A 114,167-nucleotide genomic window follows, 5' to 3' on the forward strand; every position below is an offset into this window, starting at 1 on the left:
TGTCGCGGAGGGATGACAGCAGAAAAACGACCAGCGCGCCCGTTCTCCCGGCTCGCCCCCGCTATCGAGGAGAACACTCCACGGCATGTCGCCATAATGGGCGAGAAAGGCATCCGGATCGCGCCAGGGGAATTCCCTGAGCGTCATGACGTGACGGGGAATGCGGGGAGACGGGCCGCCGCGCCGCTTCGCGACGTCGTCTCCGCTCCGCAGTTCGTCCCGCCATCTGACCCGGAGGGTGTTGGCAGGAAGGGACAGGAAGCGTGACGCGACAGGGACATGAAACGCCCTTACCGCGCAGCGTGCCGCACGTCCATGACCGAGTCGTGATCGGGTCGTGATCCGGTCGCGCCGGGCGGCCCCGGTCGCGGTCTCAGGTATTATAGGGCGCGATGGTCCTGAAGCCGTAGGTCACGTAATCCGTGGTCATTCTGCCTTTTTCCACGCGGACGTTCAGAAAGCCTTCCGGCGTCCCCAGACGGGTGCCGTGCCACCAGTTTCCGCTCACCGCACCGCCGGTCACATAGGGGACGCCGTGCCATGTGACAGTCTCGAGCACATGGGTATGACCCTGCAGGACGCCGATCACGTTAAAATGGTCGAACAGATCGATGAGCGTATGGGCATTCTTGACCCGTGTTCCCTGACGCAGGGGCGCCTTGCTCGGCGGAGGGCCGTATTCCTCGACGGCGGTCACGAGCGGTATGTGGGTCGAGACGATCACAGGTGTGCCGACGGGCATCGCGAGCAGGTCATGGAGCAGCCATTCCTGCTGTTTCGGATCGATATAGCCTTCGTAATGCCGATCTTCCGTGATCCCGATCGAATCCAGCACCACGAAATGAACGCCCTTGTGATCGAAGGAATAATAAGGCGCACCGAAATTGTCGGAATAATATTTCTTGCCGTAAAGCGGATCGGTCGGGGCGATGCCGCTCTCGGTATAGATGCCCATGCAGTCGTGATTGCCGATCGTGTTATGGACCTGATGGCCCAGCGTATCGGCTGTCTGCTTGTACAGATCCATCAGGCTCAGCGCCCGCGTTTTAGGAACCCCCAGCGCATCGAAGACGTGATCTCCGCCCTGGATCGTGAAATCGGCATTCATCCGGCGTACCTGCCGGAAGCAGTCGAGACATCCCTTGGACGCGTTGAGTTCGGGCTGGATATGGGTGTCGGTGAGGAACACGAAGCTGAAAGCCTCGTGGGCACGCATGGCGGGGCGCTCGGGTGCCAGGGCCCAGGCACGCTTGCCGGAGCCGAGGGTTCCTGCAGCGAGACCGGACAGGGCGGCTGAACGGAGAAAATGGCGTCTGGGAAGGAGCATGATCGGGCCTTTGCGGGTCTTGGAAACCTGAACGAATGGCCTTTTCCTAGAGGATCGGATCCCGATGATGGGTGAAGTTTCCATTACAGGGGCAGAACGGGCGAGTCGCTTCGGTCAGTTTTCCGTGAGGCACCGGAAATGCCGACAGGGCGATACCGGTCCGCTGCCGGCCCGGTCATTCCGTGCCCTGCCTTTCGGTGCCCGGCCATTCGATGAAGGAAGCGGGGCACAGGACAGACGAGACGAGGGATAGGGCATTGACGCGGCCCGTCCCGCCGGTTCGTTATGGACTCATTGCGACGCGATCCGGGATGAGGAGCCAGACATGGCGATGGGGCGAAAGACGGGGCTTTGTCTCCTCGGGGCGATGATGGTTGCAGCCGGCAGCGCGAGGGCTGCCGTGCCGGGCCAGGACCCCGCGCAACAGACGGACGACGTCCGGCAACTGGTTTCCGATTACGATCGCTTCAGCGCTGCGCTCGATCCCGTTTCGGCGGCAACGCGCGGCGATCCCGTGGCAGCCGAACACTGGCCTGACGATTCCCCCCATGCGGAGGAGGCCCGGCATCGCGAGCGTCTGGCGTTTCGTGCCCGGCTGGCCCGTCTCGATCCGTCCCGACTGGCAGGGGAAGACCGGCTCAATATCCGCCTCATGAGCTGGGAAAACGATCTGGCTCTGGAAGGCGCACGTTTCGATACCGCCCGGATCCCTTTCACCAGTGACGAGGGGTTCTGGCTCGAAACAGGATATGCCGCCGATAATACGCCGCTTCGCACCGAAGCGGATGCGAATCACTGGCTGGTGCGCATGTCGCGCGTCCCGGATTATTACGATCAGCAGATCGAGAACATGCGTCGCGGAATCAGGACGGGTTTCGTCCAGCCGCGTCTGATTGCCGAGATCGCCGTGCGGGCGACGAAGGCGCTCGCCGCCCTTCCCGAACAGGACAATGCAGCGCTCCGACCCTTTCGCACCCTGCCCGGATCCTTGCCCGGGCCGACCCGTTCGGCCCTGATCCGCAAGGCGCAGCAGATCGTTCACGAACGGATCAAGCCGGCAGAGCGCAAACTCGCGCGGTTTTTCGCCGATACGTATCTTCCGGCCAGCCGGACCGCTCTGGGGGCATCCTCCCTGCCGGATGGCCGCGCCTATTATGCCTGGCTGGTCAAGGAGCAGACCACGACCGACATGACGCCGGATCAGATTTTCGATCTGGGTCAGTCCGAGATCGCGCGGCTTCACCGGGAGATGCAGCAGCAGATGGATGCTGTCGGATTCAAGGGCAATTTTCATGCCTTCGTCGCTCATCTGAAGGCCGATCCGCGCTTTTACGTCCATACGCGTGAGGCGCTTCTCGAAAAGGCGAGTTTCCTCGCGAAGAAGATCGACGGTCAACTGCCTCATATCATCGGAAAACTGCCGCGCCTGACCTATGGCGTGCGCGAGGTTCCCAGAGCGATCGAAGACGGATACACGACCGGGCGCTACGATCCGGGCAGTCCGGCGCTCGGGATTTCCGGGGGGCTGATGATCAATACCTCCCATCTCGACCAGCGCCCCCTGTACGAGCTTCCCTCTCTCGTCGCGCATGAGGGGGTGCCGGGGCATCACATCCAGATCGCGCTCGCGCAGGAAATGTCGGATCTGCCGGGATTTCGCCGCGATTACGCCACGACGGCCTTTGTCGAAGGCTGGGCGCTCTATTCCGAGCGTCTGGTCGGCGAGATCGGCCTTTATCCCTCGCCCTATGAACGCTTCGGCATGTTGTCGATGGAAATGTGGCGCGCCTGTCGTCTGGTGATGGATGTGGGATTGCACTGGAAGAACTGGTCGCGCGACCGGGCAGTGGCCTGCCTGCGGGACAATACGGCGCTTGCCGGGAAAAACATACAGAACGAGACCAATCGCTATATTTCCTGGCCGGGTCAGGCGCTCGGCTACAAGATCGGAGAGCTTACCCTGCTCTCCCTGCGGCAGGAGGCCGAACGCGCGCTCGGCCCGCATTTCGACGAGCGTCGCTTCCATGATGTCATTCTCGATGAGGGGGCGATGCCGATGTCGCTCCTGCGGCAACGGGTCAGAGACTGGATTGCGGCAGAACGGAGCGAAAGCGGATCGCGAATGTCCGAAGGCCCGAAAGACAGCGTGAAAAGGGAAATGGAGAAATGAGAGAAGTTCTCATTTCCCGGAATGCCGAACCAGGCAAGCACGCTGCAATTTCGGTAGTAAACAGCATTTACAGGAAAGAGAAACGATATGATTTGACAGGATTGCAAGAGCTTATTGCGTTGAAGATCGTATTCCGACGATCTAGATACATGATGTCCTTTGCGGCATTTCGTCCCGTCTCCCCCTTCGGGAATATTCCTGCTCCCTGTGCTTCATCCAGATCAAAAAGGCGATAAGGCAGTCCATGTCATCCGACTCTTCTGCATCCTCTTCCGTTTCTGACGTGGCCGCCCCCATCGGGGCCCCGGCACCCGCCGCCGCTCCCCCCGCGCCGCCTCAGGCGAAACCGGCGCCGACGCCCAACCCGTATATCCTGCCGCCCGACGTACCGACCAACGATGCCGGACAGGGGATCCATTTCGACTTCAACTGGGGCGCACGCGTGCTCATGCCGAAATGCCCCGAGGGGAAATGGCGTGCGACCCTGACCGATCTGGACAGCTCCACGATCATCTTCCAGGGCGAGCTGGAAGAGGGACATCTTTCCTCCACCAAGAAATTCTATATCCGCTTTGCTGTGGATGTCCGGCGCGTCTCGCCCGATGGAACCGAGACGCTCGTGCTGCATCACGAGTTCGACGCGCGCGGCAAGGTCGTTCTTGTCCAGCTGCCCGTCGGCACGCTCGGCGATACGCTCGGCTGGTTTCCCTATGTCGCGCGTTTCGCAAGGCAGAGCGGCGCACGTGTGGTCTGTTGTCTCGCCGGGGTATTCATCCCCCTGTTCGCCAAGGAATATCCCGATATCGAACTCATGACCAAGGCGCAGTTCGAGGAGAGTCCCCTGCGACGCCTCGTTTACGCGACCTACAATATCGGTCTTTTCTTCGACGATCAGGACAATATCCATCAGCCCTGCGATTTCCGGTATGTCGGTCTGCATCGCACGGCGGGCTATATTCTGGGTGTCGATCCCACCGAGGAGCCTCCCCGGGTGGTCATCGAGGATGAATCCCGTCCGATCGAGGAGCCCTATGTCTGTATCGCGACCCAGGCATCGGCGCAGTGCAAATACTGGAACAATCCCGGCGGCTGGCTCGGCGTCATCGATTTTCTCAAGAAGCGCGGCTATCGCGTCATCTGCATCGATCAGAAACCATTCAACGGCGCGGGGATCGTGTGGAACCAGATCCCGCACGGGGCGGAGGATCAGACCGGCAATCGTCCGCTGAGCGAGCGTGCGCGCTGGCTCAAACATGCCGATCTGTTCATCGGGCTGAGCTCGGGTCTTTCCTGGCTCTCATGGGCCGTGGGGACCAAAACGGTGATGATCTCAGGCTTCACTCATCCCAATAACGAATTCCACACGCCGTGGCGGGTCATCAGCTGGCATTCCTGCCACTCCTGCTGGAACGACCCGCGTTTGATGTTCGATCACAACGATTTCCTGTGGTGCCCGCGCCATGCGAAAACGGATCGGCAATTCGAGTGTTCGCGCCTTATATCCACCGACGTCGTGACCAAGAACGTCGCCGACGCGCTCGGAATAGCCCCCCCGGAGAAGGCTCCCGTCCAGGCATGACGAGACCGCATTGCCGGAAGCCGCGTCCCGTTCGGGACGAGGCGCCGACCGGCTCCGCGGGACGCGGAAGGAGTTCTGTATCCCGAGGGGCTGACCGGTCATCCACTCGATGATCCGGGGGAGCTTCTCCCCCTGAGAAAAATCCCCTCTGGGAAAAATCCCCCTAGGGAAATTCTCCCCTAGGGAAATCCTCCCCGGCGGGTTTATCGCCTGAGGGCAATGGCTGCGTCGCTATCGCCCTCGGGGGCATCCTCTCCGGGCGAACGGTTCTCCAGACGGATCTTCGCCTGGCGCCAGAGCGCTTCCTGAGCCGCCAGATCGAGCGCGTCGAGCGAATGACCCCGCTCGGCGACCATGGCCTCCATGGCTTCGACGCGCCGGGTGAATTTGGCATTGCCGTGACGCAGGCAGGCTTCCGGATCCAGGCCGAGTTTGCGGGCCAGACTCGCGACGGTGAACAGGACATCTCCGACCTCGTCTTCGAGACGCTTCCTGTCTCCGCCCGCCAGCTCGGCGCGCACCTCGTCCAGTTCTTCCTGGATCTTTCCGAGCACCTGCTCGGGCGTATCCCAGTCGAACCCGACCCGCGCCGCCCGTTTGCCGAGTTTTTCCGCGCGCAGCAGGGCCGGAAGTGCGGGGGCGATACCCGCCAGAATGCCGTATTCCGCGCGAACGGCGCGTTCCGTCTGCTTGTCCTGTTCCCATCGGTCGGGATCTGCCGAAGCCCCGGCAAAGACATGCGGATGACGGCGGATCATCTTGTCGCCGATCCTGCGCGCGATCTCGGCAAGGTCGAAACGTCCAGCCTCCTCGGCGATGCGCGCCTGATAGACGACCTGAAGAAGCAGGTCGCCGAGTTCGTCCGGAAGTCCGTCCCAGTCCTCGCGCGTAACGCAGTCGAGAATTTCATAGGCTTCCTCGATCGCGAACGGGGCGATCGTTTCGTGGGTCTGGACGCGATCCCATGGACAGCCTTTTTCGGGGTCGCGCAGACGGGCCATGATGGAAACCAGTCGGTCTATTTCCTGTGCTGCTTTCAACGCGGATACTCCGGAGGGATGGGGATCGTGAACGAAGTATCGTTATGTCCGGCGCGCTTGTCGCCGTCTATTGCCCGTGCGCTTCGGGTCGCTGGAACAGCAGGACGACCTGATCCGTCTTTCCCCTGATGCGCGGATCGAAAACGGGCAGCGTATGGGTGTCCGCCGGATTCAGAAGCAGGGGACTGCGTGTCAGAAGCCTGAATCCCACGCTTTCCGCCTGATGCACGATCAGGGCCGGGTCGATACGATGCAGGCTGTTCGGCGCCGTGGACCCGGAGCCGGGAAGGGCGCTGTGATCGATGATCATCAGCAATCCCCCGGGTCTGAGTGCCTGGAAGATCGCCCGGTTCATGCGTCGGGCGGTCTCGGGACCCATGGCTCCATAGACGTCGTGATAATTCTGGGCCGTCCAGACGAGATCGAGCGGCTCGGCCACGTGAAAATCGGTGATCGGCGTCACCACCACCGAGACGTTGCCGAAGGCGGGATCGGCGGCGATCTGCCGGGCTGTCCGCGGCGTTTCGGGGTGGCGCGCCGCCATCTCGGCGGGAATGACCGCATAGACATGCCCGGCCGCGCCCGTCGCGAGACTGAGCAGGCGCGTGAAATAACCGCTCCCGGGCATGAGATCCGCGATCTTCTGGCCCGGATGCACGTGCGCGAGCGCCAGAAGGGCGAGAGGGCGACGCCGCGCATCCCTTGCCCGGTCGGAGGCGGGACGTGCGGGCGCATTCAGGAGCGCGGCCGGGACGGCCGGTGCGGAAGGTATCGTTCGTGCTGCCTGTGCCGGGCCGGACAGAGCCAGTCCGGTCATGAGGCAAAGCCCCATCGCATGAGTGACGGCAAGACGGGCCAGAGAGAGACCGGATGCGACCCGGCGATGCGCGGTCGGACTTGTCGCAGCCGGTTCGGCAGCCGGTTCGAATGCAGCAGCCGGGCGGGCGGCGCGGCCAGGGCGGATCGTCATGATGTGACCCTCGCTTATCTTCGGTTGCGGCACAAGAGATATACCGTGACGATCACAGCCACGCTGAACAGGCTGGCAAGGATCGTCTGACGCTGCGCGGGCTGGACGAGCATGGCCAGAACGACGAGTACGACGCCGCAAAGGGTCGCTATGTTCAGCCCGGTGCCGAATGGCAGCGTGAAGGCGGCATTGCCGGGATCGCGCAGGCGGAAGATCCGGTGGGAGGACACGATGAGCGCGTAGATGAGCAGGATCACCGCACCGGTCGCCCCGAGGAGAAAGGCGAAGATAAGACCCGGCGAGAGGATCGAGCAGAAGGCGACGACGAGCCCGACAAGGCTCGAGAACGTTACCGCCCGCTGGGGAACGTGCCGTTTCGATACGACGGCGAATCTCCGCGGGGCCTCACCGAGTTCGGCAAGACCCCTGAGGGTGCGCGACGTGATGTAGATGCTCGAGTTGAGGCAGGACAATATGGCCGTGAACACGACCACCTGCATGAGCGGCGCCGCTCCGGGAACACCGAGGCGGTGCATGACAGTCACGAAAGGCGAGTGTCCCGGCTGGATGTCGGTCCAGGGAACCAGAACGAGGATGAGCGCCGCCGAGAGCACATAGAAGAGCGTGACCCGCACGCCGATCGTTCGCGTCACGCGGGCGAGATTCTCCTCGGCATTCTCCGATTCGGCGGCGGCCACCGTCGCCGATTCCGAGCCGATCATCGAAAAAAGAACGGTCGGCACGGCGGCAAGGATCGCTCCCCAGCCATGGGGGAAGAACCCCCCATGCGAAAAGAGATTGGCGCCGATGGCCGGATGCGGACCGAGAAGATGACCGAGACTGAGCAGGCCGAGCGCACAGAAGGCCACGAGCGTGGCCACCTTGATGAGGGAGAGCCAGAACTCGCATTCGCCGAAGAGACGGACCGAAACGAGATTGATGAGATTGACCGCGACGATGAGGGCCGGCGCGAGAAGCCAGACCGGCAGTCCGATCCAGTCTCGCAGGGCGATCGCGCCGCCGATAGCCTCCGCGCCGATGGTGACCACCCAGAAAAGCCAGTACAGCCAGCCTGAAACGAATCCGGCCCCCGGACCGTGCGCGGCCCGGATGCAGTCGATGAAGGTTCCGATGCCCGGTCGCGCGAGGAGCATCTCCCCGAGCATGCGGATGACGATCACGACGAGAAGGCCGGTCGCCACATAGGTCACGAGAATGGCCGGGCCGGCGGCTGCGATCGCCGCGGAACTGCCGATGAAGAGACCGGCTCCAATGACGCCACCGAGGGCGATCATGGCGATATGGCGGTCCTTGAGTTTGCCCCCGGGCAGGAGAGGGGGCTGATCCTCATGGGAAAGAGGCGGCTTTGCGTGTATATCTCTGTCCATCATGAATCGGACAAAGCCATGCAATGGCCTGTCCCGTCCAGATCGAACATTATAGTGAGGTAACGAATCGATGACACGCGTCTTCATCGACGGAGAAGCCGGGACCACGGGACTCGGCATCAGGGACCGCCTGCGAGGGCTGCCCGTCGAGATCCTCTCCATCGATCCGGCGCGACGCAAGGACCCCTCGGCACGTCTGGACATGATGACGAAAGCGGATCTCGTCGTTCTCTGCCTGCCGGACGATGCCGCGCGCGAGGCGGTCGCTCTCGCCGGCTCCCTGGAGCATGTCCGGTTTCTCGATGCCAGCACCGCCCATCGCGTTACGCAAGGATGGGAGTACGGCTTTCCCGAAATGACGCCGGAGCAGGCATCCCGGATCGGCAAGGCGCGTTATGTGGCCAATCCGGGCTGCTATCCCACCGGTGTGATCGCCCTGCTGCGCCCTCTCGTCGATGCGGGACTCATTCCTTCCGATCATCCTCTCACGATCAATGCCGTGAGCGGCTATAGTGGCGGGGGGCGTTCGGAGATCGAGGCGCATGAACGTGAGGGCGGTCCCGCTTTCGCTCTGTACGGCCTGGGCCTCGAGCACAAGCATGTTCCGGAGATCATGCATTATGGCGGTCTGACCCGGCGTCCGCTCTTCGTGCCCTCGATCGGCCATTTCGCCCAGGGGATGATCGTCTCGATTCCGCTCCATCTTCCGGATCTGCCGGGTCAGCCCTGCACGGCCGACATAGCGGCCTGTCTCGCCGCGCGTTACGCTGGCAGCGAGCGCGTGCGGGTCGTTTCATCGGATCGGCCGCGTCTGGATGCCGCCGCACTGGCCGGGCAGGACGATATGGAGCTGCGTGTTCATGGCAATGACGCCCGTGGCCATGTCCTTCTGACGGCCTGTCTGGACAATCTCGGAAAAGGGGCATCGGGTGCGGCGTTGCAGAATATCCGCCTGATGAGCGGGCGAGACGTTTCCTGCGCCTAGGACCGCCCGGCCGCCCGGGCATGGAAAGAGGATAAAGGGTGGCCGAAAACACCGAACCCCCACCTGAACCGTGTTCCGTATCCCCGCGAGAGCCGGATCGGGAACCGGAGAAATCTCCTGGCCCGGATACGGGCCGACTGGCCGACGACGTGCCGCCCGGACTGTTCCGGCATATTCTGGACCGGATTCCTCTTCTTGTAGCGCATGTGGATATTGCAGGGCGCGTCACCTATCTCAACGCCGCCTGGCGCACCCTGCTGGGGCGTGAGGAACCGCATCCGGCCCTGCTCTGGACCGAACTGCTCGCCGAGGGGAACCGGCCTTCCGATCCGGGCGCGTCACCGGTTCTGCACGATCCCTGGTCCGACTGGGTCGATCTGAATCATCGTGCCGGGGGGCGGGTCGCGGGCAGTCTGAGCTGGCAGAGGCTCGACCTCTTCTCCGGGCTTTCTTTCTCCGGGCTTTCTGCCGCACGCGCTGCGGAGGGCGTATCGGAGCGCGGATGGATCCTGTCCTGCCAGATCATGACCCAGGCTGGCCTCCCTGTTTTCAAACCGCAGAGCAGCGTATCCCCCGGCGAGAAAGGCGAAGAAGGCGGGATGCAGGGCAGCGCCGCCGGACAGGAAGCCTCCCGGGCGGGCAGACGCGGCACCAGCCGCGACATTCTGACCGGACTGCCGGACCGCACGGCCTTCGAGCACAAGGCTGTCGAGCTGCTGCATGTTGCGGCATCCCGTGAGCGCAGGCTCGGCGTGCTGCGCGTGGATATCGATCATCTGGGAGATCTGAACCGTCTTCTCGGCGAGGAGGCAGGAGATCAGGTCCTGCGCGTGGTCGGGCAGCGTCTTCGGGCCATTTTCCCCAGAGCCGCGCTCGTCGCACGCACGGGCGGCGACGAATTCTCGGTCCTGCTCCCCCATGATGGTCCCGACGGAAATCCTGCGTCCGGAAAAACGGTTTGCCCGGAACCGGATGCGGCGGAATCGGCCGCTCTCGAGGCGGCGTCGATGGCTCAATCCGTGCTCGATCTGGCGGATCTGCCGATTCAGGTCGGTGCGACCCAGATCACGTCGGGTCTGAGCATCGGCGGAGCCCTGTTTCCCGATCACGGGCGCGGGCTCGTCGCGCTCGAGCAATGCGCGGCCCTTGCACTCGCCGAGGTCAAGACACACGGGCGCGGCGGGTTCCGCATGTGGAGTCCGGTCTTCGGCAGGGGGGAGTCCGGAGTGACACGCCAGGCGCATTCCGTCCGGCAGATGCTGCGGCGCGACCTGATCTACCCGGTCTATCAGGCCAAGATTCGCCTGAGCGATTCCGTGCCGGTCGGAATCGAGGCGCTGATGCGCTGGCGCGGTGCGGGGGGCACAGCGGATGGACCGGAATCCCTGCCTGAGCTGTTCAGGAACTACGATCTGGCCACGCGTGTCTCTGCCCGGATGCAGGAGCGTGTCTTCTCGGACCTCGCCAGATGGTACCGGGAGGGGCTCGTGCCGCCGAGGATGGCGATCAACGTCGCGCCCGTCGAGTTCATGCAGGACGATTTCGGCGAGAAACTGCTTGCAAGACTTGCGGGTCACGGTCTCCCGCCCTCCGCGGTCGAGCTCGAACTGACCGAGCATGTCCTCTACCAGAACAGCACCCATTTCATTCATCGGGCGCTCTGTCTCCTGCACAAGGCGGGCGTCGCAATCACGCTGGACGATTTCGGAACCGGCTATTCCTCGCTCGGCTTCCTCCGGGATTTTCCGGTTTCCTCGGTCAAGATCGATCGCAGCTTCATTGCGCCCCTCTGCGAAGAGCCGGCCATGAGTGTGATCGTCGAGGCCATCATCCGCTTCGGCCAGGCGATTTCGGTCGATGTGGTCGCAGAAGGGATAGAAACCGAGGCGCAGAGCGCATATCTCAAACGTATGGGATGTCCCACCGGGCAGGGATATCTGTATTGCCCGCCTGTTGCGGCCGAGGACATGGCCGAACGTCTGCGGGCCGCGCGCCCCGGCGTTCACCTCCCGGGTCGTTCGCCCCAGAACTAGCGCCGAGCGGATGAGACCCGCCCCCCGATATGCCTTCCTGCGTCCCTGTGCTGCGTCCCTGCGCTGAATCCGGGCGCCGTCAGGAAGCCCCTTTTCCGGTGCCGTTTCTCCATTGCCGTATAGGGCGCATCGCCGGTATCCGTTGCCTTTCCCTCCCGATTTCGCTAACAGTTCCGTCGTTCATGCGAGAGTGACGGAACGGTAGACGTAGTCGGCTCAAAATCGACCGCCGCAAGGCATGGGGGTTCGAATCCCCCCTCTCGTACCATCGAACGACCGTATCGTCGCTCTCGCCTCCATACCGGCCCCGGAGGCGGGATCATGAGGGCATCCGGGATCATCAAGGCAGCTCCGGGGCCGCATTCCGGAAAAAAACCTTGCCTCCGAACGCGGTATTGAACCGGCGGTGACTTGCCTTTGCGGGGCGGCCTCCGGCATATCTCCCGGGTTTTCCTCCGTTTGCCGGACCGATCATGCTGCACCGTCCTGACAAGAAACCTGCCCGCCCGTATTTTTCGTCCGGTCCCTGTGCGAAGCGCCCCGGCTGGTCGCTCGGTGCGCTCGATAACGCGCTTCTCGGACGATCGCATCGCGCGCCCGAGGGGCGGGCGCGGCTCCGGGAAGTCATCGATCGGTCCCATGCGCTTCTCGGCGCGCCATCGGACTGGAAAATCGCGATCGTCCCTGCTTCGGATACCGGCGCCGTCGAGATGATCCTCTGGGCGCTGGCAGGCGATGCGCCGATCGATGTGCTTTCTTTCGAGAGTTTCTCCGGGCTGTGGGCGCAGGATCTGCGCGACGAGCTCCGTCTGCCCCGCCTGACCGTGCATGAGGCGCCCTACGGCGCATTGCCCGATCTGTCGGCGATCGACTGGTCTCACGACGTGGTCCTGACATGGAACGGAACGACCTCCGGCGTTCGCATGCCCGGACCGGAGGCGATCCCGGCGACGCATGAAGGGCTTGTCATCTGCGATGCGACATCGGCAGCCTTTGCCATGGACCTCCCCTGGGACCGGCTCGATGTCGTGACCTGGTCCTGGCAGAAGGCTCTTGGCGGCGAGGCGGCTCACGGCATGGTCGCTCTCAGCCCGCGCGCCGTCGCGCGGCTGGAAAACGGCGCCTCGCGTCCCTTGCCCAAGATCTTCCGTCTGACGAACAGGAAGGGACTGATCGACGCGATCTTCCAGGGCGATACGATCAATACGCCCTCCATGCTCTGCGTCGAGGATGCGCTCGATTCCCTCAGATGGGCGGAGGCCATTGGCGGTCTTCCGGCCCTCAGGGCGCGGAGCGAGGCAAATCTCGCAGCGGTGACCCGCTGGGTGGAAAAGACCGACTGGATCGCGTTTCTTGCATCCGATCCCGCTCTGCGATCCTCGACCTCGATCTGCCTGAAGATCGTGGCGCCCTGGTTCGTCGCCCTGCCGCAGGACGGACAGGGGCGTGCGGTCAAGGCCCTGACCGGTCTGGTCGCGGCCGAAGGGGCGGGATACGATCTCGCTTCCTATCGCGATGCGCCTGCAGGCCTGCGGATCTGGGGAGGCGCGACGGTCGATACGGCCGATATCGAAGATCTGCTGCCGTGGCTCGACTGGGCCTATCAGGCGGTGAGCAAGGAATATGCCGCATGAGGCTCACAGAAGAACCCGGTACCGCGCTCCTTCCCTCCGGTTTCATCGATCTGCTCCAGCATGAGGCCGAGGCCGAGGCCCGGGGCATCGAGGCAGTCATGGATGTCTTCGCCGGACACGGTTACGAACGCGTGCGCCCGCCGCTTCTGGAGTTCGAGACGTCCCTGCTTCACGGTGCCGGTCAGGCGCTGGAAGAGCAGACATTCCGGCTGATGGATCCCGAGTCCCGCCGGATGATGGCGCTGCGACCCGACATGACGACCCAGATCGCGCGTATCGCTGCAACGCGGCTTGCGGGTAGTCCCCGCCCCTTGCGGCTCTCCTATGCCGGTTCCTGTATCCTGGTGGGAACCCAGGGACGCGAGACGGAGCGCCAGATCAGCCAGGCCGGTATCGAGCTGATCGGTATCGACTCCATCGAAGCCGACACGGAAATCGTCCTGATCGCAGCCGAGGCGCTCCGGACCCTTGGCATCGAGAGTTTTTCGTTCGACCTGTCCTGCCCCGCTCTCGTGCAGGGGCTGGTCGATCTTTCGGGCTATACGGGGGCCCGTCGCGCGCAGCTCGTTCACGCGCTGGACCGCAAGGACATGGCGGCGGTCGCCGAGCTGGGGGGGCCGGTCGCCGCGATTCTCACGGCTCTGGTCGAGGCCTGCGGTCCTGCCGATACAGCCCTGCCCATTCTGGAAGGGCTCTCGCTTCCGCCCCGTATCCGTGAGATTGCAGATCGCCTGATTGCGGTGGTCCGTGCGCTCGGCGACCGCGATCCGTCTCTGCGTCTCACCGTCGATCCGGTCGAGTTTCGCGGCTGGCAATATCACACAGGGGTGTGCATGACGGTCTTCGCCGTCGGTCAGAGGGAAGAGCTGGGGCGGGGAGGCCGGTATCTCGCCCAGGGTGACGAACCCGCCTGCGGCCTGACCTTCAGGCCCGAGATTCTCCTTCGCGCGGCGCGTCCCATCACCCTCAAGCCCCGCGTCTATATCGCGGCCGAAGTTGCCGATGCCGCAGGGCCGGCGCGTTTGCGCCGCGACGGTTATGCGACGGTGGCGGGGCTCGCGCCGGTGGACGATCTCGCCGCCGAGGCGCGCCGGCTGAAATGCCGTTTCGTTTTCGTCGCCGACGAACTTATCACGCTGTAAAGGGAAAAGAGCATGTCCAACGTCACCGTCATCGGCACCCAGTGGGGTGACGAAGGCAAGGGAAAGATCGTGGACTGGCTGGCCAGCCGTGCGGATATCGTTGTCCGCTTCCAGGGCGGTCACAATGCCGGACACACGCTGGTCGTGGGCGATCAGGTCTACAAGCTCTCCCTCCTGCCCTCCGGCCTCGTGCGCGGCAAGACCGGCGTGATCGGCAATGGCGTGGTGGTCGATCCCGAGGCGCTCCTTTCCGAAATCGATCGCGTCTCGGCGCAGGGGCTCGTGGTCAATCCCGAGACGCTCTGGGTCGCCGACAACGTACCGCTCATCCTGCCGCTTCATGTGGCGACCGACCGCGCACGCGAAGCCGCGCGCGGCGACCGCAAGATCGGCACGACCGGGCGCGGTATCGGTCCGGCCTATGAAGACAAGGTGGCCCGTCGCGCCATTCGCCTGTGCGATCTGGCCGAGCCGGATACGCTCGACTGGAAGCTCGACGAATTGCTGCTGCACCACAACACGCTGCTTGCAGGTCTCGGTGCCGCGACCTTCACCAAACAGGACATTCTCGATCATCTGGCGAAGCTCGCGCCGCGCGTCCTGCCTTTCGCCTGCTCGGTCTGGGAGCGTCTGGACGAAGCCCGTCGTGCCGGTCGCCGGATCCTTTTCGAAGGCGCTCAGGCGGTCATGCTCGATGTGGATCACGGCACCTATCCCTTCGTGACCAGCTCGAACACGGTTGCCGCCGTGGCGGCCAGCGGCAGCGGCGTCGGCCCGGGAACGGTGGGTTTCGTCCTCGGTATTGCCAAGGCCTATACGACGCGCGTCGGGGAGGGGCCGTTCCCGTCCGAGCTGTTCGACGATGTGGGGCAGAGGCTGGGGGAACGCGGGCGTGAATTCGGCACGGTGACGGGCCGCGCGCGTCGCTGCGGCTGGTTCGATGCCGTGCTCGTCCGGCGGGCTGCCCGTGTCGGTGGCGTGAGCGGCATCGCTCTGACGAAGCTCGACGTTCTGGACGGGTTCGACGAGGTGAAGATCTGTGTCGGCTACGAGCTGGACGGAGAGACGATCACGTCCTTCCCCTCCAGCCCCGCCGCGCAGGCGCGGCTCAAGCCCGTGTTCGAATCCATGCCCGGATGGCAGGAGACGACCTTCGGGGCACGGAGCTGGGCCGATCTGCCCGCCGCCGCCATCAAGTATATCCGTCGTATCGAGGAGCTGATCGAGGCGCCGGTGACGCTGCTCTCCACGAGCCCCGAGCGCGACGACACCATCCTGATGCGCGATCCGTTCGAGGATTGAGACAGGAAAAAGCGGGCTGTGAAGCCCGCTTTTTTTTATCGGGTCCCTGTCTGTGCCGCTGTTTATGCCGCGGCGGCGACGGAGGGCAGGCGGATCAGGTAGTCGAAGGCAGAGAGTCCGGCTTTCGCCCCTTCTCCGGTCGCGACGATGATCTGCTTGAACGGGGTCGTGGTTGCATCGCCGGCAGCGAAGATGCCCGGCACGGAGGTGGCGTTGTGGGTGTCCACCACGATTTCTCCGCGTTCGCTCAGAACCACGCTGTCCTGTAGCCATTCGGTGTTCGGCACCAGGCCGATCTGGACGAAAATCCCCTCCAGCGCGATACGGTGCGACGCGCCCGTCGGACGGTCGCGATAGGCGAGCGCGGTCACGCGCGTGCCGTCGCCTTCCACCTCGGTGGTCTGGGCGTTCATGATGACGCGGACGTTCGGCAGGCTGAAGAGCTTGTCCTGAAGCACCGAATCGGCGCGCAGCACATCGGCGAATTCCAGAAGCGTCACTTCCGAAGCCAGACCGGCGAGGTCGATGGCCGCCTCGACACCGCTATTGCCGCCGCCGATCACCGCAACGCGTTTGCCCTTGAAGAGAGGGCCGTCGCAATGCGGACAATACGCCACGCCCTTGTTGCGATAGGCGTCCTCGCCGGGAACGTTCATGGCGCGCCAGCGGGCGCCCGGTGCCAGAATGACCGAACGGCTGCGCAGGCTTGCGCCGCTCTCGAACCGGATCTCGTGAAGACCGCCGGGCTCTGCGGCCGGGATAAGCGCGGTCGCGCGCTGTCCTGTCGTGATATCGACATCGTAGCCACGCACATGGGCCTCGAGCGCGGCTGCAAGTTTCGGTCCTTCCGTCTCGGGCACCGAGATATAGTTCTCGATCGCCATCGTATCCAGAACCTGACCGCCGAATCGCTCGCCGACGATCCCGGTGCGGATCCCCTTGCGCGCGTCATAGACGGCGGCCGCTGCTCCGGCCGGACCTGCTCCGACGATCAGTACCTCGAACGGAGCTTTTTCGGACAGGCGCTCCGCCTTGCGAGACGCCCCTTCCGTATCGATCCTGGAGAGAATGGCGTCCACATCCATGCGACCCGAGGCGAAAGGCGCCCCGTTCAGATAGATCTGCGGCACCGTCATGATGTTGCGCTCGGCCACTTCCTCCTGGAACAGCGCTCCGTCGATCGCCGTATGCTCGATCCCGGGGTTGAGCGCTGCCATTGCGTTCAGGGCCTGAACGACGTCGGGGCAGTTCTGGCACGAGAGAGACATGTAGGTCTCGAAACGCAGGGGGCCGGTCAGCTTCCCGATCTGCGCCGCCGTTTCGGCGTCGATCTTGGGAGGATGGCCGCCGATCTGGAGCAAGGCGAGGACGAGTGAGGTGAATTCATGCCCCATGGGAATGGCGGCGAACGTCACGGCTTCCGTTCCCGCCTGGCGCCGGATACGGAAGGAGGGGCGGCGAGCTCCCTCGGCTGCCGTGCCGATGGCGATCCGGTCGGAAAGCCCTGCGATATCGTCGATCAGCGCGCGCATTTCCTGCGCTTTCGCGCTGTCATCCAGGCTGGGTTCGAGAACGATGTCGTGTCTGAGATGGGCCAGATAGCCGCGCAGCTGGTCCTTGAGTGTCGTGTCGAGCATGAATTCCGTCCGGATTTGCGTGTTGATTGGCACGGGAAACTGGGAAAAACCGGGGGGCGAGGCCGCGCCTGGTTGCACCCGCCACGATCATGCAGCGGGTGCGGGAGCGATCGTCCCGGAAGGTCGGGTCAGATCTTGCCGATGAGATCGAGCGAGGGAGCGAGGCTCTCCGAGCCTTCCTTCCATTTTGCCGGGCAGACTTCTCCCGGATGGCGCGCGACGTATTGTGCGGCCCGGATCTTGTCCAGCAGGGCGGAGGCGCTTCGTCCCACCCCGCCGGAGGTGATCTCCATGTACTGGATGCGTCCCTCGGGATCGATGAGGAAGGTGGCCCGATCGGCAACCCCTGCCTCGTCGATCATGACGTCGAACTGCCGCGACAGGGCACCTGCTGGATCGGCCAGCATCACGTATTCGATCTTGCCGATGGCGGGCGAGGTGTCGTGCCAGGCCTTGTGCGTGAAATGCTTGTCGGTCGAGACCGAATAGATCTCGACGCCAAGCGCGCGGAACGCGGCGTAGCTCTCAGCCAGATCCTCGAGTTCGGTCGGACAGACGAAGGTGAAATCGGCCGGGTAAAAAAACAGGACCGACCATTGTCCCTTCAGATCCTGATCCGTGACCGTGAGGAATTCGCCGTTCCGATAGGCGTCCGTCGAGAAGGGGCGAATGGTTGAGTCGATTCTTGCCATGGTCCTGTCTCCGATAATCTGGTCCCGTGGTCTGGTCCCGGGGAAGCAGGGGCACCCTCTCACGGGGCGTAGTTAAAGCAAAACAGATCGTTCTGATGTGTGTGAAAGGAAAAACCGAACATCCCGAAGCCGGTCCCGGACGTCGCTTTCCCGAACTGTCCGCTCTCGGAGTTGCCCCGGCGGTCGAGCCGGTAACTATCCCTGTAGCGGCCCCGGAACCGGCAGCATCGCGCAGCTTCCCGGTCATCTGCGGTCCTCACGGCCGGGTTGCCTTGCCGAAATGGCTCGGTCGTATGCCGGTCGCACGTGTGAAGGCCGACGAGAAGACGCAGCCTCTGTTGCCAGGCAGCGAAACCGAGGCCGGTATCCGGAACTATGGCACAGTCGCGCCGGTTTATGGCGTATTCGCGCCGGAATGCCAAAGTGGACCTCCCTGGAATGCAGGGATGGCACGTCGTGCAGGTGGCGGCGCGCCGAAGCGAAGGACCGGAGCGAAGAGCCGGGCCGCGGCCCGAACCACGGCCCGAGCCAAAGCCTGGATCACGGCCGGAACCACGGAAGGAACAGGACATGAATATCGGATTTGTCGGTCTGGGGGCCATGGGACAGGCCATGGCGCATCGTCTGATCGCGGCAGGACACGACCTGCATGTGTGGAACCGTACGCGGAGCAAGGCCGACGCTCTCGTGGCGCAGGGCGCGCATCTGGCGCGCACGCCGGCAGAACTCGCAAGCAGGGTGGAGATCGTGTTCTCGATGCTGTTCGACGATGCGACGACCGAGGCGGTAACCTTCGGTGAGGACGGGATCGCACAGGGCATGACCGATACGGGGCTGCATATATGTTGCAGCACCCTGTCTCTCGCTCAGGCCCGTCGCCTGCGTGATGGGCATGACGCGCGTGGCCAGGCCTATATCTCGGCCAATGTCCTCGGTCGTCCGCCCGCCGCTGCGGATGGCACGCTCTACATCATCGCTGCGGGCAAGCCGGAACGGATCGCCCGGGCGGAGCCGGTGCTCGATTGCCTCGGTCAGACGCTGTTCCGGGTGGGTGAGGATCCCGTCCAGGCCAATCTGGTCAAGCTCTCGCTCAATTTCATGATCTACACGACAATCGAGCAAATGGCCGAAATCTTCACGCTCAATGAAAAATTCGGCACCGATCCCGCGAAGGTTTTCGAGATCATGACGAACAGCTTCTACACGGCGCCGGTGCATCGCAATTACGGAGGTCTCATGGTGAAGCACGATTACGATCATCCGGGCGCGCCGGTCACGCTCGGGCTCAAGGATATCGAGATGTTCCTCGGGGCAGGAGGAGAACAGGGCGTTCCCTTGCCCTTCGCCTCGATCATGAGAGACAGGCTGATCGCATCTGTCGGAGCCGGGGATGCCGAGCGCGACTTTGTCGTGCTTCAGGAGCGCATCCGTCAGGAAAGCGGGCTCGCACCGCGCTGACCCGGCCCGGCCGGAATGTTGGCGGCCGGAATGGTGTCAGTGGGGATAGCACTGGTCGGGATGGCGCAGGTCGGGATGGTGCAGGTCGAAGCCGCGAAGGAGCGTCAGGCCGGGGCGTGATGCCAGGCGGCGCCCGTATAGAAGAACTGCCCCATCCCGACCGTGAAAATCAGACAGCCATAGAGACTATGCTCCAGACAGACGGGCGCGAGCGACCCGTAACGTTCGTAATCGCGGGCGAACATCAGACCGCCTGCGAAGGTCAGGATTACGGCAATCCAGTTGAGAAAGATGACATGGGCAAAGGCGAAAGCGACGGCGCTCGCGCAGATCCGGGCCGATGGCGTGCCAAGGAGAGGACGATACCGGGTGAAGAGAAAGGCCCTGTACACCATCTCCTGCGGCCAGACCGAGAGCAGCGGATAAAGCAGCATCACAGCAAGCCATAGACCGGGTTTCTCCCGTGGCAGGGTGAGAAAATGCCCCGGCCAGAGCCATCGGGCGAGACATGCGATCACGGGAGCGAAGACAAGAAAGCGCAGGGAAACAGCGCGCAGCCCCTCACGCGGATAACGGGAAGGCGGTGTCTGCCCCCGAACGGCGATTTGCGCGGCTGCCGCAGCGAGCCAGAGGGAGAGGAACAGGATGCCGGGCCGCCGGATGGCCAGAACCAGAAGCGGCCCGCCCCCGAAAATCACGATCAGTTCGCAAAGAAGCCGGAGTCGCGCAGGGGAAGGCTGCGCGGGGAAGGGGGAAGAAGATCCTCCCGAGGCGGAGCGTCGACCAGAAAAACGACGCCCCGGACCCATCTCAGTCAGCTATATGGGCGCGGAGGGAAATACCCTCGTCCTGCCTGCGGCGCTGCTCGACCTCGACCGCCATGGCCTTTTGCAGTTTTTCGAACGCCCGGGCCTCGATCTGGCGTATCCGCTCGCGCGAGACGCCATATTGATGGGAGAGCTCTTCAAGCGTGAGGGGCTCGTCCTTGAGGCGCCGTTCGCTCAGGATATGGCGTTCGCGTTCGTTGAGCGATTTCATCGCTTCGGTCAGCAGGGCGTGACGACCGTTCATTTCCTCGGCTTCGCCCAGCGTCGTTTCCTGGCTCGCCTGATCGTCCACCAGCCAGTCCTGCCACTCTCCCTCGCTGTCGCTGCGGAGCGGTGCATTCAGGCTGTGATCGGGCGCGGAAAGACGCTGGTTCATTGACACCACATCCTGCTCCGGAACCCCGAGCGTGGTCGCGATCTTGCCGACCTGCTCAGGCTTCAGATCGCCATCGTCGATCGCCTGCATCTGCCCCTTGAGGCGACGGAGATTGAAGAAGAGTTTCTTCTGCGAAGCGGTCGTGCCCATCTTGACGAGAGACCAGCTGTGCAGAATGTACTCTTGCATCGCGGCACGGATCCACCACATCGCATAGGTGGCAAGACGAAAGCCGCGATCGGGATCGAAACGCTTGACGGCCTGCATCATGCCGATATTGCCTTCGCTGATCAGTTCGTTCAGCGGGAGACCGTATCCGCGATAGCCCATGGCGATCTTGGCGACGAGGCGCAGATGCGAGGTGACGAGCTTGTGCGCGGCCGCATCGTCTTCCTTGTCCCGCCAGCGGCGGGCGAGTTCGTTTTCTTCCTGCGGGCTCAGGATCGGGAATTTGCGAATTTCCTGAAGGTAACGGGTCAGGTTGCTTTCAGGACCGAGGGACAACACGGCGGAAGAGGCCATTGGGCTGCAACTCCTTTCGCCCGGTAAAGTGAGAACCATCTATACGGGGCGCGCCCCTGGGAGTTCCCGGCACCGGGTGACGCATGGATAAGGAAGGACTTTCGTCCCCGCTCGCCACCCTCATGATGAGCAATGCCGGGCGGTACGTCCGTTCCGGCGGCGCGTCAGCTCGTCGGATTGACTGAGAGTGCATCATAGACGGTTTTTCGTGTCAATAAAACAGACCACATTACTCCTAATTAACCCCGCCGAAGGATTTCGAGCAGAGTCCGGAAGTCGTCGGGCGGTTCCGTGGTGAAGCTCAGCGTCTCCCCGGTTCTTGGATGGGCGAAACCGAGACGCGCCGCATGCAGGGCCTGCCGGGGGAAATCGAGCGCGGCTGCGCGCGCATCGGAGGGGAGGCCGCGCGCAGCCGCGGGCACGCGACGCAGATAGACGGGATCTCCCAGAAGCGGATGACCGGCCTGGGAAAGATGGACGCGAATCTGATGGGTGCGGCCGGTTGCGAGCTTGCACCGGATGAGACTCACCGACGCATCGAGCGCCTCGAGCGTCTCGACATGGGTAAGGGCATGTTTGCCGCCGCTCGGAACGACGGTCATGCGTTTGCGATCGCGTTTGTCCCGACCGATCGCCCCGTCATAGCTCACCCGCGCGGGAAGCAGGCCCCAGGCCAGTGCCAGATACGCACGGTCGATGTCGCGCGCGGCGAAGGCATTCGAGAGTGTCTCATGTGCCAGCGGCGTCTTGGCGACGACCATCAGCCCCGACGTGTCCTTGTCCAGGCGATGCACGATGCCCGGACGCTTTTCGCCCCCGATTCCCTCGAGGTCGTCCCCGCAGTGGCCGAGAAGCGCGTTGACCAGCGTACCGGTCTCGTTCCCCGGCGCGGGATGCACCACCAGACCCGCCGGTTTGTCGAGGACAATCAGATCGCGGTCCTCGTAAAGGATGGGAAGCGGATGGTCTTCCGCCTGCGGTCGGGCTGGCGCCGCAGGAGGAACGACCAGCGCGACCCGTCGCCCTGCTTTTGTCGTTTCGGACGGCTCGCGTATGATCGCTCCGTCACAGGTGACATTGCCGGCTTCGATCAGCGATTTCACGCGCGAACGGGAGAGGGTGCCGATCGATTCGGCAAGGAAGCGATCGAGGCGCTGCCCTGCCTGTGCAGGCGTGATCTCGTATTCGAATCGGTCTGGAAGACGGGGCGTGGCTTCGGTCATGCGCCCCTTTAGCAACAAGGATCGTTCATCGCCATGACTTCACCAGCGCCGCCCGTATCCCGCGCGCTTCTTGCCGCCGTCATCGGGATGGGTCTCCTCATCGTACTCGGTACGGCGGGGCTCATCGGCATTATCGCGCATCGTGCGCTGTCTCCGGGAGTTGCGTCTTCTCCGGGAGTTGCGTCGTCTCCGGGAGCTGCGTCCGGAAGCGTGACGACACAGGGACGGGGCGGATTTGCGATGCAGGATGCACAGGGTGCTCGTGAGACGCCGGTCGCTCCTCTCGTGCTCGATGGGCACGGGGAGAAGATCCTCTCCCAGATTGCCCGACCCGATGGATCGCTCGCCCTTCATATCGCGGGGCCGGAGAGCGATCGGATCGTGATCTGGAACCCGGAGCGTCACGAGATCGTCGCGCGCTTCTCGCTGCGGAAATGAGCCTCCGGGCCCGATGCGCAGACACGGGCCGGACGGCGATCATGGCCTCGGCTCACAAGGTCCCGGCAGACGCCTCATGCGGCCGGGCGGCCAGCACCGCGTCCATCAATCCGGGGAAACGGAAATCGAGATCGGCTCTTCGAAGGGAATTGAAATGCTGCACGCCCTGGATGCGTGTGCGCAGAAGACCGCTTTCCCTTAAAACCTGAAAATGATGGGACATGCTCGAACGCGGACGGCTTCCGAGCAGGGACGCGCAGGTCGCCTCGGGAACCGAACCGAGGTGAAAAACGATTTCAAGTCTGATGGGATCTGCGAGCCCGCGCAACACGCCCAGAAGGGTCAGGCTTTCGGTTGCAGGATGGTCGTATTCGGGCATGGGCGTGGTCCGGTTCCGGAAAATACGGGGAGGGGCTTGTCGATCGAGAGCCGCATCCCCATTCCTGATATAGTTCGATGAAAGTCGAATTAAACCCCATGAGATCATGAGGACCAACCATTATGACCACTCTGTTCGATCCGATCCAGCTCGGTGCAATCGATGCGAAGAACCGGATTCTGATGTCGCCGCTCACGCGTGCGCGGGGTACCCGGGCCCATGTCCCGACCGCCATCATGGCCGAATATTATGCCCAGCGCGCGAGTGCCGGCCTGATCATCTCCGAGGCGACCGGTATCAGCAGAGAGGGGCTGGGATGGCCCTACGCTCCGGGGATCTGGTCGCAGGAGCAGGTCGAGGCCTGGAAGCCGATCACCCGGGCAGTGCATGACAAGGGTGGCAAGATCGTCGTCCAGCTCTGGCATATGGGCCGCATGGTGCATTCGAGCGTCACCGGACAACAGCCCGTCTCCAGCTCGGCGACCACCGCCCCCGGCCAGATCCATACCTATGAGGGGAAACAGGATGCCGAGCAGGCGCGCGCACTGACCAGAGAGGATATCTCCCGGATTCTCGGCGATTACGAGGTGGCCGCTCGCAATGCCATGGCGGCCGGTTTCGATGGCGTCCAGATCCATGCGGCCAATGGCTATCTGATCGACGAGTTCCTGCGCGATAGCACCAATCACCGCGAGGACGAATATGGCGGCTCGCCGGAAAACCGGATCCGCTTCCTGCGTGAGGTGACGGAGCGCGTCATTGCGACCATCGGAGCAGACCGGACTTCGGTGCGCCTCTCGCCCAACGGGGATACGCAGGGCTGCATCGACAGCGCGCCCGAGACGGTCTTCGTGCCTGCTGCGAAACTGCTCAACGATCTCGGAATCGGCTTTCTCGAGCTGCGCGAGCCCGGCCCGAACGGCACGTTCGGCAAGACCGATCAACCCAAGCTGCACGGACCGATTCGCGAAGTATTCCGCAACCCTCTGGTGCTCAATCAGGACTATACGCGCGAGGAGGCGATCGAGACGGTCGCCAATGGCACGGCGGATGCGATCGCTTTCGGTCGCAAATTCATCGCCAATCCTGATCTTCCGCGTCGTCTTGCCGAAAATCTTCCGCTTCAGACCGACAACATCAAGACCTGGTACAGTCGTGGCGAGGAAGGCTATACCGATTACCCGTTTTATGACAAAGAATAACTTCGCGATAATTTCGTTAAAGTAATATTGACCGTGTGACGGTTTCGGGGTTCAGGGAGAAGCAACCCGTTTCTTTCTGGATCCCCCATGCGCATTCATTCTGCTCTGGCCGTTGCCTGTCTCTCGACCCTCTCGATTTCGGGAGCACTGGCCGACCCGCTGCCGGTCGTGGCGGTCAATCGCGAAATCGGCCTTTCGATGGCTGGATTGTTCGACAATCGGGTCAATGGCGGTTCTGCGATCGAAAACACGAATGCCACGAATTACACCCCCGCCTACACAGCGAGATATCACAGCCGTCATCGTCGTATCGGCTGGGTACCTGGCTTTCAGGTCGATGCATCGGGTATGTTCACGCTCGGCAATGTCGAGAATATCTATGCTGCGGCGCAGTTCGTTCTCGGCTCGGGCAGCCGCAACTACAAATCCAACTACACCTACACCGGGTCGCCTTACGGGAATTTCTCCGACGAATATGGTGGCGGATCGGGTTCGCACTCGACCTATACGCGCGGCGAAATCGGCAAGGGTTTCCTGGTGTTGCAGGACCGCCTTTTGCTGACCCCCTTTGCGCAAGGGGGCTATATCACCGAGGATGAATATGGCTATGGCGACGATGGATCGAGCACGTTCGTGGGCGCAGGCCTCAAAGCCGATTACGCCCTGACATCCCGCCTCGTTCTGCGTGGACGCTTCGGCTGGGCGGCCCAGCTGGAGCGGCGTTTCATGTTCCGCGGCGGGGTGCAGTCCCGCTGGGAGGGCGGGCTCGGTCTCGATTATCGCATGACGCGCCATTTCCACCTGATCGGTGGCGGAGACTATGTCTATTCCGATTACGGACACGGAACGACGCGTTATAGCTATGGCGGCGCTTATGGCGGCTCGGGGATCGAGTCCGCCGGTGCATACCAGAACGGTCTGGTGCTGCACACGGGCCTTGCCTATCGCTACTGATAGCAGGGCGACCGGATAGGCCACAGCGCCCTCTTCGACCGCTTCGGATTGCCGGGATCCGGAGCGAACAGTTTCAACGTCCCGGTTGCAGCGGCAGATTTCGCTGCAGCAGATCGCGATCGACAAGGATCCTGTCGGGCATGTCGACCGGTCCGATAAATCCTTTTCCTCTGGGGCCGTAACCGGCTGGCGTATCGTGCAGGCGCGCGACCTCCCCGAGGAGCAGGGTCAGATAACGCTCCTGCGACCAGGAGGCCATTGTGAGTGCCTCGCCGAGGCGGGGCACGAAGGGCGGGGAAGAGAAGAACCGCGCCGGGCGGTCGCGCCAGACATGGCGGAACGTCGCATCGGTACGGCGCTGCAGAAGCGGATCCTGCACCAGAACGACATGTTGAGGCCCGAGATCGAGTTCATCGAGCACGTCGCGTGTGAACGCGGCATTCTCGCCGGTATTGGTCGAGCGCGTTTCCAGAATGATCCGATCTCGGGCGAGCCGGGTATCGGCCGCGACGAGACGCGAGAGGAGTTCGGCCTCGGACAGGCCTGCGAGGGTCGAGGGGGCGCAATCGAGGCGGGAGGCGAGGGCGGCAACCAGCGGCGGGGTGGAATGGCCGATACCGCCCGTGATCAGCAGCAGGCAATCGTGCTGGCGCGCCAGCTCCGTCGCATGGTCCACACAGGACAGGACCGCGTTTCCGGCGAGGCAGACAAGGTCGATCCGACCGGGGCCTGCATCCAGGCTGATCAGGGCAAGATAGGCGGCGATGCGATCGGCGGCCTCCCTGATTCCGGATCGATCCAGAGCGGAAAAATCCGGATGTGTCATTTCTGTCCCGTTTCCTTTCTCACGCCCGGATGAAAGAGAGGCCGGACCGGGCCGACGTGGCGGCGCGCCCCGCAGAAGAGTGCGATGCCGGTCTTGCGACCGGATCGGCATGACCGTGCGTGCCGGAAGCACGGCATCACACCCGGGTCAGACGGTGAAATACTTGGCCCGCGGGTTGAGCACGACCAGTGCCGACGTCGATTGTTCGGGATGGAGCTGATAGCCATCCGAAAGCGAGATCCCGATGCGGTCGGCCTCGAGCAGCTTCAGAATGGGTTCCTGGTCCTCCAGACGCGGACAGGCGGGGTAGCCGAAGGAATAGCGCGAACCGCGATAGGATTGCGCCAGCATTTTCTCCATGTCGCGGTCATCCTCACCGGCAAAACCGAGCTCGGCCCGAATGCGCTTATGGGTGTATTCCGCCATGGCCTCGGCCATCTCGACCGAGAGCCCGTGCAGATACAGATAATCCTGATAGCGGTTGGCCTCGAACCAGTCCCGCGCCAGATCGGATGCTTTCTGGCCGACAGTCACCACCTGCAGACCCACCACATCGCGCTCGGCATCGTCGATGTCGCGCACGAAATCGGCGATGCATTCGCCATCTTCACGGGGCTGACGAGGGAGGACGAAGCGCGCGGCCTCGGTCACGCCATCTTCATGGAAGAGCACGAGGTCATTCCCTTCGCCCGCAGCCTTCCAGTAGCCGTAAATGGCCTGAGGCTTGAGAATGGCCTCCTCCGCACAAAGCGCCAGCATACGCTTGAGCACAGGGCGCAGTTCCTGCTTGGCATAGACCATGAACTCGTCGAGCGAGCGGCCCTGCTTACGAAAGCCCCACTGGAACTGATAGAGCGAGCGCTCGTTCAGGAAGGGCAGCACGGCGGCGGGCGTCGCCTCGACCATGCGGGCACCCCAGAAAGGCGGTACGGGCACGGGCTGCGTTCCGGCCACGCGGACACGACGGGCGCGCGCCGTTCCCTTGTCGATGGGGGCGAAGCCGCGTGTCTCGGCCAGTTCGGGCGCACGCTCGACCTTGCGCTGCTTGCCCGCCCGGCGGGTCTGTATGGCGCTCAGATAGTCGTCGAACTGGTCGTTCGCAACCTTGTCCATGAGCGACAGCCCATCGAAGGCATCGCGTGCATAGGCGACGCGGCCCGGCGTTTCGTTGCCGTAGGAGCGGGCGCATTCATCTTCCACATAGTTGCGCGTCAGTGCCGCGCCACCGAGGAAGACAGGAATATCGATGCCCTGACGCGCCATCTCCTCGAGATTTTCGCGCATGATCACGGTCGATTTCACGAGCAGGCCCGACATGCCGATGGCCTGTGCGTTGTGCTCTCGTGCTGCGGTGATCATATCGGCCAGAGGCACCTTGATGCCCAGATTGATGACGCGATAGCCGTTATTGGTCAGGATGATATCGACGAGGTTCTTGCCGATATCGTGCACGTCCCCTTTGACGGTGGCCAGCACCATCGTGCCGCGCGCCTGTCCTTCCACGCGTTCCATATAGGGCTCGAGCCAGGCCACGGCGGTCTTCATGGTCTCGGCCGATTGTAACACGAAGGGCAGCTGCATCTTTCCTGCGCCGAACAGCTCTCCCACAACCTTCATGCCGTCGAGCAGCACGGTATTGATGATCTCGAGCGGCGGCATGTCTTCCATCGCCGCAGCGAGATCGTCTTCTATGCCCTTGCGGTCGCCATCGACGATACGATCCTTCAGACGCTCGGCTGGCGTCTCTGCGCGACGCTTCTGAACGGCATCGGCAGCCTTGCGACCTGCGAAGAGCTCCAGCAGCTTCTGGAGCGGATCGTAATCCTCGCTGCGTCTGTCGAAGATCAGATCCTCGGCCACCTTCACTTCCTCGGCGGCGATCAGATGCAGAGGGCGGATCTTGCTGACATGCACGATGGCGCCCGTCATGCCGGCCTTGACCGCATGATCGAGAAAGACCGAGTTCAGCACGGCGCGCGCAGCCGGGTTGAGGCCGAAGGAAATGTTCGACAGCCCCAGGATGATCTGGATATCGGGGAAACGCTCGCGGATCATCCGGATGCCTTCCAGCGTCCAGATACCGAGCTTGCGATCGTCTTCAACGCCCGTGGCAATGGTGAAGGTCAGCGGGTCGATCATCAGATCGGATTGCGGCAGGCCGTGTTTCGTGCAGGCGAAATCGACCAGACGCTCGGCAATACGCAGTTTGTCTTCCGGCGTCTTGGCCATGCCCACTTCATCGATGGTGAGCGCAATCACCGCCGCGCCGAATTTGCGCGCCAGAATCATGCGATCCTCGGCATGGCCTTCGCCATCCTCGAAATTGATCGAGTTGATGATGGGCTTGCCGCCATGCAGCTTGAGCGCGGCTTCGATGACCGGGGTCTCGGTCGAGTCGATCACCAGAGGCGCATTCACCGAGGAGGTGAAGCGCGTGACGACCTCGTTCATCTCGGCGATTTCATTGCGTCCGACAAAGGCCGTGCACAGATCGAGCGCATTGGAGCCTTCGCCCACCTGTTCGCGGCCCACCCCTACGCAGCCATCCCAGTCGCCGGCTTCCTGCAGCTCGCGCCATTTCCTGGACCCGTTGGCGTTGCAGCGTTCGCCGATGGAGAAATAGGCGTTCTCCTGACGCAGCGGTGTCTGGGTATAAAGGCTCGCGACAGATGGCACCCAGTGATGGATGCGCTTGACCGGGGCGGGGCGATGAGCGGTCCCGCCACGTTTGCGAAGCATTTCGTCCAGCGCCTGGATATGCGGGGTCGAGGTGCCGCAGCACCCGCCAACGAGATTGAGCCCGTCCTCGGCGATGAAACGCTCGACCCAGCTCGCCATCTCACCGGGGGTGAGGGGGTAATGCGTGGCGCCGTTCACCAGCTCGGGAAGCCCCGCATTGGGCTGGATGGAAATCAGCCCGGGCCAGTTTTCGGACAGCCATTTCACATGTTCCGCCATTTCCTGCGGACCGGTGGCGCAGTTCATGCCGATGAGAGGCACGTCCAGCGCGTGGATGGTGGTGGCTGCCGCGGCGATATCGGGACCGACCAGAAGCGTGCCGGTGGTCTCGACCGTCACCTGCACGAAAATCGGGGCATCCGAGCCCAGCTCGCGCCTTGCCGCCTTGGCGGCATTGACGGCTGCCTTGATCTGGAGCGTGTCCTGACAGGTCTCGATCAGGAAGGCATCGACCCCGCCATCGATCAGGCCACGACATTGCTCGATGATCCCGGCCTCGAGCGTGTCGTAATCGATATTGGCGAGGCTGGGCAGCTTGGTGCCCGGGCCGATCGAGCCCACGACATAGCGATGACGCCCGTCGCTGAAGGTCTCGGCGGCCTCGCGCGCCAGCTCGGCCGATTTGCGGTTGATCTCGCGGGCACGGTCCTGCAGGCCGAATTCGGCGAGGGTGACGACCGAGCCGCCGAACGTGTTGGTCTCGACCATATCCGCCCCGACCTCGAAATAGCCGCGATGGATCTCGCGGATCAGCTCGGGCCGGGAGAGGGTCAGGATCTCCGTGCAGTTTTCCTGCCCCCAGTAGTCACGCTCGACCTCGAGATCGAGCATCTGGATGCGTGACCCCATCCCTCCGTCGCAGAGCAGAACATGGTCGCGCAGGGCATCGAGCAGATGGGGGCGTGTCATGGTAGCTGTAGGATCTCGTTACTATATGGAGTGGAATGGGATGCGTGGACATGAAGAGGGCATTGCTTGTTCCAGAGCCACCGCGGCCTGTCCAGAGCCGGGCCGGGCACCTATAACGGAATTAGGGGTTTCGAAGGAAGGATCTGTCATGGCGCCCGGCACGCGCATACCACTGACGGTGCGGACGGAAACAGCCGGTATGCCGGACGGATCCGCGATCGCTCACGCCAGTCTGCTTCTTTATGGCGTCGAGACGGACGCGACCGGCTGGGCGAGCGTGCAGAGGATCCCGCCGGGGCGGGCATCGGTCTTCGGGCACAGGGCATTCTGTACGTGCTGCGCCGGGCGTTTGCCGGTCGTCGATGCGCTTTACCGCCTGTTTCAGGAACGGGTAAGGCGCATGGATCACGCAGTCACCCACCTTGTCCTCATCTGTCGCGACGATCTGTACGAAGATGTCCTGACCGCGCTTTGCAAGGATGCGCTTATCCCGGCGCGTTACGAGATCCGGAATGATGGCGGCTTTACAAGATCTTACTGAAACTTTACGAAGTATATGTTTCCGATCGTGCAAGAGACAGGCACGGATTTCTTCGGATTTCATGATTTAACATTGAAACGGAAAATGCCGCTCGACAGAGGGTGGGGTTTTTGCGCTATTCGGACGAACGGACGTCCGTGCGACAGAGAGTAACACAAGAGGAAGCTTCGTGAACCAACCCGATGGCGCCGCTGCGGACAGCGAAACCCAGAATCCGGTCTATATCCGACTCCGTGCGGCGATGGCCGCCGCGAAGTATCACGGTCTGGATCTCGATATCCGCGACTTCGCCGCGGAGCCGAACGAGGCGTCGCCTTCTCCGGCCTCGCTGGCTCGCTGGCTCAACGGGAACGGCGCTGTGGCCAAGGGGATGCGCGTCAAGTGGCGTTATCTCGTCCGGTTGCAGAACACCCCGCCCATCGTGCTGATGTTCCGCGACGGATCGGCGGCGCTGATGGTTCGCGCCGATCCCGAGCGGAACATCGTCTGGCTGCGCGATCCGCTCGGAGACGAAGGCAGTATCCCTGTCGCCGTCGATGAGCTGCGCCTGTCCCAGGTCTGGACGGGCGACGTTCTTCTGGTCAAGCGCCGCAAGGATCTCTCCGAGGCCGATGCGCCGTTCGATCTGATGTGGTTCGTCCGGATCGTCATGCGTGAGAAGCAGTCGCTGCGCGACATCCTATTCGCGTCGATGGTGCTCTCCATCCTGCAGATCTTTCCGGCGCTGATCGTGATGCAGGTGATCGATCGCGTCGTGAACTACCATTCGATGTCGACTCTGGTCTCTATCACCGGCATCGTGGTCATCCTGAGTTTCTACGAAACCCTGCTGACCTATGCACGGCGCGAACTGACGCTGGTGATGACGACCCGTGTCGATACGCGCATCTCGATGCATGCGTTCAACCGGCTTCTCGCCCTGCCGCTGGAATTCTACGAGCGCGAGCAGACCGGGCGGATCCTGGGTCGTTACATGGCCATCTACAAGGTGCGCGACTTCCTGACCGGCAAGCTCATGAGCACGTTTCTGGACATGTTCACCCTTGCCGTGATCCTGCCGCTCCTTTTCTTCATGAGTTCGACCCTTGCCTGGATGACGCTTGCCTGTGCCGGGCTGATCGGGCTGATCATCGTCATCTTCCTCCCGCCCATGACCCGGATCTATAACCGGATGATCCGGGCGGATATGGAACGCAGCTCGATCCTGTACGAGACCGTGGCCGGCATCCGCACCGTCAAGACGCTGGCGCTGGAGGGAACGCGCCGCGAAAAATGGGACGAAACCACGGCCGATGTGATCCGCTGGAAGCTCGCGGCGGGGCGTATGCAGAACTGGCCGAGCACGCTGGTCATGCCGCTCGACATGTTCATCAATCGCGGCATCATCCTTGTCGGTGCCTATCTCATCCTGAACGGATCGAGCAGTATCCAGCCGGGTGCGCTGATGGCGTTCATGATGCTGGGCGGACGTGTGGCCCAGCCACTGGTCGGGCTTGCCAAGATCCTGGAGGATGTGAACGAGGTCATGACCTCTCTGGGCGAGGCCGGACTGGTGCTGAACCAGCCGACGGAGACGAAGGCCCTGACCACCGGGCTTCGTCCGCCGGTCAAGGGCGCGCTGTCCTTCGCCCAGGTCGATTTTTCCTATCCGGGTTCGACCGTCAAAGCTCTGAACGACGTGAATTTCGAGATTCCGGCCGGAACGATGCTCGGTCTCGTAGGGCGGTCCGGCTCGGGGAAATCCACGATCACCCGTCTGCTCCAGGGCGTCAGTCGCAACTATACGGGCTATCTGCGTCTGGACGGGGTCGAACTGCGCGAGATCAATCTCAATCATCTCCGTCGTTCCTTCGGCGTGGTGCTTCAGGACAACTTCCTGTTTCGCGGCACGGTGCGCGACAACATCACGGCCGGCCGCCCGGGTTACACGATGGACGACGTCATTCGCGCGGCGCGTCTGGCCGGGGCCGAGGAGTTCATCGATCGCATGCCCGCCGGGTACGATACGCCGATCGAGGAGGGGTCCACCAACATCTCGGGAGGGCAGAGACAGCGCCTTGCGATCGCGCGTGCCGTCATCAGCGATCCGAAGCTCATGATTCTCGATGAGGCGACATCGGCGCTCGATCCCGAGAGCGAGGCGCTGGTCAACGCCAATCTCCAGCGTATCGGCAAGGGGCGGACGATGGTGATCGTCTCTCACCGTCTGTCGTCTCTCGTCGATTGCGACCAGATCTGCGTGATGGACAAGGGCAAGGTGATCGACGTGGCGCCGCATGGCGTTCTGCTCGAGCGGTGCGAGATCTATCGTATGCTCTGGATGCAACAGAACCGGCACGAGAATGCAAATCGCAAGGGGGATGCCGGTCAGGATGACGATCCCATGCTGATGGATGAGGAATAAGCCATGAGCAAGAAGGATATGGTGCCCGGAAACGGCGACAAGGACTCCCGGCAGCTTCAGGGTCAGACCGGATCACAGGAGCAGCGTCACGGTCCCCGTCAGGCGGACGATCCGTACGCCCAGCAGGGTATGCCGCTTGCCCTGCTCGAGTTCCACTCGCCCAGCGCCGCCATGATCAACATGCCGCCGACGGCTTCCGCGCGGTATATCATCTGGGTCATCGGTGCCCTGTTCATCGCCGGGCTGGTGGCGGCCTCGGTCTTCCCCCTGAACAAGGTGGTGAGCACGCCCGGCCGGCTCGTTGCGGTCGATCGCAACCTGATCATCCAGCCGCTCGAGATGTCGATCATCAGATCGATCGATGTCGAGCTGGGGCAATATGTCAAGAAGGGTCAGGTGCTCGCCCATCTCGATCCGACGCTGTCCAAGGCGGATATCGTCAATCTCAAGGCCCAGCGCGATTCCTATCAGGCAACCCTCGACCGGTTGCGCGCCGAGGCGGATGGCAAGACCTACACCGCCGATCTATCCAATCCCGATTCGGTGCGTGAGGCTGCGGCCTTCTCACGTCGCAAGGCGGAATATACGGCGAAGATGGATCAGTACACCCAGGAGATCGCGGCCTTGCAGAGCCAGATGACCGGGGCTCTGGCCAGTGCCGCGATGCATCAGAGCCGCGGCCGGGTCGCGAACGAGGTGCTTCAGATGCGCCGTCGTCTGCAGGCCGATCAGGTCGGCAGCAAGCTGTCGACGCTCGGGGCGCAAAGCGAGCTCATGGAGGCCGAGCGCGCCCAGATCGAGGCGCAGCAGACGGCGGCGTCCACCAAGTCGAAGCTCGCTTCCGTGGAAGCCGAACGCGATGCCTATGTCGAGAACTGGAAAGCGCAGGTCTATACCCAGATGACCGAGGTCCAGCACCATCTCGACGAATCGGTCGGCGAATATGAAAAGGCGGATCTGCGCAACAAGCTCGTGCTCATGAAGGCGCCGAGCGACGGTGTGGTTCTCAATATCTCCAAACTCTCCGTCGGGTCGGTCATCTCTCCGGCGCAGGTGCTCATGTCGATCGTTCCCACCGGGGCCGCGCTCGAGATGGAGGCGATCCTCCGTGGCAACGATGCCGGGTTCGTCAAGCTGGGCGACCACGCGCTGCTCAAGTTCTCGACCTTTCCCTATACGCGTTATGGCGGGGCCGACGCGACAGTACGTCTGATCAGCGCCGATTCCTTCACCCCTGCCGATGCGAAGGGCGCCGCGATGGGGGAGGTTCCCTCCTCGGAACAGGATCCTTCGGAGAGCGGTTATTACCGGGTGCGGCTGCGTATCGACCGTTACACGCTTCACGGTGTCCCGAGCTTCTTCCATCCGATCCCGGGCATGCCCGTCACGGCGGATATCCAGGTCGGCAAGAGAACGATGATGCAGTATTTCTTCAGCAAGGTCATGCCTGCTGCGACCAACGGGCTCCGCGAGCCGTCTTGAAACCGGAACGTCGTCCGGGGAGGATATGGGTTTGGCACTGAAATCGCGTCTGGCATCCATGGTTTCCCGAGATGCCAGGCTGAGGGAAGCGATCGCCCAGCTCGAGACGCCCGAAGACGCCGTTTCGGGCTTTACCAAGCTGGGCGGGCTGGCGCGTCAGGGCAATATCGAGGCGCAGTACCGGACGGGAAAGGCCTATCTCGAGGGATGGGGTACGCCGCCCAGCCTCGAGGGGGGAACGCGCTGGATCAGAAAGGCCGCGGAAGCCGGACATACCCAGGCACGGCTCGTTCTCGCGACCCTCTATCTCGTCGGGTTTCCGGCGGGGTTCGACGAGAACCGCCCCGATCTTCTGGGCGAGGCCGCGCGCGGAACGCCTGTTCCCGATTTCGGGCAGGCTGCCCAGTGGAGCCGTCTGGCCGCGGAAGAGGGGTTGCCGGACGCGCAGGCCCTGCTCGGCTATGTTCTGATGTCCGGACCGGAGGATATACGCGATCCGGAGCAGGCCCGTCTCTGGTACGAAAAAGCCGCCGCAGGTGGGTCGAGTCAGGGCCATCTCGGTCTTGGCATGGCCCTGCACAGCAATCCGGGTTCGGATGAGGATCGTCGTCGCGGAACGGCGGAGCTTCTGCTTGCAGCGGAGGCCAATCTGGCGACGGCCTTCTATTTCCTGGCCTGGATCAACGAACAGGGCATTGCCCAGCCTCGCGACTTCGCGGCGGCAGCCCGCTATTTCGAGAAGGCGGCAGAGCGCGGGGTGGTTCCGGCACAGACCCGCTATGCGCTTTATCTGCTTCAGGGAAAGGGCGTCAAACGCCGTCCGGATCGCGCGGAAACATGGCTGCGTCGCGCGGCTCTGGGGCATGATGCCGAGGCAGCGGCCCTGCTCGGCGATCTGCATATCCGCGGCGAAGACATGTCGCCCAATTATCTCGAGGCGGCAACCTGGTACCAGCTCGCGGCGGAGCTCGGTCACGGTCCTGCGGCACGCGGGCTCGGTCTGCTCTATCTGACGGGAACGGGGGTGCAGCGCGACCCCGACGAAGCCGCGAAATGGTTCCGTATCTCGGCCGAGCATGGCGACCGTGTTGCCGATGCCGATCTCGGTAATCTCGCCCTGACCGGAATCGGGTCGGAATCCGACCGCCATGCGATGCGGGAGCGTTTTCTCCTCGCTGCCGAGAAAGGCGATCTGGTCGGCGCATTCAATCTCGGGGTCTGTTATGCGGAGGGCGTCGGCACCACGCGAGACGATGTGCAGGCCGTCTACTGGATGCAGCGTGCCGCAGACGGTGTCGTCAACGCGCAATACTGGCTCGGGCGGATGTATCTCGAAGGGCGCGGCGTGACCGCCGATCCTCAGGCCGCCTTGCGCTGGCTCGAGAAGGCCGCCTTTGCGCGCATGCCCGAGGCGCTGACCCTTCTGGCCCAGTTGCTCGTTTCCGGACAGACGCCGGAGGGGCGCGATCACCCGCGTGCCTTTTCCCTCTACAGCGAAGCGGCATCGCTCGGCAGTGTCGAGGCCATGTTCTCCGCCGGGGCGATGCTTGGCGGCGGTCACGATATTCCGGCCAATCGCAGGGAGGCCCAGCGCTGGTACCGCATGGCCGCCGAGCGCGGTCACGGTCTGGCCCAGCTCATGCTGGGACGTTATCTGAAACGCGGTCTGGCGGGAGAAACCAATCCGGTCGAGGCGCGGATCTGGCTGGAAAGAGCGCGGGCCCAGGGGCTCGAGGAGGCCAGCGAGGATCTGGCCCGTCTCGATCGCCGTCTGGGTGCGCGTGGCTGAGCCGCCTCCCGTTTCTCCTGCACGTCCTGCCCCAGTCGCTTCGGGCTACGGTCACGTCGTCACGCCGGAGGATCGGGCCAGATGGCAGCGCTGGCATGACGCGCTCGCCCAGGAATCCTATCGTCGTGGCATGGAAGCGGTCGAAGGGGGCGACCGGGCGGCAGCCCTGTTCTGGCTCGGGCGCGCCGCCCGTATGGCGCGTTTCGACCCGAACGTCATCTTCTCCTATGGCATGGCCCTTCTCTCAGCGGGTCACTGGGAAGAGGCCGCCGGGCGTATGGGGTGGATCGCGCGTCGTTTCATCATTCGCAAGGCGCCGATCGCCCGTGCCATCGCCTTGCAGCGTCTCGGTCGCGAGAGCGAGGCCGTCTCCCTTTTCGGGCAGATGCTCCAATCCTATGCGCCGTCTCCCGAGGGCCGTAACTGGGCGACATTCTTCTGCAAGCGCTCCGGCGCTCCGGGATGGTGTGCCTGCAGCAATGACGGGATCGTCGTCGGCGAGAGCGAGGCGGATGTCGCCGTCTTTCTCGACGGGCATTGTGTGGCGCAGGATCTCTCCTTGCCGTTCGTTCTGCCGGAACTCTGGCGCGTAGCGCGACAGCTCGAGATACGATGCGCCGACCGGCTGCTCTATGGCGCTCCCGTTCATCTCGAGGCGCTGCGCCGCGTACAAGGGTTCGTGACGATCTCCCGCGATCGGCTCGAGGGATGGATCTGGTATCCCGCCGATCCGGATTTCACGCCCGATGTCCTGATCAGCTGCGGCGATGTCACGATCAGCATCAGGGCCGACCAGATAGAACCCGCAGCACGGATCGAAAAACCTCTGGCGCGGCCGCGCCGCTTCGACGTTCCGCTCGCTTCCCTCCCCGATGCGACCATCGAGGTCACGGATCGGTACGGGCAACCGCTCACGGGAAGCCCGATCGGTCCAGTGGCACGGCGCCTTCTCGATCAGACGGAAACGGGGCCGGTCTCCAGACCGGTGGAAGAAAGAGGCATGCACCTCCGGGAGAGAGACGCGCGTGTCTCCGGATCCCTTGCTGACGGATCCCTCGCTACCGGATTTCCGGCCACCGGAAACACGGCCATCCGCAACACGGCCAGCGGGTGTCTGATCGTCATTCCCGTCTATCGCGATTTCGAGATGACAAGGCGCTGCATCGAAGCGGCCCTCGCCGCAGCGCCCTCCGATACCGAATGCCTCGTGATCGACGACGCGTCTCCGGAACCCGCGCTTGCGGCCTATCTCGATCTCTGCGCAGGGTCGGGGCGTATCACCCTGATACGTCATGACGTCAATCGCGGTTTCACGGCCAGCGCCAATGCGGGTCTCTCCCGGGCCGGGGGGCGGGATACGATCCTGCTGAACAGCGACGCGCTGATGCCTCCGGGTGGCATTGCGCGTCTGCGCGGTTGGCTCGCGCGCGCGCCCGATATCGGGACCGCGACGCCTTTTTCCAACGATGCCACGATCCTGTCCTACCCTTCGGTCAGGCGACCGAACCCGACGCCGGATCTCCCGACGGCGCGGGCGCTCGACCGGGTTTTCGAATCGCTCCCCTCCAGCGAGCCGGTTTTCCTGCCGACCGGGAACGGATTCTGCATGGCCATCAGGGGGGCGTGTCTCACACAGGTCGGCTTGCTCGATGTCGGGGTCTTCGCCCAGGGATATGGCGAGGAAAACGATTTCTGCTGTCGCGCATCCGCTCTCGGATGGCGGCATGTCGCCGCAACCGATCTTTATGTCGTCCATGCCGGCTCGGTCTCTTTCGGGCGAACGCGCAGCCTGCTGCTGGCACGCAATCTGCGTATGCTCAACCGGCTGCATCCCGGATACGATGCCCTGGTGGCCGCCTTCATCGAAGCCGATCCGCTTGCCGTGCCACGCCGGAGTGCCGCGCTGGTTCGTATGCTCTCGCGACGCGGAGCCTATGAACACTGTCTCATCATGGTGACCCATGATTCGGGCGGGGGCGTGGAGCGTGTCGTGCGCGACCGCCAGAAAGCCGCCGAAGCGGCGGGTGCCCAGGTGCTGATCGTCCGGCCTCATGAAAAAGGATGTCGTATCGAGGATTGCGGGGGAGACACCGACAATCTCGTGTTTTCCCTGCCGGACGAATGGGACGATCTCATCGTCGTTCTGCGCCGGATGCAGGCGGCCCGGATCGAGTGGCATCATCTGCTCGGTCATGCGCCCTGCATGCGCGCGCTTGCGCAGTCCCTCGGGCTGGAATGGGATATCGTCCTGCACGATTACGTCTGGTTCTGCCCTCGGATATGTCTGATCGGCCCGCATGGCCGCTATTGTGGCGAGCCGGATATTGCCGGGTGTCAGTCCTGTATCGACACGCAGGGCAGCTTGCTCGACGCCGACATGCCGGTCGCGGAACTCGTTGCGCGCTCACACCGGGAGCTGGATGCGGCGCGTATCGTGATTGCAGGATCCGAGGATCTCCAGCGTCGCATGCGTCGCCACTTTCCGGGGCTCCCGGTGTCTGTCGAGCCATTCGAGAGCGACGCGCTTCCTCCCGTCAGGCGCAGACCGCAGCAGGGACAGAATCGCAGGCGCATCTGCATTGCCGGAGCCATCGGACGGGAGAAGGGGTTCGAGATCGTTCATGAGCTTGCCAGGGATGCAGCCGCGCGCGATCTGCCGCTGGAGTATTACGTTGCGGGCTACACGATCGACGACGATCTCCTGATGAAGACCGGGCGCGTGCTGGTGACCGGCGAATTCAGGGAAGACGAAGCCGTCTCCCTGATCGGCTCTCTCGGATGCGATTTCGGCCTCGTTCCCTCGATCTGGCCCGAGACCTGGTGCTTTGCGCTGTCCAACCTCATGCACGCGGGACTCCAGGTGGTCAGTTTCGATATCGGCGCGCAATCCGAGCGGCTCCGCAAGACCGGACGTGGCCCGGTTGTCCCTCTCGGTATGCCCATCCCGCTCCTGAGTCATTTCCTGCTACATTTATCACGATGAGACGGACGGGTTTTACTTGGGGCGTATTGATGTTATGCAAGACAAAATAGCTCTGCCGAAAATCAACAGACATTCTTTGTCTGAATTTTCCCCGTATATCAATTCAAGTGACGGATCAATATAGATGTCCAACTCGACGGGTTCTACCGGAAAGGAACAGGTCGTTCAACTCAAGGCCAATGCATCCTTGATGACATTCGACGCAGGTTTATTCTGCGTTTTCCTCGCGCCCGATCAGGGGACCCAGACGCTCAACGGCTATCCGGCCGTCAGTGTGACCCAGGCTCCGAACATGCCTGCCGGGATCGTCACGATTCGCACTTTCGCCGATGACGGGCTGATCAGCAGCATGAACGGTTCTGGCGCGGGGGCAGCGCTGGTGCGCGTCGCCCGGGGGCCGGCTCAGGTCCTCGTGACGACCTATCAGGCACCGGATAGCACCCTGCCGGCCCCGGGCATCCAGGTCGCCCGTCTTTCCGGTCCGGCCCAGCCCGCTCCTGCTCCCCGTCAGGAAGCTGCCGAGGCCGGTGGCATGCCGGGTCAGACCGCTGCCGGAAAGGACGACCAGTCCGGCGGGATGACGGAAGGGAATCCGGCCGGGGGTACGCGCTACGAGGTTGCGGCCCATATCCAGCGCAGGGGCGACGTCCTCGCCCATATCGGAGAGTGGATGGGCGAACCCGGGAGCCAGAACTGGATCGAGGGTTTCGGGATCGCGCCGACGAGCCAGATCGCTCCGGAGGATATCGAATATCAGGCCGTGCTCGGAAAGGGGTGGCTGTCTCCCTGGGCCGAAGCCGGTCAGTATTGCGGTTCTCGTGGTATGGCCCTGCCTATTCTGGGTCTGTGCGTCCGGCTCAAGAATGGCGCTGAAGAGAGCCACGATCTGACATTATATGCGAGCTTCACCGACGGAACCTCGCTGGGGCCGGTTTCCGGAGGAACGCCGCTCGAGGCCGAGTCCCTCGCGCCGCTGGAAGCGTTTCGTGTCGAGATCACGCCGCGGACGGGGCATGATCAGGAGACGGACAACCGAAACACAGGGGCAGGGGATGCCGTCGGGGGCGAGTCGGCGGCCGAGGGCAAGACGGCACGCAAGACCGCGGTGCGTCGCAAGAAAAGCGAGGCCTGAACGAGTCGTCTCTTCTCCGGTCGCTCCCGGATCGCCCGCCGATGCGGCGGCCCGACCGGGAGAGGCCGGGCGAGAGCCGCATCGGGCGGGTGGGCGCATCCGTCCCGCCCGTTTTTCCTCTTTTCCCTTCCATCCCCGTGAGAGTGGTTTTCCGTGCGTTTTCTTTTCGTGCATCAGAATTTTCCTGGCCAGTTCCTCCATCTGGTCCGGCATCTGCACGAGCAGGGCGATCATGAGATCGTCTTCATCTCCGAGGCGAATGAGGGGCATCTGCCGGGCGTCCGCAGGGTGCTCTATCGTCAGGAACGCAAGGTCTCTCCCGAGACCCATCCATCGCTGCGCGAGCTGGAGACCGGTCTTCTGCGTGCCGAGGCCGTGGCGCGTGCGGCAAATACGCTCAAGGGTCTTGGCTACACGCCCGATATCATCATCGGCCATCACGGCTGGGGGGAATTGCTCAATCTGGTCGATGTCTATCCTTCGACCCCGATCCTCGGCTATTTCGAGTTTTTCTACCATACAGACCGGAACGACGTGAATTTCGATCCGGAATTCCCGCCTTATCCGGCCCTGTTTCCCAGCGTGCGCGTCAAGAACGCGATCAATCTTCTGGCGCTGAATCTGGGTCAGCACGGACAGACGCCGACGCTTTTCCAGAAAAGCACCTATCCCGAATGGGCACACGCACAGATTACCCTGCTGCGTGAGGGGGTCAATCTCGATCTCTGCGCGCCCGAACCCGGTATCGGCGATGCACCGCTCGCAATCGGGCCCTGTGTCGTTCAGCCGAACGAGAAGCTGATCACTTTCGTGGCCCGTAATCTCGAACCTTACCGGGGCATACACAGCTTTCTGAGAGCGCTGCCCCGTGTTCTTGCCGAGCGTCCCGATGCACGTGTCGTTCTGATCGGCGGAGATGGAACGAGCTACGGTGCGCCCCCACCCCAGGGCGCCGGGAGCTGGCGCGATCTGTTTCTTGGCGAGGTCTCCGACCGTATCGATCCCGATCGGGTCCATTTTCTGGGCAAGGTCGAGTACGATCTTTTCAGAACCGTGCTCAAACGCTCGGATGCGCATGTCTATCTGACTTACCCGTTTGTCGCGTCCTGGTCGCTGAGAGAGGCCATGGCGACCGGATGCCCGATCGTGGGCAGCCGGACCGCCCCGGTGGAGGAATTCGTCACGGACCGGCGGAGCGGTCTGCTCGTTCCGTTTACGGAGCCGGACTCTCTTGCCGATGCGATTCTCGAGCTCCTCGAGGACGAAGCGCTCTCCGCCCGGCTGGGATCCGCCGCACGTCATTTTGCGGAAGAGGCACTGTCGCTCGGGGGGTATCTGGAGAATTACGACAGACTGATCGAGCGTATCGTCAACGCCTAGAGCGCTTTCTGCCTGACCCTGTGCGTCGGTATCGGTGCTTTCGCATCCGAAGGCGGCAAGGCGCCTTACCGCTCCGGCGTCAGGCGCGCATATCGGGGGAAGAACTCCGGAGAGGAGCAGTGACAGGCGCTGCGGAATCCCCCTGGGGAGGATCCTTGGGGAAGATCTTGGGAGGAGAGAGATCCCGGGAGAACCCACCGGGAGAAGATATCCGGGACTGAATGTCGGGAGAAACCCGGAAAGGGAGAAGGCACGTCCCCGCAGGCTGCGGGGACGCCAAGGCGAGATCAGAAAATCTCGATATGCGATTTGAAGCCCAGAACCGCCGCGTCCTTGAGGCCGCGCTGGGCACCGGGGCGAATGAAGTACTGGAAGTCCGGCGCGAAGGTCACGCCGCGCCATACACGCATCTGATACATGGCTTCGACGACCATGCCGTTGGTCTGAGGGAAGAAAGCGCCGTTGATCAGGGTCGAATAGCCGAGACCCTGCTGGATCTGTTGTGCCGTCTTCACCTTTTTCGAAACCTGAACGTAGCTGAAATTCATGCCCCAGGCATCGAGCGGGCGCGATTTCCAGAATCCGCGATCGAGGATGCCGAGAGAATACTGGCGCTCGCGCGTCTGTGTGACGGGCGAGTTGTTGTAGAAAACGCCGAGCAGCGTGATACCGGCATCCGGGCCGTTGCCCTTGTGGCGCATGATCATCTGGTCGGCCAGAGCCCAGGCGGACCACGAATTGTTGTGTATCTTCCTGGGCTGACCGGTCACGACCCAGGGATTGTCATTGACGTCATACAGGAAATCCGGATGCGGCGCCGTATCGACCACGCCACCGAGCTTGTAATGGCCCGGGAGTTTGTCCTTGCCGAAGATCGGCTCCCATCCGAACTCGACCGGAGCTGCCTCGCCGTTGATATCGCCGCCGTTCCATTTGAAACCGGTCCGGTATTGCTTCACGCCGTAGATACCCATGGCGTTGAAGTAAACGCCTGCCTGGATATAGGTATATTGCGACGGACGCACGCGGATACGCGCCGCCCAGTTCGCGTCCGGGTACGAGGAGTGGCTGGTATTGTCGCTCGATGCCTTCGGGTTACCGCAGAAGGCATTGTTCATGAAGTTGCAGTAGAGCGGATTGGACGAGAAATCCGTCAGAAGGGGGATACGGCCCGCCGCGATGTCGAGATGACCGTTGAACAGGGTCTCTTCGCCATAGATGTAAACCAGATGGACGACCACGTTGCCGCCAGCGCCGTAGATTTCCTGGCTGGGGTTGAGGTTGTCGCCGAACATGCGGCTTGCCGGGATGCCATAGCGCCCCACCATGATCGAATGGGTCGAGAAGCCCTTGATACCGGCAAGTCGCTCCCAGTCGATATCGGTTTCGAAGCCGTACTGCCCCGCATTGCTGCTTCCCTGACGCAGACCGAGCCCCTTGGTCGGGCTGGTGATGGCACCGGCGAACTCGTTCGTATTATCGAAGAGAATCGCCACGCCGTGCTGACGCAGCCACGTGTTCCATCCCCATGGATCGTCGAAAATCGCTTCGGGATGGGGGAGGGGAGGTACGGAGGATTTCTGGAAATCGACCGTACCGATCGGGCTGGAAACCCGGACGGCAGGTGCGAGACCGGTGGCGTTGGGTGCACCGCCTGCCAGAGGAGACTGGGCGTATGCCGCCGGAAGCGCGGCGAGCGAGACGCACGCAGTCGTAACGGCGCCGAGAACCCTATTTGAAAGACGGGGGATGAACATCGAGGTAATCCGTTGGTCGGATGTGGAACGCAGAATTTCCATGACAGGCGGGCATCGAGGGAGGAAAACTCCCTCGAACCCAACATGACTTATTTATTACATTTGATTTAGAAAACGCAACCGGACAATCCCGGATTGCCGCTCACAGCCCCGTGAAACAAAGTGTCCAAAAAAAACTGTGTCTTTTTGGACACTTTATCTGAACCGGGAGAGTCTTTATTTCGCGGCTTCCAATGAAGCAATGATTGCTTTCTTGGCTTCTTCAGGGCCTTCCCAACCAGAAACCTTGACCCATTTGTTAGGTTCAAGATCCTTGTAGCGCTCGAAGAAATGAGCGATCGCCTTGAGCGTTATTTCCGGCAGATCGTGAATGGTCTTGATGTCGGTATATTGGGTGTGGATCTTGTCGTGCGGCACGCAGACGATCTTTTCGTCCTGCCCGCTTTCGTCTTCCATCTTCAGCATGCCGATCGGACGGGCGCGGATCACGGCGCCGGGTACGATCGGGCCCGGTGCGAGCACGAGGGCATCGGCAGGATCGCCATCGGCGGCAAGGGTGTTCGGGATGAAGCCGTAGGCGGCCGGGTAATTCATGGGCGTGAACAGGAAACGATCGACGAAGATCGCGCCGCTTTCCTTGTCCACTTCGTATTTGACCGAGGAACCCTGCGGGATCTCGATAACGACGTTGATATCGTCGGGTACGGACTTGCCGGGGGAGAGTTTTGTGACATCCATCACTTCATGTCCTGAGCGGGTTGATCGAATATTGCGATCTTATCGCGCCTGATCCGCCCTGCACAGATGGTGTCACGTAATGTTCCGGTCATGGGCACGTGTCCGCACATCGCAGCTGAACCCGCCCGGAAAACATTGCCCGGAACTCATTGCCCGGAACTCATTACCCCGGGAATCATCGTCCGTTTTCAGCGGTCGTTATGACCGAGATCCCGCTCCGGCGCGATCCGGTCGCGTACACGCCGCTTGATCTCTTTCGGGGACGGAAATCCGCCATCCCGCTTGCGCTCCCATAAGAGGGCATCATCGAGCCGGATCGTGAAGACGCCGCCCGTCCCGGGCTGGAGCGCGACTTCGCCGATTTCCGTGCCGAAAGTCGAGAGCAGTTCCTGAGCGAGCCATGCGGAGCGCAGCATCCAGTTGCACTGCGTGCAAAATCGTATGGCGATGCGGGGTGTGGCGTCGTCGCGGATGGATGATGCGTCCCGGGGTGATGGCATGTCGGGCACAGGGTGTTCGCAGGAATCGGGATGCTGGGTCATCGTCGTCTTCTCCGGTCGGGGCGGCTCCGATCGGTCGGAACCCGGTTGAAAGAAACGCTGATCGGGCGCCCTCGCCTTGCTGCGATCAGCCGAAGCACGGATCAGGATCCTGACAACCAATATCCCAAGAGAGCTACGCACGTCATCGGCCCAGATCAGGCCGGATTGCCGGAAGGGGAAGCGTTGCTGCGTTCCCGTCGCCGTGAGGCGACGGATCGGCTTGTCGGTCAGAGAGGTCGCGTTACACCCTCTTTCGAAACCCGGTAGAGATCGGTATCGAAAACCTCGACGGCAATCACATTGCTATCGTTCTCCGTGGAGAGATCGGGAATGAGGGCATCGCCCAGGGTCCAGCGAGCGTTCGGAGCCTCGAGCGCACTCCATCCACGTAAATCCGTCTGGGAGAGATGCGTTACGCAGCGATAGGCCTGCTGGCTTGCAAACAGGGATATGGATCCAACGAGCAGCCCGAGTGCGCGACGATCGTCGTAGAACGGCCCGATGACCTTGTCCGGTCTCGCTGTTCTCGATTGGAGTCTGGCGGATCTGATCGTCTGATCTACACGAAAGACGAACGATGAGCCCTCGACCCGTATCGGGTGGTAGATATCGCTGTCATTGATGACGAGAGCCACATTGCCTCTCTTTTCGTAACGCGTATCGGCAGGGCGTGTCGTCTTCGGAAAACCGAGCGCCTCTGCCCGTGCGGCGAATTCCTCATGGATGGGCTCGACGAAGGCCCTGTCCGTGCACAGGGGATACGAAGCATCCGCATCCCAGGATTTCATGCCCGACGAAGACCCGCTTATCCTGTGATTCGCAGTGTTCAGGAAGGATTCCGACAGAGCGTTGTTGGCGAGGATAACGCCGTGTTTCTCAAGCTCGATATGGTGGATCCGGTAGGTTTCGAGCGACGTGTCATAGGCGATGCTCTGCCCGTTCACGAGCATTCGTGCAGGCACGAATCTATCGTGGATGAAGAAGCAATGCTCCTCGGTTACCCGCAAATCCTCATCGGGGGAGTTGGGAGCGAACGCATTCGCGCGGATCACGACCGGATAGCTATTGCCATCGACGACCCGCACGTCGCGCGATCCGACCCATATGACCGGCCGCAGAACCTTGCATCCGTCTTCGAGCACCACGATGGATTCCCCGACGGCGATGTCCTCGACAGCTCTCAGTCCCGCCCCGGTATGGATCTTCGTGCCGGACAGATAACAGGGTGTCGGACCTACATACTGTATCCCGTACTGATTATCCGTTCCGGGTATCAGAACCGTCTTGAACAGGCTCGGGTCGTAGCCTTTGCCCAGTGTGACATAGATGAATTGCTGCTCGCCCGTATTGGCGTTGAAGCTCTTTATCTGCAGGGAGCCGCTGTCGATTACATATGCGGCGGAGTCGACTCCACCAGGAAGAGCGAGGTCGAGAACATCGCCCTGACCGAAGCCGCTTATGTTGATGTTGTAGTAATCGATGTGTTCTCGGAATACCAGATAGTTGTTATTTCCATTCAGGACGATATTGACGTTGTGAACGACGCCTCCTTTCCCGGTCCCTATCGATACCTGACTGTTGGTCATCACCAGGGTTTGCCCGCTTATGTTGGAAAACGACGTATTCTCCGGATTTATAAGGGAGTTGTGTTCGGCCATATAGACATTGTTCAGGATGATCGTGCCGTTACCTGTAATGTTCCCGTTATTATTATAGTTGTATAATGTCGTGTTGTTGAGAATGATCGTTCCGTTATTGACCGTATTTCCGGCAATATTGAAAAATCCCGTAGCGGACGTATCGGAAACGCCGTTCGCCTCTCCATGCTCTCCCGACCCGTTGACGGTCACGCAGCCGCCGGCCGAGATTGTCGCGCCAGTCGAGGTGCTCCCCCAACCGCCGAGGGAAATGGAAGATTTCTGCCCGAGGTTGAAAACGAGATTCCCGCTGACTGTGAAGTTGCTGTCGTTTTGCAGGATGCTGGGTCCTCGTGTCCAGCAGCGGGAGACACCGGCAATAAGGGTAATCGTGCGCGTATCGCCAGCAGCGACGGTGCCGTCAACAGGCGTCAGGGAGGTGCGAACGGTAACATTGCTATCCGCCATTTTCACTTGTTCCTTATCGAAAACCTGGGAGATCGGGTCACTTCCGTAGGAGAGAGCCCTCTATTTTAAAGGATTGGAATCTGACCGGTGTTAAACCTGATAGAGGTTCCCGATATTCGGTTAACAGTTCATAATATCTTCCGGTACCGGAATGACTGTGCCGAAGAGCCCTTCCTCATGTCCGGACCGGACGATGAAAACGGGCTGTGCGGACCGTCTCCCGCGATCGCCCTGAGAGACATCCGGGCGGCATATCTCCGCGCGGGTTCGACCGGTTCCATCGCGATGGAGGGGCTGGGCGGAGGGGAGTGGTGTGACCTGCGATCGGATCCGGCTTTTGCGGGTGCGAAGCGAATACGATGGACACGATCGGTCCGAAGGCGTGCGGCGAAGCCCGTGCGCCAAAGTCCGTGCGGCAAGGCTTCGGGCTGCGTTCGAACATGGGGATATGGATCGCCCTGTCATCTGCACGAGGATGGACGGTCTTGCGGATGTCACGCTGCGTCCGATGCGCCAGGCCGGGCTCTGGATCGTTCCCTGATCGCGGTAAAGTGATTATAAATTATTAATTATTTTCATCATGCGCTTCTCCCCGAAGATGTGCAGGGCCGCCATGCCATCGTTATCTTTTCCATGAGGCGACGATCGTCGGAAACGAACGCGGCGCTATCCCCCATGCGTAATCCCCCACGTGCTATTTCTGCTCCGGTTGGATGCGGTCATTCCGGGGTGTTGTCGGTGCGTTCGGGGAAAGAGGCGGATCCGGACCCGGGCTTCGCCTGCCCTCCAGCCAGCTCCCTCCATACAGCCAGATCTGCCAGCAGCATGACTGCCGGTTGTCCTGACCGGGAGCGAGTTTGCCGTCACGGGGCGGGATCTCCGCGCTTCGGCAAATGACTCCGGCCCGGGCAATGCCACGGGGAAGCGGTAAGGATTTCTTTGCAGGCGTATCTTGCAAAACGGGCCGAATTGCGCGATTTCCTGCACAACCTGTGCGCCTGTAGCTCAATTGGTTAGAGCAGGCCGCTCATAACGGCTTGGTTGCGGGTTCGAGTCCTGCCGGGCGCAGGGGTTTCACGCTCCGTATGCGAGCGCACTCGAGCCGCGTTCTCGTTTTTCCTACCGACCATTTCACCGGGAGTTCCCTCATGGCCGCCTACCAGTATGTCTATGTCATGAAGGACCTGACCAAGGCCTATCCCGGCGGGCGGGAGGTCTTCAAGGGCATAACCCTGTCCTTCCTGCCAGGCGTCAAGATCGGCGTGCTCGGCGTCAACGGTGCGGGTAAATCGACCCTTCTCAAGATCATGGCCGGACTCGAAAAGGAATATGGCGGCGAGGCCTGGGCCGCGGAAGGCGCGCGGATCGGATATCTCGAGCAGGAGCCGAAGCTGGACGAGTCCCTGACGGTCGGTGAGAACGTCGCTCTCGGTTTCGGCGATCTCAAACGCGCGGTCGATCGTTTCAACGAGATCTCGATGGCCTTCGCCGAACCGATGACCGATGACGAGATGACGGCTCTGCTTGCCGAGCAGGCCGAGCTGCAGGAAAAGATCGACGCGGGCGATGGCTGGGAGCTGGATCGCAAGCTCGATATCGCGCTCGAGGCACTGCGCTGCCCGTCTGCCGACAGCCCTGTCACCGTGCTCTCGGGCGGCGAGCGTCGCCGGGTGGCTCTGTGTCGTCTGCTGCTCGAGAAGCCCGATCTGCTGCTGCTCGACGAACCGACTAACCATCTCGATGCCGAGAGCGTGGCCTGGCTCGAAAAGACGCTGCGCGAGTATCAGGGCACCGTCATGGTCATCACCCATGACCGCTACTTCCTCGACAACGTCACCAACTGGATTCTCGAGATCGAGCGCGGCCGCGGCTATCCGTTCGAGGGCAACTACTCTTCCTGGCTGACCCAGAAGCGCAAGCGTCTCGCCCAGGAGGAAAAGGAAGAAAGCGCCCGCCAGCGCGCGCTGGCAGCCGAGCAGGAATGGATCGGCTCCTCGCCCAAGGCCCGTCAGGCCAAGAGCAAGGCCCGTATCGCAAAATACGAGGAAATGCTGGCGGCGAATCAGGAGCGTGCAGGCGGCACGGCCGATATCGTCATCACGCCGGGCCCGCGCCTTGGCGGAACGGTCATCGAGGCGGAGAACCTGACGAAGGGTTTCGGCGACCGGCTGCTGATCGACGGGCTGAATTTCAAGCTTCCCCCGGGCGGCATCGTGGGTGTCATCGGTCCGAATGGTGCCGGTAAATCGACTCTGTTCAAGATGATCACGGGGCAGGACACGCCCGATGGCGGAGCGCTCCGGGTGGGCGAGACGGTCAAGCTCGGTTATGTCGACCAGTCCCGCGATTCACTCGACGACAGCAAGACGGTGTGGGAGGAAATCTCCGGCGGCACCGATGTCATTCATCTGGGCAAACGCACCGTGCCGTCGCGTGCCTATGTCGGGGCGTTCAATTTCAAGGGCTCGGACCAGCAGAAACGCGTGGGCGTGCTGTCGGGCGGTGAGCGTAACCGCGTTCATCTGGCGAAGATGCTCAAGGAAGACAGCAACGTCATCCTGCTCGACGAGCCGACGAACGATCTCGACGTCGATACATTGCGTGCGCTCGAAGACGCGCTTGCGGAGTTTGCCGGCTGTGCCGTGGTCATCTCGCATGATCGCTGGTTCCTCGATCGTCTCGCGACGCATATCCTTGCCTTCGAGGGCGACAGCCATGTCGAATGGTTCGAAGGCAACTTCCAGGATTACGAGGAAGACAAGCGTCGTCGTCTGGGGCCGGAATCCACCGAGCCGAGCCGCATCAAGTACCGTCCCATCGCACGCTAAGGGATGAGGATGTCGGAGCGGCGCTCCTCTGACATCTTCCGTATCGATGGCGGAAAAGGGTCATCTGCATGACCCTCGGGCGTCAGATACGGACCCAGAGGCTTTTGCTCCAGCCCGTTTCCTGGCGCGACCTCCAGGACATGATCCGCCTCAAGACCAGCGGCGCCTCTTTCGGGCGCATGCTGGGCGGGGTGCGTTCCTTGCAGCAGGTCGAGGACGAAATGGCCGACGATCTCGCTTTCTGGGCCAAGCGTGGGATCGGCATCTTCACCATTCGCGAGAACGATCGCTTCGTGGGGATCACGGGGCTGCATGAGCGCCCGGACGGTCGTGGTCTCGGGCTGCGTTTCGCGCTGGTGCCCGAGGCCGCAGGGCGAGGGATCGCCCGCGAGGCCGCCGGTGCCGCCCTGCGCTTTGCACTCGATTCAGGAATCGAGAGAGTGGTGGGTGTGACCCGGGAGGACAACATGCCATCGCGTATCGTGTTGGGCAGTATCGGCATGCATCACGTCGAGAGCTTCGAACGCGACGGATATCTGATGCTCGTTTATGAAATCAGACAGGACGCGGGCGTGTCGCCGGGGGCGATTGCCCCCTGAGGGCTGACGTCCCGCACCGGTGCTGCCGGTGCAGGGGGTGTCGTGCGGGGGAGGAGGGAGCCGACTGGCCGCCTCGTTTCATCTCCCCATGCGCATCGCTCAGTGGTGGTGCGACAGCTGGCGCTCGAGCGCCTTGATCAGGGTTGCGACATTGCCGCCATTGCGCGCGAGATAGGAGCTGTAATCCTGACGTTGCGTCAGACGCAGGCTCGTACCCTCGCCGATCATGTCAACGATCTTCATGCCGCCATCATGAGCGATCAGCAGTTGCATGTCGGCCGTCGGCTGGCCGGGTCGCATGATCTGCGCGCTCACCAGTTCGCCATTGGGCGACGAGCTCGTGCCTGTCACCCGGAAGCTCACGCCCTTGTAGTCGCCGATCTTGTCCGTCACTGCATTGACGAGCACCTGATGGAACAGCTTCAGATAGTGTGTCTGCTGCTCGGGCGTTGCAGTGCGCCAGTAGCGGCCCAGACAGAACTTGCCGATCGTTGCGATATCGACGTTCTGCTGCAGCAGGGGAAGAACCTCCTGCTTCTTTTCGGTCAGGGACTTGTTGCTGTTGATGATGTCGACCAGCGCGCTGCCGAAATGGGTCACGAACCCCTTGGCATCCTCGGCCCGGGCCGGCTGGGAGAGGGCTGTCATCGAGAGCAGCGCCGTAGCTGCAAGGCCAAGGGCGGTGCGACGGGTCAGGGAAAGGCAGGATCTGAACATGTCGGGAGGTCCTTAATTGTACCAGTCCGGCACGGTTGCCCGGTGGTCGTTACGAAGCGATTCTACCTGGCTGGCGCGATTTTGCTGCCATGCGCTGCGGATGAAGGCGTAGGGATCGAGCGAATCCTGCTCGACCTGGTCGATCTCGTCAATATGACTGGAGAAACCGCCGAGCACGCCTGCGATATTATACGCCCAGTTGAAGGTCAGGAGTCCATAACCGCGTGGCACGTAGTTGATGGGCGAAAGCCCCTGCGCGATGGCGTAGCCGCCTGCATCGCGGAAGGTATTCGGCCCGAGTCCGGGCAGGAAGAGATAGGGGCCGCTCGGGACGCCCCAGCTCGCGAGCGTCAGCCCGGGATCGCTGTCGTGATGAGGATAGCCGAGCGATGTCGCCACATCGATGAACCCGGCAGCGCCGAGGGTCATGTTGATGACATAGCGCATGAAATCGTCGCCAGCGCGGCGCGGTTTTCCGGCGCCGACATCGCTGAAGAAGACGGTCGGCATGTACCAGGTCTGGTTCAGGTTATCGATCGAGTTGCGGATCGGCTTCGGAACGGCCCAGGCCCATGCCTTGCCCACCGGACGCAGGGCGTTGTGATAGGCCCACATCTGGATACCGTACATCTTGCGATTGACCGGCTCGTACGGGTCGTTCGCTTCCTTGTAATCCGCGAGCGCCTCCGGGTCTTTCGGGGGCGGATTGCGCCAGCTCGCGCAGGCGCCGAGCGAGAGCAGAACGGTGGATCCGATGAGAAGGCGGCCGACGAGAACACGGCTCCCCGGACGCTGCCCCGGACGCAGCTCGCGCCGTTTCGTTTCCGTCCGGACGGTGGAACCGGCCTCTGGCCGGGAATCGGAATCACCTAGCGGTGCGCTCATCGCTATCCCCAAGTCGCATCAGCGGACATGGTCACCGGTTCTGGGCGGTGCCCGCTGACGATCAGTTTGTCGCTGGCCGCATTCCGGCCCGCTTTTCGTTTCTCAGAAGCGTGTCAGGAAATCAGCATGACATCATCGGCCTTTCCGGCAAAGAGGTCCCACTGTCTCTCCCGAGACGCAGCATCGTGGTTTTCTAGCACGATGTCTGTCGGACGCCAGACCGTAGATGCCAGTTCATGCCGGGAGCCTAGCGTCTGGCATGGCGTCCGGTTGTCCGAGATGGAGGATATGTACTTTGACACAGAACCTTTCCGCGAGCACTGTGGCGCGAAATCAACAGATGGAAGCGTTCGATCGATGAAACCAGTTTGGAAGCATGCCGCCTCCGTTGCCGTTCTGGCCGGTTTGCTCGGTGGCGTTGCCCAGGCCGCGCCGGGCGTGAAGGTGCAGCCCTGGGGGAAGACCCCGTCGGGGCAGGACGTGAAGATGATCACGCTGACGAACGATCATGCCATGACCGTCCGTATCATCACCTATGGAGGCGTGATCCAGTCCGTCGACGTGCCCGATCGTGAAGGGCATGTTCAGGACGTCGTTCTCGGATTCGGGACGATCGATGGCTACACCAGGGATTCGGCGCAGGGCGGCCTGTTCTTCGGCGCCATGATCGGCCGTTACGCGAACCGTCTGGCGCATGGTCGGTTCACGGTCGACGGAAAGACCTATCATACCGATCTGACGGATCCGCCGAACGCGCTGCATGGGGGCAAGATCGGGTTCGACAAGCATGTCTGGACTCTGGTGGGCACGAAAAAGACCGCAAGCGAGTCCAGCGTGACCCTGCAGCTCGTCAGCCCGAACGGCGATCAGGGTTTCCCTGGGAAGCTGACGACCGACGTGACCTACACGCTCGATGAGAACAATGCGCTCAGCCTGCATTATACGGCCACGACCGATGCGCCGACCGTGCTGAACCTGACCAACCATTCCTACTGGAACCTGAACGGCGAGGGATCGGGGACGGTCGAGAACGAGATTCTCCAGATCAATGCCGGGCATTATACGCCCACGGACTCGACCTCGATTCCGACGGGCGAGATTGCGACCGTCGAGAATACGCCGCTCGATTTCCGCAAGCCGACCCGGATCGGCGATCGGCTGCGCAGCGATTTCCAGCAGATGCTGTTTGCGCGCGGCTACGACAATAACTGGGTGATCGATGGCGCCTATGGCAAGGCGCCCCGTTCGGCAGCGACCGTCTACGATCCGGCTTCCGGGCGCAGCCTCGAAGTGCTGACCAACCAGCCCGGCCTGCAGGTCTATACGGCCAACTCCCTGACGGGAAAATACGCGGGAATTTCCCATCGTACCTATCGTCAGACCGATGCCGTGGCGCTTGAAGCCGAGCATTATCCCGACAGCCCGAATCATCCGTCCTTCCCGACGACGGAACTGCGTCCGGGTCAGAAATTCGACTACACGACGACCTTCCGTTTCAGCAATCGCTGACGGATGAGCATAACCGGTGCGTGGCGACGAAGCGTCGCCTCGCGCCGGTTATGCGCGATTTCCTCGATTGAAACCCGGATACCGGGACGCGCAAGAAGCCCGCACTGCCCCGTGAGGCGAGGACCTCTGCCAGTTCCCGTTCGCAGCCGCCCGGCTCTCATGCCCGGCCCGAATGCCCTGTTCCGAACGCACCGGTCAGAACGCATCGGCCCGATCCCTGCTATGCGAGCTCTCCGGCTCAGGGTTTCCGGCTCAGAGTTTCCTGTCGCGCTTGATCCGATCCCAGGCGGCATTGATGCGTGCGACACGATCCGCCGCCTTGGCCATGGCCTCCGGCCCGAGATTTTTCTGACCCAGAACATCTGGATGATGCTCGCGTATCAGCATACGCCAGCGGGCGCGCACTTCCTGATCGGTCGCCATACGGGTCAGACCGAGCTCGACATAGGCGTCGCTCTCGCTTCCGACCGATCCCGAGCGCCCGGTCTCGGCCCGGTCCCATGCGCCGGGCGGCAGGCCGAATGCTGCGTGCACTTTCCTGAGAAAGGTCAGCTCGGCGGGATGAAGGGCAGCGCCGGGAGGGAGATCGGCCCGCGCGATCACGAACAGCGCCATGAGCAACTGTTCGAGCGGTGCGCGATCCTTCGCGAATCCCTTGCCCAGCTCTCTTGCATACATCTCGAAATCGTCGGTGCGATCGCGGGCGCGGTCGAACAGCATCCCCACCTCGCGGCCGGTTTCCGGCGGGAACTGGAAGAGACTGCGAAATGCCCTGATCTCGGCCTTGTTCACCGGACCGTCGATTTTCGCCATCTTGGCGCAGAGTGCGACGAGACCGATCGCATAAAGCTGGTCGGTCTTGCCGAGAAGGGAAGACATCTTCGCGGCAGCCATGAACGCCGCCCCGTTGGGGTCGGGCTGGCCACGGCTGCGCCAGTGGTCGTTCCACCCGCCTGCCGGAGTCTCGAGAAGTGCGCCGCGATCGGCGGCATGACCCAGAGCGGCTCCCATGAGTGCGCCCATCGGGCCACCCACAGCGAAACCGGCTACGCCACCGAACATCTTTCCCCAGAATGCCATGGCTCATGGGTAGCATGAGCACGCGGGAGAACTCAAACGAAGGGAGAACGCGCCGCGCGGTTTTCCTCCGTGGCACGCAGCTATGTTTGCCGCGCCCCCGGGACTGGGGCAGATTGGGTGGCATGATACGCATTCTGATCGATTCCGATGCCTGTCCGGTCAAGGACGAAATCTATCGTGTGGCCGGACGGTACGGGTTGCATGTTCTCGTCGTCGCGAACCGGATGATCGCGGTCCCCGCCTCGCCGCTGATCGAGCGCGTCGTGGTCGATCAGGGGCCGGATGTCGCGGATGACTGGATCGCGGAGCATGTGGCCGCAAGAGACATCGTCATCACGGCCGATATCCCGCTCGCCGCGCGATGCGTCGAGAAGGAGGCGTTCGTTCTGGAGCCCAAGGGGAGGGTGCTCGACGGAGATGCCATCGGCATGGCGCTGGCCATGAGAAATCTCATGACCGATCTCCGTTCGGCAGGCATGGTGACACCGGGCGCGGCGAGTTTCGGAAAATCCGACCGATCGCGCTTCCTGTCTGCACTCGATACGCTGGTGAACAAGGCCCGGAAACCGACCCTTGCCGGATTGCGTGCACCGGAGCCCTAAGACGGTCCGGATCCGTTCTCAAGAGCTTTGCTCTCTCGGCTCCTGCGGCCCCGGCCTGGTCCGCGCCGCGCTTGCTCAGGCCGCAACGGAGGCGGGAGAACGCGTTTCTTCCATTAGGGGAACCACGCGGATCGCCAGTATTGAAGGAAGAGCGGTCAGGGTTTCCGGGAGACTTTCGGGCAGGGCGATCTCGGCCCGCCCCTTGGTCCAGCGCATATCGGCTCGCTCGACCGGATGCCAGCCTTTGAGATCTTCGCCCATGAAATCGATCATGACCGGAGAAGTCGAGCAGGCACCATAAAGGGTGATATCCCCCACCAGAAGTCCAAGAGCGCGACGGTCATCCACAAAGGGACCGATCCGGTCGCAGGGGCGTGACGTTGCCGTCTCCAGCGAGGCGCGCCGCACTGACGCGTCGAGCGGAAAGATAATCTGGTTCCCGACACGACGAAGGGCTTTTATCTCGGAGCCGTCAGGAAGGACGAGGCGGACGGAGTTTTCGATTGCCGCAGGAAAAGCGGCCTCTCCGGGTGAAAAGCGCGTCCCGCACCGCGTTGCGATTCTGCGATGGATAGGCTCGACGAATGATCGGTCCGTATTCATGGGGTAGCAGGGGGGATCGCTCTCGCCGCCCGGTATGGCGTCAGACATCGCCTCCGGTATCGTCCCGTGGGTCGTCTCGAAGCGCCAGTCGGCCTTGCCGCTACCATGGAGTGTTTCGGAGAGGATCCCGTTGACCGTGATCAGCGCGTGGCGGCGTGTTCTGAGATGGAAGATCCGGTATGGCTGCATATCGCGCCGATAGGCGATCGATCCGCCGTTGACGAGCATTCGCGCGGGTATGAGCTGTCCCTCGACGAAGATCCCGTGCTCCGCAGTGACGTGCAGATCGGCGTTCGGCAGGTTTTCGCCGAGCGCGCCTGCGCGTATGCAAACAGGGTAGCCGGACATATCGTCGGGCCGTTCCGGATCGGGATGAACGAGGGAGGAACCAATCCACCGGATGGTTTCTATCGAGGTTCCATCCGCTCTGGTGACGAAGATTTCGTCGTCGATGTTCAGCGTCTCGATCGCCCGCGGACCATCGGGCGTTTCGACACGCGTGCCTGCCAGATAGCATGGGGTGAAGCGTTGCGGCGCCGTACCGGAATCATCCTGAGTGAGCCGGACTGTGACACCGTCTATGGTTACAAGGAAATCGTTCCCGGCTCCGCTGGACTTTCCCGAACCGGGATAGCTGATCTCCAGCGACTTCCAGTCGACGACCTGATCGCCGAGAAAGACGATGTGATATGCGCCGTTCGTCGAGCCCAGAATGAGGATACCCCAATCGGGGTTGCCCCATGAGTAATCGTAGTCCCAGCTTATAGAATCCCCGCTCTGGGGATCGTCGAAATCGATTTTCCAGCCATCGATCGAGGCATCGACGTCATTGTGGACATCGCCTAGATCGATGCAACCTTTGTTATCGCTTACGGTAAAATAGCTTCCTGAGAACGTATAGTTTCCAGTAGAAAAAATCTGGTCCGGCATGGTCGTGCACTCCTATGAAGGCGCGCATTCCGAATGCCGATCGCTGACCTCTTCCGGTGCGCGTCGCTATCGGTGTAGATAGACTACATTGTGATTCCGAATATATTATTTTTTATTTGGTAATCAATATCATCTGGTTATTTAGATATGCATAAATCGGATCTGAGATGGCGCAAGACAGCCAGTCTCAGCGACGATGCGAGAGGCCGGTCCGGCGATCGTGAGGAGTCGATCTGCGCGACAAGCGCCGCCATGGAGCGGCCCGCGCTCATCTCCTCCAGTACGGACCAGAACTCCGGCTCTAGCGCGATGCTCGTCCGGTGCCCCGACAGGGTAAAACTGCGTTTGACCAGGGCGGTCTTCGGGGCGGTCATCGGTCCGGCTCCGCAAGCTGCGTCCAGGCCCACACTGCCGCTTCGGCGACCGTTTCGTTTTCGTCCGCCATGAGTGAGGCGATCAGAGGCAGTTTCGTCGCATCTCCGGAATTTCCCAATGCGACGAGCACGTTTCTGACGAAACGGTTGCGCCCGATACGCTTGATGGGCGAGCCGGAGAAGAAACTGCGAAATCCGGCATCGTCCAGCCGGGCCAGATCGTCCAGTTCCGGCGCCATGAGATCGGGGCGGGGTTGCAGCTTCATGTGGCGCGAGGTCGCGGCGAAACGGTTCCATGGGCAGGCATTGAGACAGTCATCGCAGCCATAGATGCGATTGCCCATGGCCTTGCGGAATTCGACCGGAATCGGCCCGTCATGCTCGATGGTGAGATAGGCGATGCAGCGCCTTGCATCGAGCGCATAAGGGCGCGGGAAGGCATCGGTCGGGCAGGCGGTCAGGCAACGCGTGCAACTGCCGCACGACCCGGCCCGAGGCGGTGACGGCGTGAGGGCGAGCGTGGTGTAGATCTCGCCCAGAAGCAGCCATGATCCATGATCGCGCGAAACCAGATTGGTGTGCTTGCCCTGCCAGCCGAGCCGGGCCTGCTCGGCCAGAGGCTTCTCCAGCACCGGCGCGGTATCGACGAACACCTTCACCTGCGTGCCCTCGCCACCGACATCCTGACGCACCACGAATTGCGCCAGATGCTTGAGCATGCCCTTGAGCACATCGTGGTAATCGCGATGGCGGGCATAGACCGAGATCGTGCCTGTATCGGGTCGGTCGAGCGTCTCGGCCGGGTCGGCTTCAGGCGCATAGGACAGGCCGAGCGAGATCACGCTGCGCACGTCCGGCCAGAGCGCCCTGGGGTCGCCGCGCTGTTCGATGCGCTGTTCCATCCAGCCCATTGTGCCGTGTCGTCCGTCTTCCACAAACTGGCGCAGGCGCGTGCGGGCTTCTTCGGGCAGGGAGGCATCGCAGAACCCGATCGCATCGAAGCCGAGATGCCGCGCATGATCGGCAATGCGGTCTTCGATGCTCTTGCTCATGGGGCAGAGGGCGTCATGGGACGGGTGGCCAGTCCGGCTGGGGGAATTCGTCCTGCGACCAGTCTCCGGCGGCCCAGCTGGCGCGTAGTTCCTCGGCCTTCTGCGGCAAGGTGCCGTTCACGATGGCCGCGCGTATCTCACGCATCAGGCGCTGGTAATAGGCCAGATTATGCCAGGTCAGCAGCATCGGGCCGAGAATTTCATTGGCGCGGAACAGGTGATGCAGATAGGCGCGGCTATGGCGCGAACAGGCCAGACAGTCGCAATCGGGGCTGATCGGGCGATTATCCCCGGCATGGCGGGCATTGCGCAGATTGAGCGTGCCGCGCTCGGTATAGGCACGCGCCGTGCGGCCTGCACGCGTGGGCATGACGCAATCGAACATGTCCACACCGCGTTCCACACCGCCCAGCAGGTCATCGGGGGTGCCGACGCCCATCAGATAGCGCGCATGGTCCTGCGGCAGGAGCGGTGTGGTGAAATCGAGCGTCGAGAACATGAGTTCCTGACCCTCGCCCACCGCCAGACCGCCAATGGCATAGCCCTCGAATCCGATATCGGTCAGGGCCTTGGCCGAGCGTGCACGCAGATCGCGCTCCGTGCCTCCCTGCACGATGCCGAACTGTCCGTAGCCGGGGCGTTGCACGAAGGCCTCGCGCGAGCGCGCTGCCCAGCGCATGGACAATTCCATGGAGGATTCGAGGCGCTCCGGCGTGGCGGGCAGGGCCGGGCATTCATCGAAACACATGGTGATGGTGGCATCGAGCGCGTGCTGGATGTCGGTGCTGCTCTCCGGCGTCAGGCGATGCTTGGAGCCGTCGATATGGGAGTTGAACGTCACCCCGTCCTGATCGAGCTTGCGCAGCGCGCCGAGCGACATGACCTGAAACCCGCCTGAATCGGTCAGGATCGGGCCGGACCAGTCCATCATGCGGTGCAGGCCGCCCATCTTGCGCACGCGCTCGGCGCCGGGGCGCAGCATGAGGTGATAGGTATTGCCCAGAATGATACCCGCACCCGTCGCGCGTACGGCGTCCATGGTCATGGCCTTGACCGTGCCCGCGGTGCCGACCGGCATGAAGGTGGGGGTGGGGATGGTGCCGTGCGCCGTATGCAGATGCCCCGCACGTGCCTGGCCGCAACAGGCCTCGGCCTTCCACTGCATTTTCGTGGCGGATTGGGTCATGGGGCGCGGTCCAGCAAGCAGGCATCTCCGTAGGAATAAAAGCGAAAACCCTCGGCAATCGCGTGACGATAGGCCTCGCGCATGGTCTCGGTTCCGGCCAGCGCACAGACGAGCATGAACAGGGTCGAGCGCGGCAGGTGGAAATTGGTCATCAGCCGATCGACTGCACGGAAACGATAGCCCGGCTTGATGAAAATGGAGGTCTCGCCTTCCCAGGGGTGAACGACGCCCCGCTCATCGGCAGCACTTTCAAGCAGGCGCAGGCTGGTGGTGCCCACGGCCACGATCTTCCTGCCGCTGGCGCGGGTGTCGTTGATGAGCTGCGCGGTTTGCGCGTCGATGCGGCCCCATTCGGCATGCATCTTGTGGCTGGCGATCTCGTCGCGCACGGGCAGGAAGGTGCCTGCGCCCACATGCAGGGTGAGGGTATGGCGTCGCACGCCGCGCGCATCGAGTGCCGCCAGAAGGTCGGGGGTGAAATGCAGACCCGCCGTGGGTGCGGCGACCGCACCCTTGTAGCGCTCGAAAATCGTGGCGTAATCGCTGTCATCTTGCGCGGTCGGGCCGGTGGGACGATCGATATAAGGCGGCAGGGCCAGAACCCCGGCCCGTTTGAGGAAGTCGTCGAAGGCCTCCCCTTCGGCCGAGAACCGCATGGAGATGGCCCCGTCTCCCTCATTCTCCACCACCGCGGCGGTCACCGGGTCGCTGCCGAAATGCAGCGTGTCGCCGGGCTTGAGCTTGCGGGCGTTTTTCGCCAGAGCGTGCCAGCTGCCATCGCTCAGGATACGGTCGAGCGTGATGCCGATCTTTGCCTCGCCCCGTCTTGCCGCGAGCTGGGCGCGTATGACGGCGGTGTCATTGACCACCAGCAGATCGCCGGGTTCGAGCAGGGACGGGAGGTCGCTCACACGCGCTTCGCTCAGCGCCTGGCCAGCGGCCACGCGCAGCAGGCGCGCGGAATCGCGCGGTCGGGCGGGTTCCAGGGCGATATTCTCGCGCGGGAGATCGAAATCGAAATCGGATATCTGCATGGGCGGCCCGGTTTAGGCCAGAATCACCGGACAAGGCCAGCCCGAATCAGGGGCGCGGGCTTACCGGTTCCGGTGGTGCCCGGCCCGCATCCGGCCCGTTTGCGCCATGCCGTCCGGGGCAGAGCTTGAGACGATCGATCAGCCAGCGCCCTGCTGGACCGGGAGGTTCGGCGGTGGGATAGACCACGATCATGGGCATGGCCGACCCACCGGCTGGAAACCCGTCCATCTGTAGTTCGACCAGACGGCCCGCCTCGAGATCGGCGCCGATGCTGTGCACCGGCATGCCGCCCCAGCCCAGCCCGCCGAGAAGAAAATGATGCTTGGCGTAAAGATCGGCCAGACGCCATGTGGCGGGAGAGAAGATGCCGCGCTCGCGCCCTGCGGAGAGATCGGTCCGGTCGGTCAGGACCAGCTGCACGTGACGCGCCAGCTCGTCTTTTGGAATCGGCCCGTCGAAACGGGCGAGCGGGTGCCCGGCCGAGGCCACCATCATGAACCGTATGTCGCCCAGCGCCTCGGAAGAGAGCGCGCCCGGCAGATCGGGCAGGGGGCCTGCAATACCGATCCGGGCACGGGAATCGAGAAGGGGCTGGAAGACCCCGCCAAGCGCTTCGACATAGAGACGCAGGGGCGTCTGGGGAAAGGTCTCGCGAAACACACGCGCCACGCGGGTCATCCGGTCCATGGGAAAGAACACATCGACCACGACGGAAAGTTCCGGCTCGATGCCCGACGCCATGCCATGGGCGCGCGCCTTCATGTGATCGACTCCCATGACGATGCCTCGCGCATCGGCCAGAAGCATCCTTCCTGCCTCGGTCAGAAGCGGATAGCGTCCCGCACGATCGAACAGGGTCACGCCCATCTGGCATTCCAGTGCGGCGATCATTTCGCTGATGGCGGGCTGGGAGCGTCCGAAACGCCGGGCCGCCGCCGAGAAGCTGCCATCATCGGCTGCTGCGATGAAGGCGCGAAGCTGATCGAGCGAAATACGGTCCAGCACGACGCTTTCCTTCACTCATAAGCAAAGCCGATACTATCCATCGGAAGATACTGAGTGTCGAGATAGGTCGTGCTGTGGGAGGCTATGCGGGAAGAGCGGAGGAAGACCTTTTCGCAGGCGCTTCCGCCCGACCGTCATTGGCCTGAACAGGGACGCCCGCATCATGAAGATCCTGCATATCGATTCCAGCATTCTCGGCGACAACTCCGCCAGCCGTGCCCTGACGGCCCGGACTGTCGCCCATCTCGAGGCCGCGCATCCCGGGGCCGAGATCGTCTATCACGATCTCGCAGCTCATCCGATCCCGGTTCTCTCCGCTGCTCATGTGGCTGCGCGTTTCGGCGCCGAGGTGACCGACGAGACGATCCAGGCCGATCTGGCGCGGGACAATGCGCATGTGGACGAACTCTTCGCCGCCGATATCGTGGTGATCGGTGTCCCCATGTACAATTTCGCCATTCCCGCCCAGCTCAAGAACTGGGTCGATCGTATCGTGGTGGCGGGCAGAACGTTCCGCTACGGCGAGAATGGCCCCGTCGGCCTGCTCCCGGAAGGCAGGAAGGTGATCCTGATTTCCACGCGCGGGGGCACATACACGCCGGGCAGCCCGGCGGCGGCGATGGATCATCAGGAGCCCTATATGACCGATGTGCTCGGTTTCGTGGGGCTCGGCGCGGTGCACTGGATCCGTGCCGAGGGGCTGAGCCTCGGGGCGGAGGCCCGTGATGCGGCCATGCGTGCCGCCGAAGCCGATATCGCCGCGTTGACCCTCTGAACGATCCGGCCCCAAGGAGTTTTTCCCCCATGAACAAGATCTTTCTCAACAAGACCATTCCCGGCAAGACCATGTTCCGCAAGACCGTTTTCGCAGGGACGGCCCTGTTCGCCGCCCTCGTTGCCATCCCGCAGGCCCGGGCCGAGGCCCCCGCACCGAAGGGCGGCATATCCGCCCCCGGCGCCGTGCAGGCGGGACGCTACACGGTCGAGCCCTATCACACGCAGGTCGAATTCACGCTCATGCATATGGGATTCACTGCATTTTCGGGCTTCTTTTCGCAGGCCTCGGGTACGCTCGTGCTCGACCCCGCCCATATCGAGGCGACGAAGCTGGACGTGACCCTGCCCATCGCTTCGGTCCAGACCACGGCTGCCAAGCTCGATAGCGAGCTGAAGTCGGCCGACTGGTTCGATGCCGCGAAATATCCCTCTGCCCGTTTCGTCTCGACGCATGTGACGCGCACCGGCAGCAGCACCGCTACGATCACGGGCGATCTTACCCTGCATGGCGTGACCAGACCCGTCACCCTCAAGGCACGGCTGATCGGCAGCGGCGTGAATCCGCTCGACAAGAAGGAAACGGTCGGGTTCGAGGGCAGCACGGTGATCTCGCGCAGCGCATTCGGTGTATCGCGCTATGTGCCGCTGGTCGGCGACCAGGTGACGCTGCATATCGCAGGCGCATTCGAGAAAGCGTCCTGATCGTCGATCCCGCACCGTATCGCGCATTTCCCCGAACCGGGCATGAGCACGTCATGCTCCAGCCCGGTCCGGGGATATTCCTGCGTTCCAGCAGGCTTGCGTTCGTACGGGGCTGCGTTCCTGCATTCGGACAATTCAAATCCTGGCCGTGCTGTTCTAGACTCCGCTCACCGCAATTACCGGAGTATCCATCATGTCCTATGCCGCTCTCGATGCCGTTCGCGTCGCCAAGGCGTCCAAATCCGCCCTTGCAGCGCTCGGTCAGGTTCGCGAGGAATCCGAGGCACATATCCGCAAGACCCTCATGATCGAGCGGATCGAGGCTCTGGCGAGCGCCGCAGCCGAGACGTCGCTCCCGGGCGGTGGTCTCGTGACCCTGACCTCTGAGGAGTTCTGGCTGATCAGCAAGAACTGGTAACGGACGAGCCGGTCGCGCAGGGCGCGTTCCTCCTGTGGGAGGCGCGCCCTGCGCTCCGTTTTTCGTCCTAACCCTGATAGGACGCGATCTCGATCAGGTTCCGGTCGGGATCGTGGATGTAGATCGAGGTGATCGGCCCCAGCGCTCCGATGCGTGTAACCGGCCCCTCGATTAGCGTTACACCGCATTTCTCCAGATGACGGATGATGTTTTCCGAATCGATGGCGGTCGTGAAGCACAGATCGCTCACGCCCGGCGCCGCCTTTTCTGCGGTGATCCATCCCTCGGACTCCATCGGGCGCAGATTGATCTTCTGACCGCCGAAACAGAGCGAGACGCGGTTGTTGCGTCCGTATTCCTCGATCTCCATGCCCAGAACATGCTGATACCAGTTGGCGGACAAGGTGCGATCACGAACCGTGAGAACGATATGGTCGAGGCGATCGACTGTAAAACGCATGAGGTCCGGACTTTCGCTGACAGAGGCCTGGCTCAAGCACTATCAGTGTTCCGCCGTCCCTGACTAGAGCGGGCGCCATGCCCGTCCGGTGCGAGGCGGGCGAGTCGCGTCGCGATTGCCGGTGCGATCGCGAGCAGAACGAGGAAGCGGGCGATCTGCATCGCCATCACGAATGGAACGTCGATGGGGACCGAAGCCGCGATGATCGCGATGGAATCCGCGCCTCCCGGGCTGGTTGCGAGATAGGCGCTCAACGGATCCACATGGGCGATATGCGCGAGCGGCCAGGAGAGAAGGGCGCATCCGGCAATCAGCACGGTTGTGGAAAGGGCTACAGCAGGCAGAGCCCGCCGGACATGGTGCAGCACATCGCGGGTGAACCGGCGTCCGATCATCCAGCCGATGACGACATAGCTCGGGGCGAGAAGCCAGAAGGGCAGGCTGTAATGCACGCCGAATCCGGCCTGGAGCACCACACCGCCGATCATGCTTGTCAGCAGCGGTGCGGCGCCGCTGCGTATGAAGGGGGCGAGCAGCACCGCGCAGGCGATGAGCGGCAGGCAGGGCCAGAAGGCGAAGGGCGAGACCGGAAGCGCCCCGGAAACATGACGGACCTGGCCAGCGCCGACGAGGGCGAAATGGGCGACGACCGAGGTTGCGATCGTGACCATCAGGACACGGAGATAGACCATGAAGGCCACGAGACGCTGATCGGCACCATAATCCTCGCAGAGCAGCAGCATCGCCGTGGCCGCTCCGGGCGACGCGCCCCACAGGGCCGTGGTTCCGGGCATGACGCGCAGGCGCGTCAGCAAAAGACCGAGCGAAAAGCTGATGAAGACGACGGACAGGACACCGCTCAGAAAAATGGCCCAGTGAGCGCCTATCTCCCGCAGGACCTGCGCAGTGAGGCCGTGAGCCATCAGCTGGCCGATGATCGCCTGGGCGATGACGGGAAGACGGGCATGCAGCGCTATGGAATGGCCGCGCGTCGAGACGACGATGGCCGCGAGCATGGGGCCGAGCAGCAGGGCGGCCGGAAATCCGACCAGACCCAGCCCCGTGGCCAGAAGAGCGGAGAGCGCGCTCAGGATCAGGAAGACACGCGCCTGCGCGATCATTCGCCGAATACGATCTCGTTCGTGCGGGTGACGCGACACAGCCGCGGAAAGATATGGGTGAAGGCCATCCGGTGCAGCGCCTCGCTCAGCGAGGTGCAGGCATCCTCGGGGACGACGACGTCATAACCGAGTTCCCAGGCATGACGCAGAGTGGATTCCACGCCGAGATTCGTCGCGATTCCGGCCAGGACGATCGTCCTTATCCCCCGTCGACGCAGCTGAAGATCGAGATCCGTACCGGTAAATGCGCCCCATTGACGCTTCAGTACCACAAGATCCGAAGGCTGCCGGAGACCGGGCGCGAATGAAGTCCAGTCATCAGGCAGGGGGGACGCGACGCCGGGCGGCTGATCGACGATGCCGGGTGGAGCGTCGGCGAAATCGGGCGCGAAACCGACATGGACCAGCACGACCGGGCTACCGGCGGCACGGGCGGATCCGGCGAGCGTCATCCCTTTCTCCAGAACGCCCTGGCTCGTATGGGGAAGGACGGGCATAGTCAGAATGCCCTTCTGGAGGTCGATCAGGACGAGCGCGGTTGTCTTGGGATCGAGGGAAATCATGGAGGACTCTTTCGCCGATGGAAACGTCACCCGATACTTATGCGAGGATTTCCTCGCATAAGTCAAACGCGGTTCCGCCGAAGAGACAGCGCGGGCGCGAGCGTGTGGCGCGTATTCTCGATGCGGCCGGCGCGGTCTTTGTCGAGAAAGGAGTCGAGGGCGCGACCATGACCGAGATTGCCGCCCGGTCGGGGACGGCGATCGGTTCGCTCTATCGCTTCTTCCCGACGAGAGAGAGTATCGCGACGACGTTGCTCGAGCGCTTCATTCACGATCGTCTCGAGGCGCTGGACCGGATCTGTGCGACAACCGGCCCCGGAGAATGGGAAGACGCGGCAACGGGATTGATGCAGCTCTGGCTCGGGAGGCGGGCGGAGCGCGATTATACCACCCTGCTCATGGCTGCGCGGCCCGATGCGGAGACCGTCACGAAAGAATGGCGTGCGCGGTTTCTCTCACGGGTGATTGCGCTGCTCGCGCAGGTTCATCCCCCGGCGCGCGATTCGGCGCCGGCAAGGGGGGTGGTTCTGCTTCATGTGCTCAAGCTCGCCCCGCAGCTTGTGACGGGGGAGGACGACGCAGCGATAGAGGGCGAGCTTCGCAAGATCGTGCTGCGTTTGCTGGCCGCCCGCTGAGACGCGTCTGACGCCCTGCGGCGGGCTTGCTGGCACGAACCCCAGGCGCGGCCTCCAGGTGCGGCCACCGAGCGCGGCCCCGGGCGGGCCTTGGGCGCGGACCCCAGGCACGGCCAGTCATGACGGCGGTTCGGGGCAGGGGGGCGCGTTCAGTGCGGGCGTTTGCGGAAGGCATCCAGGCTGACCACCTGTCCCTCTTCGCCCGAGGGAGCGGGGGAAGAGGCGTCGTCGCTCTCCGCCTCCGTGACATGCGTCTGCGGCTCTTCATCCACGGACTCGACCGGCTCGACCGAGAAGCGCAGCGCCATGCGGATATGCGGATCCGCAAATGCCGTGATCGCGGCGAACGGAATGACGAGCATGCTGCCGATGCCACCGAAAGACAGCCCGACCGAAACCGTCATCGCTTCGCGGTCGACCCTGAGATCCCAGAACTGGTGCTGGAGAACGATCGTCATGTCGTGGGGATATTGCGCCCTGAGCCGGTCCGGAATCGCGACTCCGGGGTAATCGGTCAGGAAGGTGAGATAGAAGTGATGCTCACCCGGCAATCCCTCGACGCTGGCATGGTCCAGCGCCCGCAGCATCACCTCGCGATAGGCGTCTTCGACCCATTCGTCATAGGGCAGCAGGCTTTCTGGCAGTTCGTGATCCATGCCGTCATCCTGATCATCGCTCATGCTCGTCGATCCATATAGTGAGACTGATCCGTGAGGGATGCGACGTTTCAGGGCATGTGGCAAGGGCAGGGAAGGGCGGAATACCGCAAAAGTGGGAGGGCTTCTGTTGCCCGGTGCCCTCCCGAACCGCGCTTATCGCTTATGCAGCGACAGCGAGCACCTTTGTGTTATCATTGGCACTTGTGATTTAGCCCGATAACGGCGGTACAATGCCGGGCAAAAGGCAAGTCTTTACCACGCACGTCGAGCCTGTTTCGTCCCCTGACTTTCCGTTGGGCAAGGCCCTCGGGAAGGAATGGTGGAGACGCCGGGCACTGCCCCCGGGTCCGTAACGATTATTCCACTTACCGTTTATCGCCATAGCCAAGGGCAAGCCCTCCGGCACCGATGCATATAGGCGTTTGCGGCCATCGCGGCAAGAGGGCGCCCGGCTTCGGGGAGCGGGCGATCGGGGAGCGGGCGATCGCGATGGATCGTGACGGCGATCCGCCTTGCGGGCTTTTGCCGGGGGGCGCATGCCTGCACATCGAAACACACTGTGATATTCGACAGCTGGCTTCTTCAGCTGGTGTCTTCCCTGGCCGTCCTGTGATAAGCCTCGACCCATGCCGCTGACACCAGAACAACGCGCCGAGATCGACGCCTCCCGCCTCACGCCATCCCAGACGAGCCGGCCGACCGTGCCTGCCCTGGAGGCGATTCTCTTCACCCCCACCGAACTGCTCGACCATGGATTCGTCCGTGTCGTCGATTACATGGGCGATGACGGGGCCATCGTGCAGGCTGCGCGCGTTTCCTACGGGCGCGGCACCAAGAAGGTTTCCGAGGATACGGGGCTGATCCGCTATCTGATGCGCCATCGCCATTCGACACCGTTCGAGATGTGCGAGATCAAGTTCCATGTGAAGCTGCCCGTATTCGTGGCACGTCAGTGGATTCGCCATCGCATGGCGAATGTGAACGAATATTCGGCGCGCTATTCGATTCTGGACCGCGAATTCTATCTGCCCGATCCCCAGCAGGTATCGGCGCAGAGCGTGTCGAACCGTCAGGGCCGCGCCGGGGCGCTCTCTCCCGAAAAGGCGGCCGAAGTGCTCGACCTGCTGCGTCAGGACGCCGCGCGCTGCTACGATCATTACGAGACGATGCTCGATCCCGAGGGGTATGGGCTTGCGCGCGAACTCGCACGCATGAACCTGACCCTCAATACCTACACGCAGTGGTACTGGAAGATCGATCTCCATAATCTGCTGCATTTCCTCAGCCTGCGCGCCGACAGCCATGCCCAGTACGAGATCCGTGTCTATGCCGAGGCCATGCTCGACATCCTGCGCGCCTGGGTGCCCATTACTGCACAGGCGTTCGAGGATTACCGTCTGGGGGCCTTCACCTTCTCATCGGGGATGATGTCGGTGTTGCGGCGTCAGCTCGCAGGGGAGACGGTTCTTCAGTCGGAATCCGGCCTGAGCAAGCGGGAATGGGACGAAATGCAGGCCGCCCTGTCGCGGGGATAGGCGCATGACCGATCTGAGGCAGATCATGGCGGACGGTGTTCCCGATCGTGCGCCGCCTCCGCGCCTGCCGCCCATCCTGCCCTGGGCGCTGGTGGCTGTGGTTCTGATCGCGATCTCGCTCTCAATTCATTTCTTCTGGCCCGTTCCGTCTTCCGAACCTCTGGCGGAATGCCCGCCGGGTGGTGAGGCGGCGCAAACCGCCTGCATCCGTCACGAGCCGGACAAGCCAAGCCATCCGGGGTGACGGGCTTCCATCCAGGCGAGGATCCGGCCGCTCAGCCGTCGCAGGAAGGGGATATCCTCCGACAGGAGGAAAAACCCCAGAGGCAGCATCCAGAGGCCCAGAACCGGAAGAAAGGCCAGGCAACCGCCCAGCAGGAAGAGAATGCCGGCAGGAATACGCAACCAGGCCCGGCCGGGGGCGAGCAGCCAGCGCGTGGCACGCTGAAGCCGGTCGGGAAGCCGGGCGATCAGCAGGCCGAGCCGTCTCCTGCGCTGCGCTTCGCTGTCCGTCTCCTGTATCCTGTCGCTCATGCGTTTCTCCCCGGATCATCGATGAAAAATGGCCGTGCTGCGCGTGTATCCGGTATCCCGGCAGCTTCCGACCGGCCTCCGCAGACCTGTTCCGACCGGAGCGCTTTCGTGCCCGCGCGTCTTCGCACCCGGGTGTGCTCGCACCCGGGCGATCTGACACCCGGGTAATCTGGCACCCGGGTAGTCTGGCACCCGGGGGCTTGCACCCGGGCGATCCGGCATTCCGTTGCCCGGTCGGTCGGGAGAGGCCGCCTTTGCGCATGTTGCACCTTGTCGATACGCGTCATCAATACGCTTCTTCCTGCTTCGCCGTTCCGCAAGCGGAGATTTTCGCGCGCGTGGCAGGGATGAGGGTCTGTCGCCTCGCCGGGCTGAATGCGCTACCTTGCCGCGCCTGCAATGCAACGCCGCGCCTGCGTTCCCCTCCGGTTCCGGGTGCGTCATCGTCTTCATGCAGGCGGGAGCAGAGGGAAGGGGGAGCGTTGTGTCCGTCAGAAAACCGCTAGCCGCACTGGTTCTGGCAGGGTGCGGCCTGTCTGCCTGCACACCATCCCCTCCGGCTCATCCCGACGATCTCTGCTCCATATTCCGCGAAAAACGCGGCTGGTATCATGCGGCATTGCGGCAGGAGAAAAAGTGGAACGTCCCGTTTTCGGTGCCCATGTCCATCATGTACCAGGAATCGGGCTATCACAGCAATCTGCACACGAAGCGGACCTATATCCTGTGGTTCATCCCCTGGGGGTATGTCACCACCGCTTATGGATATCCCCAGGCGAAAACCGATGTCTGGCGCGATTACGAGCGCGCGAACGATACCAGCGCGAGCCGGGAAAGCTTTGCGGATTCCCTCGATTTCATCAACTGGTACATCACGACCACGAAGAAGCAGACCCGCGTGCCCGTGACCGATGGCATGCGCCAGTATCTTGCCTATCACGAGGGCTGGGGCGGATATCGCCGCCGCAGCTATCGCAGCAAACCCTGGCTGATGACGGTGGCTCGCAAGGTCGGCGCGCGCGCGAATGTCTATGCGGCGCAATACACGCAATGCGAGAAGGCGCTGCGCGATCACGGTTTCTGGAGCTGGCTTTTCTGACCGGAATCCTGCGGGACGCGGATCCGGCGCCGATCCGTGCCGCCGTCGTGATTGCCTCAGGGCACGCGCCATGACGCGCGATGGCGGTCCGCCCTGAGAGGATTCGTGAGGGGGTTCTCGAGGGGATTTCCTGCCCGATGCCCGATACCCGGCCCGCACAGGGGACGCGGCAAGGTTCCCTCAGGGGCGGGTTACATCCGGAGACGCTTGCCTCCGGGGCAGGCTACATCCCGGGCTGATGACAGCCATCGGGAATGTTGCCGCGCAGGAATTTCGCAAATTCACGAAAGGCCGGCCCGCGCGGATCGGAACTGCGCCAGACCAGTCCGATGCTGCGGCGCGCCGAGGGAACCGGCCGGGTCGCCACCAGCTCATCCCATTCCGACCGGTTCCTGAGCGCGAGCTGGGGAATGAGCGAATATCCCTCTCCGGCGCCGATCATGTGCCAGAGCATCTCGAGACTCGTGGCGAGGCGTTGCTGATCCCGCGAAGGGGTCGTGCCACAGACGGCCAGAGCCTGGTCGCGCAAACAATGGCCGTCTTCCAGAAGCAGAAGATCCCCTCCTCCGGCATGGTCGGCCAGATCCTGCATCGCCAGGGGCTCGCGCGTCGCGAGGGGATGCGTCCTTGGGATCGCCGCAAGGAAAGGTTCGTCGAAGAGCGGGGCCGTCTCGAAGCACTCACCGGCAACGGGGAGTGCGGCAAACACCAGATCGAGCTCGTTCTGCCGGAGCTTCGACAGCATGGGGGTGGTGAGGCTCTCGGTAAGCTGGATCCGCAACTCGGGATAGGACCGGCGGAGCATGGGCAGAAGGCTCGGAACGTAATAGGGGCCGAGCGTTGCGATGACCCCGATCCGGAGCAGACCTTCGAGCGGCCCCGTTCGCGCACGCGCAGCCTCGATCAGGGCGCGCGCCGAGGCCAGAACCTCGCGTCCCATTGCGATCAGACGGATGCCGTCGGGCGTCGGGGTGACATGCCGCCTCGAGCGTTCGAACAACGCGACGTCGAGCAGCATCTCCAGCTTGCGCACCTGCTCCGAAAGCCCTGCCTGGCTGACGCCGCAGCGCTCCGCCGCGCGCGAGAAATTGCGCAGATCGTCGACCGCCACGACATATTCGATGTCACGCAAGGAGAGGCCGGAAAGGGGAATATACGTCATGGCCATAGATAAGACCATATCTTGCCATTCTCAAAAAAGGTTCTACCTGTCATAGCCATTGACAGAAACGATTTCCGCGGCGTTCGTATCCATGGGACTGTGTGCCCGTCATACGACAATGAAGCGCAAGCAAGGAGCATGTGAGATGCCACGCATCAACTCGGCACTGAAGCCTTTCGAAACCGATGCCTTCCATGATGGCAAGTTCATCAAGGTGTCCGATGTGGACGTCAAGGGAAACTGGTCGGTCTTCTTCTTCTATCCCGCCGATTTTACCTTCGTCTGCCCGACGGAGCTGGAAGATCTCGCCGATAATTACGAGACGTTCCAGAAGCTCGGCGTCGAGATCTACTCCGTTTCGACCGACAAGCACTTCACCCACAAGGCCTGGCACGACACGTCTCCGGCAATCGGCAAGATCAGATACGTCATGCTTGCCGACCCGACGGGCCAGATCAGCCGCAATTTCGACGTGCTGATCGAGGAAGCCGGCATGGCCGATCGCGGTACCTTCCTGATCGATCCCGAAGGCAAGATCCAGTATATCGAGATCACCTCGGGCGGCGTCGGTCGCTCCGCAGAGGAACTGATCGAGAAGATCCGCGCAGCCCAGTACGTCGCCGCCCATCCGGGCGAGGTCTGCCCTGCCAAGTGGAAGGAAGGCGGTGAGACCCTGACCCCGTCGCTCGACCTGATCGGCAAGATCTGAGGTTTGCAGGCCCGGCCATACCGGCCGGGCCGCACCCATCGCATTTTTTCGGAAAGAGCAGGAGCCCGCCGATGTTGCAGGAGTCCATCAGGACACAGCTGGAAGCCTATTTCGCAAACCTCGCCGCGCCGATCGTGCTGGAAGCCTCCCTCGATGGCAGCGACAAGGCGAGAGAGATGCAGGCTCTGCTCGAGGACGTTTCTGCCCTTTCCGACAAAGTGACATTTTCCGAAGCGGGGATAGCCGACAGACGCCCGTCTTTCCTGATCCGGCGGGAAGACAGCCGGAGCGGCGTCACCTTCGCGGCGATCCCGATGGGGCACGAATTCACGTCCTTCGTTCTGGCCCTCCTGCAGGTCGGCGGGCATCCGCCGAAGATCGCGCCGGCAACGGCCGAGCAGATCGGCCGGCTCGCGGGAGATTTCCATTTCGACGTCTTCGTCTCTCTCTCGTGCCAGAACTGTCCCGAGGTGGTTCAGGCCCTCAACGCGATGAGCGTGCTCAATCCGGCCATCAGCGTGACGACCATCGACGGCGCCCTTTTTCAGGAAGAGGTGGCCGCGCGCAACATCATGACCGTGCCGCAGATCTATCTGAACGGAGTGCCATTCGGTTCCGGACGCATGGATGCGGATCAGATCCTCGCGAAGCTCGACGCGGATGCCCCGCGTCGGGCGGCCGAGCGATTGCGGGATCTGGCGCCTTTCGACGTTCTGATCGTCGGGAGCGGTCCGGCAGGGGCATCTGCGGCCGTCTATGCCGCCCGGAAGGGATTGCGCACGGGGCTCGTGGCCGATCGCTTCGGCGGTCAGGTCATGGATACAGCGGGGATCGAGAATTTCATCTCCATCAGGGAGACAGAGGGGCCGAGACTTTCGGCGCAGCTCGAGGCGCATGTCCGCGATTATGAGGTCGAGATCATCGCGGGTCAGCGGGCGAAGGAGCTTTTCCCGGCCGCCAGCCCCGGAGCGATGCACGGAATCGCCCTCGAAAGCGGCGCCATCCTGCACAGCCGTACGGTCATTCTCGCGACCGGCGCGCATTGGCGCCAGCTCGGCGTGCCGGGTGAGGAGACGTATCGCACGAAGGGCGTGGCCTATTGCCCCCATTGCGACGGTCCGTTCTACAAGGGCAAGCGCGTGGCGGTCGCAGGAGGCGGCAATAGCGGCGTGGAGGCCGCGATCGATCTGGCCGGTATCGTGGGGCACGTCACCCTGCTTCAGCGCGGCTCGAAGCTCAAGGCAGACCGGGTCCTGCAGGACAAGTTGCGCAGCTTGCCCAATGTGACCGTTCTGACGGAGGCGCTCACCACGCGGATCGAGGGAGACGGCTCGAAGGTCACGGGCCTGACCTATCGCGGAGGAGACGGTCAGGATCACTCTCTTGCGCTCGACGGTGTCTTCGTCCAGATCGGCCTGCTGCCGAATACCGACTGGCTGCGCGGAACACTGAGCCTCAATGCGTTCGGCGAAATAGAGATCGACGATCACGGCGCAACATCCGCCCCGGGCGTGTTCGCTGCCGGCGATGCCACGACCACGCCGTACAAGCAGATCGTGATCGCGGTCGGCGAAGGGGCGAAATCGGCGCTTTCGGCATTCGACTACCTCATCCGTCTGCCGACCGGCGCCGATTTGCCGCCCGCGGCCTGATCGGCTGTATCTCGTGATTCCTTCGGGCAGGAGGCGACCCGGAGGAATCACGCAGGGCGGCCTTTCATCAGCTGATGATGAGCTGCGAACTCCTCAGATCGGTCACGCCCAGGAACGTGACCGTAAGATTCGAATCGATCGTGATCTGCGTATTGCCGCCCTGTATCGTCGCCGTTGCAAGAAGGTGTCTGGCCGCTTCGTCGGCATCCTCCGGCTTGTAGTTGTACATGAAGAAGCGATTGCCGCTGACCGCCCCGAAATCGGTGATCGTGACGTCACCGGCTGTGTGATCGGCAAGAACGCCGAACATGTTATCCGCCCCGCTTCCGCCGGTAACCGTCGCATAGGTCGCGCCGTCGCTTCCCTCGTAGCGCGTGCCGAAGACGAACTGGTCTGCCGCACTCCCGCCGATCACGGTCTGGCTTCCCGCGCCGGTCCAGGCATCCAGACGTCCCGCCGAGGCGGAGGCATCGATTTTCTGGTCGTCTCGTGTTCCGGACTGGTTGCCCGACCAGTTGGCGGCCTCGCTGACCGAGAGGGTCGCATCGAGGCGATGGGCGCCCCACAACGTCGCCATGCGCGCGGCGATGGATGTGGTTCCCGTACCGCCTATGAACTGCAATGCGCCCGCAACGCTTACAGTCTGATCGGTGCCCTGCAGGATTTGCAGGGAGCCGAGCGCGGATATGGTATCGCCATTCGATCCGGCGATCGTACCCCTGTCGCCGAGAAAGCTCACATTGGAGCTGTTTCCGCCCATAACGGTGCTTCGGTCTCCGACGCGGATCGTGCTTCCCATCGCTGCCATGTCGGCAATCATGGTGAAGCTGCCGAGGGACACCTGGCTGCTTCCGCCCATCAGGGTGACGGTGTTCTGCGCGTCGTCGCCTCCCGTGATCGTGTCGCTTCCCTCGGATACGACATGGTTCACGCCCTGATGAAGCATGATGAGATTGCGTCCGGTGCCGGCATAGATATTGTTCGTGCCTCGCGTCGCGGTCACCGTATCGTTGCCGTCGGCCATGGTAATCGTCCAGTCGCCCTGGCCGACGCCACCGTCGAAGAAGTTCTGCCCGGCGACCGCCGCGAACATGCCGGACGAAGCCCCTGCCCGGAAGACGAGACCGCCCGTCGAGCCTCCGAGAACCGAGAGCGTCTCGCTCGTCAGTCCCGCACCGTCGATCGTGACCGGCTGGTCGAGCATGGCGGGTGGCGTTCCGCTCTCATCTCCTTCCCAGCCGCCGACTCCGATGAAGCCGTAGCCTCCGACCGGCGCATAGCTGCCACCCGTCGTCACGAGGCCCTGGAGCAGGGCGCGACGATCCGTCGGGGCTGCGTTCTCGCCCGGTGTCAGCCTGACGCTGGTCAGGGTATTCGCATCGCGTGCGGATTTCATCTGCTCCGAATAGCGTTCGGCCATGGCTTGCGCCCGCGCGCCATTGACAGTGACCAGAATCGCGGCTCCCGATGCCCCGACGATCGTGACGATTGCCATCCTTTTTCATTCCCAGCTGTGAGAAGGGAATAGGGCGGGGAGTCTCGTTAAAACCACGCTAAATCACGGTTAAGCGTCGTTAATCATGAGGGGCGTATCGGAGAAAACCCATACGTTTCAGGGCACGGGAACAAAAAAAACCCGTATCAGTGATACGGGTTTTTCGAATCGGTCGGGTCGATCGGGATCAGCGGGCGCCGGTATGGTCCCCGTCGCGCATCTGGCCGGTCGGCTCCTGCGTGTGGGCTTCCAGGAACCACAGATGCTTGTCCAGCGCACGCGAGGCTTCCGTGAACAGGTCGGATGTATCGGCGTCGCCTGCCTCGTCCGTCACGTCGATCGCTGCACGCACGTTGTTCGCGACCGTGGCATAACGGTCGATCAGAGCCGCGATATGGTCGGCGATCCTGTAGATATCCGTGGGATAAGGGGTGCAGGACGAGCTCTTCGTCACATCCTGCGTCGTGCCATAGGCGGTGCCGCCCAGCTGGACGGCGCGCTCGGCTACCTTGTCCGTCAGATCGTCGATGCTGCCACGGAAGCCGTCGAGCATTTCATGGACACCGATGAACTGCGGACCTTTCAGGTTCCAGTGCGCCTGCTTCGTGATCAGGGCCAGATCGATGAGATCGGCGAGCCGTGCATTCAGGGTCTCGATAGATACGGCCTTGGTGTTCGACTTCGTCGAGTTCTGTGTCGTATGCATCGTTTTCTTCGCAGTCATTTCTAGCTACCTTACCGTTTCTGCTGTCGGATATTCGCGATAGGCGATGACGATCCAACGCATATGCGACAAGGGGAGTTTCCCGCTCAGGAAAGAAAAGAGACATGGGCGACCAGGATGCGCCAGCTCTCTCCCTCGCGAATCCAGCTCTGGGTCTGACGTCCCGTGCGTCCGTCGGGCTCGGTTCGGAAAATGATCGTCACGCAGCCTGCATCGGGCCCCAGCGCGACGATTTCCCGACGCAGCCGCGTACGGCGGGGGGCGCCCCCTTTGCGCGCGCGTCGAAAGGCGGCGATCTCGTCAGGACCGAACAGGTTTTCGGTCGCACCCAGACGAATGGTGGAGGGCGAGGCGCTGAACAGCGCATCGAGCAACGGAATGTTATTTCCTGCAAGAGCCTCTTCGTATTGATCTGACGCGGCTGTAAGAGCAGAGAGCGTATCGGGGTAAGCGGAGGATTTCATGGACGCGCCTCGATCATGATGACAAAACGACTGTTTCTCTGAGGATAGCATGAGCGGCTTCGGATCCGGCGATCTGGCTCGGTCGGTGCGCGATATTCGCATCATTTTTTTCAGTCTGGGGCTGGGCGCCTTTGCGATCGGAACCGCGGAATTCGCGGCCATGAGCCTCGTGCCCATGATCGCCCGCAGCTTCGGCGTCAGCGATCCGGAGGCCGGGCATGCCATCGTGCTCTATGCTGCGGGCGTGTGCGTCGGCGCGCCCACCATCGCCCTTTTCAGCGCAGGTATCAGCCGCCGCACGATGCTCATCAGCATGATGCTGCTCTATATGCTCGGCAACGGGCTCAGCGCTGTTGCGCCGAATTATCTGCTCTTTCTGGTCTGTCGTTTCGTAAGCGGTCTTCCGCATGGCGCATATTTCGGTATCGCGGGTATTCTCGCATCGTCTCTCGTGCCGCCGAACAAGCGCTCCCAGGCGGTAGGGCGGGTCATTCTCGGTCTGACGATCGCGACCATCGGCGGCGTCCCGCTCGCGAACGGTATCGGTCAGGTCGTGGGATGGCGCTGGGCTTTCGCACTGATCGGTTTTCTGGCCTTGTGCACGGCGTCCCTGCTTGCACTTTTCGCTCCCAGGGATGCGCCACGGCGGGATGCGAGCATCCTCAACGAGTTCACCGCTCTCAGGATCAAGCAGGTCTGGCTCACGCTGGCGATCGGGGCGGTCGGATTCGGAAGCGTGTTCTGCGTCTATACCTATCTCGCATCCATCATGATCAACGTGACGAAAGTGCCCGAATCGACCGTGCCAGTCATGCTCGCGATTTTCGGCATCGGCATGACCATAGGCACGCTGGTCTGTGCGTGGCTTGCGGATCACAAGATGATGCCGACCCTTGCCGGGGTGCTCCTGATGGGCGCCGCCTCGATGGCAGGCTTTCCCGAGGCCGCTCATAAATTCGTGCCGCTCGCGATCAATGTTTTCATGATCGGTGCAAGCGGGGGGCTTGCAACGGTGGTCCAGGCAAGACTGCTCACGGTAGCGGTCGGCGCCGAAGGGCTCGCCGCGGCACTGAACCAGAGCGCATTCAATATCGCGAATGCGGTCGGCCCCTGGCTCGGCGGCCTCGCCGTATCCGCCGGGCTTGGCTGGACCTCGGTCGGCTGGGTCGGGTTGTGTCTCTCTCTCGGCGGGTTTGCGATCTATCTGCTCAGCATCGCGGATGATTTCAGATCCAAGCGCAAAACGCCGCCCCGGCTCTGACCCGGGTTTCCTGCTCCCGAACCGATCCCCGGCGGATCTGATTCCCGCGGGCGCCGCTCCCCGGGAGTACCTTCTCCGGCACCTCCGGTACCTCCAGAGGGCGTTCGAGGGGGGGCGGTCCGGCCGGATCAGGTCGAGGCGGGGTCGACCAGATCGAAGAAAGGCTGAAGATCCACGGTGAAGAACCGGGAATAGGCAGGATCGCGCTCGAAAAGCGGGTGCCCGGCCCAGCGCGACTGCATGATCTGGCTTTCCTCGAAGAAACGCGCTTCCTGCTCAGGGACATCGTCCGAACCGCGCGAAAGGCTCTCGTGATGGGAGGCGAGGGCCTCGGCACAATAGACGATGCGATAGCCGTTCGCGCGGATCCTGAGACAGAGATCGACATCGTTATAGGCGATCTTCAGACCTTCCTCATCGAAGCGGCCCGTGGTTTCGAACACCGAACGGCGGACCAGCATGGCAGCCGCCGTGACGGCAGTGACCTCGTGGGTCAGGAGAATACGGCCGATATAGCCGTAATCGCCCGGGCCGCAGCCCCGATGGGCATGGGCGCCGATCCCGGCCGGGCCGACCACCACACCGGCATGCTGGATCGTCTCGTTGGGATAGAGAAGCCGTGCGCCGACCGCCCCCACATCGTCTCCCGCGAGCGCCTCGTTGACCATCAGCCGGAGCCAGTCCGCGGTCTCGACGAAGACATCGTTATTCATGAAGACGAGATATTCGGAGGAGCAGGTCGCGGCAGCGATATTGTTCAGCCGCGCGTAGTTGAAGGGCTCCTCGATCGTCATGTGTCTGACGCGCGGATGATCGTCAAAGGATCTGAGGAAAGCCCCGGCCTCCGGGGTGACCGACCAGTTATCGACGAGAACGATCTCGAAATTCGCATAATCGGTACGCTCGAGAAGGGTTTCGACGCAGCGTTGCGTCGTCTCGACCTGATCCTTGAAGGGAATGACGATCGAGACGGAAGGCGTGGCGGTGAAGGCCCAGTCCACCCGGTAGAGGGTCAATCCGTTGATCGATGTGACCTTTGCCTCGAACCCGCGCCGGGCGAGGTGATCCGAGACGGCGCGGATCCCGGCCTGGATCGCATAGTTCTTGTTGCCGACCGTGACGGCGGTGGAGTTCGGCGTCATACGCCAGTGATAGAGAAGATCGGGAACATGGGCGATGCGCTCATGGTCCAGATATTCGCAGGCTCTCAGGATGAAGTCATGGTCCTGCGCCCCGTCATAGGCCGCGCGCAGAGGGCCGATGGCGCGCATGGCCTCTGTCTCGACCATCGTCAGATGGCAGATATAGTTGCAGCCGAGCAGATAGCGATAGTTGAAATCCGGCTTGAAATTGGGCGCCTGCCAGTTATTGCTCTGATCGACCTTGTCTTCATCGGAATACAGCAGGGCCGCCTTCGTCTCGAGCGCCTTGCGCAGCATCGTCTCGACCGCGACATCGACGAGCATGTCGTCATGGTCGAAAAACAGCGTGTATTCTCCGCGGACTGCGTCCATGCCCTTGTTCGTGGCGCCGGAGATGCCGAGATTCTCCTTCAGGAAGACCGGACGGATACGGGCGTCCTTTCTGGCGTACGCCTCGATCAGCGCAGTGGTTTCGGCAGATACCATGCCATCGTCGATCAGGATGAGTTCCCAGTTGCGGTAGCTCTGACGCAGCACGGATTCGATGGCGGTGACGTAATCGGCGCGTAGCGGTTTGTAGGTCGGACAGAGAATGCTCACCAGGGGTTCGCGTGTGAGCGGCGCGCTGGTGCGCAGCAGGGCCGTCCGCTCCCGGAGGGCCTGGTAGTAGAGCGCCGCCCACCGATCGTAATTGCCGAGATTGTAGCCAGCCTGCGGAATCGTGTTGCGGATCTCGGTGCGCAGCCGGGTCAGTTCGCGATGCAGCCGGTCGATGGTCTCGGCGATATCGAGCAGCCTGGTCTCCAGCGCATCGTCCGCGATGGAACTCGTGAAAGGACTGCCCATCAGCTCATCGCCCTCCGGCAGGACCCGAACCGAGAAGCTGCGCGGTGAAGAGCCCCGGAAGCGCTGGGGGATCGGCACATCGAAACCGCAATGCGGATCGCACCCGACCGCGGCGGCCACGTCGCCGCGATAGCGGTCGGCACGGGCCTGCGCGACGAGAACGTTGTTGGCCGTGACAGAAACGATGCACCCGCCGCGCCACTCGGTCTCGGAAGGCATTTTCTGCAGCACCCAGCCGCGCAGGGCGCCCTGCTTGATGCCGTCCACGCAGCTCGTGTAATCGGGGCGCGCCGTCAGCGAAAAGGAGAGCTGCTCTCTCTGACCGCCTTCGGCCGTCTCGTCCGAGATCCTGAGAACGGTACGATCGGGCATCCGGATCGAAAGCGTATGGGGTGCGCCGTCAAGGCAGGCGGGCGGAAGCCGGAACCGGAATCCCACACGGTCATGAGGGAGTCTGAGTGCGGCCTGCACGTCTCCCCGGGGCTGATCTGCCTCCACACGTGCGATTTCCTGCCCGTCTATCAGGATGTGGAGATGGACGGGACGATCGGGATGGAGACGATTGATGGCCCATCCGTGAATCGCGTCGTCCTGCAGGCCGTCGCAGTAACCGGTAAAGGGGCTGGGGGCGGATGGGGCCTTCATCTGTCGTCTTTCTCGATAAACGTGCGCGGTTCGCAGATCTGCGGACCATACATATCTCGTTACTGGAAAAAATGCCGCAAGCGGCGTTTCCTGACCAGACGAGGAAAGGCTATCTTTGCGTCAGGAGACGATTCATTACAAATCGACCGAGAATACGCGTGGTGATGATGCAGCGCGACGAGGGGCCTCTGCTGATGGCCTGGCTCGGATATTATGCGCGGATCTTCGGTTTCGACGCCCTGACGATCTTCGATAATGGCTCGGTCGATCCCCTGACCCTGCATCTTCTTGACCATGCCCGTCGATGCGGTGCCACAATACGGTACGACTGCTCCGATCCGGCCGATTTCCACGGCAAGGGTCAGCATCTTGGCGCGCAGATCCGGGAATGGGACCGGACGGGCTCCTATGATTTCGCGCTTCCTGTCGATTGCGACGAGTTTCTCGCGGTCGTGGAGGATGACGGAGTCTCGACCTCGGCCGGGCGGATCCTTGCGGAATTCGCGCGACTCCGTCCCGAGCGCCGCGCCCTGAGGATCGGGTCGTCCCTGTTCAATCACCCGGCCAGACCGGGCTGGTTTTCGGTGGACAGGGCTTTCATCAAGGGATTCCTGCCCGCACGCAGCATCGCCCTCATCGATAACGGTCAGCACACCCCCGCCTCCCGACTGGAGAGCGGCTATGCGCTCTCCCGCTTCACCTATCTTCACTGGCACAATCACGGCTTTGCGGAAATGCAGCGACGCGCACGGCTCAAGCTGGCGAATTCGCTCATCGATCCCGACGATCGCGATGCCTTGCTGCGTTACGCCGCAACGCCGAACATGCCCGGGCAGCATCTGGTCGGTATTCTCCTTGCCGGGGAGGACAGTTATCTGCGCCGGTATGAAGGGACGCCCTGCCTCGTCCTGAACTGGGCGCGAAGCCCGTCGGATCTCTCGTCTGCGATGGAGGACGGCCCCGTGATGTTTCCGGACGGTCCGGCTCTGCGACGCTGGTCAGGCAGCGCCTATGAGCGCATCAACCCGGATGTGAAAGGATGGCCACTCGGCCCGCTCATGCATTTTCTCTTGCACGGCCATGCGGAAGGGCGGCGTTTCTGAGGGTGTTCAGGGTCATGTCATGAAAGATTCATCGCGGCTCGACCGTGTGGATTGTTGTCTCTCGCCAGCGGTAAAGCTACACGACAGGCTGGCACACCGTGCCGTGATGATAAATCTTGTCTGCCCGAGCCAGGACGTATTGATCGAATGAAACGCGCACCCGCTCCGCGGACCACGCCTGCACCGCTCCAGGAAGCCAGGGCGACTCCGCTCTGGAAAGGGGATCGCCTCTTTCGCCTCGTTGTCGGTTTCTGTGCCCTTCTGGTTCTGGTCTCACTGGGCGGCCTCGTTCTGACCATGGCCTTCGGTGGCAGCAAGGCATTCGCCACATTCGGTCCGGAGTTCGTCGTCTCCAACATCTGGAACCCGGTGACGAACCAGTATGGCGCGCTCGCTCCCGTTTTCGGAACGCTCGGCTCGACCCTGATCGCCATTCTCATCGGGGTGCCGCTCGCTTTCGGTGCGGCTTTCTGGCTGACCAATATTGCGCCACCCGTCATCGCAGGCATCGTCGGAACAGCCGTGCAGCTGCTCGCAGCCGTTCCGTCGATCATTTTCGGCATGTGGGGCTTCTTCATCGTCGTCCCCTTCATGGCGCAGCACGTCCAGCCCTTCTTCCGTCATCATTTCGGGCATGTGCCCGTCATACGCTGGCTCGTGCATGGCGCGCCGTTCGGCTATGGCCTGCTTACGGGCGGCATCGTTCTGGCGGTCATGATCACGCCTTTCGTCACGGCGGTCATGCGTGACGTCTTTGCCGTGATGCCGCCGATGCTGAAGGAAAGCGCCTACGGGCTCGGGGCCACGCGGTGGGAAGTGATGCGCCGGGTGATCGTTCCCTGGTCCCGTGCCGGCATGATCGGTGGCGTCGTGCTCGGCATGGGGCGCGCGCTCGGCGAGACGATGGCCGTCACCTTCGTCATCGGCAACGCCAATACCATCGGCTGGTCGCTCTTTGCGCCGCGCAACACGGTGGCGTCTCTCGTGGCGCTCGAATTTCCAGAGAGTGCAGCGGGCAGCCTCAAGCTCTCTTCCCTGCTCGCCCTCGGTTTCATTCTCATGCTTCTCTCCTTCACCACGCTTGCCTTCGCCCGCTGGCTGCTACGGGAGAAAAAGGCATGAGCCGCATGAAGGATACGGGCCGGACAATGGGGCAGGGCTGGCGCAAGGGGCCGCGCGCAACGCGCCGCCTCGTGACGGATCGTCTTGCGACGGCGCTGAGTCTCGGGGCAACGGCTCTGCTCGTGATCGCCCTTGCATCCATTCTCTGGACGTTGCTTCGCAATGGCATTGCCGGTCTTTCCATCGCGGCGCTGATTCACCCGATGGGGCCGCCGGGGACGAATGGCGGGCTGGCGAATGCCATCGTCGGCAGCGTGATCCAGACGGTGGTGGCGCTTCTCATCGCCACCCCGATCGGACTTGGCTGCGGCGTCTTTCTCTCCGAGTTCGGTCGCGGGTCGCGTTTTGCGACCTCGGTCCGATTCGTCTCGGATGTTCTGCTCTCTGCGCCATCCATCCTGATCGGTCTGTTCGTCTATCTCGTTCTCGTGGCGCCTTTCGGGCATTTCTCGGGTCTGGCGGGTTCGGTCGCACTGGCGATTCTCGCTGTGCCGATCATCGTGCGGACCACAGAAGACATGCTGCGGCTCGTTCCCGTCGCGATGCGCGAGGCAGGCGCTGCTCTGGGCGCGGCGCATTGGCGCGTGGTGCTTTTCCTGTGTCTGCGTTCTGCTGCGCCGGGCGTGCTGACCGGCATTCTTCTCGCTCTCGCCCGGGTCAGCGGTGAGACGGCGCCTCTGCTCTTCACATCGCTGGGCAACCAGAACTGGTCTTTCAGCCTCGACAGGCCGATGGCAAGTCTTCCGATCGCCATCTATCAGTATGCCGGGGCCTCCTATGACGACTGGGTGCGTCTCGCCTGGACGGGCGCGCTTCTCGTCACGCTCGGAGTGCTCGGGATCAATATCATCGTGCGGTTCGGCTTCCGCAAGAAACAGTCATAGGCAAAGGACGACAGGCTCATGAGCGAAGCCCTGCATGAATCTCCGGACCAGAAGGCCGATCCCGAGTCCCGGGATGCGGCGCTCGAGGTCAGGGATCTGGATTTCTACTACGGCGAGAAGCAGGCTCTCAAATCGATTTCCATGGATTTCCGCAAGCAGAGCGTGACCGCCATGATCGGTCCGTCGGGCTGCGGAAAATCCACGCTGCTGCGTATCTTCAACCGGATGTACGATCTCTACCCGGGGCAGAAAGCCACCGGATCGGTGATGTTCGACGGTGCGAATATTCTCGATCCTGCGCTCGATCTGAACACACTCCGCTCACGGATCGGCATGGTGTTCCAGAAGCCGACACCGTTTCCGATGTCGATCTACGACAATATCGCCTTCGGTGTGCGCCTGCACGAGAAGCTCTCGCGTCATGAAATGGATGCCCGGGTGGAAGACGTGCTTACCCGCGTCGCTCTGTGGAAAGAGGTGCGCGACCGCCTGCGCGAGCCTGCTTCCGGCATGTCGGGCGGCCAGCAGCAGCGTCTGTGCATCGCGCGCAGCATCGCGACCCGTCCCGAGGTGTTGCTTCTCGACGAGCCGACTTCGGCGCTCGATCCGATTTCGACAGCGCGAATCGAGGAGCTGCTCGATGAACTCAAGCGCGATTTCACGATCGCGATCGTGACGCACAACATGCAGCAGGCGGCACGTTGTGCCGATCAGGTGGCGTTCTTCTATCTCGGCACGCTGATCGAGATGGACAGTGCCGACCGGATGTTCACCAATCCGCGTCAGAAACAGACGCAGGACTATATCACGGGTCGTTTCGGATAGAAGCGGGTCGCACCCGGACGGATTTCCTCCATACGGGTGAGGAGATGCGCCGGAGCGCAGGGGGAGGGCACGGTTCTCCCGGACCGGTATTCGATGCCGGTATTCGACAACGATGCTTCAGGATCGCGGCTAGCGGGTGGGAATGAGAGAGATGCCAACGGACAGCGTTCATACCGTCAAGAGTTACGAGCAGGAACTGGACCGGATGCGCGCCATGATGGCGCGCATGGGCGGCATCGTCGAAAGTCAGGTCGCGCAGGCCGTGGCCGCCGTGACCGAACATGACGAGGAGGCTGCCCAGGCGGCGCCGGCACAGGATCCGCAGGTGGATCTTCTCGAGCGCGATGTCGAGGCGCTCGCCATACGGCTTCTCGCCCTGCGCAGCCCGATGGCGGGCGATCTGCGCGAGATCGTCGCTGCCCTCAAGATCACAGGCGATCTCGAACGGATCGGCGATTATGCCGCCTCGATCGCACGGCGCAGCCAGCGCTTCGATCTCGTCGATCGTCAGATCTCCCTTTCCGGGCTGCGCAGCATGGGGCGGCTGGTGCAGGAGAACCTGCGTCGGGTGATCGATGCCGTGACGCAGCAGGATGCCGACCGGGCGACCGAGGTCTGGCAGGCCGATCGCGAGGTCGATGAATATTATACCGCCATGTTCCGCGAGCTGGTGACATACATGATGGAGGATCCGCGCAACATCAGCCCCTGCACGCATCTCCTGTTCATCGCCAAGAACTTCGAACGGATCGGCGATCACACGACGAACATTGCCGAGCGCGTCTATTACGCGGTCACGGGCGACAACCTGCCTGCGGTGCGTCCTCGCGGTGGACTTTCCACCGGGGACGACGCGGTCGCCCGATGAGCGGGTCGCTCGTCAGGATCGTCGTGGTGGAGGACGATCCATCCCTCCAGCTGATGATCCGCTACAATCTCGACAAGCTCGGCTACGATGTTTCGGCCTATCCCGAGGCCGAGCAGGCCTGGGACTCCATTTCGCGTAACCGCCCCGATGCCATCGTGCTCGACTGGATGCTTCCGGGCATGTCCGGAATCGATCTCTGCCGTCGTATCAGGGGCACGGCGTCCCTGCACGATCTCCCGGTCCTTATGCTGACGGCGCGTGCGGACGAGCAGGACAGCATAAGGGGGCTCGATAGCGGTGCGGATGACTATATCGCCAAACCGTGCAGCATCGAGGCACTCGACGCCAGATTGCGGGCGCTGCTCCGGCGCACCCAGCCCGCCAAGCAGAACATCCTGACCTTTGCCGATCTTCAGCTCGATCTCCAGACGCATCGGGCCGAGCGGAGCGGGCGGCAGCTCGTTCTGGGGCCGACCGAGTTCCGTCTGCTCGAATTCCTGATGCGTCATCCGAGGCGGGTATTCTCGCGCGAGGATCTGCTGCAGAAAGTCTGGGGGTCCAATGTCCATGTCGAGCTGCGTACGATCGACGTGCATATCCGTCGGCTGCGTCGTGCCCTCAATCTCGATCATGAGTTCGATTATGTCCGCACGGTGCGTTCTGCGGGCTATGCGCTCGACGATCAGGCCTGAGGGATCGCGACCCTGACGATCCTTCTCGCCGCGTTCCTGATCCTAGCCCTGACCGGGTGGTGGCTTTCCTGGCATGCGTGGCGTCAGGCCCGGCCGGCGGGACCGGACGACTTCCTGCCGACCGGCCCGGGCGAGAGCGATCCGCCGCGGGCATCGGCCTTTTGCGAGCTGCTTCCCGTCTCGTCGGTGCTTCTCGATGATGGCGGACGCATCCTTCATGCCAATCGCACCGCACGCTCGACATTCGGCGATACGCTCGGCGCGGTGATCCGTCACCCGGCTGTCCAGTCGGTCCTCTCGAGTCTCACCCCCGAGACGGCGGTCGTGACCCGGGTGGAGCTGGACGTTCCGGTCAGGCGGATCGTGCAGGTCACCTTCCGCAAATGGCCTGACCGCTTCGCAAGATCCGTCGACTGGGAAGAGGGGGTCCTCGCCGTACTCGAGGATTGTTCGGAGACGGAGGTCGTGGACCGGATGCGCGCCGATTTCGTCGCCTATGCCAGCCACGAATTGCGCACGCCGCTCGCATCGCTGATGGGGTTCATCGAGACGTTGCAGGGGCCTGCTTCCGACGATCCTGCGGCCCAGCAGCAATTTCTTGCGATCATGGCCGCACAGGCGGCCCGTATGGAACGCCTCATCGAGCGTCTGCTTTATCTCTCACGGGTCCAGCGGCTCGAGCATCTGCGGCCCCATGCCGTGGTCGCCGCGCAGGATCTCATGGACCGACTGCTCGAGGACAGTCACATCCTCATGCGGGACTCCGACGCGCGTCTCGTCATTCTTCCGGTCGAGGAGGAGCTGTTTTTCCCGGCGGATGAGGACCAGATCGTGCAGGTTCTGCTCAATCTGGTCGAGAATGCGCTGAAATATGGCGGTCCGGGTATCGAGATCCGTGTCGGCATCGTCGCCGAAGGGGCGCGTGGCGTCGAGATCGTCGTGTCGGATAACGGGCGCGGCGTCGATACGCAGCATGTCCCCCGGCTTACCGAGCGATTCTATCGCGTCGAGGGCAGGGCGAATGCTGCGCAATCGGGGACGGGGCTGGGCCTTGCCATCGTCAAGCATATCGTCGATCGCCATGGCGGACGCTTCAGGATCGAAAGCGCGCCCGGCAAGGGCATGAGCTGCCGGATATGGCTGCCCCGCGAAAGCTGAACGCGTCCGGTCTTGCGGCGAGGATCCGTCAGAAATAGCCGCGCGGATTTCTGATCGGCACGTCGTCCACCAGGGCGATGACGGGGCGGATCACCCGCACGAGCCACCAGATGAAGAGAATGCCGAACATCACATAGCCGACGAAAACGAGGCAGAGCAGGCCGGAGAGAATGGCACCGGCCAGACCGAGCCAGAACGTCCGGATCGCATAGATGAAATGGCTCTCATAGATCGTGCCCCTGGCCTGACCGCGCTTGATATAGGCGACGATGACCCCGGGAATGCTGGTGATCCCGAAAAAGAACGAGGCAATGAACAGGATATGCACGATCCACGCCCATCGTCTTGCCTGTTCGCTGCGTGGCATGGCGCGCCATCCTTCTGTGAAGCCGGACTGCATGGGGGGTTCGTTCCTTCCGTTCTGTTATGCTAGATCGAGCCCGGAATGGCCGCCGACGTCAAATCGCGGCGTTTCCTGTCGATACGAAGAACTGACTGGTAGCATGACTCTGACCAAACGCTTCGCCCTCCTCGCAGGCCTCGCTTTTCTTCCCCTCTCCGCCCCGGCGCAGGGGCAGACCGTAACGGGGGCCGGATCGAGTTTCGCAGCGCCCCTTTATGAAAGCTGGGGAGAAAGAGTGCACCAGAAAGACGGTGTCGAGGTCAATTACCAAAGCGTGGGGTCCGGAGCCGGGATCAATCAGGTCGTCGCAGGGACCGTCGATTTCGGAGCTTCGGACAAGCCGGCGCGCCCCGGTCTTCTGGCAGCGCACCATCTGTACCAGTTTCCCACGGCGCTCGGGGCGATCGTGGTGATCGTCAATATTCCCGGTATTCCGGCGGGGGCCGTCAGGCTCGACGGGCCGACGCTCGAGGCGATCTATGCGGGAGAGATCGGCGCGTGGAACGACCCGCGTATCGCAGCCCAGAATCCCGGGCTCGATCTGCCGGACGAGGCGGTCGCTGCGGTTCACCGGGCTGACGCCTCCGGCACGACCTTCGTCTTCACCTCCTATCTGTCGCGCGTATCCCCGTCCTGGAAGACGGGCACGGGTGCGGGCACATCTGTCGCATGGAGCAGCGGAGCGGGCGCTCGCGGCAATGACGGGGTGGCGGCGACGGTGCGCCAGACGATCGGCGGAATCGGCTATGTCGAATATGCCTATGCGCGTCACAACCATCTGCCGATGGCCCGTCTCAGAAATCGCGACGGCGCTTATGTGGAGGCGGGGCCAGCGGCTTTCGCTGCGGCTGCCGACCGCGCGGACTGGGCTCATGCGCAGAATCACGTGGTCGATCTGCTCGATCTCGCGGGGCCGGGCGTCTGGCCGATCATGAGCGCGACCTATGCGCTCGTTCCCCTCAAGGGCAATCCCGGGACCCGTCATTTTTTCGAGACAGGTCTGACGGAGGGCGAGGAAGACGCGCGCACGCTCGATTATGTGGTTCTTCCCGAAAAGGTGCGTTCGGAAATCCTCGAAGCGTGGCCGGGCTGAAACGGGATGCAACCGGGAGGAAAAAAGTTCCCTTCTCCGGTCGTAGCAAAGTCTTGAAGCCGTATCCCATTCCCACGGATGTCATGCGCTTTATGCTGTGCTGTTCCTGAACGGTCGGATTACACTCCTTGCCGTGATCTCAACCAGTGACAACGCGGAAATGACGTTATGGCCTTGCCTTCCTTCCTGTTCGTCTGCACGGGCAATATCTGCCGCTCTCCCCTGGCCGAGGCCGCAATGCGCGCCGAGGCCAGCAAACGCGGCCTCGATCTTGATATCGATTCCGCCGCCACCGGTGTCTGGCATGTCGGCGAGGCACCCGATATCCGCGCCCGGCGTGTCGCCCGCAAGCACGGTCTGACCATCGATCACTATCTCGCCCGACAGGTGAAGGAAGAGGACTTCACGCGGTTCGATCATATCATCGCTCTGGATGGCGGCCATCTTCGCGCCCTGCGTCGCCTCGCTCCCCAGGGTGCTGAGGCACGCATTCGCCTGCTTCTCGATCATGTTCCCGAGCGCGAGGGTGATGAGATCCCCGATCCCTTCTACGGCAAGGATATCGATTTCGAGACGGCCTGGCAGGAGATCGCGCTGGGATGCAGCCATCTCGCCCGCGCGACGCTGGATGCTGCATGAGCGAGCGTCTTGTCGATGCCGCAAGGCTGATAGGCGAGAAGGACGATTTCGACGCCATGCCGCTCGGCGGGGGCGATCTGTCGGAGATCTGGCATCTGCGTTTTCCTTCCGGTCGCGAGGCGGTCGTCAAGATCGGAGGACAGCCGCAGATCGAGGCCGCCATGCTCGAGTCGCTCGCAGGGACGGGTGTCACCGTACCGCAGGTTCTGGGTGTAGCCGCAGATCTGCTCGTGCTCTCCTATTTCCCGCCCGCGCGAACTGACTGGGCGGCGCTCGGCGCGGCCATGGCCCGCCTCCATGCCACGCCGCAACCCGGAAGATACGGATGGGATGCGGATTATGCATTCGGCACCGTTCCCATCGAGAACGGATGGGACGATGACTGGCGCCGCTTCTGGAGAGAGAAGCGGTTGCGTCCGTTTCTGGGAGGGTTGCCACGCGAGCACGCAGCGCGGGTCCATCATGTCATGGAGCGGATCGATACCCTCTTGCCGGAGGCGCCCCGTGCCGTTCTGCTGCATGGGGATCTGTGGAGCGGCAATGTCGTCTATACGCCCGACCCGGCGGGAGGCACCCGCGCAGCCCTGATCGATCCCGCGTGCTTTGTCGGAGATGCGAGCGCCGATTTTGCCATCCTCACCCTGTTCGCATCTCCGCCGCCAGCTTTCTGGGAGGCCTACGGTCCGCTGCCATCGGGATATGAGCGCAGCATCCTCGCCTATCGCCTCTGGCCGGCTCTGGTGCATTGCCGCCTGTTCGGTGCGACCTATCTGCCCCTGCTCGATCGGTGCCTCGACGCGATCTCTCTCTGAGCGGAAGTTTCCGCTTCGCCCTGTCTTCGGGTCTCTCCTCTTCTGTTCCGGTAGTTTTTCCTCCGCCCGCCGTCCCCTTTGCTACCCGGCCCGGGGGCAGGGGCCGGGAGCAGGGAGCCAGAAGCAGGGAAGGGGGAAGCAGAAGGTGCAGGAGCGGGTTCAGCGCTCCTGTGCCAGAGCCTCGAAGAGAAGTGCGATGGCCTCGGCTCCGGGATCGGGGATATCGGCCAGCTGCTCCGGCGGGATATAGGACGCACGGCCCGCCCGCGCCGTCATGCCGCGCGTGCTGTCCGCCCCTTTCCGCGCCGCCTGTGCGGCCTCGCCGATCGATGCGCCGGATTCGAGGGCATCGATCGCCGGGAGAAGCGCGTCGAGCATCGTGCGGTCGCCCGGTCTTGCGCCGCCATAATCCTGCATTTTCCCGACGCCCTTCCTGAGTCCCCGGCGCCAGTCGGTATCGCTTCCCGTCGTGGTGAGCAGGATGGAGAGGAGAACGCCGCTCGACCCCCCGCTGTGACGGGCCAGCAGGCGCCCGAGTGTGGCGGCAAGAAGATCCGGAGATGCGAGAGGAAGCCGGTCGATGACCCTGAGGATCTGGCGCGCCGCGTCGGCGAAGGTCGAACCGGCATCGCCATCGCCGCAACGCGCGTCGAGCGCGTTCAGTGCGTTTTCCCGATCGATCAGGATTTCGGCCCCGCGCGTGATCAGCGCATGGGTGAAGGGCTCCTCTGAAGCGGGGTCCCGGAACGTCTGCGGAAGCGTTGGTGCCGGGCAGGTGGCGGCGGGGCCGAACGGTGCAACTCCCGGCCAGGCGAAAGGCGTTGCAGGCGCCTCGAGAAAGGCCACGAAATCCGGTGTGGCAGGCAGGGCCGTCAGGGAAAAACCGTTCATGTCCAGCGCCGTCATGAGAGGCGCAGGACCGACGATCCACCGCGCGCGCTGCGCGAGTGCCGTGCGGGAAAAGCCTTCGACGAGCGCGCAGGCCTCGATCGGCGGCACGCTGCCCAGCATGTTGAGCATGATGACGAGATCCTCGTCCCTGGGTAGGCTCGCCATCAGCTTGTCTGCAGTCCGCGCGACGAGATCGTCCAGACATGCCAGAGGGATGCGCTCGACACCGGCCTCGCCATGGATGCCGAGGCCGAGTTCCGCCTCGTCATCTCCCAGCCGGGGCGACTGATCCGGCGTATAGACATTGCAGTCGCTCAGCGCGAGACCGAGCGAGAAGAGCGAAGAGGCGACACGACCGGCGAGCGCTGCCACCGTCTCGAGCGGAAGACCGGCCTCCGCTGCCGCCCCGGCGATCTTGTGCACCAGAACGGTGCCGGCGATGCCGCGCGCCCGATCCGTGCGCCCCAGAGCGATATCGTCCCCCACGATAACCAGTTCGACCCGGTATCCGAGGGCTTTCGCCTGTTCGGCGGCGATCCCGAAATTCAGACGATCTCCGGTGTAGTTCTTGACGACAAGAAGGCAGCCAGCCTCTCCCGTGACCGCACAGATGGCCGCCAGAATGGCATCCACGCCGGGCGACGCGAAAAGCGCACCGCAGACCGCGCCGGTCAGCATGCCCTTCCCGACAAAACCGGCATGGGCGGGCTCGTGGCCCGATCCGCCGCCCGAAAGAATGGCGACCTTGTCGTGAGACCAGTCCTTTCTGAGCACGACATGCAGATCGTCCTGTCCGTCCAGCCGACACAGCTCCGCCCCGTAAGAGGAACGCAGGAGGCCTTCGATACCTTCCGCGACGATGGTTTCCCGACGATTGAAGAACCGCTTCATGATCCGCCTCCGCTCGATAGGGCTCGCTCCGGAGCCGACAGGGAGCAGCCTAGGGAAGGTGCTTCTTCAGGAACACGCCGTATCCGACCGGAACGAAACACTTTGGTGTGACGAACCGGGAATATGACGAACCGGGGATGCGACGAGCCGGGGAAGCGACGGGCCGGGCGCGTCGGCACGATCGGAGGGAAACGATTGGCAGGGGAGTGGGCATTCGTTACGGTGGGAAAAGATTATCGTGCAACAAAGTCGGGATCGCACAGTTTTGGACATACCAGCCAAGTCGGGTTCTCATCCGCCCCAGCAGACGGACGAGGGATATCACAAGGATCTCGGGCGACGTCAGGTCCAGATGATCGCCATAGGCGGGGCCATAGGCACCGGGCTTTTTCTGGGGGCCGGAACCCGGCTCGAGCAGGCGGGACCGGCTCTTGCCATCGATTATCTCGTCTGCGGCCTGTTCTGCTTTCTCATCCTGCGCGCCCTTGGCGAACTGGTCATGTATCGCCCAAGCGCGGGAAGCTTCGTCTCCTATGCCCGCGAGTTTCTCGGAGAGAAAGCGGCCTATGTCGCGGGCTGGCTCTCCTTTCTGAACTGGGCCATGACGGGTATCGTCGATATCACCGCCGTTGCCCTCTACATGCATTTCTGGGGCACGTTCGATCATGTGCCGCAATGGGTGTTCGCTCTCGCAGCTCTGGGCATCGTGGGCACGATGAACATGATCGGGGTGCGCTATTTCGGCGAGATGGAATTCTGGTTCTCGCTGGTCAAGGTGGTGGCGCTGGCCCTGTTCCTCATCTGCGGCTGCCTGATTCTCGGCACGCGCATGCCGGTCGGAGGCGTGACGCCCGGTTTCCATCTCATTTCCGAAAACGGCGGGATCTTCCCGCATGGTATCATGCCAGCGCTCTTCCTCATGCAGGGTGTCGTCTTCGCCTATTCGGCCATCGAGCTCGTCGGTACGGCAGCGGGGGAATGTGCCAATCCCCGTGCGATCATACCCCGTGCCATCAACAGTGTGATCTGGCGGATCGGCCTGTTCTATGTCGGCTCGGTGGTTCTCCTCGTCTGCCTGCTGCCGTGGAGTGCGTATCACAAGGGGGTCAGCCCGTTCGTGACCTTCTTCGAGGCCCTGGGCGTGCCCCATATCGATACGGTCATGAATATCGTCGTCCTGACGGCAGCGCTCTCTAGCCTGAATTCGGGGCTCTATTCCACCGGACGGATCCTGCGCGCCCTCGCAATGGGCGGTTCCGCCCCGAAAGCCCTGGCGAAAATGAACCGTCAGTCCGTGCCGTATGTCGGCATTCTGACGACGGTCGCCGTCTATATGGTCGGTGTCGGTCTCAACTATCTCATCCCGTCCCGCGTGTTCGAGATCGTGCTCAATGTTGCGGCCCTCGGGATCATCAGCACCTGGAGCTTCATTCTGCTCTGCCAGATCCGGCTGCGGCGATGCGTGGATCGCGGAGAGATCGAGAATGCGGGCTTCCGGATGCCGGGCGCACCGTTCACGTCCTGGCTCACGCTCGGCTTTCTCGCTCTCGTGCTGGTGATGATGGGGCTCGATTATCCGGAGGGCACATATACCGTGATCGCGATCCCGCTCATTGCGGCAGCCCTGGCCGCAGGATGGGGGCTGGTTCTGATGGGACGCCGTCGCCAGCAGGGCTGACCGCAGAGGGGACGCCCGGTCAGCCCTGCCGGGCGGCCGCGGAGCCCGGTTCTTCGGCGGGTTCGCCCTCCCACCGGGCGATGACCGCAGCGGCGAGCGAGTTTCCAACGACGTTTGTCGCCGAGCGGCCCATATCGAGGAAGGTGTCGATCCCGAGGATGAGGAGCACGCCTTCCTCGGGCAGGTGGAACTGTCCGAGCGTGGCCGCGATGACCACCAGAGAGGCGCGCGGGATTCCTGCAACGCCCTTGCTGGTCAGCATCAGGGTCAGAAGCATCGCGATCTGCGTGCCCCAGGGAAGGGCGATGTCGTAGGCCTGTGCGATGAAGATGCTGGCAAATGTGCAGTACATCATCGTGCCATCGAGATTGAACGAGTAGCCGAGCGGCAGGACGAAGGCAGAAATCCGCCGCGGGACGGGAAACTGCGAAAGACGCTCCAGCATGAGCGGATAGGCGGCCTCGGAACTCGCAGTCGAAAAGGCGAGGAGGAAGGGCTCGCGCATGAGGCTGACGAGGCGCCGGGCGCGGGGACCCAGCGTGACGAATGCCGCGACGATCAGCGCCAGCCAGAGCAATGCGAGAGCGATATAGAACTCTCCCATGAACTTGCCGTAATTGACGAGCACGCCGAGCCCGTTCGTCGTGATGGTTGCGGCCATGGCGCAGAACACCGCGAGAGGCGCCAGCCCCATGACATAGGTCGTCACCTTCAGGATGATGCGCGAGAGGCTTTCCGTCCACGCCATGACGATCCGGGCCTGTTCGGGGAGGGCCGCGCAGGCGACGCCGAAAAAGATCGAGAAGACGACGATCTGGAGGATCTCGTTTTCCGTCATGGCACGGAAGATGGAATCCGGCACGATGTGATTGACGAAACCGTCAAGCGACATGCCGCCGGTGGATACGGGAGAGCCGCCGCCACCGTGCGTCCGGTGCATACCGAGTCCGGGCCCGAACAGATTGACAAGGATCATGCCGAGGGTCAGCGAGAAAAGCGACGCCCCGAGGAACCAGATCATGGCCTTCCCGCCGACGCGTCCGACCGAACGGGCATCGGACATATGACCGATGCCTGTCACGAGGGTCGAGAAGACGAGCGGCGCGATGATCATCTTGATCAGTCGCAGGAAGACGGTCGAGCCGATCGAGAGATAATGGGCAAATCGCTGCTGCGTCGCGGGATCGGCAAGTCCGGCATGGGCGGTTCCCCCCGTCGCGATGCCAAGACACATGGCCGAGAGGATGAAGAAAGTCATCCTGTTGCGTTTCATCCTGTCGTCCTCGTGAACCGTATCGCGGGGTGATCATGCCGAAAGGGCGAGCCGCCTCCGGCCCGGAGAGATGAGCCGCCTCCGGCTCGACGGCGTTCTAGCCACGTTCGACCTAAACGACAAACGCGGCCCGAATGCCCAAGGAGGCTGCGCGTCCGCAGCGCGAACCTGCCATCATGCTGCTTGTTTCGCCCCCGGGACCGTTCTGGCATTGAACCGGCCACGCAACTCCTCCATACGAACCGGAGGCATCGCGCTCCGGGCGCGCAACGGAGGAGATGAAGGTGCTTCAGAACATCACGGCGGTTGTGTTCGGATTTGTATTCGGCCTTTTCACCCTGATTATTTCAGTCATTGCACTAATAGAAGGTTATGTGCGCAGTGTTCTCGACCGTATCGGGATTCCCGATCAGATCCAGACAGCGCTCCTCGCTTTGCTCCTTCTCGCGCTCGTCGTGGTGTCGTTCCGTCTGTTCGGAAAACTCTTCGGCGTGCTGATCGCGATCGGCCTGGTCGCTTTGCTGCTGCACGCCCTGTTCGCGCCCCCTCTCGAAAACGGCGGCGCCCGGATACCGGGCGGTGCTGGCAGCAGCGTGTCTCTCTGACGGCAAGACGGAAGAATGCTCGTTCTCGCCCCGCAGGGGCGGGATCCTGTCGCATGGGCCTGTCGGCAGGGCGTGAAGGTCGCATTGGCCCTGTGGGCAGGGCGTGAAGAACGATGCGAAAGGGGGAGGCGTGGTGGCTGGTGTCCGCGGCGGGATTCGAACCCACGGCCCCAGGATTCATACCACTTCGGCTTTCGCCGCCGACGCGTGACGCGTCGTTCGTGGTCTGGACTGTCTCTTCACCATGATCCGGCAAGCCGGATGACAGGTGCTGCCCGTACAGTCTCTACACCTTCGGCGATTCCGGAGAATCGACGCTTGGCTCGGGATCGGCACGGCATGGATGCCAGAGCTTTCCCCGAATTTGAGCAGATCCGCCATGAGGTTTCCCGCCATGACGCCCAATTTTCAGGAATCCTGTGCTCTATCCTGCTGAGCTACGCGGACCACCATCGGCATTGTATGGCCGCTCCCAGGCGCAGGCAAGGTGTTGCGTTTCAATTTTTTCTGTTCCCCGTGATCGGTTGCAATACTGGCAAGTCAAAGTAAGATTGTTCTTTGCAGCAAGTTTGCGCTCCGATAGGAAACATGCATTAACGCATGTCATCTCGACAGGACGTGGGAGATTTACTGCTTTTCTTTCCCAAAGGGGCCACTGTCGACAAGCACTCTCTCGGCATTACCGTCCCATGACGCCATTGTCCGGCGCTCTGCGGACAATACGATTCGTAAAAAAACCGAGATAAGGAATGTGATATAAGGCTTGATGAAGAGAAAGCGTGAAGTAATGTTCGATCTGGCCATACGTGGTGTAGCAAAAACCGATTCAACCCTTCTCCGCCTCCGTCTCATAGGGCGTATGGAAGCCACGACTCTGACCGGCGAGAGCGTTCTTCCCGTGGGCGGAAAGACGAAGGGCCTGCTCGCCATTCTGGCGCTTTCCGATCGAAAGCCCATTCCGCGCTCTCATCTCGCCGAGCTGCTCTGGAGTCGGCGTCCGGACGATCTGGCCCGCGCCTCGCTCAGGCAGGAAATCCATCGTCTGCTCGACGCGCTCAGTCCGCTCGGAGTCGATGTGATCGACGTGCAGCGTCATACGCTTGCGCTCAAGCCGGCCCTGACCTCTGTCGATGTCGAGCGTATCCTGAACGGTGGCAAGTCGATCCTGCGCGATCTCCCCTCGCCGAGCGAGGTTCTTCTCGGCGAGCTGAACGGAATCGACCCCGCTTTTTCCGAGTGGGTCGAGGCCCAGCGCGCGCGTCTCAACCGTCATATCTATCAGGTCTTCGAGAGCGCCCTGCGCACGCAGGTGGACCCCGATTCGATTCTCGAGACGGCCGATCACCTGCTCCTGCGGGACAGTCTCAACGAAGCGGCATGGCGGGCCCGTATCCAGGCATGGGTGACCAAAGGAGAATATGCCCAGGCCGCGGCCCTCGGCGACCAGGTCGTCCAGCTCTTCCAGGATCAGCTGGGAACGGTGCCCGGTCCGGCGACGATGGCGCTCGTGCGCGGGCTGCAGGAACGGATCGCTTTCGATACCTATGCGAAGACGCATCACGGCCCCTCTGCCGAGTCCGACACGGCGCTCGTTCCTTCCGATCAGGCTCCGGAAGCCTCCGGTCTCTTCCCGGGTGGGGGAGAGGGGTCGTTCCTCTCTGCCGGTCCGCCGGTTCGCAGTCTCGGCACGATCGCCGTCGCGCCGCTGAAAGCGACGGGAAGCGCGCATGCGGAGAGCCTTGCGGCCGAGCTGACGGAACGTCTCGAGGTCAAGCTCGTCGGCCTCCAGACCTTCACCGTGGTGCCTTTCCCCGAAAAACCGCAGGGAGATGCCACGCCGCTTCTGGGCAATACGGCCAATCCCGGGACGGATTACGTGCTCTCCGGTCTGGTACGCTCGAATTGCGATCACGGCGAGAATTCCGAAGGCTATGTCATCATACGCCTGCTGAATCTCCGTCAGGATGGCTGCGTGGTCTGGGCCGATCGCTTCGAGCTGCCCAAGGATACGCGCGCGCAGCGTGCGCTCCTGTTCTACGTCATGAAATCGCTTCAGTGGTCTTTGTTCGTTTCGGAGGGGCAGCGCATGATGTCGCGTCCGATCTCCGAACTCTCGGCCTTCCAGATGGCTGTCCGTGCCCTGACGCTCATGTTGCGCTGCGATGTCACCTTGTCCTCCGAACTCGAGGATCTCGTCGAGCGCGCCTATCAGACCGATCAGGAATCGGTCTTCGTCCTGTATGTCCGGTCGTTGATCCGGTTTTTCCTTCATCTGGAAAACTGGTCGGGATCGTCCCAGAACGAAATGGAGGAAATCGCTTCCGCAGCCGGTTACGTCGCCATCCAGCTCCGCTCCAATCCGCTCGGCGTCTGGCTCTCGATGCTGACGCGTACCTTCACGCCGGGGCAGCTCGACGAGGCGAAGGCGCTGACCGCCGAATATACCGGGGCAGGGGGTGTCTTTCCGGCCATCGCCATCTCCCCCTCGATTCATGCGCTCAAATCCGTCCAGGCGCTTCTCTCGGAAGACAGGGAGACCGCGCTCAGTGAGATCCAGATGTTCCGGGCACTCCGGGCCTCCCAGCCATTGGCGGTTCTCTCCGAGCCGTTCAGCATACTCGTGCTCGAAGCAGCCGGAAACGCCGAGGAGGCCCGTCAGGCGGGCGCGGCGTTCGTGAGTCTGTATCCGCGCAGCGCGGCGGGCGTCCTGTACTATCTGGTGGCGCTGGCAGCGCAGGGGAACAGCGAGGAGACCGAACGGGTCAAGCGCCAGTTCCTGCGTCTCGTGCCCGATGTCACGATTGCCGGGGTGCTTCTGCGTCATGCCTTCCTGCCCCAGAGCATGCAGAGCTGGTTGCGCGACATGCTGGCCCGGGTGGGAATCCCGCACGGCTGACGCCCGATCGGGCAATTTCTTCTCTCCCCTCCCGACATCCCGTGCTCCGCCTGGACACAGAGCCGACTTGGCGTTGCAGGGCGGGCAGGATATGAACGGAGTCTCGAGCCGGACGCGGGTTTCGCGATCGGGGATTTCGACACGCGGCCAGTGCCAGTCTAATAGGGACATCATGACACCTCGTTTGCAGCCGATCGCCCCCTCTTCCCTGCCCGCATGGGCCAGGAGTCCCGCAAGACGGCTGATCGCCGTTCTGCCGGTCCTTCCCGTTCTGGCCCTGAGCGCCTGCGGGGGAGGACGCGATCCTGACAGCCTCACCCAGCCGCGCAACCATCTGCTTGGCGTCGATCGCGGCGCCACGGGGGGAGATGACGAGCTCAAGGGTGGCGTGAACGCCTATCTGTGGCGGGGTGCGATCGACACGCTCTCGTTCATGCCGTTCGCCTCGGCGGATGCGAATGGGGGCGTGATCCTGACCGACTGGTATCAGCCGCCCTCCAGCTCGGGCGAGCGTTTCAAGATCGCTGCCTATATCCTCGATCGCCGCCTGCGTTCGGATGCGCTGCGCGTCTCGGTATTCCGTCAGGAAAAACAGGGCAGCGAATGGGTCGATACCCCAGTGGCGACGAACACGACCTCGGACATCACCACACGTATTCTCGCGCGTGCGCGCCAGCTCCGTGCCGATAACGGCAACCGGAACTGAGTGCAGCGAACCGATACCAGCAGACCGGAACACGACAGGAAACAATGACGGACCAAGAGACCCTCGGCTACGATTTCGAGACGGCCGAGCCCAGGTGGCAGGCAGCATGGGAGCGCATCCGCGCCTTTGCCGCCGAGGATCATCCCGCCGCCGACAAGCCGAAATATTACGTCCTGGAGATGTTTCCCTATCCGTCCGGACAGCTGCATATGGGGCATGTGCGCAATTATGCACTGGGGGATGTCGTCGCGCGGTACAAGCGTGCGCGCGGTTTCTCCGTGCTGCACCCCATGGGATGGGATGCTTTCGGCCTTCCGGCGGAGAACGCGGCCCGCGAGCGCGGGGTGCATCCGGGGCAATGGACGCTCGACAACATCGCCTCGATGCGCGTCACGCTGCAGCGCCTCGGCTTCTCGCTCGACTGGGATCGCGAGATCGCAACCTGTCTGCCGGAATATTACGGGCACCAGCAGAAGCTCTTTCTCGACATGTTGCGCAAGGGCCTGGTCGAGCGGCGCGAATCCTCGGTCAACTGGGACCCGGTCGACAATACGGTGCTCGCCAACGAGCAGGTCGTGGATGGTCGCGGCTGGCGCTCCGGAGCGCTGATCGAGAAGAAGCGCCTGTCGCAGTGGTTCCTCAAGATCACCGATTTTGCCGAGCCTCTCCTCGAAGGGCTCGACACGCTCGATCGCTGGCCTGCCCGCGTGCGCACGATGCAGGAGCGCTGGATCGGTCGTTCGGAAGGGGCGCGGATCCGTTTTCCCCTCCATGCGCCCCCGGAAGGTTTCGACGTCGATCGCGATTCGGTCGAGGTTTTCACCACGCGTCCCGACACACTGTTCGGCATGAGCTTCGTTGCGATCGCAGCCGATCATCCGCTTGCCGCCAAGGTGGCGCAGGATAACGCGGCCGCGCGTGACTTCATCGAGGAATGTCAGCGTCTCGGCACGTCCGAGGAAGCCATCGAGGCTGCTGAGAAGCGCGGATGCGATACCGGGCTGAGGGTCGTCAATCCCTTCGCTCCCGATGAGACGGTGCCTGTCTGGATCGCCAATTTCGTGCTGATGGAGTACGGCACCGGTGCCGTGTTCGGCTGCCCGTGCGGAGACCAGCGCGATCTCGATTTCGCACGCAAATATGCCCTGCCCGTGCGGCCTGTCATCCTGCCTCCGGGCGAGCAGATCGGCAGCTTCGCGATCGGCAGGACCGCCGTCACGGGCGAGGGGACGCTCATCAATTCCGGATTTCTCGACGGGCTGGATACGGCCGAGGGAAAACGCAAGGCCATCGAGCGCCTCGAGGGAATGGGAGTCGGGCGCGGCGTGGTCAACTGGCGCCTGCGCGACTGGGGGATTTCCCGCCAGCGCTACTGGGGATGTCCGATCCCGGTCATTCATTGCGCGCAATGCGGTGCCGTTCCCGTTCCGGACGATCAGCTTCCCGTGCGCCTGCCGGAAGATGTCACGTTCGACCGTCCCGGCAACCCGCTCGACCATCATCCGCACTGGAAGCATGTGACGTGTCCGCAATGCGGTGCCGCGGCGCAACGCGAGACGGATACGTTCGACACCTTCGTCGACAGTTCTTGGTATTTCGCGCGTTTCACGGCGCCGCATGCTGCCGGGCCGATCGATCCTGTCGCGGCGAATTCATGGCTGCCCGTCGATCAGTATATCGGCGGAATCGAACATGCGATCCTGCATCTGCTCTATGCGCGTTTCTTCACACGCGCCATGCACGAGACTGGGCATCTGGACGTGGACGAGCCTTTCGCAGGGCTCTTCACGCAGGGCATGATCACGCATGAGAGCTATCGCGACGAAAGCGGCTGGCTCGCGCCCGAAGACGTGACACGCAGCGGCGACGGCTATGTCCGTCGCGACAACGGTCAGCCCGTCCAGCTCGGACGCTCGGAAAAAATGTCCAAGTCCAAGCGCAACACGGTCGCCCCCACGGCGATCATCGAGCGTTTCGGTGCGGATACGGCGCGCTGGTTCGTTCTGTCGGACAGCCCTCCGGAGCGGGACATGGAGTGGACCGAAGCCGGCGTCAGCGCGTCTGCCCGTTTCGGACAGAGGCTTTACCGTCTCGTCCAGGCCGTCTCGGCACAGGTTCCCCGCGACGCATCGTTCGGCGAGGGGGGGCGGTCCCTGCGTCAGGCGACGCATCGGACCATCGTGGCCGTTACGGAGGCGCTCGAGAATTTCACGCCCAACGTCGCCGTGGCCCGTCTTCACGAGCTGAGCGCGGCTCTCGGCGAGGCGGAAAAGAGCGATGAGCCCGGAATGGGCGCCGCACGACGCGAGGCTGCGCTTGCCCTGGCCCTGCTCGTTGCGCCCATGATGCCGCATCTGGCCGAGGAGATGGTTGCCCTTCTCGAGCCGGAGGGCGCTCTGGTGGTGGAGCGCTCCTGGCCGGAGGCGCTGCCCGAGTTCCTCACGCGGGACAGCGTCACGATGGGCGTCCAGATCATGGGCAAGCTTCGCGGCACGATCGAGGTGCCCCCCGATGCCCCGTCCGACATCGTTCTGCCTCTGGCCGAGGCGGAGCCGAACGTGGCGCGGATGCTCGAGGGCAAGCGCATCGTCAAGCGCATCCATGTGCCGAACCGGATCGTCAATTTCGTGGTGGCGGGCTGAACTCATGCGTCGTCTCGTCCTGCTTGCCTGCCTGGCTCTGAGTGGATGCGGCTTCAGGCCGCTTTACGGTACCGACGATGCAGGTGGCGGGCGTGTCGCGCAGGAATTGCAGCGGATCTATGTCGCCAATATTCCCGAGCGTTCCGGTCAGCTTCTGCGTCTGGCTCTACAGGAGCATCTCGGAGGTGCGAGCACCCGCTCGCCGGACGGTTATACCTTGCAGGTCAGCAACGCCGTGAATGCCTCTGTGGTGGACATCCATAGCGACAATACCGCAGGTCGCTTCCGCGAACTGGGTTCGGCGCATTGGAGGCTCTATACCGTCGAGGCAGCGCCGCGCATGCTGGCGGAGGGCGATGCGAGTCTGCTCGACGGGTTCAATGCGACGTTCGAGCAGTATCTCGCCCAGACCCTGAACGAGGAGACGGTGCGGGCGCGTCTGGCGGATAATCTGGCCCAGGCTGTCCGTCAGCAGATCGCCGTCTGGTTCCGCACGCATGTGAAACCGTCCCGCGACGATGAGCGCGACGTTCCGGCCTATTTCGATCCGAACGCCATGCCGACCCCGAACGGTCAGCCCTATGAGAAGGCCGGGCCGGACGGATTCCCGGCATCGGCCACGGGGCGCACGGATCTCAACAACCGGGAGAACTGACCCGGCATGAAGATCGACTCCCGCGCAGCCTCGCGTACCCTTGCCGAGATCGGAAACTGGCGGGCCGTCCTGCTGCACGGAGACGATGCCGGTCTGATACGGGAGCGCGCGCGTGCCTGCGTGCGTCTCGTGGGCGGCTCGACGGACGATCCGTTTCGTGTCGCCATTCTCGACGCCGATCAGCACGCCCGGATCGAGGAGGAAGCGGGAGCGCTCTCGCTCATCGGCGGTCGACGGGCCGTCTGGGTGCGCGAGGTGCAGGATTCGGCGCTCGCAGGCGTCATGGCGGCGCTCTCCCTGGATACCGACACGCTTCTGGTGCTCGAGGCTCCGGGCCTCGCTGCGCGAGCGAAGCTGCGGACGACTCTCGAGGGACATCGTTCCGTGGCGGTCATCGGCTGTTATCCGGAAGAGGGGCGGGCTCTGGCCGGGTCGCTGTCGGGGTTGTTCCGCGACGCCTCCGTCTCCATCGATCGTGATGCCCTGACCTGGCTGTCTTCCGTGCTCGGTGCCGATCGTGGCGCGGTCCGTCAGGAGGTCGAGAAACTCATTCTCTATGCCGGGGAAGGCGGGCGGCTCGGTCTCGACGATGTGCAGGACTGTATCGGCGATTCCGCCACGGCAACGCTCGACGACGCGACGAGTGCGGCAATGGCGGGCGACCGTGTTTCTGCCGATACCGCGCTCGAGCGCGCGCTGGCAGAAGGGCTCTCGCCGATCGCGCTCGCTCGTGCCTGTCTCTCCCTGATGACCCGGCTCGGCAAGGTCATGGGCTGGATGGATGAGGGAAAATCGCGTCAGGAAGCGCTGAAACAGCTGAGACCGCCTGTCTTTTTCCGGAAGGCCGAGAGTTTCGGCAAGGCGCTCGAGCGATGGGACCGCGAGACCCTCGCCCGGGCCTGCGAGGCCGTTCAGGGGTTCGAACGCGCCTGCAAGCAGACCGGAAGCCCCGATCTCGCACTCTCCCGTCGTCTGATCGCCCAGCTCTGCCTCGGTCCCAGGTCGTTCCGGGGTTGAAATCGTATCGGGGTTCTGCCACCCGTGAGAGATCGGGACGCCGCCTCAGTGGAGAGATCTTCATGCCTCCTGTCGCCATGATGTGTGGAGACGATCGGGCCGGAGTCTCCTCTTGAGGGTGTCGCTCGCGTGGCGCGGCGCGATCGGGCGCCCATCCGTCCTGTTCGCCTGCATCGTTCTGGTGGGGCTCTGTCTCTCGGCCTGTCTTGCGCCATTTTATGCGCAAGGCGTGGGTGTCGACCCCTTCGCGTCCAATCTTGCGGGAAGCGTCATGCGCGACGGGCGGGTCGTCGATGTCATGCAGCCCAATGACAATCCGCTTCACCTCGGCCTGACCCCGATCGGTCCGTCCTGGCGCTGGGGCGCGTACAGCCTCGGCGCGGATTCGCAGGGGAGGGATGTGGCCGCGCGTCTTCTCTATGGCGGGCGCAGTTCTCTTCTGATCGCGGGCGCCTCGGCCTGTCTGTGTCTCGTGCTCGCCACGGGTTGCGGCATGGTGGCAGGTGTCTTCGGCGGGTGGATCGATACGGTTCTCTCCCGCCTGCTCGATATTCTCTGGGCGGTTCCCGTCTATCTTTTCGCAATCAGCCTGTCGGTGGTCACGGTCGGTCACGATCTCCGCTTCGGTCCTTTCCATATCGGAGCGGACAGTTTCCTTCTCCCGATCGGGATCATCGCGCTCATCTACGTTCCCTACGCCGCGCGACCGATCCGGGCGCGTACCAGAAGCCTCATGACGAGTGGCTTCGTCCTTGCCGCGCAAGGGCTCGGTGCCTCTCCGGTCAGGATCGTCCTGAAGGAAATCCTCCCGTCCCTGATCGACACGTTGCTCGTTCTCGCCCCGCTGATCATGGCGCTCTGTCTGCTGGCCGAATCCGCTCTGTCGTTTCTGAGTCTCGGGGTCCAGGCACCGGCGGCCTCCTGGGGAAGCCTGATCCATGACGGGGAAGGTCTGATCTACAGCCGTCCCGTCGTTGCGATCGCGCCGGGTCTGGCCATCGTGCTCACCGTGCTCGCGCTCAACATGCTCGGTGAGGCTTTGCAGAACGGGGTGCGCCCGATGAGGACGCGATGAGAGGCGTGCTCTCCCGGCTGGGGCAAACGCTCTTCGTCCTTTTCGGCATCTCCGTGCTGGTATTTGCGGTGTTTTTCGCGACACCGGGGTCGGATCCCTCCGCGCGTATCGCAGGACGGGGCGCGAGCGAGGAAACGATCGCACGGATCCGGCACGAATACGGCTTCGATCGGGGGCTTGTCGCGCGTTACCTGAGCATGATGGACCATCTGTTTCTCTCCCGGGATCTGACGTCCTACGTCAATCACGGGCAGAATGTGGTCGCCGAGGTCTTTCACGCCGCGCCGGTGACATTGTCTCTTGTGTCCTGGGCGGCCCTCTTCTGGGTCGGGGGCGCGCTGGTCACAGGGATGCTGGCCGCATGCTTTGCCGGACGCTGGCCGGATCGGCTCCTTTCGGGTCTGGGTATTCTCGGTCTTTCGGTTCCGGTCTTCTGGCTTGGCGAGATGGTCAATCTCCTCAGCCAGAGCCGGTTCCACGATACGATGCTGTTCCGCTGGGTCCCGGCTCTGGGCTATATCCCTCCCGGGATTTCCCTGACCGGATGGGCAAAATGCCTGATCCTGCCTGCGCTGACGCTTTCGATCGCCTTCATCGGCATCTATGGGCGCATTCTGCGGAGCGATCTTCTTGCCGCCATGCAGGAGGATGCCCTTCGTACCGCGCGGGCCAAGGGGGCCGGTCCCGTCCGGCTCTGGGTCTTCCATGCCCTGCGCCTTTCGGGCCTGAGCGTCGTTTCCCTGTTCGGTCTCGATTTCGCGCAGCTCCTCGGAGGCGGTGCCCTCCTGACCGAGGTCGTGTTTGCGCTGCCGGGCGTCGGCCATCTGACCTATCAGGGTCTGAGCACGCTCGATCTGCCCCTGATCATGGCGACGGTCATGTATTCGGCATTCTTCGTCGTCATCGCCAATGTCCTTGTCGATGGTCTCTATCGTCTGCTCGATCCGCGTATCGGATCCCGTTCGGGCACAGCTGCAAGAGGGGGGCGCTCTCATGGATGACGCCCTGCTTTCGATCGACGCGCTCCGTCTGGCTCTTCCCTCCGGCGCGCGTCTTCTCGATGGCGTCAGCCTGCGACTGGAGCGGGGGCGGATCCTCGGCGTGGTGGGCGAGTCCGGCTCCGGGAAAAGCCTGACTGGCCTCAGCGTGCTCGGCCTTCAGCCTCGGGGGCGCCTTGAGGGAAAACTCGCTTTCGAGGGGCAAGACCTTCTGGGGTTCGGTCCAGGGGACTGGCGTCGCTTTCGCGGAAGGCGCGCAGCGATAATCTTCCAGGATCCCATGACGGCTTTCCTGCCGGTACGTCGTATCGGCGCGCAGATCGCCGAGCAGATCCGCCTCCACAGCCTTTGCTCGCGACGCGAGGCCGAGACCCGCGTGATCGCGCTCCTGTCCCGGATGGGGGTTCCGGCGCCTCGCGAGGCTGCCCGACGCTTTCCGCACGAATTGTCCGGCGGGTTGCGCCAGCGCGCCATGATTGCGATGGCCCTGTCCTGCGATCCGGATCTGGTCATTGCCGATGAGCCGACAACCGCGCTCGACGTGACCGTGCAGGCGCAGATACTCATGCTTCTGCGTGAGATCGGTGCGCGTCGCGCCGGGGTGATGCTCATCACCCACGACATGGGGGTGGTGGCCCAGATCTGCACCGATATCGCCGTGCTCTATGCGGGCGTGGTCGTGGAGAGCGGTCCTGCCGAGGCGGTGCTCCGCACGCCGTGGCATCCCTATACCCGGGCCTTGCTGCGGGCGATTCCACCGATGGACGGAGCGCGACCCGATCGTCTGCCGACCATAGAGGGCACGCCGCCTGCACCGGAGGCACGTCCGCCCGGCTGCGTCTTCGCGCCGCGCTGCCCCGAACGCCGCGCTGCCTGCGCTTTCCGTCCCGCATTGCGGAGGCATGAGGACCGTTCCGTCGCCTGCGTGCTTTATCCGTGATGCCCCCGCCCGTGACGCCCCCGCCCACGATCCCCCTCCTGCAAGCGCATTCCCTCTCGAAATCCTTCGCCCTCGGCCGGAGACGGGTCTGGGGTGAGAAACGGTTCCTGACGGCGGTCGACGATGTTTCCCTGAGCCTGGGGGCGGGGGATTCGCTCGCCCTGGTGGGCGAATCCGGTTGTGGCAAATCGACGCTCGGCCGGTTGCTCATGGGCTTCGACGCTCCGGATCGGGGGCGGGTCATGTTCGAGGGGCAGGATCTCGCGCGGCTTCGCGCAGGAGAGAAACGACGCCTGCGCGCCAGAGTGCAGATGGTGTTCCAGGATTCCGGATCGTCCTTCAACCCGCGACGCAGTATCGGGGCCACTCTGGCCGAGCCCTATCGCATTCACGGACGCGCCTGGTCGAGAGCCGCGATCGAGGCCCTGCTCGAACAGGTCGGTCTGTCCGCTTCCCTGTACGAGCGTCATCCGGTGGCGCTGTCCGGTGGGCAGAGGCAGAGGCTGAACATCGCCCGCGCGCTTGCGTTGTCTCCACGGCTCGTCGTCGCGGATGAGCCCGTCTCGGCGCTCGATGTCTCCGTACAGGCCCAGATCGTCAATCTGCTTCGCAGGCTCCAGAGCGAACTCGGACTGGCATCGGTGTTCATCTCGCACGATCTGGCAGTCGTCAGGCAGATCGCCGATCGCATGGCGGTCATGTATCTCGGCAGTCTCGTCGAGGAGGGGGAAACGCTGGCGACGCTGGCGCGACCGCTTCATCCCTACACCCGCGCACTCGTCGAGGCGGTTCCCCGACCGGGGCGGGCGCTCGTCGCACCGCTCGAGGGCGATGTTCCGGATGCGGTTTCGCCGCCGGGCGGATGCCGCTTCCATACGCGCTGCCCGGTTGCCCGGCCCCTTTGCGCGCAGGAGCGGCCGAAGCTCGAAACCATGGGGCAGGAGAGGAAAGTGGCCTGCCACTTTCCTCTGGTGTGAGAGAGGCATGAACCGGAAGGGCCGGTTCGATGGCGCGCGATCTGCGGCCCGTCACCCCACGGGGGGAGGAGACAGGCAGAGGGAAAGGGTCAGAAGCGCTGGGAGATGCCGGTCAGGATCGTACGGCGCAAGCCGTATTGCGGCGCACCCACGCCGATGCCCGATCCGTCGCGGATCTGATAGGTCTTGTCGAACAGGTTGAGCACGTCCAGACGGAGCTGCGTGCGCTTGAGGAACGGGACATGGAACAGATCGCGGAAGGACTGGACCAGAGAGAGATTGAACGTGGCGTAGATGGGCACGGAACGACCGTTCGGAACGGCGCCGTCGGCGCGCAGACCGCTTCCATAGACCATCGAGGCGGAAATCCTGGTGGGATGACCCGTGCGATAGAAGAACGAATAGGCGCCGCCTGCTGAGGCCGTCCATCTCTGGTCGTGATCGAGATGGATCCAGCGATGCTGGATATAGGCCAGATCGTCGGGATCCATGGTCCACTGGGCGGTCGTGATGTCCTTGCCTATGGCGCGAGACCATGCCGCATTGCCGTAAAGCGAGAGGGGGCCGTGCTCGTAATTGGTCGAGAGTTCGTAGCCGTTCACCTGCCCGCGCCGGTAATTGAATGCGGAGAGGATGATAGGCGCCCCGAACTGTCCCTCATCGATCATGTTCTTTGCAAGTTTGACATAGGCATCGAAGGAGGCATGCCATCCCGGAAGCAGGGTCTGGGTCACACCTGCGTCGAAATAATGATCGCGCTCGGCCTTGACGGTATTGTTCTGCAGGGTCTGGGGTTCGTTCGACGTTCCGACATATTTGCCGAGCGATGTATTGGCCACCAGCTCGAAGGGCGGGGGCGTGAAATATCGCGAGTAGCCGGCATGCAGAACACCGCCGCGCCATGCGCGCCAGACGATATTGATGCGCGGACTGACCTGCTTGGCGTGGGTATATTCGTCGACACCGTCGAAACGCAGCCCGTAATTGATGGTCAGGTTCTTCACCGGACGCCACTCGTCCTGTGCATAGAGCCCGTACATCCATCCCGTTCGTCCGCTGCCGTCGTGAACGGTCCGGGTGCTGCCGTCATAGACGAGCGTTCCGTCATCCTCGATGCCGGTCTGCTGATAGACGATCGAGTTTGTCTTGGAGACATTGCGCTCGACATAGACCTGATACCCGAAACGCACCGTGTGCTGGCTGTTGGCATGCCATGTCACATCGGTCTGGGAACCGGTCGAGAAGACCGAACGTGCGGCATGCTGGCTGATGCCGTTATAGACGAGATCGCCCAGCGGGTCCGGGGAGTAGCCCAGCGAGGAATAGCGCGCGATGACCGAACTTTGCAGACTGACCGTGCCCATGTCCTTCTGGAGGGACAGAATCCCGAAATCGGTGATTTCCTTCTGACGTTCGTTCAGGCTCGCGCTGTCGACACTGCCATAGACCTGCTGCGAGAGGGCGGAGTCGAGAAAGCTCGGATTCGCAAACTGACGCTGCTGTCCCGGATTGTTGGGCAGCTGATATTGCGCGTTCGAGACGCCGCCCGTCAGGCTGATACGGGTATTCTCGTCGGCCGTGTAACGCAGATGTCCGAGCGCATGATACTGGTTGCTCAGATCGTGGATCGGGTTGAAGCTGGAAGTCGGATTCTCGACACCGACCCGGTTGTGAACGAAATCCGCCGTTCCGAAGAAATCCCATTTCCCGGCGTGACCGCCATATTGGAGCGACGGGAAGAAGTAGTCGCGCGCCCCGCCATAGATCGCGGCATCGCCGCCGGGGTCCGCGCTTCCGTTCTTGGTGGTCAGATCGATCACACCGGCCTGGAGAAATCCGTATTCGCTCGGGAGGGCGCCGGTGGTCAGCGATGCCGAATGGGCGAAACGGGTCATGAGCGCCTGACCGAAAACGCTCAGCCCTTCGGGGAGCTGAACGCCGTCCAGCCGGAACTGCACCTCGTTATGATCGCCACGTATGTGGATCTGGCCGAAACTGTCCTGTGCGACGCCGGGTGCCTGCAACAGAAGCGTGTTCAGGGGCGCATTGTCGCCACCCGGATTGTTCTCGATGTCGCGTCGCGTGAAGCGATATGTCGTGGCGCCGGTCGAGGACTGGAGGGCGGAGCGGATCTCGTCCAGACGCGCATTGACGATGATATGCTCTTCATGCGGCACGGATTGCGGCAGGGGAGTGGACGCATCGGCATCGAAAGAGGTGCGTGAGGCGGTCGTCCCGGCAGTTTCCGCGTCGCTCCGTGACCCTGTAGACGGGACGATGTTGCGGGGCGGGGACGACTGGGGCACGGCGGAGGTGGCGGGGGCGGACGCGCCCCGGCTTGTCGCGCCCCGGCTCGTCGTGGCCCGGCTCGACGCGGCCTTGGCCTGGCCGGCCCCGGCGGGCGCAGCCAGGGCCGGGGTGGTCAGGGTCCAGACGGTGAGTGCAGGAAGCGAGCACGACAGAAGCAGGATGTGCGATCGCAGGGATCGGGTAGGCGTCATGACAATCCCTAGGAACTGGAAGGAAATCGGATCGATAGCGTCATTACTTTGTATGATATAACATAACAACCTCCGACTGAGCCTTTCGGAAGGTTTATGGCAAACTGTGACATATCCGATACATCCAGCCCGGTTTTCCTGCATCCATCCGCCAGCGTGAAGCCCGGTCGCACCCCAAGGCGTTAACGACGCGCACCATGCGCATTGCCCCGGGGAGCTATCGATGAACCGACGACTGTTTCTGGCGGCATCCGCCTGTGTGCCCGTGATGGGGGCGCGCTGCGTTGCCGCCCGTGGCGCTGACAACCCGGCGGCGGGACTCCGGGGCAATACCGATCGGGGAACCACACCGGCCGGTATGTTCGATGTCGTTGCGCAATTCGAGGGGCCAGGCCCTTCGGGCGTTGCCGTGACCGATGGCGGGAGGATTTTCGTCAGTTTCCCGCGCCATGCGATCGATCATGCTGGTGCGACACTGGGTGAATTGCGGAACGGGAAAATCATCCCTTATCCATCGCCCGGGATGAGCCTTCCCTCATCGCGCGCGCCTGCGGAACGGTTTCTTTCCATCCACGGGATCACGCTCGATGGGAAGGGACGTCTCTGGGTGATCGATGACGGCAAACGGGCCGGGCACCCGATCCCGGAAGGGGGTGCCAAGGTGGTCTGTATCGATCCGGAGACCGGTCGGATCGTTCACCGGATCGTTCTGAGGGCACCGGTGCTCTTGCCGGACAGCCACATGAACGATCTCAGGGTGGCGCTCGGCGCCGGGGCTGCCGGAACGGTCTTCGTGACGGATTCGTCCTTCGGAACCCGGCCGGGTCTCGTCATCATCGACCTTGCGCGCGGTAGCGCGCGGCGGGTGCTCACCCATCATCCTTCCGCGCAGCCCGTCGCGGGATTTGCCGCTTTCGTGGAAGGGGTTCCCCGCCAGTATCGCCCCCATCATCCGGGCATGGTGTCCGGTGGGATCGACGGGATCGCGCTTACGCCTGCGAACGACCGTCTCTTTTTCTCGCCATTGACCAGCCGCCGTCTCTACAGCGCCCCGGTCGCAAGCCTGATCGATCCGGCTCTCGATGCACAGGCTCTGGGTGAAACGATACGGGACGAGGGGGAGAAAGGCGTAGCCGACGGGCTGTGCTTCGATCGTTTCGGTCGGCTCTATACCACCGATTACGAGCATGACAGCATTTTGCGCCGGGACCGGGACGGGACGCTCACTGTCATGGCGAGAGATCCGCGCATTCTCTCACCTGACGGTATCTGCGCGACGCAAACCCATATCTATTGCACGCTCGGGCAGTGGAACCGGCTGCCCTCCTTCAACGACGGACACGATCTGCGCAAGCCGCCCTATCTGCTCATACGACTGCCGATCGAGGCACCGCAGGATGTGTCCGCAGAACCGTAGCGGCAGGGAACGCAGTCCTGTGGCGTGCTGGGCATCACCGGGGGCATGGCCGGGCGCATGGCGCGGGCCTGGGACGTGTGACGCGCAGGCCCAGAACCGGGCCGGATCTCGCGAGGGGCGGGGTTTTTCCCCGCCCGACCGGATGCTCAGCCAGAGGCTTCCGGTGAGGACGACGTCTTGCTTGTCTCGTGATCGACGACACCGGGCAGAAACTGCGCGAGGGCAGGAAGCAGGGCCGCGGCAGGAAGGCCCGTCTTGGAAACGAGCATCTGGATCTGCTCGTCGGTCAGAAGAGCACGCAGCTCATCGGCGGTGACGGGCAGGTTTTCGCCCGAGCCGATCCAGGATTTCACCTTCTCCTCGAGCCCGGCCTTGCGCGCCTGGTCGAGCATCATCTGGATGCCCTGCTCGCTCGTGAGAAAGCCGCTCAGGCTGCCGCCGAGCTTCTCCTTGATCTTGTCGCCGACGCCGCCGAGGGCGGAGTTCATCATGGAACCCAGAAATCCGCTCAAATCTGCTCTCCCATCTGGTGGCCGACCGGCGCCATATCAGGCCGAACGGCGTGTTTCCTTGTCGATCTGGGGCATCTCGATGTCGATTTCGAGAACCGAACATCCGTCATTGCCGCCATCGAGCTTGACCTGGACCTTGTCCTGATCGACCGCGACGTGACGCTTGATCACCTCCAGAATCTCCCGGTGTAACTGACTCACGAGCTCCGAGTTGCCATTGCCCGAGCGTTCATGCGCAAGCAGGATCTGGAGCCGGTCGCGTGCGACCGAGCTGGTATTGCGTTTGGAGAACAGACCGAACAGGCTCATGCGACCCTCTTCTTGAACAGCCAGTCGAGCAATCCCTTGCGCTCGAGCGGGATCTGGATTTCCAGCTTCTCACCCTGAAGCCGGCGCGCGGCGTCGAAATAGGCGCGGGCGGGCGCGGATTCCGGATTGGACAATGTCACCGGCGCACCGACATTGGAGGCGCGCAGAACCTCCTCGCTCTCGGGGATGATACCGAGGAGGGGGATGGAGAGGATCTCGAGAACGTCCTCGGTATTCAGCATTTCGCCGCGTGCCGCCCGGGACGGGTCGTACCGGGTCATGAGCAGGTGTTTTTCCACCTTCTCGCCGTTCTTGGCCCGTTCAGTCGTGCTGTCGAGCATGCCGATGATCCGGTCGCTGTCGCGCACGGAGCTGACTTCGGGATTGGTGACCACCACGGCGACATCGGCATGATACATGGCCATCTGGGCACCGCGTTCGATCCCGGCGGGGCTGTCACAGAGAATCCAGTCGAATTTCTCGCGAAGTTCCGCGATCACCTCGGCCACGCCCTCGGCGGTAAGGGCATCCTTGTCGCGCGTCTGCGAGGCGGGAAGGATCGAGAGCGTCTCGAGCCGCTTGTCGCGGATCAGCGCCTGGGAAAGCTTGGCGTCTCCCTGCACGACATTGATGAAGTCGAACACCACCCGGCGCTCGGCCCCCATGACCAGATCCAGATTGCGCAGCCCGACATCGAAATCGATGACGACAACGTTCTGGCCCGTGCGCGCGAGTGCGGCGCCCAGTGCTGCCGTCGAGGTGGTCTTTCCGACCCCGCCCTTACCGGATGTGACTACCAGCACCTTGGCCATGTGCGCTCCACCAATTCTTACTGAACAAACCGCACTCACAACGTGGCGGCTCGCACGATACTACTTTTGAAATGCTTCGTGCCGCAATCTCCCGGCGTCGAATATTTTCACTCAGGCGAGTTTCGAAACCGTTACCCGTCCGTCCTGCAGGAAAGCCTGGGCGGATTGATCGTGAACGGTCTGATCCATTTCATCCGCGGTCATGTAGAATCCGTCGATCGCCAGAAGCTCCGCCTGCATCCGCGTCGCAAGGATCCGGGCGCCGGACTGACCGCCGACGCCTGCGATCGCGCGGCCGCGCAGGACGCCATGAACATGGATCGAACCGCTGGCCATCAGCTCCGCCCCCGAGGCCACGGAGCCGATCACCACGATATCGCCGTCGAGATGCATGACGCTCTGACCCGAGCGGATGGGACGGTCGAGGAAAAGGGTTTCCGCTTTACGGGACGGATCGTCATAGGCCCCGTCACCGGCGGCGCCGCAAGCTGTCTCGTCGCGCGCCGGATCGTGTCCGTCCGCGTCGCTTCCGTGCCGGGGCGCTCCGGTTCCGTTTGCGGGAAGCTCGACGGCGCCGCTTGCGCGTCCTCCGTCGAGCTGGACCGGCCAGTCCCACCCTGCGAGTGCGGGCCAGTCCGGATGGGCCCCCTCGATGCCGATGATATGAATGCCGCGTTCGACCAGAGCCTGCTGCAGCCCCGACAGATCGACGGTCTGCTCGGAAACCAGGCCGAGATCCAGAATGACCGGCCGCCCCGAGAAGAAGCCCACCGAGTGCGAGATCTGGTGATCGAGCCCAGCCATCCAGTCGGACAGGGGGGCCTCCGGAGAGAGAACGAGCGCCAGAAACGAACGGCCCCGCGCCCGGATACGCATCGGCGGATTAGGGGTCTGCAGGCCGGGTCCGGAATCGGGTCCAGAGACGGGTCCAGCCCCTGTCGCGTGTGCGGCGGCGGGTGCTGCGGCAGGATCGACAACGGGTTCGACAACGTGATCTGACGTCGGGTCTGTCATGGTCTGGAAACGCTCTGAAGTCGCGGGAGAGAAGAAATGAAACGGCGGGGCTGTGCAGCTCTCTTGCCTCGTCACCTGACAGACGATTAAGAATGCTCCATGCGCATTCTGTACCATCTGCCGCTCTCGCCGCAAAGCCGTCAGGTCAGGCTCGTCCTTGCCGAGAAGCGTCTGCCCTACGAACCCAAGACCGAGAAGATCTGGGAAAACCGTCCGGAATATCTCGCGCTCAACCCCGCCGGGGACGTGCCGCTCCTCGTGGAGGAAAACGGGCTCTCGATTCCGAATGCCTGGGTGATCTGCGAGTATCTCGAGGAAGCCTATCCCGATGTGCCCCTTCTCGGGCGGACGCTTGCCGAGCGTGTCGAGGTCAGGCGTCTCATGGCGTGGTTCGACGGCAAGTTCGGGCATGAGGTTTCGCGCAATCTTCTGGGCGAGAAGGTGGACAAGCGTCTGGCGGGACGCGGAAACCCCGACGGAACCGCCTTGCGAGCCGGATATGCCAATATGCGCTTTCACCTCGATTATATCGGGTGGCTCGCCGAAACGCGGGCCTGGCTCGCGGGGAACATGCTGTCGATCGCCGATTTCGCGGCAGCCGCGCATCTCTCCTGTCTCGATTTCATCGGTGATATCGACTGGTCCAAGGCGCCTGCCGCGAAGGACTGGTATGCGCGCATGAAGTCCCGGCCGAGCTTTCGTTCCCTCCTCAACGACCGGGTGAACGGTTTCACCCCGCCCGCGTATTATGCCGATCTCGATTTCTGAATGAGCGCGCCTGACGATGCCGCCATGCATGGCGCCCGCAGGCACGATGCTCACGGGTACGATGCTGTCGTGCACGATGCCGTCGTGCTTGGGGCTGGTGCCGCCGGATTGATGGCGGCTGCGACCGCGAGCCGGGCGGGCGCATCCGTCGTCGTGATCGATCATGCCCCCGAAGCCGGACGCAAGATCCTGATCTCGGGCGGCGGTCGCTGCAATTTCACCAATCTCGACACGCGCGCCGAGAATTTTCTCTCGGCGAACCGGCATTTCATGCGCTCCGCGCTCGCCGGTTACACGCCCCGCGATTTTCTCGCACTCGTCGAGCGTCATCGCATCGCATGGCAGGAAAAGGCGGCCGGACAGCTCTTCTGCGCGGGT

General features: G+C 62.9%; 99 protein-coding genes, 2 tRNA genes, 1 other RNA gene and 1 pseudogene (2 of these 103 cut by a window edge). 58 read left to right on the forward strand and 45 right to left on the reverse strand.

Features of this window, described 5'->3' with window-relative positions:
* Together SSA02_RS10295 and SSA02_RS10300 are read right to left on the reverse strand one after the other, a co-directional pair.
* Positions 1-147, reverse strand: the 5' end (the start) of a protein-coding gene (locus SSA02_RS10295; protein WP_147094002.1) for an anthranilate synthase component I family protein. The gene continues 1,182 nt to the left of window position 1, outside the view; 147 of the gene's 1,329 nt are visible here — the first part of the coding sequence; it begins with the start codon at positions 145-147; its stop codon lies off the left edge, out of view.
* 226 nt (positions 148-373) lie between these two features.
* Positions 374-1,327: a metallophosphoesterase family protein gene (locus tag SSA02_RS10300; RefSeq protein ID WP_147094003.1), complete on the reverse strand. Its 954-nt coding sequence runs from the start codon at positions 1,325-1,327 to the stop codon at positions 374-376.
* Between the two features lie 325 nt (positions 1,328-1,652).
* Here SSA02_RS10300 and SSA02_RS10305 point away from each other — a divergent pair, with 325 nt between their 5' ends.
* Positions 1,653-3,497, forward strand: coding sequence for a DUF885 domain-containing protein (locus SSA02_RS10305; RefSeq protein WP_147094004.1), 1,845 nt, complete (start codon positions 1,653-1,655; stop codon positions 3,495-3,497).
* A 244-nt stretch (positions 3,498-3,741) separates the two neighbouring features.
* The gene (locus SSA02_RS10310) at positions 3,742-5,076 is read left to right on the forward strand and encodes an autotransporter strand-loop-strand O-heptosyltransferase (protein ID WP_147094005.1); all 1,335 of its coding nucleotides are present in this window, start codon (positions 3,742-3,744) and stop codon (positions 5,074-5,076) included.
* A gap of 203 nt (positions 5,077-5,279) precedes the next feature.
* Here the strand turns inward: SSA02_RS10310 and mazG are convergent, their stop codons facing one another.
* The 3 genes from mazG to SSA02_RS10325 all read right to left on the reverse strand — a co-directional run bounded on the left by mazG (position 5,280) and on the right by SSA02_RS10325 (position 8,477).
* On the reverse strand, positions 5,280-6,116 hold the full coding sequence (gene mazG, locus SSA02_RS10315; RefSeq protein ID WP_264884130.1) for a nucleoside triphosphate pyrophosphohydrolase: 837 nt from the start codon (positions 6,114-6,116) through the stop codon (positions 5,280-5,282).
* Between the two features lie 67 nt (positions 6,117-6,183).
* The gene (locus SSA02_RS10320) at positions 6,184-7,086 is read right to left on the reverse strand and encodes a class I SAM-dependent methyltransferase (protein WP_147094006.1); all 903 of its coding nucleotides are present in this window, start codon (positions 7,084-7,086) and stop codon (positions 6,184-6,186) included.
* Between the two features lie 14 nt (positions 7,087-7,100).
* Positions 7,101-8,477, reverse strand: a complete 1,377-nt coding sequence (locus SSA02_RS10325; protein ID WP_246103846.1) for an amino acid permease — start codon at positions 8,475-8,477, stop codon at positions 7,101-7,103.
* Between the two features lie 67 nt (positions 8,478-8,544).
* Here SSA02_RS10325 and argC point away from each other — a divergent pair, with 67 nt between their 5' ends.
* The 6 genes from argC (at position 8,545) to SSA02_RS10355 (ending at position 15,570) form a co-directional block, all read left to right on the forward strand.
* Entirely contained in the window at positions 8,545-9,459 is a 915-nt protein-coding gene (gene argC, locus SSA02_RS10330) for an N-acetyl-gamma-glutamyl-phosphate reductase (RefSeq protein ID WP_147094007.1), read from the forward strand.
* Between the two features lie 149 nt (positions 9,460-9,608).
* On the forward strand, positions 9,609-11,492 hold the full coding sequence (locus SSA02_RS10335; RefSeq protein WP_186807764.1) for a GGDEF domain-containing protein: 1,884 nt from the start codon (positions 9,609-9,611) through the stop codon (positions 11,490-11,492).
* Between the two features lie 184 nt (positions 11,493-11,676).
* A tRNA-Leu gene (locus SSA02_RS10340) sits at positions 11,677-11,760 on the forward strand.
* Positions 11,761-11,965: 205 nt separating this feature from the next.
* Positions 11,966-13,126 (forward strand): phosphoserine transaminase, encoded by a 1,161-nt coding sequence (locus SSA02_RS10345; RefSeq protein ID WP_147094009.1) that lies wholly within the window; start codon positions 11,966-11,968, stop codon positions 13,124-13,126.
* Positions 13,123-14,268: an ATP phosphoribosyltransferase regulatory subunit gene (locus SSA02_RS10350; RefSeq protein ID WP_147094010.1), complete on the forward strand. Its 1,146-nt coding sequence runs from the start codon at positions 13,123-13,125 to the stop codon at positions 14,266-14,268. Before SSA02_RS10345 ends, SSA02_RS10350 begins: the two co-directional genes overlap by 4 nt.
* Positions 14,269-14,280: 12 nt before the next feature.
* Complete coding sequence (locus tag SSA02_RS10355) at positions 14,281-15,570, forward strand: adenylosuccinate synthase (protein WP_147094011.1); 1,290 nt, start codon at positions 14,281-14,283, stop codon at positions 15,568-15,570.
* A 62-nt stretch (positions 15,571-15,632) separates the two neighbouring features.
* On the opposite strand, the gene ahpF (SSA02_RS10360) is transcribed toward SSA02_RS10355, so the two are convergent.
* Positions 15,633-17,207, reverse strand: a complete 1,575-nt coding sequence (gene ahpF, locus SSA02_RS10360; RefSeq protein WP_147094012.1) for an alkyl hydroperoxide reductase subunit F — start codon at positions 17,205-17,207, stop codon at positions 15,633-15,635.
* A gap of 128 nt (positions 17,208-17,335) precedes the next feature.
* The gene (gene ahpC / locus SSA02_RS10365; protein ID WP_147094013.1) at positions 17,336-17,899 is read right to left on the reverse strand and encodes an alkyl hydroperoxide reductase subunit C; all 564 of its coding nucleotides are present in this window, start codon (positions 17,897-17,899) and stop codon (positions 17,336-17,338) included.
* A gap of 570 nt (positions 17,900-18,469) precedes the next feature.
* Between ahpC (SSA02_RS10365) and SSA02_RS10370 the strand changes: the two genes are divergently transcribed.
* Positions 18,470-19,357 (forward strand): NAD(P)-dependent oxidoreductase, encoded by an 888-nt coding sequence (locus tag SSA02_RS10370; RefSeq protein WP_147094014.1) that lies wholly within the window; start codon positions 18,470-18,472, stop codon positions 19,355-19,357.
* Between the two features lie 104 nt (positions 19,358-19,461).
* Here SSA02_RS10370 and SSA02_RS10375 read toward each other — a convergent pair whose 3' ends face one another.
* From SSA02_RS10375 to SSA02_RS10385, 3 genes are all read right to left on the reverse strand, one after another.
* On the reverse strand, positions 19,462-20,055 hold the full coding sequence (locus SSA02_RS10375; RefSeq protein ID WP_246103848.1) for a CPBP family intramembrane glutamic endopeptidase: 594 nt from the start codon (positions 20,053-20,055) through the stop codon (positions 19,462-19,464).
* Positions 20,056-20,167: 112 nt separating this feature from the next.
* Complete coding sequence (gene rpoH / locus SSA02_RS10380; protein ID WP_147094016.1) at positions 20,168-21,082, reverse strand: RNA polymerase sigma factor RpoH; 915 nt, start codon at positions 21,080-21,082, stop codon at positions 20,168-20,170.
* Positions 21,083-21,321: 239 nt separating this feature from the next.
* Positions 21,322-22,305 carry an RluA family pseudouridine synthase gene (locus SSA02_RS10385; protein ID WP_147094017.1) on the reverse strand — a complete coding sequence of 328 codons (984 nt, stop codon included), beginning with the start codon at positions 22,303-22,305 and terminating at the stop codon, positions 21,322-21,324.
* A gap of 33 nt (positions 22,306-22,338) precedes the next feature.
* Here SSA02_RS10385 and SSA02_RS10390 point away from each other — a divergent pair, with 33 nt between their 5' ends.
* Positions 22,339-22,743 (forward strand): hypothetical protein, encoded by a 405-nt coding sequence (locus tag SSA02_RS10390; protein WP_147094018.1) that lies wholly within the window; start codon positions 22,339-22,341, stop codon positions 22,741-22,743.
* A gap of 52 nt (positions 22,744-22,795) precedes the next feature.
* On the opposite strand, the gene SSA02_RS10395 is transcribed toward SSA02_RS10390, so the two are convergent.
* Positions 22,796-23,122 carry an ArsR/SmtB family transcription factor gene (locus SSA02_RS10395; protein WP_147094019.1) on the reverse strand — a complete coding sequence of 109 codons (327 nt, stop codon included), beginning with the start codon at positions 23,120-23,122 and terminating at the stop codon, positions 22,796-22,798.
* A gap of 122 nt (positions 23,123-23,244) precedes the next feature.
* On the opposite strand from SSA02_RS10395, the gene SSA02_RS10400 reads away from it, so the two are divergent.
* Positions 23,245-24,324, forward strand: a complete 1,080-nt coding sequence (locus tag SSA02_RS10400; protein WP_147094020.1) for an alkene reductase — start codon at positions 23,245-23,247, stop codon at positions 24,322-24,324.
* A gap of 87 nt (positions 24,325-24,411) precedes the next feature.
* Positions 24,412-25,278, forward strand: coding sequence for a hypothetical protein (locus SSA02_RS10405; RefSeq protein WP_147094021.1), 867 nt, complete (start codon positions 24,412-24,414; stop codon positions 25,276-25,278).
* Positions 25,279-25,351: 73 nt separating this feature from the next.
* Here the strand turns inward: SSA02_RS10405 and SSA02_RS10410 are convergent, their stop codons facing one another.
* Together SSA02_RS10410 and metH are read right to left on the reverse strand one after the other, a co-directional pair.
* On the reverse strand, positions 25,352-26,104 hold the full coding sequence (locus tag SSA02_RS10410; RefSeq protein ID WP_186807765.1) for a YdcF family protein: 753 nt from the start codon (positions 26,102-26,104) through the stop codon (positions 25,352-25,354).
* A gap of 147 nt (positions 26,105-26,251) precedes the next feature.
* Entirely contained in the window at positions 26,252-29,752 is a 3,501-nt protein-coding gene (metH, locus tag SSA02_RS10415; protein ID WP_147094023.1) for a methionine synthase, read from the reverse strand.
* 148 nt (positions 29,753-29,900) lie between these two features.
* Between metH and SSA02_RS10420 the strand changes: the two genes are divergently transcribed.
* The 7 genes from SSA02_RS10420 (at position 29,901) to SSA02_RS10450 (ending at position 41,463) form a co-directional block, all read left to right on the forward strand.
* Positions 29,901-30,293, forward strand: coding sequence for a hypothetical protein (locus SSA02_RS10420; protein ID WP_147094024.1), 393 nt, complete (start codon positions 29,901-29,903; stop codon positions 30,291-30,293).
* A 241-nt stretch (positions 30,294-30,534) separates the two neighbouring features.
* Complete coding sequence (locus SSA02_RS10425) at positions 30,535-32,697, forward strand: peptidase domain-containing ABC transporter (RefSeq protein ID WP_147094148.1); 2,163 nt, start codon at positions 30,535-30,537, stop codon at positions 32,695-32,697.
* Between the two features lie 3 nt (positions 32,698-32,700).
* Positions 32,701-34,179 carry an HlyD family type I secretion periplasmic adaptor subunit gene (locus tag SSA02_RS10430; protein WP_147094025.1) on the forward strand — a complete coding sequence of 493 codons (1,479 nt, stop codon included), beginning with the start codon at positions 32,701-32,703 and terminating at the stop codon, positions 34,177-34,179.
* A 31-nt stretch (positions 34,180-34,210) separates the two neighbouring features.
* Positions 34,211-35,968, forward strand: coding sequence for a tetratricopeptide repeat protein (locus SSA02_RS10435; protein ID WP_147094026.1), 1,758 nt, complete (start codon positions 34,211-34,213; stop codon positions 35,966-35,968).
* Positions 35,961-38,951: a glycosyltransferase gene (locus tag SSA02_RS10440; protein ID WP_147094027.1), complete on the forward strand. Its 2,991-nt coding sequence runs from the start codon at positions 35,961-35,963 to the stop codon at positions 38,949-38,951. Before SSA02_RS10435 ends, SSA02_RS10440 begins: the two co-directional genes overlap by 8 nt.
* 124 nt (positions 38,952-39,075) lie before the next feature.
* Positions 39,076-40,083: a hypothetical protein gene (locus SSA02_RS10445; RefSeq protein ID WP_147094028.1), complete on the forward strand. Its 1,008-nt coding sequence runs from the start codon at positions 39,076-39,078 to the stop codon at positions 40,081-40,083.
* Between the two features lie 153 nt (positions 40,084-40,236).
* Complete coding sequence (locus SSA02_RS10450) at positions 40,237-41,463, forward strand: glycosyltransferase family 4 protein (protein WP_147094029.1); 1,227 nt, start codon at positions 40,237-40,239, stop codon at positions 41,461-41,463.
* A 287-nt stretch (positions 41,464-41,750) separates the two neighbouring features.
* Here the strand turns inward: SSA02_RS10450 and SSA02_RS10455 are convergent, their stop codons facing one another.
* From SSA02_RS10455 to SSA02_RS10470, 4 genes are all read right to left on the reverse strand, one after another.
* On the reverse strand, positions 41,751-43,220 hold the full coding sequence (locus tag SSA02_RS10455; RefSeq protein WP_246103850.1) for a carbohydrate porin: 1,470 nt from the start codon (positions 43,218-43,220) through the stop codon (positions 41,751-41,753).
* Between the two features lie 216 nt (positions 43,221-43,436).
* On the reverse strand, positions 43,437-43,958 hold the full coding sequence (gene ppa / locus SSA02_RS10460; RefSeq protein WP_147094031.1) for an inorganic diphosphatase: 522 nt from the start codon (positions 43,956-43,958) through the stop codon (positions 43,437-43,439).
* Between the two features lie 188 nt (positions 43,959-44,146).
* A complete protein-coding gene (locus SSA02_RS10465) occupies positions 44,147-44,458 on the reverse strand; it encodes a SelT/SelW/SelH family protein (protein ID WP_147094149.1) in 312 nt (103 codons plus the stop codon).
* 269 nt (positions 44,459-44,727) lie between these two features.
* Entirely contained in the window at positions 44,728-46,605 is a 1,878-nt protein-coding gene (locus tag SSA02_RS10470) for a Hint domain-containing protein (protein ID WP_147094032.1), read from the reverse strand.
* Between the two features lie 994 nt (positions 46,606-47,599).
* Here SSA02_RS10470 and SSA02_RS10475 point away from each other — a divergent pair.
* From SSA02_RS10475 to SSA02_RS10485, 3 genes are all read left to right on the forward strand, one after another.
* Positions 47,600-47,673 (forward strand) — tRNA-Ile (locus tag SSA02_RS10475).
* An 80-nt stretch (positions 47,674-47,753) separates the two neighbouring features.
* On the forward strand, positions 47,754-49,433 hold the full coding sequence (gene ettA, locus SSA02_RS10480) for an energy-dependent translational throttle protein EttA (protein ID WP_147094033.1): 1,680 nt from the start codon (positions 47,754-47,756) through the stop codon (positions 49,431-49,433).
* 68 nt (positions 49,434-49,501) lie between these two features.
* Positions 49,502-50,032: a GNAT family N-acetyltransferase gene (locus SSA02_RS10485; protein ID WP_147094034.1), complete on the forward strand. Its 531-nt coding sequence runs from the start codon at positions 49,502-49,504 to the stop codon at positions 50,030-50,032.
* A gap of 99 nt (positions 50,033-50,131) precedes the next feature.
* Here SSA02_RS10485 and SSA02_RS10490 read toward each other — a convergent pair whose 3' ends face one another.
* Entirely contained in the window at positions 50,132-50,749 is a 618-nt protein-coding gene (locus SSA02_RS10490; RefSeq protein WP_147094035.1) for an MlaC/ttg2D family ABC transporter substrate-binding protein, read from the reverse strand.
* Positions 50,750-50,761: 12 nt separating this feature from the next.
* Complete coding sequence (locus tag SSA02_RS10495) at positions 50,762-51,634, reverse strand: MlaA family lipoprotein (protein ID WP_147094036.1); 873 nt, start codon at positions 51,632-51,634, stop codon at positions 50,762-50,764.
* A 357-nt stretch (positions 51,635-51,991) separates the two neighbouring features.
* Here SSA02_RS10495 and SSA02_RS10500 point away from each other — a divergent pair, with 357 nt between their 5' ends.
* Positions 51,992-53,143 carry an aldose epimerase family protein gene (locus tag SSA02_RS10500; RefSeq protein ID WP_147094037.1) on the forward strand — a complete coding sequence of 384 codons (1,152 nt, stop codon included), beginning with the start codon at positions 51,992-51,994 and terminating at the stop codon, positions 53,141-53,143.
* Positions 53,144-53,395: 252 nt separating this feature from the next.
* Here the strand turns inward: SSA02_RS10500 and SSA02_RS10505 are convergent, their stop codons facing one another.
* The gene (locus SSA02_RS10505; RefSeq protein ID WP_147094038.1) at positions 53,396-54,223 is read right to left on the reverse strand and encodes a TerB family tellurite resistance protein; all 828 of its coding nucleotides are present in this window, start codon (positions 54,221-54,223) and stop codon (positions 53,396-53,398) included.
* A 122-nt stretch (positions 54,224-54,345) separates the two neighbouring features.
* Here SSA02_RS10505 and SSA02_RS10510 point away from each other — a divergent pair, with 122 nt between their 5' ends.
* Entirely contained in the window at positions 54,346-54,825 is a 480-nt protein-coding gene (locus SSA02_RS10510) for a YaiI/YqxD family protein (RefSeq protein ID WP_147094039.1), read from the forward strand.
* Between the two features lie 75 nt (positions 54,826-54,900).
* Here the strand turns inward: SSA02_RS10510 and SSA02_RS10515 are convergent, their stop codons facing one another.
* The 6 genes from SSA02_RS10515 to SSA02_RS10540 form a co-directional block, all read right to left on the reverse strand.
* Entirely contained in the window at positions 54,901-56,358 is a 1,458-nt protein-coding gene (locus SSA02_RS10515; RefSeq protein ID WP_147094040.1) for a Hint domain-containing protein, read from the reverse strand.
* A 137-nt stretch (positions 56,359-56,495) separates the two neighbouring features.
* Positions 56,496-56,732, reverse strand: a complete 237-nt coding sequence (locus SSA02_RS10520; protein ID WP_147094041.1) for a ribbon-helix-helix domain-containing protein — start codon at positions 56,730-56,732, stop codon at positions 56,496-56,498.
* Positions 56,729-57,784: a tRNA epoxyqueuosine(34) reductase QueG gene (gene queG, locus SSA02_RS10525; RefSeq protein ID WP_147094042.1), complete on the reverse strand. Its 1,056-nt coding sequence runs from the start codon at positions 57,782-57,784 to the stop codon at positions 56,729-56,731. Before queG ends, SSA02_RS10520 begins: the two co-directional genes overlap by 4 nt.
* A 13-nt stretch (positions 57,785-57,797) precedes the next feature.
* Positions 57,798-58,970 carry a tRNA guanosine(34) transglycosylase Tgt gene (gene tgt, locus SSA02_RS10530; RefSeq protein ID WP_147094043.1) on the reverse strand — a complete coding sequence of 391 codons (1,173 nt, stop codon included), beginning with the start codon at positions 58,968-58,970 and terminating at the stop codon, positions 57,798-57,800.
* Entirely contained in the window at positions 58,967-60,004 is a 1,038-nt protein-coding gene (gene queA, locus SSA02_RS10535) for a tRNA preQ1(34) S-adenosylmethionine ribosyltransferase-isomerase QueA (protein ID WP_147094044.1), read from the reverse strand. Before queA ends, tgt begins: the two co-directional genes overlap by 4 nt.
* A gap of 46 nt (positions 60,005-60,050) precedes the next feature.
* Complete coding sequence (locus SSA02_RS10540; protein WP_147094045.1) at positions 60,051-61,010, reverse strand: LysR family transcriptional regulator; 960 nt, start codon at positions 61,008-61,010, stop codon at positions 60,051-60,053.
* Between the two features lie 163 nt (positions 61,011-61,173).
* On the opposite strand from SSA02_RS10540, the gene SSA02_RS10545 reads away from it, so the two are divergent.
* The 3 genes from SSA02_RS10545 to SSA02_RS10555 all read left to right on the forward strand — a co-directional run bounded on the left by SSA02_RS10545 (position 61,174) and on the right by SSA02_RS10555 (position 62,907).
* Positions 61,174-61,785, forward strand: a complete 612-nt coding sequence (locus SSA02_RS10545; protein ID WP_147094046.1) for an FMN-dependent NADH-azoreductase — start codon at positions 61,174-61,176, stop codon at positions 61,783-61,785.
* 71 nt (positions 61,786-61,856) lie between these two features.
* Positions 61,857-62,489, forward strand: coding sequence for a YceI family protein (locus tag SSA02_RS10550; protein WP_147094150.1), 633 nt, complete (start codon positions 61,857-61,859; stop codon positions 62,487-62,489).
* 193 nt (positions 62,490-62,682) lie between these two features.
* Entirely contained in the window at positions 62,683-62,907 is a 225-nt protein-coding gene (locus tag SSA02_RS10555; RefSeq protein ID WP_147094047.1) for a hypothetical protein, read from the forward strand.
* A 67-nt stretch (positions 62,908-62,974) separates the two neighbouring features.
* Here SSA02_RS10555 and SSA02_RS10560 read toward each other — a convergent pair whose 3' ends face one another.
* The 3 genes from SSA02_RS10560 to SSA02_RS10570 are packed head-to-tail and all read right to left on the reverse strand — an operon-like array spanning position 62,975 to position 65,051.
* Positions 62,975-63,367, reverse strand: a complete 393-nt coding sequence (locus SSA02_RS10560; protein WP_147094048.1) for a VOC family protein — start codon at positions 63,365-63,367, stop codon at positions 62,975-62,977.
* Between the two features lie 32 nt (positions 63,368-63,399).
* A complete protein-coding gene (locus SSA02_RS10565; RefSeq protein ID WP_147094049.1) occupies positions 63,400-64,488 on the reverse strand; it encodes an AbrB family transcriptional regulator in 1,089 nt (362 codons plus the stop codon).
* Positions 64,485-65,051: a hydrolase gene (locus tag SSA02_RS10570; RefSeq protein WP_147094050.1), complete on the reverse strand. Its 567-nt coding sequence runs from the start codon at positions 65,049-65,051 to the stop codon at positions 64,485-64,487. The genes SSA02_RS10565 and SSA02_RS10570 overlap by 4 nt, the downstream gene beginning before the upstream one ends.
* Positions 65,052-65,155: 104 nt before the next feature.
* On the opposite strand from SSA02_RS10570, the gene SSA02_RS10575 reads away from it, so the two are divergent.
* Positions 65,156-65,686, forward strand: a complete 531-nt coding sequence (locus tag SSA02_RS10575; protein WP_246103853.1) for a TetR/AcrR family transcriptional regulator — start codon at positions 65,156-65,158, stop codon at positions 65,684-65,686.
* 149 nt (positions 65,687-65,835) lie between these two features.
* Here SSA02_RS10575 and SSA02_RS10580 read toward each other — a convergent pair whose 3' ends face one another.
* Together SSA02_RS10580 and ssrA are read right to left on the reverse strand one after the other, a co-directional pair.
* The gene (locus SSA02_RS10580) at positions 65,836-66,366 is read right to left on the reverse strand and encodes an SspB family protein (RefSeq protein WP_147094052.1); all 531 of its coding nucleotides are present in this window, start codon (positions 66,364-66,366) and stop codon (positions 65,836-65,838) included.
* 90 nt (positions 66,367-66,456) lie between these two features.
* Positions 66,457-66,789, reverse strand: a transfer-messenger RNA (tmRNA) gene (gene ssrA / locus SSA02_RS10585).
* Positions 66,790-66,971: 182 nt separating this feature from the next.
* Here ssrA and thyX point away from each other — a divergent pair.
* Complete coding sequence (gene thyX, locus SSA02_RS10590) at positions 66,972-67,880, forward strand: FAD-dependent thymidylate synthase (protein WP_147094053.1); 909 nt, start codon at positions 66,972-66,974, stop codon at positions 67,878-67,880.
* Positions 67,881-67,884: 4 nt separating this feature from the next.
* Positions 67,885-68,124, forward strand: a complete 240-nt coding sequence (locus SSA02_RS10595; protein ID WP_147094054.1) for a hypothetical protein — start codon at positions 67,885-67,887, stop codon at positions 68,122-68,124.
* Here SSA02_RS10595 and SSA02_RS10600 read toward each other — a convergent pair.
* Positions 68,091-68,414, reverse strand: coding sequence for a hypothetical protein (locus tag SSA02_RS10600; RefSeq protein ID WP_147094055.1), 324 nt, complete (start codon positions 68,412-68,414; stop codon positions 68,091-68,093). The genes SSA02_RS10595 and SSA02_RS10600 overlap by 34 nt on opposite strands.
* A gap of 484 nt (positions 68,415-68,898) precedes the next feature.
* Between SSA02_RS10600 and SSA02_RS10605 the strand changes: the two genes are divergently transcribed.
* On the forward strand, positions 68,899-69,513 hold the full coding sequence (locus SSA02_RS10605) for a transglycosylase SLT domain-containing protein (protein ID WP_147094056.1): 615 nt from the start codon (positions 68,899-68,901) through the stop codon (positions 69,511-69,513).
* A gap of 223 nt (positions 69,514-69,736) precedes the next feature.
* Here the strand turns inward: SSA02_RS10605 and SSA02_RS10610 are convergent, their stop codons facing one another.
* Positions 69,737-70,675, reverse strand: a complete 939-nt coding sequence (locus tag SSA02_RS10610; RefSeq protein WP_147094151.1) for a hydrogen peroxide-inducible genes activator — start codon at positions 70,673-70,675, stop codon at positions 69,737-69,739.
* Between the two features lie 145 nt (positions 70,676-70,820).
* On the opposite strand from SSA02_RS10610, the gene ahpC (SSA02_RS10615) reads away from it, so the two are divergent.
* Positions 70,821-71,384: an alkyl hydroperoxide reductase subunit C gene (ahpC, locus tag SSA02_RS10615; protein WP_147094057.1), complete on the forward strand. Its 564-nt coding sequence runs from the start codon at positions 70,821-70,823 to the stop codon at positions 71,382-71,384.
* Between the two features lie 71 nt (positions 71,385-71,455).
* A complete protein-coding gene (ahpF, locus tag SSA02_RS10620) occupies positions 71,456-73,036 on the forward strand; it encodes an alkyl hydroperoxide reductase subunit F (protein WP_147094058.1) in 1,581 nt (526 codons plus the stop codon).
* Positions 73,037-73,103: 67 nt separating this feature from the next.
* Here the strand turns inward: ahpF (SSA02_RS10620) and SSA02_RS10625 are convergent, their stop codons facing one another.
* The 3 genes from SSA02_RS10625 to SSA02_RS10635 form a co-directional block, all read right to left on the reverse strand.
* On the reverse strand, positions 73,104-74,531 hold the full coding sequence (locus SSA02_RS10625; RefSeq protein WP_147094059.1) for an autotransporter outer membrane beta-barrel domain-containing protein: 1,428 nt from the start codon (positions 74,529-74,531) through the stop codon (positions 73,104-73,106).
* A gap of 187 nt (positions 74,532-74,718) precedes the next feature.
* Positions 74,719-75,255: a DNA starvation/stationary phase protection protein Dps gene (gene dps, locus SSA02_RS10630; RefSeq protein WP_147094060.1), complete on the reverse strand. Its 537-nt coding sequence runs from the start codon at positions 75,253-75,255 to the stop codon at positions 74,719-74,721.
* Positions 75,256-75,341: 86 nt separating this feature from the next.
* On the reverse strand, positions 75,342-75,719 hold the full coding sequence (locus tag SSA02_RS10635) for an AtzH-like domain-containing protein (RefSeq protein WP_147094061.1): 378 nt from the start codon (positions 75,717-75,719) through the stop codon (positions 75,342-75,344).
* 49 nt (positions 75,720-75,768) lie between these two features.
* Between SSA02_RS10635 and SSA02_RS10640 the strand changes: the two genes are divergently transcribed.
* Positions 75,769-76,980 carry an MFS transporter gene (locus SSA02_RS10640; protein WP_147094062.1) on the forward strand — a complete coding sequence of 404 codons (1,212 nt, stop codon included), beginning with the start codon at positions 75,769-75,771 and terminating at the stop codon, positions 76,978-76,980.
* A 128-nt stretch (positions 76,981-77,108) separates the two neighbouring features.
* Here SSA02_RS10640 and SSA02_RS10645 read toward each other — a convergent pair whose 3' ends face one another.
* Positions 77,109-79,613: a glycosyltransferase family 2 protein gene (locus SSA02_RS10645; RefSeq protein WP_147094063.1), complete on the reverse strand. Its 2,505-nt coding sequence runs from the start codon at positions 79,611-79,613 to the stop codon at positions 77,109-77,111.
* A gap of 164 nt (positions 79,614-79,777) precedes the next feature.
* Between SSA02_RS10645 and SSA02_RS10650 the strand changes: the two genes are divergently transcribed.
* The 7 genes from SSA02_RS10650 to SSA02_RS10680 all read left to right on the forward strand — a co-directional run bounded on the left by SSA02_RS10650 (position 79,778) and on the right by SSA02_RS10680 (position 86,265).
* Positions 79,778-80,716, forward strand: coding sequence for a glycosyltransferase family 2 protein (locus SSA02_RS10650; protein WP_246103866.1), 939 nt, complete (start codon positions 79,778-79,780; stop codon positions 80,714-80,716).
* A gap of 147 nt (positions 80,717-80,863) precedes the next feature.
* A complete protein-coding gene (gene pstC / locus SSA02_RS10655) occupies positions 80,864-81,838 on the forward strand; it encodes a phosphate ABC transporter permease subunit PstC (RefSeq protein WP_147094065.1) in 975 nt (324 codons plus the stop codon).
* 5 nt (positions 81,839-81,843) lie between these two features.
* A complete protein-coding gene (gene pstA, locus SSA02_RS10660) occupies positions 81,844-82,722 on the forward strand; it encodes a phosphate ABC transporter permease PstA (RefSeq protein ID WP_246103867.1) in 879 nt (292 codons plus the stop codon).
* Positions 82,723-82,740: 18 nt separating this feature from the next.
* A complete protein-coding gene (gene pstB, locus SSA02_RS10665; RefSeq protein WP_147094067.1) occupies positions 82,741-83,547 on the forward strand; it encodes a phosphate ABC transporter ATP-binding protein PstB in 807 nt (268 codons plus the stop codon).
* Positions 83,548-83,698: 151 nt separating this feature from the next.
* Positions 83,699-84,415, forward strand: coding sequence for a phosphate signaling complex protein PhoU (gene phoU / locus SSA02_RS10670; protein WP_147094068.1), 717 nt, complete (start codon positions 83,699-83,701; stop codon positions 84,413-84,415).
* Positions 84,412-85,107 (forward strand): phosphate regulon transcriptional regulator PhoB, encoded by a 696-nt coding sequence (gene phoB, locus SSA02_RS10675; protein WP_147094069.1) that lies wholly within the window; start codon positions 84,412-84,414, stop codon positions 85,105-85,107. The genes phoU and phoB overlap by 4 nt, the downstream gene beginning before the upstream one ends.
* Before the next feature lie 186 nt (positions 85,108-85,293).
* On the forward strand, positions 85,294-86,265 hold the full coding sequence (locus tag SSA02_RS10680; protein WP_246103855.1) for a sensor histidine kinase: 972 nt from the start codon (positions 85,294-85,296) through the stop codon (positions 86,263-86,265).
* Positions 86,266-86,293: 28 nt separating this feature from the next.
* On the opposite strand, the gene SSA02_RS10685 is transcribed toward SSA02_RS10680, so the two are convergent.
* Positions 86,294-86,665: a DUF4870 family protein gene (locus SSA02_RS10685; RefSeq protein ID WP_147094071.1), complete on the reverse strand. Its 372-nt coding sequence runs from the start codon at positions 86,663-86,665 to the stop codon at positions 86,294-86,296.
* Between the two features lie 103 nt (positions 86,666-86,768).
* Here SSA02_RS10685 and pstS point away from each other — a divergent pair, with 103 nt between their 5' ends.
* The 3 genes from pstS (at position 86,769) to SSA02_RS10700 (ending at position 89,212) form a co-directional block, all read left to right on the forward strand.
* Positions 86,769-87,761, forward strand: a complete 993-nt coding sequence (gene pstS / locus SSA02_RS10690) for a phosphate ABC transporter substrate-binding protein PstS (RefSeq protein ID WP_147094072.1) — start codon at positions 86,769-86,771, stop codon at positions 87,759-87,761.
* Between the two features lie 168 nt (positions 87,762-87,929).
* Positions 87,930-88,400, forward strand: coding sequence for a low molecular weight protein-tyrosine-phosphatase (locus SSA02_RS10695; RefSeq protein WP_147094073.1), 471 nt, complete (start codon positions 87,930-87,932; stop codon positions 88,398-88,400).
* Positions 88,397-89,212 carry a fructosamine kinase family protein gene (locus SSA02_RS10700; protein WP_147094074.1) on the forward strand — a complete coding sequence of 272 codons (816 nt, stop codon included), beginning with the start codon at positions 88,397-88,399 and terminating at the stop codon, positions 89,210-89,212. The genes SSA02_RS10695 and SSA02_RS10700 overlap by 4 nt, the downstream gene beginning before the upstream one ends.
* Before the next feature lie 159 nt (positions 89,213-89,371).
* Here SSA02_RS10700 and SSA02_RS10705 read toward each other — a convergent pair whose 3' ends face one another.
* Positions 89,372-90,994, reverse strand: a complete 1,623-nt coding sequence (locus SSA02_RS10705; protein ID WP_147094075.1) for a dihydroxyacetone kinase subunit DhaK — start codon at positions 90,992-90,994, stop codon at positions 89,372-89,374.
* Positions 90,995-91,259: 265 nt separating this feature from the next.
* Here SSA02_RS10705 and SSA02_RS10710 point away from each other — a divergent pair, with 265 nt between their 5' ends.
* A complete protein-coding gene (locus SSA02_RS10710) occupies positions 91,260-92,672 on the forward strand; it encodes an amino acid permease (protein ID WP_246103857.1) in 1,413 nt (470 codons plus the stop codon).
* A gap of 19 nt (positions 92,673-92,691) precedes the next feature.
* Here the strand turns inward: SSA02_RS10710 and SSA02_RS10715 are convergent, their stop codons facing one another.
* A complete protein-coding gene (locus SSA02_RS10715) occupies positions 92,692-93,930 on the reverse strand; it encodes a dicarboxylate/amino acid:cation symporter (RefSeq protein WP_246103858.1) in 1,239 nt (412 codons plus the stop codon).
* A gap of 293 nt (positions 93,931-94,223) precedes the next feature.
* Here SSA02_RS10715 and SSA02_RS10720 point away from each other — a divergent pair, with 293 nt between their 5' ends.
* The 10 genes from SSA02_RS10720 (at position 94,224) to SSA02_RS10765 (ending at position 106,456) form a co-directional block, all read left to right on the forward strand.
* The gene (locus tag SSA02_RS10720) at positions 94,224-94,550 is read left to right on the forward strand and encodes a hypothetical protein (protein WP_147094077.1); all 327 of its coding nucleotides are present in this window, start codon (positions 94,224-94,226) and stop codon (positions 94,548-94,550) included.
* 766 nt (positions 94,551-95,316) lie between these two features.
* Positions 95,317-97,446: a BTAD domain-containing putative transcriptional regulator gene (locus tag SSA02_RS10725; protein ID WP_246103868.1), complete on the forward strand. Its 2,130-nt coding sequence runs from the start codon at positions 95,317-95,319 to the stop codon at positions 97,444-97,446.
* A gap of 172 nt (positions 97,447-97,618) precedes the next feature.
* A complete protein-coding gene (locus tag SSA02_RS10730) occupies positions 97,619-98,152 on the forward strand; it encodes a DUF3576 domain-containing protein (protein WP_147094079.1) in 534 nt (177 codons plus the stop codon).
* Positions 98,153-98,196: 44 nt separating this feature from the next.
* Entirely contained in the window at positions 98,197-100,794 is a 2,598-nt protein-coding gene (gene leuS, locus SSA02_RS10735) for a leucine--tRNA ligase (RefSeq protein ID WP_147094080.1), read from the forward strand.
* Positions 100,795-100,798: 4 nt separating this feature from the next.
* On the forward strand, positions 100,799-101,449 hold the full coding sequence (locus SSA02_RS10740; protein WP_147094081.1) for a hypothetical protein: 651 nt from the start codon (positions 100,799-100,801) through the stop codon (positions 101,447-101,449).
* Positions 101,450-101,455: 6 nt separating this feature from the next.
* Positions 101,456-102,466: a DNA polymerase III subunit delta gene (gene holA, locus SSA02_RS10745; RefSeq protein WP_147094082.1), complete on the forward strand. Its 1,011-nt coding sequence runs from the start codon at positions 101,456-101,458 to the stop codon at positions 102,464-102,466.
* 118 nt (positions 102,467-102,584) lie between these two features.
* Positions 102,585-103,541 (forward strand): ABC transporter permease, encoded by a 957-nt coding sequence (locus SSA02_RS10750; RefSeq protein WP_246103869.1) that lies wholly within the window; start codon positions 102,585-102,587, stop codon positions 103,539-103,541.
* Entirely contained in the window at positions 103,538-104,542 is a 1,005-nt protein-coding gene (locus SSA02_RS10755) for an ABC transporter permease (protein WP_147094084.1), read from the forward strand. The genes SSA02_RS10750 and SSA02_RS10755 overlap by 4 nt, the downstream gene beginning before the upstream one ends.
* Positions 104,535-105,479 (forward strand): ABC transporter ATP-binding protein, encoded by a 945-nt coding sequence (locus SSA02_RS10760; protein WP_246103859.1) that lies wholly within the window; start codon positions 104,535-104,537, stop codon positions 105,477-105,479. The genes SSA02_RS10755 and SSA02_RS10760 overlap by 8 nt, the downstream gene beginning before the upstream one ends.
* Positions 105,479-106,456, forward strand: a complete 978-nt coding sequence (locus SSA02_RS10765; RefSeq protein ID WP_147094153.1) for an ABC transporter ATP-binding protein — start codon at positions 105,479-105,481, stop codon at positions 106,454-106,456. The genes SSA02_RS10760 and SSA02_RS10765 overlap by 1 nt, the downstream gene beginning before the upstream one ends.
* 89 nt (positions 106,457-106,545) lie before the next feature.
* Here the strand turns inward: SSA02_RS10765 and SSA02_RS10770 are convergent, their stop codons facing one another.
* Positions 106,546-108,957, reverse strand: a complete 2,412-nt coding sequence (locus tag SSA02_RS10770) for a TonB-dependent receptor (RefSeq protein WP_186807767.1) — start codon at positions 108,955-108,957, stop codon at positions 106,546-106,548.
* A 223-nt stretch (positions 108,958-109,180) separates the two neighbouring features.
* On the opposite strand from SSA02_RS10770, the gene SSA02_RS10775 reads away from it, so the two are divergent.
* Complete coding sequence (locus SSA02_RS10775; protein WP_147094086.1) at positions 109,181-110,374, forward strand: SMP-30/gluconolactonase/LRE family protein; 1,194 nt, start codon at positions 109,181-109,183, stop codon at positions 110,372-110,374.
* 146 nt (positions 110,375-110,520) lie between these two features.
* Here SSA02_RS10775 and SSA02_RS10780 read toward each other — a convergent pair.
* From SSA02_RS10780 to minC, 4 genes and pseudogenes are all read right to left on the reverse strand, one after another.
* Positions 110,521-110,892, reverse strand: a pseudogene (locus SSA02_RS10780) (YidB family protein); the annotation flags it as partial.
* Positions 110,893-110,922: 30 nt separating this feature from the next.
* A complete protein-coding gene (minE, locus tag SSA02_RS10785; RefSeq protein WP_147094088.1) occupies positions 110,923-111,195 on the reverse strand; it encodes a cell division topological specificity factor MinE in 273 nt (90 codons plus the stop codon).
* On the reverse strand, positions 111,192-112,007 hold the full coding sequence (gene minD / locus SSA02_RS10790; protein WP_147094089.1) for a septum site-determining protein MinD: 816 nt from the start codon (positions 112,005-112,007) through the stop codon (positions 111,192-111,194). The genes minE and minD overlap by 4 nt, the downstream gene beginning before the upstream one ends.
* 111 nt (positions 112,008-112,118) lie before the next feature.
* On the reverse strand, positions 112,119-112,883 hold the full coding sequence (gene minC / locus SSA02_RS10795) for a septum site-determining protein MinC (RefSeq protein WP_147094090.1): 765 nt from the start codon (positions 112,881-112,883) through the stop codon (positions 112,119-112,121).
* A gap of 237 nt (positions 112,884-113,120) precedes the next feature.
* Between minC and SSA02_RS10800 the strand changes: the two genes are divergently transcribed.
* Both SSA02_RS10800 and SSA02_RS10805 read left to right on the forward strand, forming a co-directional pair.
* Positions 113,121-113,789 carry a glutathione S-transferase family protein gene (locus SSA02_RS10800; protein WP_147094091.1) on the forward strand — a complete coding sequence of 223 codons (669 nt, stop codon included), beginning with the start codon at positions 113,121-113,123 and terminating at the stop codon, positions 113,787-113,789.
* Between the two features lie 24 nt (positions 113,790-113,813).
* Positions 113,814-114,167 carry the beginning of a BaiN/RdsA family NAD(P)/FAD-dependent oxidoreductase gene (locus SSA02_RS10805; RefSeq protein ID WP_147094155.1) on the forward strand. It continues 861 nt past the right edge of the window, so the window shows 354 of its 1,215 coding nt (coding positions 1-354); it begins with the start codon at positions 113,814-113,816; its stop codon lies beyond the right edge, outside the window.

It is taken from the genome of Swaminathania salitolerans (assembly GCF_007988945.1).
Classification (GTDB): Bacteria; Pseudomonadota; Alphaproteobacteria; order Acetobacterales; family Acetobacteraceae; genus Swaminathania; species Swaminathania salitolerans.

Excerpts from the sequence above, each read along its gene's own strand:
- SSA02_RS10300 (WP_147094003.1), bottom strand. The coding sequence starts at position 1,327 with ATGCTCCTTCCCAGACGCCATTTTCTCCGTTCAGCCGCCCTGTCCGGT.
- SSA02_RS10305 (WP_147094004.1), top strand. The coding sequence starts at position 1,653 with ATGGCGATGGGGCGAAAGACGGGGCTTTGTCTCCTCGGGGCGATGATG.
- SSA02_RS10310 (WP_147094005.1), top strand. The coding sequence starts at position 3,742 with ATGTCATCCGACTCTTCTGCATCCTCTTCCGTTTCTGACGTGGCCGCC.
- SSA02_RS10320 (WP_147094006.1), bottom strand. The coding sequence starts at position 7,086 with ATGACGATCCGCCCTGGCCGCGCCGCCCGCCCGGCTGCTGCATTCGAA.
- SSA02_RS10325 (WP_246103846.1), bottom strand. The coding sequence starts at position 8,477 with ATGATGGACAGAGATATACACGCAAAGCCGCCTCTTTCCCATGAGGAT.
- argC (WP_147094007.1), top strand. The coding sequence starts at position 8,545 with ATGACACGCGTCTTCATCGACGGAGAAGCCGGGACCACGGGACTCGGC.
- SSA02_RS10345 (WP_147094009.1), top strand. The coding sequence starts at position 11,966 with ATGCTGCACCGTCCTGACAAGAAACCTGCCCGCCCGTATTTTTCGTCC.
- SSA02_RS10350 (WP_147094010.1), top strand. The coding sequence starts at position 13,123 with ATGAGGCTCACAGAAGAACCCGGTACCGCGCTCCTTCCCTCCGGTTTC.
- SSA02_RS10355 (WP_147094011.1), top strand. The coding sequence starts at position 14,281 with ATGTCCAACGTCACCGTCATCGGCACCCAGTGGGGTGACGAAGGCAAG.
- ahpF (WP_147094012.1), bottom strand. The coding sequence starts at position 17,207 with ATGCTCGACACGACACTCAAGGACCAGCTGCGCGGCTATCTGGCCCAT.
- ahpC (WP_147094013.1), bottom strand. The coding sequence starts at position 17,899 with ATGGCAAGAATCGACTCAACCATTCGCCCCTTCTCGACGGACGCCTAT.
- SSA02_RS10370 (WP_147094014.1), top strand. The coding sequence starts at position 18,470 with ATGAATATCGGATTTGTCGGTCTGGGGGCCATGGGACAGGCCATGGCG.
- rpoH (WP_147094016.1), bottom strand. The coding sequence starts at position 21,082 with ATGGCCTCTTCCGCCGTGTTGTCCCTCGGTCCTGAAAGCAACCTGACC.
- SSA02_RS10385 (WP_147094017.1), bottom strand. The coding sequence starts at position 22,305 with ATGACCGAAGCCACGCCCCGTCTTCCAGACCGATTCGAATACGAGATC.
- SSA02_RS10390 (WP_147094018.1), top strand. The coding sequence starts at position 22,339 with ATGACTTCACCAGCGCCGCCCGTATCCCGCGCGCTTCTTGCCGCCGTC.
- SSA02_RS10395 (WP_147094019.1), bottom strand. The coding sequence starts at position 23,122 with ATGCCCGAATACGACCATCCTGCAACCGAAAGCCTGACCCTTCTGGGC.
- SSA02_RS10400 (WP_147094020.1), top strand. The coding sequence starts at position 23,245 with ATGACCACTCTGTTCGATCCGATCCAGCTCGGTGCAATCGATGCGAAG.
- SSA02_RS10405 (WP_147094021.1), top strand. The coding sequence starts at position 24,412 with ATGCGCATTCATTCTGCTCTGGCCGTTGCCTGTCTCTCGACCCTCTCG.
- SSA02_RS10410 (WP_186807765.1), bottom strand. The coding sequence starts at position 26,104 with ATGACACATCCGGATTTTTCCGCTCTGGATCGATCCGGAATCAGGGAG.
- metH (WP_147094023.1), bottom strand. The coding sequence starts at position 29,752 with ATGACACGCCCCCATCTGCTCGATGCCCTGCGCGACCATGTTCTGCTC.
- SSA02_RS10420 (WP_147094024.1), top strand. The coding sequence starts at position 29,901 with ATGGCGCCCGGCACGCGCATACCACTGACGGTGCGGACGGAAACAGCC.
- SSA02_RS10425 (WP_147094148.1), top strand. The coding sequence starts at position 30,535 with ATGGCCGCCGCGAAGTATCACGGTCTGGATCTCGATATCCGCGACTTC.
- SSA02_RS10430 (WP_147094025.1), top strand. The coding sequence starts at position 32,701 with ATGAGCAAGAAGGATATGGTGCCCGGAAACGGCGACAAGGACTCCCGG.
- SSA02_RS10445 (WP_147094028.1), top strand. The coding sequence starts at position 39,076 with ATGTCCAACTCGACGGGTTCTACCGGAAAGGAACAGGTCGTTCAACTC.
- SSA02_RS10455 (WP_246103850.1), bottom strand. The coding sequence starts at position 43,220 with ATGTTCATCCCCCGTCTTTCAAATAGGGTTCTCGGCGCCGTTACGACT.
- ppa (WP_147094031.1), bottom strand. The coding sequence starts at position 43,958 with ATGGATGTCACAAAACTCTCCCCCGGCAAGTCCGTACCCGACGATATC.
- SSA02_RS10465 (WP_147094149.1), bottom strand. The coding sequence starts at position 44,458 with ATGCCATCACCCCGGGACGCATCATCCATCCGCGACGACGCCACACCC.
- SSA02_RS10470 (WP_147094032.1), bottom strand. The coding sequence starts at position 46,605 with ATGGCGGATAGCAATGTTACCGTTCGCACCTCCCTGACGCCTGTTGAC.
- ettA (WP_147094033.1), top strand. The coding sequence starts at position 47,754 with ATGGCCGCCTACCAGTATGTCTATGTCATGAAGGACCTGACCAAGGCC.
- SSA02_RS10485 (WP_147094034.1), top strand. The coding sequence starts at position 49,502 with ATGACCCTCGGGCGTCAGATACGGACCCAGAGGCTTTTGCTCCAGCCC.
- SSA02_RS10490 (WP_147094035.1), bottom strand. The coding sequence starts at position 50,749 with ATGTTCAGATCCTGCCTTTCCCTGACCCGTCGCACCGCCCTTGGCCTT.
- SSA02_RS10495 (WP_147094036.1), bottom strand. The coding sequence starts at position 51,634 with ATGAGCGCACCGCTAGGTGATTCCGATTCCCGGCCAGAGGCCGGTTCC.
- SSA02_RS10500 (WP_147094037.1), top strand. The coding sequence starts at position 51,992 with ATGAAACCAGTTTGGAAGCATGCCGCCTCCGTTGCCGTTCTGGCCGGT.
- SSA02_RS10505 (WP_147094038.1), bottom strand. The coding sequence starts at position 54,223 with ATGGCATTCTGGGGAAAGATGTTCGGTGGCGTAGCCGGTTTCGCTGTG.
- SSA02_RS10510 (WP_147094039.1), top strand. The coding sequence starts at position 54,346 with ATGATACGCATTCTGATCGATTCCGATGCCTGTCCGGTCAAGGACGAA.
- SSA02_RS10515 (WP_147094040.1), bottom strand. The coding sequence starts at position 56,358 with ATGCCGGACCAGATTTTTTCTACTGGAAACTATACGTTCTCAGGAAGC.
- SSA02_RS10520 (WP_147094041.1), bottom strand. The coding sequence starts at position 56,732 with ATGACCGCCCCGAAGACCGCCCTGGTCAAACGCAGTTTTACCCTGTCG.
- queG (WP_147094042.1), bottom strand. The coding sequence starts at position 57,784 with ATGAGCAAGAGCATCGAAGACCGCATTGCCGATCATGCGCGGCATCTC.
- tgt (WP_147094043.1), bottom strand. The coding sequence starts at position 58,970 with ATGACCCAATCCGCCACGAAAATGCAGTGGAAGGCCGAGGCCTGTTGC.
- queA (WP_147094044.1), bottom strand. The coding sequence starts at position 60,004 with ATGCAGATATCCGATTTCGATTTCGATCTCCCGCGCGAGAATATCGCC.
- SSA02_RS10545 (WP_147094046.1), top strand. The coding sequence starts at position 61,174 with ATGAAGATCCTGCATATCGATTCCAGCATTCTCGGCGACAACTCCGCC.
- SSA02_RS10550 (WP_147094150.1), top strand. The coding sequence starts at position 61,857 with ATGTTCCGCAAGACCGTTTTCGCAGGGACGGCCCTGTTCGCCGCCCTC.
- SSA02_RS10555 (WP_147094047.1), top strand. The coding sequence starts at position 62,683 with ATGTCCTATGCCGCTCTCGATGCCGTTCGCGTCGCCAAGGCGTCCAAA.
- SSA02_RS10560 (WP_147094048.1), bottom strand. The coding sequence starts at position 63,367 with ATGCGTTTTACAGTCGATCGCCTCGACCATATCGTTCTCACGGTTCGT.
- SSA02_RS10565 (WP_147094049.1), bottom strand. The coding sequence starts at position 64,488 with ATGATCGCGCAGGCGCGTGTCTTCCTGATCCTGAGCGCGCTCTCCGCT.
- SSA02_RS10570 (WP_147094050.1), bottom strand. The coding sequence starts at position 65,051 with ATGATTTCCCTCGATCCCAAGACAACCGCGCTCGTCCTGATCGACCTC.
- SSA02_RS10580 (WP_147094052.1), bottom strand. The coding sequence starts at position 66,366 with ATGAGCGATGATCAGGATGACGGCATGGATCACGAACTGCCAGAAAGC.
- thyX (WP_147094053.1), top strand. The coding sequence starts at position 66,972 with ATGCCGCTGACACCAGAACAACGCGCCGAGATCGACGCCTCCCGCCTC.
- SSA02_RS10595 (WP_147094054.1), top strand. The coding sequence starts at position 67,885 with ATGACCGATCTGAGGCAGATCATGGCGGACGGTGTTCCCGATCGTGCG.
- SSA02_RS10600 (WP_147094055.1), bottom strand. The coding sequence starts at position 68,414 with ATGAGCGACAGGATACAGGAGACGGACAGCGAAGCGCAGCGCAGGAGA.
- SSA02_RS10610 (WP_147094151.1), bottom strand. The coding sequence starts at position 70,675 with ATGACGTATATTCCCCTTTCCGGCCTCTCCTTGCGTGACATCGAATAT.
- ahpC (WP_147094057.1), top strand. The coding sequence starts at position 70,821 with ATGCCACGCATCAACTCGGCACTGAAGCCTTTCGAAACCGATGCCTTC.
- ahpF (WP_147094058.1), top strand. The coding sequence starts at position 71,456 with ATGTTGCAGGAGTCCATCAGGACACAGCTGGAAGCCTATTTCGCAAAC.
- SSA02_RS10625 (WP_147094059.1), bottom strand. The coding sequence starts at position 74,531 with ATGGCAATCGTCACGATCGTCGGGGCATCGGGAGCCGCGATTCTGGTC.
- dps (WP_147094060.1), bottom strand. The coding sequence starts at position 75,255 with ATGACTGCGAAGAAAACGATGCATACGACACAGAACTCGACGAAGTCG.
- SSA02_RS10635 (WP_147094061.1), bottom strand. The coding sequence starts at position 75,719 with ATGAAATCCTCCGCTTACCCCGATACGCTCTCTGCTCTTACAGCCGCG.
- SSA02_RS10640 (WP_147094062.1), top strand. The coding sequence starts at position 75,769 with ATGAGCGGCTTCGGATCCGGCGATCTGGCTCGGTCGGTGCGCGATATT.
- SSA02_RS10645 (WP_147094063.1), bottom strand. The coding sequence starts at position 79,613 with ATGAAGGCCCCATCCGCCCCCAGCCCCTTTACCGGTTACTGCGACGGC.
- SSA02_RS10650 (WP_246103866.1), top strand. The coding sequence starts at position 79,778 with ATGATGCAGCGCGACGAGGGGCCTCTGCTGATGGCCTGGCTCGGATAT.
- pstC (WP_147094065.1), top strand. The coding sequence starts at position 80,864 with ATGAAACGCGCACCCGCTCCGCGGACCACGCCTGCACCGCTCCAGGAA.
- pstA (WP_246103867.1), top strand. The coding sequence starts at position 81,844 with ATGAAGGATACGGGCCGGACAATGGGGCAGGGCTGGCGCAAGGGGCCG.
- pstB (WP_147094067.1), top strand. The coding sequence starts at position 82,741 with ATGAGCGAAGCCCTGCATGAATCTCCGGACCAGAAGGCCGATCCCGAG.
- phoU (WP_147094068.1), top strand. The coding sequence starts at position 83,699 with ATGCCAACGGACAGCGTTCATACCGTCAAGAGTTACGAGCAGGAACTG.
- phoB (WP_147094069.1), top strand. The coding sequence starts at position 84,412 with ATGAGCGGGTCGCTCGTCAGGATCGTCGTGGTGGAGGACGATCCATCC.
- SSA02_RS10685 (WP_147094071.1), bottom strand. The coding sequence starts at position 86,665 with ATGCAGTCCGGCTTCACAGAAGGATGGCGCGCCATGCCACGCAGCGAA.
- pstS (WP_147094072.1), top strand. The coding sequence starts at position 86,769 with ATGACTCTGACCAAACGCTTCGCCCTCCTCGCAGGCCTCGCTTTTCTT.
- SSA02_RS10695 (WP_147094073.1), top strand. The coding sequence starts at position 87,930 with ATGGCCTTGCCTTCCTTCCTGTTCGTCTGCACGGGCAATATCTGCCGC.
- SSA02_RS10700 (WP_147094074.1), top strand. The coding sequence starts at position 88,397 with ATGAGCGAGCGTCTTGTCGATGCCGCAAGGCTGATAGGCGAGAAGGAC.
- SSA02_RS10705 (WP_147094075.1), bottom strand. The coding sequence starts at position 90,994 with ATGAAGCGGTTCTTCAATCGTCGGGAAACCATCGTCGCGGAAGGTATC.
- SSA02_RS10715 (WP_246103858.1), bottom strand. The coding sequence starts at position 93,930 with ATGACTTTCTTCATCCTCTCGGCCATGTGTCTTGGCATCGCGACGGGG.
- SSA02_RS10720 (WP_147094077.1), top strand. The coding sequence starts at position 94,224 with ATGAAGGTGCTTCAGAACATCACGGCGGTTGTGTTCGGATTTGTATTC.
- SSA02_RS10725 (WP_246103868.1), top strand. The coding sequence starts at position 95,317 with ATGAAGAGAAAGCGTGAAGTAATGTTCGATCTGGCCATACGTGGTGTA.
- SSA02_RS10730 (WP_147094079.1), top strand. The coding sequence starts at position 97,619 with ATGACACCTCGTTTGCAGCCGATCGCCCCCTCTTCCCTGCCCGCATGG.
- leuS (WP_147094080.1), top strand. The coding sequence starts at position 98,197 with ATGACGGACCAAGAGACCCTCGGCTACGATTTCGAGACGGCCGAGCCC.
- SSA02_RS10740 (WP_147094081.1), top strand. The coding sequence starts at position 100,799 with ATGCGTCGTCTCGTCCTGCTTGCCTGCCTGGCTCTGAGTGGATGCGGC.
- holA (WP_147094082.1), top strand. The coding sequence starts at position 101,456 with ATGAAGATCGACTCCCGCGCAGCCTCGCGTACCCTTGCCGAGATCGGA.
- SSA02_RS10755 (WP_147094084.1), top strand. The coding sequence starts at position 103,538 with ATGAGAGGCGTGCTCTCCCGGCTGGGGCAAACGCTCTTCGTCCTTTTC.
- SSA02_RS10760 (WP_246103859.1), top strand. The coding sequence starts at position 104,535 with ATGGATGACGCCCTGCTTTCGATCGACGCGCTCCGTCTGGCTCTTCCC.
- SSA02_RS10765 (WP_147094153.1), top strand. The coding sequence starts at position 105,479 with ATGCCCCCGCCCGTGACGCCCCCGCCCACGATCCCCCTCCTGCAAGCG.
- SSA02_RS10770 (WP_186807767.1), bottom strand. The coding sequence starts at position 108,957 with ATGACGCCTACCCGATCCCTGCGATCGCACATCCTGCTTCTGTCGTGC.
- SSA02_RS10775 (WP_147094086.1), top strand. The coding sequence starts at position 109,181 with ATGAACCGACGACTGTTTCTGGCGGCATCCGCCTGTGTGCCCGTGATG.
- minE (WP_147094088.1), bottom strand. The coding sequence starts at position 111,195 with ATGAGCCTGTTCGGTCTGTTCTCCAAACGCAATACCAGCTCGGTCGCA.
- minD (WP_147094089.1), bottom strand. The coding sequence starts at position 112,007 with ATGGCCAAGGTGCTGGTAGTCACATCCGGTAAGGGCGGGGTCGGAAAG.
- minC (WP_147094090.1), bottom strand. The coding sequence starts at position 112,883 with ATGCGTATCCGGGCGCGGGGCCGTTCGTTTCTGGCGCTCGTTCTCTCT.
- SSA02_RS10800 (WP_147094091.1), top strand. The coding sequence starts at position 113,121 with ATGCGCATTCTGTACCATCTGCCGCTCTCGCCGCAAAGCCGTCAGGTC.